The 115,343-nt window shown below is 69.8% G+C and carries 90 protein-coding genes, 1 tRNA gene and 1 riboswitch (1 of these 92 cut by a window edge); of the genes, 51 read left to right on the plus strand and 40 right to left on the minus strand.

From position 1 onward, the window contains the following. Positions 1–232: 232 nt before the first annotated feature. The 3 genes from FHR90_RS01550 to FHR90_RS01560 form a co-directional block, all read right to left on the minus strand. Positions 233–2,434 (minus strand): hypothetical protein, encoded by a 2,202-nt coding sequence (locus tag FHR90_RS01550; RefSeq protein ID WP_183274630.1) that lies wholly within the window; start codon positions 2,432–2,434, stop codon positions 233–235. A 17-nt stretch (positions 2,435–2,451) separates the two neighbouring features. Continuing rightward, positions 2,452–3,969, minus strand: coding sequence for a glycosyltransferase family 4 protein (locus tag FHR90_RS01555; RefSeq protein ID WP_183274631.1), 1,518 nt, complete (start codon positions 3,967–3,969; stop codon positions 2,452–2,454). 97 nt (positions 3,970–4,066) lie between these two features. Continuing rightward, a complete protein-coding gene (locus FHR90_RS01560; RefSeq protein WP_183274632.1) occupies positions 4,067–4,477 on the minus strand; it encodes a cytidine deaminase in 411 nt (136 codons plus the stop codon). A gap of 70 nt (positions 4,478–4,547) precedes the next feature. Here FHR90_RS01560 and lysA point away from each other — a divergent pair, with 70 nt between their 5' ends. Further along, positions 4,548–5,885: a diaminopimelate decarboxylase gene (gene lysA, locus FHR90_RS01565; RefSeq protein WP_246329979.1), complete on the plus strand. Its 1,338-nt coding sequence runs from the start codon at positions 4,548–4,550 to the stop codon at positions 5,883–5,885. Continuing rightward, on the plus strand, positions 5,882–8,641 hold the full coding sequence (locus FHR90_RS01570) for a DUF4175 domain-containing protein (protein WP_183274633.1): 2,760 nt from the start codon (positions 5,882–5,884) through the stop codon (positions 8,639–8,641). The genes lysA and FHR90_RS01570 overlap by 4 nt, the downstream gene beginning before the upstream one ends. 9 nt (positions 8,642–8,650) lie before the next feature. Here the strand turns inward: FHR90_RS01570 and FHR90_RS01575 are convergent, their stop codons facing one another. The 3 genes from FHR90_RS01575 to FHR90_RS01585 are packed head-to-tail and all read right to left on the minus strand — an operon-like array spanning position 8,651 to position 13,249. Continuing rightward, positions 8,651–9,421 (minus strand): CDP-diacylglycerol diphosphatase, encoded by a 771-nt coding sequence (locus tag FHR90_RS01575; RefSeq protein ID WP_176625967.1) that lies wholly within the window; start codon positions 9,419–9,421, stop codon positions 8,651–8,653. Beyond that, positions 9,418–10,944: a Ppx/GppA phosphatase family protein gene (locus FHR90_RS01580; RefSeq protein WP_266152602.1), complete on the minus strand. Its 1,527-nt coding sequence runs from the start codon at positions 10,942–10,944 to the stop codon at positions 9,418–9,420. The genes FHR90_RS01575 and FHR90_RS01580 overlap by 4 nt, the downstream gene beginning before the upstream one ends. A gap of 10 nt (positions 10,945–10,954) precedes the next feature. Continuing rightward, on the minus strand, positions 10,955–13,249 hold the full coding sequence (locus FHR90_RS01585; protein ID WP_183274634.1) for an RNA degradosome polyphosphate kinase: 2,295 nt from the start codon (positions 13,247–13,249) through the stop codon (positions 10,955–10,957). A 160-nt stretch (positions 13,250–13,409) separates the two neighbouring features. On the opposite strand from FHR90_RS01585, the gene purM reads away from it, so the two are divergent. Then, complete coding sequence (gene purM, locus FHR90_RS01590) at positions 13,410–14,462, plus strand: phosphoribosylformylglycinamidine cyclo-ligase (protein WP_183274635.1); 1,053 nt, start codon at positions 13,410–13,412, stop codon at positions 14,460–14,462. Continuing rightward, entirely contained in the window at positions 14,459–15,076 is a 618-nt protein-coding gene (purN, locus tag FHR90_RS01595) for a phosphoribosylglycinamide formyltransferase (RefSeq protein WP_176624763.1), read from the plus strand. The genes purM and purN overlap by 4 nt, the downstream gene beginning before the upstream one ends. A gap of 96 nt (positions 15,077–15,172) precedes the next feature. Here purN and FHR90_RS01600 read toward each other — a convergent pair whose 3' ends face one another. Then, complete coding sequence (locus FHR90_RS01600) at positions 15,173–16,468, minus strand: beta strand repeat-containing protein (protein ID WP_176624765.1); 1,296 nt, start codon at positions 16,466–16,468, stop codon at positions 15,173–15,175. A gap of 240 nt (positions 16,469–16,708) precedes the next feature. After that, a complete protein-coding gene (locus FHR90_RS01605; protein ID WP_176624767.1) occupies positions 16,709–17,653 on the minus strand; it encodes a sterol desaturase family protein in 945 nt (314 codons plus the stop codon). A gap of 210 nt (positions 17,654–17,863) precedes the next feature. On the opposite strand from FHR90_RS01605, the gene FHR90_RS01610 reads away from it, so the two are divergent. Further along, on the plus strand, positions 17,864–18,244 hold the full coding sequence (locus tag FHR90_RS01610) for a response regulator transcription factor (RefSeq protein WP_176624769.1): 381 nt from the start codon (positions 17,864–17,866) through the stop codon (positions 18,242–18,244). Positions 18,245–18,256: 12 nt separating this feature from the next. Further along, positions 18,257–19,915, plus strand: coding sequence for a tetratricopeptide repeat protein (locus tag FHR90_RS01615; RefSeq protein ID WP_183274636.1), 1,659 nt, complete (start codon positions 18,257–18,259; stop codon positions 19,913–19,915). A gap of 21 nt (positions 19,916–19,936) precedes the next feature. On the opposite strand, the gene FHR90_RS01620 is transcribed toward FHR90_RS01615, so the two are convergent. Beyond that, the gene (locus FHR90_RS01620) at positions 19,937–20,782 is read right to left on the minus strand and encodes a transglutaminase-like domain-containing protein (RefSeq protein WP_176625720.1); all 846 of its coding nucleotides are present in this window, start codon (positions 20,780–20,782) and stop codon (positions 19,937–19,939) included. 98 nt (positions 20,783–20,880) lie between these two features. Continuing rightward, complete coding sequence (locus tag FHR90_RS01625) at positions 20,881–21,891, minus strand: transglutaminase family protein (RefSeq protein ID WP_176625718.1); 1,011 nt, start codon at positions 21,889–21,891, stop codon at positions 20,881–20,883. Between the two features lie 138 nt (positions 21,892–22,029). Here FHR90_RS01625 and FHR90_RS01630 point away from each other — a divergent pair, with 138 nt between their 5' ends. Together FHR90_RS01630 and hrcA are read left to right on the plus strand one after the other, a co-directional pair. Beyond that, positions 22,030–22,842 (plus strand): N-formylglutamate amidohydrolase, encoded by an 813-nt coding sequence (locus FHR90_RS01630; protein WP_246329948.1) that lies wholly within the window; start codon positions 22,030–22,032, stop codon positions 22,840–22,842. A gap of 7 nt (positions 22,843–22,849) precedes the next feature. After that, positions 22,850–23,947 (plus strand): heat-inducible transcriptional repressor HrcA, encoded by a 1,098-nt coding sequence (gene hrcA, locus FHR90_RS01635; protein ID WP_266152599.1) that lies wholly within the window; start codon positions 22,850–22,852, stop codon positions 23,945–23,947. A gap of 10 nt (positions 23,948–23,957) precedes the next feature. Here the strand turns inward: hrcA and FHR90_RS01640 are convergent, their stop codons facing one another. The 7 genes from FHR90_RS01640 to FHR90_RS01670 form a co-directional block, all read right to left on the minus strand. Further along, positions 23,958–25,301 carry an ATP-binding protein gene (locus tag FHR90_RS01640; protein WP_176626028.1) on the minus strand — a complete coding sequence of 448 codons (1,344 nt, stop codon included), beginning with the start codon at positions 25,299–25,301 and terminating at the stop codon, positions 23,958–23,960. Positions 25,302–25,421: 120 nt separating this feature from the next. Beyond that, on the minus strand, positions 25,422–26,060 hold the full coding sequence (locus tag FHR90_RS01645; protein ID WP_183274638.1) for a hypothetical protein: 639 nt from the start codon (positions 26,058–26,060) through the stop codon (positions 25,422–25,424). A gap of 9 nt (positions 26,061–26,069) precedes the next feature. Continuing rightward, positions 26,070–27,506 carry a pyruvate kinase gene (gene pyk, locus FHR90_RS01650; RefSeq protein ID WP_183274639.1) on the minus strand — a complete coding sequence of 479 codons (1,437 nt, stop codon included), beginning with the start codon at positions 27,504–27,506 and terminating at the stop codon, positions 26,070–26,072. Positions 27,507–27,622: 116 nt separating this feature from the next. After that, entirely contained in the window at positions 27,623–28,705 is a 1,083-nt protein-coding gene (locus tag FHR90_RS17195) for an SH3 domain-containing protein (RefSeq protein ID WP_221188185.1), read from the minus strand. Positions 28,706–28,754: 49 nt separating this feature from the next. After that, positions 28,755–29,114 (minus strand): DsrE family protein, encoded by a 360-nt coding sequence (locus FHR90_RS01660; protein ID WP_183274640.1) that lies wholly within the window; start codon positions 29,112–29,114, stop codon positions 28,755–28,757. Then, positions 29,111–29,869 carry a HesA/MoeB/ThiF family protein gene (locus tag FHR90_RS01665; RefSeq protein WP_176625474.1) on the minus strand — a complete coding sequence of 253 codons (759 nt, stop codon included), beginning with the start codon at positions 29,867–29,869 and terminating at the stop codon, positions 29,111–29,113. Before FHR90_RS01665 ends, FHR90_RS01660 begins: the two co-directional genes overlap by 4 nt. Positions 29,870–29,883: 14 nt before the next feature. Then, a complete protein-coding gene (locus tag FHR90_RS01670; protein ID WP_176625472.1) occupies positions 29,884–30,990 on the minus strand; it encodes an AGE family epimerase/isomerase in 1,107 nt (368 codons plus the stop codon). Between the two features lie 88 nt (positions 30,991–31,078). On the opposite strand from FHR90_RS01670, the gene FHR90_RS01675 reads away from it, so the two are divergent. After that, positions 31,079–32,320: a putative DNA modification/repair radical SAM protein gene (locus FHR90_RS01675; RefSeq protein WP_183274641.1), complete on the plus strand. Its 1,242-nt coding sequence runs from the start codon at positions 31,079–31,081 to the stop codon at positions 32,318–32,320. Next, entirely contained in the window at positions 32,320–33,759 is a 1,440-nt protein-coding gene (locus FHR90_RS01680) for a UdgX family uracil-DNA binding protein (RefSeq protein WP_183274642.1), read from the plus strand. The genes FHR90_RS01675 and FHR90_RS01680 overlap by 1 nt, the downstream gene beginning before the upstream one ends. 40 nt (positions 33,760–33,799) lie before the next feature. Here the strand turns inward: FHR90_RS01680 and FHR90_RS01685 are convergent, their stop codons facing one another. Continuing rightward, on the minus strand, positions 33,800–34,255 hold the full coding sequence (locus tag FHR90_RS01685) for a hypothetical protein (protein ID WP_176626222.1): 456 nt from the start codon (positions 34,253–34,255) through the stop codon (positions 33,800–33,802). Then, on the minus strand, positions 34,252–34,851 hold the full coding sequence (locus FHR90_RS01690; RefSeq protein WP_218062165.1) for an isochorismatase family protein: 600 nt from the start codon (positions 34,849–34,851) through the stop codon (positions 34,252–34,254). The genes FHR90_RS01685 and FHR90_RS01690 overlap by 4 nt, the downstream gene beginning before the upstream one ends. 5 nt (positions 34,852–34,856) lie before the next feature. On the opposite strand from FHR90_RS01690, the gene FHR90_RS01695 reads away from it, so the two are divergent. Next, positions 34,857–35,693 carry a c-type cytochrome gene (locus FHR90_RS01695; protein WP_183274643.1) on the plus strand — a complete coding sequence of 279 codons (837 nt, stop codon included), beginning with the start codon at positions 34,857–34,859 and terminating at the stop codon, positions 35,691–35,693. Here the strand turns inward: FHR90_RS01695 and FHR90_RS01700 are convergent. The 3 genes from FHR90_RS01700 to FHR90_RS01710 all read right to left on the minus strand — a co-directional run bounded on the left by FHR90_RS01700 (position 35,635) and on the right by FHR90_RS01710 (position 38,623). Further along, on the minus strand, positions 35,635–36,348 hold the full coding sequence (locus FHR90_RS01700; protein WP_176626724.1) for an NAD-dependent deacylase: 714 nt from the start codon (positions 36,346–36,348) through the stop codon (positions 35,635–35,637). The genes FHR90_RS01695 and FHR90_RS01700 overlap by 59 nt on opposite strands. After that, positions 36,345–37,454, minus strand: coding sequence for an N-acetylglucosamine-6-phosphate deacetylase (gene nagA, locus FHR90_RS01705; protein ID WP_183274644.1), 1,110 nt, complete (start codon positions 37,452–37,454; stop codon positions 36,345–36,347). Before nagA ends, FHR90_RS01700 begins: the two co-directional genes overlap by 4 nt. 104 nt (positions 37,455–37,558) lie before the next feature. Further along, on the minus strand, positions 37,559–38,623 hold the full coding sequence (locus FHR90_RS01710; protein WP_183274645.1) for a YXWGXW repeat-containing protein: 1,065 nt from the start codon (positions 38,621–38,623) through the stop codon (positions 37,559–37,561). A 142-nt stretch (positions 38,624–38,765) separates the two neighbouring features. Between FHR90_RS01710 and ilvD the strand changes: the two genes are divergently transcribed. The 10 genes from ilvD to FHR90_RS01760 all read left to right on the plus strand — a co-directional run bounded on the left by ilvD (position 38,766) and on the right by FHR90_RS01760 (position 51,241). Next, positions 38,766–40,634: a dihydroxy-acid dehydratase gene (gene ilvD, locus FHR90_RS01715; RefSeq protein WP_176622177.1), complete on the plus strand. Its 1,869-nt coding sequence runs from the start codon at positions 38,766–38,768 to the stop codon at positions 40,632–40,634. A gap of 169 nt (positions 40,635–40,803) precedes the next feature. Beyond that, the gene (pstS, locus tag FHR90_RS01720; protein ID WP_176622176.1) at positions 40,804–41,844 is read left to right on the plus strand and encodes a phosphate ABC transporter substrate-binding protein PstS; all 1,041 of its coding nucleotides are present in this window, start codon (positions 40,804–40,806) and stop codon (positions 41,842–41,844) included. 235 nt (positions 41,845–42,079) lie between these two features. Next, positions 42,080–43,024 (plus strand): phosphate ABC transporter permease subunit PstC, encoded by a 945-nt coding sequence (gene pstC, locus FHR90_RS01725; protein ID WP_176622175.1) that lies wholly within the window; start codon positions 42,080–42,082, stop codon positions 43,022–43,024. Further along, positions 43,021–43,902 carry a phosphate ABC transporter permease PstA gene (gene pstA / locus FHR90_RS01730; protein WP_176622174.1) on the plus strand — a complete coding sequence of 294 codons (882 nt, stop codon included), beginning with the start codon at positions 43,021–43,023 and terminating at the stop codon, positions 43,900–43,902. Before pstC ends, pstA begins: the two co-directional genes overlap by 4 nt. Before the next feature lie 17 nt (positions 43,903–43,919). Beyond that, on the plus strand, positions 43,920–44,765 hold the full coding sequence (pstB, locus tag FHR90_RS01735) for a phosphate ABC transporter ATP-binding protein PstB (RefSeq protein WP_176622173.1): 846 nt from the start codon (positions 43,920–43,922) through the stop codon (positions 44,763–44,765). A 20-nt stretch (positions 44,766–44,785) separates the two neighbouring features. Then, positions 44,786–45,496, plus strand: a complete 711-nt coding sequence (phoU, locus tag FHR90_RS01740; RefSeq protein ID WP_176622172.1) for a phosphate signaling complex protein PhoU — start codon at positions 44,786–44,788, stop codon at positions 45,494–45,496. A gap of 8 nt (positions 45,497–45,504) precedes the next feature. After that, positions 45,505–46,260 carry a phosphate regulon transcriptional regulator PhoB gene (gene phoB / locus FHR90_RS01745; RefSeq protein ID WP_176622171.1) on the plus strand — a complete coding sequence of 252 codons (756 nt, stop codon included), beginning with the start codon at positions 45,505–45,507 and terminating at the stop codon, positions 46,258–46,260. 15 nt (positions 46,261–46,275) lie between these two features. Beyond that, a complete protein-coding gene (locus FHR90_RS01750; protein WP_176622170.1) occupies positions 46,276–47,496 on the plus strand; it encodes a sensor histidine kinase in 1,221 nt (406 codons plus the stop codon). A gap of 164 nt (positions 47,497–47,660) precedes the next feature. Continuing rightward, positions 47,661–49,367 carry a hypothetical protein gene (locus FHR90_RS01755; protein ID WP_176622169.1) on the plus strand — a complete coding sequence of 569 codons (1,707 nt, stop codon included), beginning with the start codon at positions 47,661–47,663 and terminating at the stop codon, positions 49,365–49,367. 167 nt (positions 49,368–49,534) lie between these two features. Next, a complete protein-coding gene (locus FHR90_RS01760) occupies positions 49,535–51,241 on the plus strand; it encodes a hypothetical protein (protein WP_176622168.1) in 1,707 nt (568 codons plus the stop codon). A gap of 294 nt (positions 51,242–51,535) precedes the next feature. On the opposite strand, the gene FHR90_RS01765 is transcribed toward FHR90_RS01760, so the two are convergent. From FHR90_RS01765 to FHR90_RS01780, 4 genes are all read right to left on the minus strand, one after another. Then, a complete protein-coding gene (locus FHR90_RS01765) occupies positions 51,536–56,077 on the minus strand; it encodes an AAA family ATPase (RefSeq protein ID WP_183274646.1) in 4,542 nt (1,513 codons plus the stop codon). Between the two features lie 15 nt (positions 56,078–56,092). Next, positions 56,093–56,701, minus strand: coding sequence for a DsbA family protein (locus tag FHR90_RS01770; protein WP_246329949.1), 609 nt, complete (start codon positions 56,699–56,701; stop codon positions 56,093–56,095). 132 nt (positions 56,702–56,833) lie between these two features. Continuing rightward, positions 56,834–61,042 carry a translocation/assembly module TamB domain-containing protein gene (locus FHR90_RS01775; RefSeq protein WP_183274647.1) on the minus strand — a complete coding sequence of 1,403 codons (4,209 nt, stop codon included), beginning with the start codon at positions 61,040–61,042 and terminating at the stop codon, positions 56,834–56,836. After that, positions 61,042–62,997 (minus strand): autotransporter assembly complex protein TamA, encoded by a 1,956-nt coding sequence (locus tag FHR90_RS01780; protein WP_176623956.1) that lies wholly within the window; start codon positions 62,995–62,997, stop codon positions 61,042–61,044. The genes FHR90_RS01775 and FHR90_RS01780 overlap by 1 nt, the downstream gene beginning before the upstream one ends. Before the next feature lie 153 nt (positions 62,998–63,150). Here FHR90_RS01780 and FHR90_RS01785 point away from each other — a divergent pair, with 153 nt between their 5' ends. From FHR90_RS01785 to FHR90_RS01810, 6 genes are all read left to right on the plus strand, one after another. After that, positions 63,151–64,116, plus strand: coding sequence for a lysophospholipid acyltransferase family protein (locus FHR90_RS01785; protein WP_176623958.1), 966 nt, complete (start codon positions 63,151–63,153; stop codon positions 64,114–64,116). A gap of 160 nt (positions 64,117–64,276) precedes the next feature. After that, positions 64,277–65,728: a tRNA (N6-isopentenyl adenosine(37)-C2)-methylthiotransferase MiaB gene (gene miaB / locus FHR90_RS01790; RefSeq protein WP_266152595.1), complete on the plus strand. Its 1,452-nt coding sequence runs from the start codon at positions 64,277–64,279 to the stop codon at positions 65,726–65,728. An 86-nt stretch (positions 65,729–65,814) separates the two neighbouring features. Further along, positions 65,815–66,915 carry a PhoH family protein gene (locus FHR90_RS01795; protein WP_183274676.1) on the plus strand — a complete coding sequence of 367 codons (1,101 nt, stop codon included), beginning with the start codon at positions 65,815–65,817 and terminating at the stop codon, positions 66,913–66,915. Between the two features lie 41 nt (positions 66,916–66,956). Continuing rightward, positions 66,957–67,484: an rRNA maturation RNase YbeY gene (gene ybeY, locus FHR90_RS01800; protein WP_176623463.1), complete on the plus strand. Its 528-nt coding sequence runs from the start codon at positions 66,957–66,959 to the stop codon at positions 67,482–67,484. Next, positions 67,481–68,395 carry a hemolysin family protein gene (locus FHR90_RS01805; protein ID WP_176623461.1) on the plus strand — a complete coding sequence of 305 codons (915 nt, stop codon included), beginning with the start codon at positions 67,481–67,483 and terminating at the stop codon, positions 68,393–68,395. Before ybeY ends, FHR90_RS01805 begins: the two co-directional genes overlap by 4 nt. Before the next feature lie 34 nt (positions 68,396–68,429). Next, positions 68,430–68,954 carry a P-loop NTPase family protein gene (locus tag FHR90_RS01810; protein ID WP_176623459.1) on the plus strand — a complete coding sequence of 175 codons (525 nt, stop codon included), beginning with the start codon at positions 68,430–68,432 and terminating at the stop codon, positions 68,952–68,954. Between the two features lie 109 nt (positions 68,955–69,063). On the opposite strand, the gene FHR90_RS17705 is transcribed toward FHR90_RS01810, so the two are convergent. Continuing rightward, entirely contained in the window at positions 69,064–70,245 is a 1,182-nt protein-coding gene (locus tag FHR90_RS17705; RefSeq protein WP_183274648.1) for a diguanylate cyclase domain-containing protein, read from the minus strand. 276 nt (positions 70,246–70,521) lie between these two features. Between FHR90_RS17705 and rimP the strand changes: the two genes are divergently transcribed. From rimP to FHR90_RS01860, 9 genes are all read left to right on the plus strand, one after another. Then, positions 70,522–71,148 (plus strand): ribosome maturation factor RimP, encoded by a 627-nt coding sequence (gene rimP / locus FHR90_RS01820; protein ID WP_256124146.1) that lies wholly within the window; start codon positions 70,522–70,524, stop codon positions 71,146–71,148. A gap of 22 nt (positions 71,149–71,170) precedes the next feature. Then, the gene (nusA, locus tag FHR90_RS01825) at positions 71,171–72,718 is read left to right on the plus strand and encodes a transcription termination factor NusA (RefSeq protein WP_176623455.1); all 1,548 of its coding nucleotides are present in this window, start codon (positions 71,171–71,173) and stop codon (positions 72,716–72,718) included. After that, a complete protein-coding gene (locus FHR90_RS01830; RefSeq protein WP_176623453.1) occupies positions 72,696–73,370 on the plus strand; it encodes an RNA-binding protein in 675 nt (224 codons plus the stop codon). Before nusA ends, FHR90_RS01830 begins: the two co-directional genes overlap by 23 nt. Beyond that, positions 73,367–76,069: a translation initiation factor IF-2 gene (gene infB / locus FHR90_RS01835; RefSeq protein WP_183274649.1), complete on the plus strand. Its 2,703-nt coding sequence runs from the start codon at positions 73,367–73,369 to the stop codon at positions 76,067–76,069. The genes FHR90_RS01830 and infB overlap by 4 nt, the downstream gene beginning before the upstream one ends. Positions 76,070–76,208: 139 nt before the next feature. Then, on the plus strand, positions 76,209–76,637 hold the full coding sequence (gene rbfA / locus FHR90_RS01840; RefSeq protein ID WP_176622006.1) for a 30S ribosome-binding factor RbfA: 429 nt from the start codon (positions 76,209–76,211) through the stop codon (positions 76,635–76,637). Then, complete coding sequence (gene truB / locus FHR90_RS01845) at positions 76,637–77,557, plus strand: tRNA pseudouridine(55) synthase TruB (RefSeq protein ID WP_176622005.1); 921 nt, start codon at positions 76,637–76,639, stop codon at positions 77,555–77,557. The genes rbfA and truB overlap by 1 nt, the downstream gene beginning before the upstream one ends. Positions 77,558–77,582: 25 nt before the next feature. After that, complete coding sequence (gene rpsO / locus FHR90_RS01850) at positions 77,583–77,852, plus strand: 30S ribosomal protein S15 (protein ID WP_176622004.1); 270 nt, start codon at positions 77,583–77,585, stop codon at positions 77,850–77,852. Between the two features lie 285 nt (positions 77,853–78,137). Next, positions 78,138–80,318 carry a polyribonucleotide nucleotidyltransferase gene (gene pnp, locus FHR90_RS01855; protein ID WP_176622003.1) on the plus strand — a complete coding sequence of 727 codons (2,181 nt, stop codon included), beginning with the start codon at positions 78,138–78,140 and terminating at the stop codon, positions 80,316–80,318. Positions 80,319–80,357: 39 nt separating this feature from the next. Continuing rightward, the gene (locus FHR90_RS01860) at positions 80,358–81,770 is read left to right on the plus strand and encodes an NAD(P)H-dependent flavin oxidoreductase (protein WP_176622002.1); all 1,413 of its coding nucleotides are present in this window, start codon (positions 80,358–80,360) and stop codon (positions 81,768–81,770) included. A gap of 15 nt (positions 81,771–81,785) precedes the next feature. Here FHR90_RS01860 and FHR90_RS01865 read toward each other — a convergent pair whose 3' ends face one another. The 7 genes from FHR90_RS01865 to xseA all read right to left on the minus strand — a co-directional run bounded on the left by FHR90_RS01865 (position 81,786) and on the right by xseA (position 93,485). Beyond that, positions 81,786–82,799: a substrate-binding domain-containing protein gene (locus FHR90_RS01865; protein WP_176622001.1), complete on the minus strand. Its 1,014-nt coding sequence runs from the start codon at positions 82,797–82,799 to the stop codon at positions 81,786–81,788. A gap of 3 nt (positions 82,800–82,802) precedes the next feature. Then, positions 82,803–84,698 carry a methyl-accepting chemotaxis protein gene (locus FHR90_RS01870; RefSeq protein WP_183274650.1) on the minus strand — a complete coding sequence of 632 codons (1,896 nt, stop codon included), beginning with the start codon at positions 84,696–84,698 and terminating at the stop codon, positions 82,803–82,805. Positions 84,699–84,800: 102 nt separating this feature from the next. Then, a complete protein-coding gene (locus FHR90_RS01875; protein WP_246329950.1) occupies positions 84,801–86,159 on the minus strand; it encodes a cytochrome-c peroxidase in 1,359 nt (452 codons plus the stop codon). 16 nt (positions 86,160–86,175) lie between these two features. Further along, complete coding sequence (locus FHR90_RS01880; RefSeq protein WP_176621999.1) at positions 86,176–88,017, minus strand: phospholipase C; 1,842 nt, start codon at positions 88,015–88,017, stop codon at positions 86,176–86,178. A 228-nt stretch (positions 88,018–88,245) separates the two neighbouring features. Continuing rightward, positions 88,246–89,169, minus strand: a complete 924-nt coding sequence (locus tag FHR90_RS01885) for a pyruvate, water dikinase regulatory protein (RefSeq protein WP_176621998.1) — start codon at positions 89,167–89,169, stop codon at positions 88,246–88,248. Continuing rightward, positions 89,166–91,847: a pyruvate, phosphate dikinase gene (ppdK, locus tag FHR90_RS01890; RefSeq protein ID WP_183274651.1), complete on the minus strand. Its 2,682-nt coding sequence runs from the start codon at positions 91,845–91,847 to the stop codon at positions 89,166–89,168. The genes FHR90_RS01885 and ppdK overlap by 4 nt, the downstream gene beginning before the upstream one ends. Positions 91,848–92,003: 156 nt before the next feature. Beyond that, positions 92,004–93,485, minus strand: a complete 1,482-nt coding sequence (gene xseA, locus FHR90_RS01895; RefSeq protein WP_183274652.1) for an exodeoxyribonuclease VII large subunit — start codon at positions 93,483–93,485, stop codon at positions 92,004–92,006. A gap of 256 nt (positions 93,486–93,741) precedes the next feature. On the opposite strand from xseA, the gene purD reads away from it, so the two are divergent. The 3 genes from purD to FHR90_RS01910 are packed head-to-tail and all read left to right on the plus strand — an operon-like array spanning position 93,742 to position 96,062. Continuing rightward, entirely contained in the window at positions 93,742–95,016 is a 1,275-nt protein-coding gene (purD, locus tag FHR90_RS01900) for a phosphoribosylamine--glycine ligase (protein ID WP_183274653.1), read from the plus strand. A 54-nt stretch (positions 95,017–95,070) separates the two neighbouring features. After that, a complete protein-coding gene (gene parS, locus FHR90_RS01905; protein ID WP_176624868.1) occupies positions 95,071–95,550 on the plus strand; it encodes a type II RES/Xre toxin-antitoxin system antitoxin in 480 nt (159 codons plus the stop codon). Further along, positions 95,547–96,062 (plus strand): RES family NAD+ phosphorylase, encoded by a 516-nt coding sequence (locus FHR90_RS01910; protein WP_176624870.1) that lies wholly within the window; start codon positions 95,547–95,549, stop codon positions 96,060–96,062. Before parS ends, FHR90_RS01910 begins: the two co-directional genes overlap by 4 nt. Here FHR90_RS01910 and FHR90_RS01915 read toward each other — a convergent pair. Further along, complete coding sequence (locus FHR90_RS01915; protein ID WP_176624872.1) at positions 96,034–97,317, minus strand: cystathionine gamma-synthase family protein; 1,284 nt, start codon at positions 97,315–97,317, stop codon at positions 96,034–96,036. The two genes, FHR90_RS01910 and FHR90_RS01915, sit on opposite strands and share 29 nt — an antisense overlap. 72 nt (positions 97,318–97,389) lie before the next feature. On the opposite strand from FHR90_RS01915, the gene FHR90_RS01920 reads away from it, so the two are divergent. After that, positions 97,390–98,367: an aldo/keto reductase gene (locus FHR90_RS01920; protein ID WP_183274654.1), complete on the plus strand. Its 978-nt coding sequence runs from the start codon at positions 97,390–97,392 to the stop codon at positions 98,365–98,367. A gap of 104 nt (positions 98,368–98,471) precedes the next feature. Beyond that, positions 98,472–101,045 carry a membrane-bound PQQ-dependent dehydrogenase, glucose/quinate/shikimate family gene (locus FHR90_RS01925; RefSeq protein WP_176623422.1) on the plus strand — a complete coding sequence of 858 codons (2,574 nt, stop codon included), beginning with the start codon at positions 98,472–98,474 and terminating at the stop codon, positions 101,043–101,045. Positions 101,046–101,084: 39 nt separating this feature from the next. Here the strand turns inward: FHR90_RS01925 and folE are convergent, their stop codons facing one another. The 3 genes from folE to metZ are packed head-to-tail and all read right to left on the minus strand — an operon-like array spanning position 101,085 to position 103,369. Next, positions 101,085–101,675, minus strand: coding sequence for a GTP cyclohydrolase I FolE (gene folE, locus FHR90_RS01930; RefSeq protein WP_176623424.1), 591 nt, complete (start codon positions 101,673–101,675; stop codon positions 101,085–101,087). Positions 101,676–101,687: 12 nt separating this feature from the next. Continuing rightward, positions 101,688–102,152 carry a Co2+/Mg2+ efflux protein ApaG gene (apaG, locus tag FHR90_RS01935; protein WP_176623426.1) on the minus strand — a complete coding sequence of 155 codons (465 nt, stop codon included), beginning with the start codon at positions 102,150–102,152 and terminating at the stop codon, positions 101,688–101,690. Continuing rightward, positions 102,149–103,369 carry an O-succinylhomoserine sulfhydrylase gene (gene metZ / locus FHR90_RS01940; protein ID WP_176623428.1) on the minus strand — a complete coding sequence of 407 codons (1,221 nt, stop codon included), beginning with the start codon at positions 103,367–103,369 and terminating at the stop codon, positions 102,149–102,151. Before metZ ends, apaG begins: the two co-directional genes overlap by 4 nt. Before the next feature lie 79 nt (positions 103,370–103,448). After that, positions 103,449–103,528: riboswitch (SAM riboswitch) on the minus strand. Between the two features lie 146 nt (positions 103,529–103,674). Between metZ and FHR90_RS01945 the strand changes: the two genes are divergently transcribed. Continuing rightward, positions 103,675–103,748 (plus strand) — tRNA-Gly (locus tag FHR90_RS01945). A 36-nt stretch (positions 103,749–103,784) separates the two neighbouring features. Here the strand turns inward: FHR90_RS01945 and FHR90_RS01950 are convergent. Continuing rightward, positions 103,785–104,369 (minus strand): hypothetical protein, encoded by a 585-nt coding sequence (locus tag FHR90_RS01950; protein ID WP_246329951.1) that lies wholly within the window; start codon positions 104,367–104,369, stop codon positions 103,785–103,787. A gap of 125 nt (positions 104,370–104,494) precedes the next feature. Between FHR90_RS01950 and FHR90_RS01955 the strand changes: the two genes are divergently transcribed. Beyond that, complete coding sequence (locus FHR90_RS01955; RefSeq protein ID WP_176623430.1) at positions 104,495–104,731, plus strand: DUF1653 domain-containing protein; 237 nt, start codon at positions 104,495–104,497, stop codon at positions 104,729–104,731. A 10-nt stretch (positions 104,732–104,741) separates the two neighbouring features. Here FHR90_RS01955 and FHR90_RS01960 read toward each other — a convergent pair whose 3' ends face one another. Further along, on the minus strand, positions 104,742–108,497 hold the full coding sequence (locus FHR90_RS01960; protein ID WP_266152789.1) for a glycoside hydrolase family 99-like domain-containing protein: 3,756 nt from the start codon (positions 108,495–108,497) through the stop codon (positions 104,742–104,744). A gap of 153 nt (positions 108,498–108,650) precedes the next feature. Here FHR90_RS01960 and metX point away from each other — a divergent pair, with 153 nt between their 5' ends. The 8 genes from metX to FHR90_RS02000 form a co-directional block, all read left to right on the plus strand. After that, positions 108,651–109,892, plus strand: coding sequence for a homoserine O-acetyltransferase MetX (gene metX / locus FHR90_RS01965; protein ID WP_176622411.1), 1,242 nt, complete (start codon positions 108,651–108,653; stop codon positions 109,890–109,892). A gap of 64 nt (positions 109,893–109,956) precedes the next feature. Continuing rightward, entirely contained in the window at positions 109,957–110,559 is a 603-nt protein-coding gene (gene metW / locus FHR90_RS01970; protein WP_176622409.1) for a methionine biosynthesis protein MetW, read from the plus strand. Between the two features lie 95 nt (positions 110,560–110,654). Next, positions 110,655–111,068: a DoxX family protein gene (locus FHR90_RS01975; RefSeq protein WP_176622407.1), complete on the plus strand. Its 414-nt coding sequence runs from the start codon at positions 110,655–110,657 to the stop codon at positions 111,066–111,068. 96 nt (positions 111,069–111,164) lie between these two features. Further along, a complete protein-coding gene (locus FHR90_RS01980; protein WP_176622404.1) occupies positions 111,165–111,824 on the plus strand; it encodes a hypothetical protein in 660 nt (219 codons plus the stop codon). Between the two features lie 18 nt (positions 111,825–111,842). Continuing rightward, a complete protein-coding gene (locus tag FHR90_RS01985; RefSeq protein ID WP_176622402.1) occupies positions 111,843–112,442 on the plus strand; it encodes a cytochrome b/b6 domain-containing protein in 600 nt (199 codons plus the stop codon). Further along, complete coding sequence (locus FHR90_RS01990) at positions 112,439–113,203, plus strand: molybdopterin-dependent oxidoreductase (protein WP_176622400.1); 765 nt, start codon at positions 112,439–112,441, stop codon at positions 113,201–113,203. The genes FHR90_RS01985 and FHR90_RS01990 overlap by 4 nt, the downstream gene beginning before the upstream one ends. Before the next feature lie 35 nt (positions 113,204–113,238). Continuing rightward, the gene (locus FHR90_RS01995) at positions 113,239–113,940 is read left to right on the plus strand and encodes a glutathione binding-like protein (protein WP_176622398.1); all 702 of its coding nucleotides are present in this window, start codon (positions 113,239–113,241) and stop codon (positions 113,938–113,940) included. A 47-nt stretch (positions 113,941–113,987) separates the two neighbouring features. Next, positions 113,988–115,343 carry the 5' portion of a DUF6311 domain-containing protein gene (locus FHR90_RS02000; RefSeq protein ID WP_176622396.1) on the plus strand. 765 nt of this gene lie beyond the right edge of the window, so only the first 1,356 of its 2,121 coding nucleotides appear in the window; it begins with the start codon at positions 113,988–113,990; its stop codon lies off the right edge, out of view.

Below are 115,343 nucleotides of genomic sequence, written 5' to 3' on the forward strand. Positions count from 1 at the left end.
ATCTGACCATTCCAGACCCATTCCGCCGTGCGGGCAGGAGACGGCGCGTGCGCCTGGAACGGCCATCTGACGCGCGTTTTCTGCGCTTCGGTGCTCGCGGCCATCCAGGCCGCTCCACTCCGATGCTCGAGAGCCTCACGTCATCTGACCATTCCAGACCCATTCCGCCGTGCGGGCAGGAGACGGCGCGTGGGCCTGGGACGGCTGTCTGACGCACGGTTTCGGCTCCGGGCTATTCGGCGCCTTGCGACCAGGGCAACAGACGCAGCGCCAGCAGGCGCAGGCCGAGCAGGCGACGGTCGTCGGAGTGGCGGTCGTACTCGCTGGGGCGGCGGGCATTGAGCACCGAGATGTCGAGACGAACGGTGCCGTCCGCGGCGATGGCGGCGCGCGGCACCGCGGCGCGCAGTGCGACCGGAGCGGTCGAGCCGACATGCCATTCCGCCACCTTCGTTCCGTTGGCGCTGACCACGGCCTCGATCATCGGCGCGCCGCGCGGGATGAAGCCGGCGGCCTCGACCTCGACGATCACGCCGGGCTGCTGCGCGAGCACGTCGGACGGGACCTTGAAGCGGAGCTCGGAGTGGTAGCCCACCGTCCAGCGTCCGTTGGCCGGGTCGCTCCAGCCGCCGGCGATGAGATAGTTCGGCTCGCTGCGGCCGTCGAAATCGAGCTGGTGCGGCGGCAGCGGGAAACCCGGCAGCGGCGCATCGTCGTGGCAGGCCGCGGGCAGCAGCCGGTGCGGCAGCCAGCAGGGCAGGCCGGGCTCGGTGGACAGATGGGCGATGACGGCGTGGCCATCGGCCGGCAGGCTGATCTTCGGGCCGAGCGACAGCGTCGCCGGACCGGCCGGCAGCGGCCGCAGCGGCAGGATCATCGCCCCGCCCGGCACCGGGAAGGCGCGCAGGGCGAAGAAATCGTGATACTGGCGGCCGCCGGCGTCGAGGCTGAGGGCGGCGTCGAAGTAGATGTTGTCCTCGCTGCCCTGCATCGGCAGCAGCAGGGCGTCGCGCAGGCCCGGCAGTCCGGCTGGCAGGCTGACGGTGCGGGCGGCGGCGTCGACCACCACCGGGGCGGCGAGCGGACCCGACGTGACGGGGGTGAGCTGTGTGCGCCAGCAGATCGCCAGCAGCGCGACCACGCCGCCCGCCAGCACGGTCCAGACGGGGTGGACATGCGGCCGCCGGCGCAGCGTCTCGACGCTCCAGGCGATGCCGGCCTTCACCCAGGCCCAGGCGAAGGCGGCGATGAAGGGCAGCGTCCAGACGAAATAATGGTAGTTGTGGAAGCGCCACAGCCCGCGCGGATGCAGGTCGCGATAGGCCAGATAGAGCATCCAGTGCAGCACGATGCCGCCCAGCACCACCGCCAGCGTGCGTCGTTGCAGGGTAGAGGCGGCGCGGGCGGCGAGCACCGCCCAGACGATGCCGGCCAGGCCAGGCACCAGCCACCACCACACCTCGATCAGCGCCGTTGCACCGCCGAAGACGGGGCGCGGATCGACGACCAGCGTCACCCAGTGCAGGCCGATCAGCCGCCAGTCGAACCCGAGTTCGCGGCTCATCTCGACATAGCCGCCGGCATGGCGGCCCCAGATCGCCAGGTGCAGTCCGACCGTCACCGCGGCGCCGAGGACGAGACCGGTCAGGCCAAGGCCCGTATCCCCGACCAGCGCGCCGCTCGCGCCCGGGCGGCGGCGGACCACCGGCACCGTCAGATGGGCGATGACCGCGATCGCGGCCGGGGCGAGGCCGAGCACGTCACTCGGGCGCAGCGCCGGCAGCAGGCCGATGGCCAGCCCGAGCGCGAAGGGCCAGCGGCGCTGGCGGTCGCCCTGGAGCATGCGCAGCGCCGACAGCAGGCCGAGCAGTTCGAGCGGGATCGACAGCACCGTGTTCCACGGCACCACCCAGGCATCGAGTATGCTGCTGTCCAGAACGGTGACGGCGACGAACAGGATGATCGCCGTCAGCCGCGACAGGCCGAGTGCGTCGAGGATCGCCACGCTGAGCAGGAAGCTCGCCAGCAGGCCGGCGAGATTGACCAGCAGAAACGGATGATGCCCGGAAACCGCGGCGCCGAGCGCGCCGCAGATCGCATAGAGCGGCGGATACCATTGATGCGCCGCACTCAGGTCGCCGGCGCGCAGGGCGAGCACGGCCTCGAGCGTCTTGGACTGGTCATACCAGTCCCACCAGCCCTGGCCGGCGACCAGCCCGGAGGGGCGGACCGGGGAGCGGGCATAGTGATGCAGGTAGCACAGCGTCAGCAGCGCCCCGCCGATGGCGAGGCCGGCGCGATCCAGCCACAGCCGGATCGCCTGCCAGTGTGGACCGAAGGTCAGGCCGATGGCGCGCAGCAGGGAGCGCGCGGCGCCGCGGATGTCGGCCGCGTCATGGGCGACATGGGCGACATGGGCGTGGCTGTCGGGCACGGGCAGGTCCTGTTGCGTCACGAGCGGGCGACGCGTTCGATGGTTTCGGCCCAGCGCGGCTCGAGCTGGGCCTGGCGGTAGAGCGCGCTCTGCCGGAGTCCGGCCTCGGCCAGCTCGGCGAGGCGGCCGGTGTCGCGCGGCAGGGCGGTGACGCGCATGAACAGCGCGGTCAGCGCTTCCTCGTCATAGGGATCGAAATACTCCGCCGCATCGCCGCAGACCCAGCGATGGACGGGGATGTCGGAGGCCAGCAGCGGTGCGGCGCAGGACATCGCCTCGACGGTGGCGAGGTCGAACCCCTCGGCGCGGCTAGGGCAGATCACTGCATGGGCGCCGGTATAGAGCGCGCGCAGGTCGTTCATCGGGATGTCGGCAAGGTGATAGGCCGCGCCCTCGGCGATGAGCTGCTTGAGCAGCTTGACGTCGCCCTCGCTGCGCCAGCCCGGATTGGCCAGCAGCACCAGCCGGAACTTCGCTCCGGCGCGGCGGGCGGCGACCGCCGCGCGCATCAGCATGGCGTAGTTCTTGCGCGGCTCCAGGGTCGAGACCGCGAGGACATAGGGCTCGTCGGCGATCTCGGCGGTCTCGGCCCTGCCGCCGCCGTCGGACTTGCCGGAAGGCGCGTCGTCGCGGCGCCGCAGCATGTCGCTCGCGGCGCGGCGGCCGCGGGCGATGATCGACAGCAGCTCTCGGCGTGGCCGCGGATCGGGGCGGAAGGTCGCCGACGACATGGTCGGGATGGTGGTCGAGCGGGTCTCGAGCTCGGGAAACAGTTTCAGCAGGTCGGCACGCACCGGCTCGGAGGTGCAGACGAAATAGGCGCCGTCGGCGATGTTGCCCTTGAGCATGTTGTAGTGGCTGCGGGCGTGGTTGAGCGCGTGGCTGATGGTGTGTGGCCACAGCAGCGGGATCGCGTCGTGATAGCGCACGATCATCCGGCCGCCGCGCAGCCGGTAGGGGCTGGGGGTGTGGGCGAGATGGATGTCCCAGCCGCCGCCGGACGCCATGTCGAGCACCGTGCGGCCGCGCGGGTTGAAGGTCGCGAGACGGGCCGCGTCGCCCCAGGACAGGCGCGGGACCGGGAAGGTGCCGCGCTGGATGAGGTGGCGGTCGCTGGCCGGCAGGCCGAGCCGGAACAGCCGCATCCACAGCCAGTCGCCGAACATCTCCGGATCGAGGGTCGAGGAGAGATCCTCCACGGCGCCCCAGTGGCGGAGCGCCTCGGCGCGGTCGTAGATGAACGGACGCAGCAACCGGCGCGCCAGACGTCCGCGCAGGTGCTGACGCTTCTCGCCCGTATCGAGCGAGATCAGCTCCTGCGCCTGGCGCATCAGCGCGGTGTCGGGGCGGCCGTCGCCGCCGCCGCGGATTCGACCCACCGAGCCGGCGCCGTTGAGCAGCCCGCCGATGCGCACGCCGTCCATGCGCGCGAAGGTCTGGAACAGCAGCCGGGTCTCCTGCGGGATGCCGGCGAACCCGTCGAAGCACGGTCGCAGCTCCATCAGCACGCCCGTGCCCGCCCGCTGTTGCACCATGTCCTGCCGCTTCCCTGCCATCCCGGTCGGCCCGCTTACCAGATCGCCCGGCGGCGGGCAAAAAACGGGGGGCGGGGTGTCGGCTGCTGCCGCCGGATCAGCCCAGATGCCCGGGGCCGAACGAATCCGGCAGCAGTTCCGCGAGGCTGCGCGTCAGCAACCGGTCGCCGGCGATGCCGACGATGACGACCGGCAGGTCCGCCTGGCCGAACTCGCGCAGCTTCTGCCGGCAGCCGCCGCAGGGGGTGCAGGGGGTGGCATCCGGGCCGGCGACCACCGCGGCGACGATGCGGCGGCCGCCGGCGCGGATCATCGCCGCGATGGCGCCGGCCTCCGCGCAGGTGCCCTCCGGGTAGGCGGCGTTCTCGACGTTGCAGCCCGAATGGACGCGGCCGTGCTCGTCGATCACCGACGCGCCGACCTGGAAGCCGGAATAGGGGGCGTAGGCGCTGCCCCGCGCGTCGATGGCGGCCGCGATCGCGGCGGACAGATCGGCGGATGGCGGCATCGGCAGGCTCCGGCGGGCTCGGGTTGCGACAGGCGTTGGGTCGGGCGCGTGGATGCTCTACCATGCCCGCATGGATCTCCCCACCCTCGACCCGTGCGCGGCCTCGGCCGGCACCGATGTGCTGCTGGCCGCGCGCCCCTGGCTGCGCATGGACGTGCAGGACGGGCTGCTGTTCGACGGCGTGAGCCTGGCCGCGATCGCGCAGGGCGTTGGTACACCGTGCTGGGTGACCGGCGCCGACACGCTGCTGCGGCGGGTGCGTACGCTCCAGGCTGCCATGGGGCAGGTGGGCGTGCCGGTGGCGATCCATTTCGCGATGAAGAGCAACGACCATCTCGCCGTGCTGGCCCTGATGCGCGGGGCCGGGGTCGGGATGGACGTGGTCAGCGGCGGCGAACTCGCCCGCGCCCTGCATGCGGGCATCGACTCGGCCGGGATCGTGTTTTCCGGCGTCGGCAAGACCGATGCCGAGCTCGACGCGGCCCTGCGCGCCGGCATCGGCCAGATCAATGTCGAGAGCGCGGAGGAACTGCACCGGCTGTCGGCGCGCGCCACCACCCTCGGCCTCACCGCCCCGGTCTCGCTGCGGGTCAATCCGGACGTCGAATCGGGCACCCACGCCAAGATCGCCACCGGCCATGCCGAGACCAAGTTCGGCGTGGCACACGACGATGCGGCGGCGCTTTATGCGCAGGGCACGCGCCTGCCCGGGCTGCGCATGGATGGTCTGGCGGTGCATATCGGCAGCCAGATCGGCGTGCCGGCGCCGTTCCGCGACGCCTATCGTCGCGTCGCCGCCCTCGTCGGCGACATCCGCGCCGCCGGCCATGCGGTGCGCCGGGTCGACTGTGGCGGCGGGCTCGGCATCGCCTATGGGGACGATGCCTCGCTGGCGGGTGTGCCGGCCGCCTGGGCGGGCGCGATCGCGACCACGCTCGGCGGGCTCGATCTCGCGCTGTCGATCGAGCCGGGGCGCTGGCTCGCCGCACCGGCGGGGCTGCTGCTGTCGCGCGTGATCCAGACCAAGGCGGCACCAACGCCGTTCGTGGTGCTGGATGCGGCGATGAACGACCTCGCACGTCCGGCACTGTACGACGCTTTCCATGCGGTGGTGCCGGTTGCGCCGCAGCGTCGAGCCGGGCGGGTGATGCATCTGGTCGGCCCGGTCTGCGAGACCGGCGACATCCTCGCGGCCGACCGGCGGATGCCGGAGATGCGCGCCGGCGAGCTGGTGGCGATCCTCGATACCGGCGCCTATGGCGCGGTGATGAGCTCGACCTACAACGCCCGTCCGTTCGCCGCCCAGGTGATGATCGGTGGCGGAAGGTGGAGCGTGATCCGGCCGCGCCAGCCGGTCGAGGCACTCTGGGCCGGTGAAAGCGTGCCGGGCTGGCTGGTGCGCGCTTGAGCGACGCGCTCGGCCTGATCGCGGCCGACCGGCTGGCGCTGTCGCGCCGCCGTGCCGCGCGCGTGGCCCGCATCGAGCGGCTGTGGCCGGCGTTGCTGCCGTCGCTGTTCGTCTTCGGCCTGTATCTTGCCGCCAGCCTGTTCGGCTGGCCACAGGCGCTCCCCGACTGGCTGCATGCGCTGCTGCTGGGGGCGGTGGGGCTGGTGATGGTGTGGCTGTGCCGCCGCGCCCTGCGTCGCCTGCCGGTGCCACCCGCCCCGCTTGCCGCCCGCCTGCTCGATGCGCGCATCGAGCAGGCCTCGGGCTTGCGCCATCAGCCGCTCGCCACACTGGCTGACCGTCCGGTCGTGTCCGGTCCGGGTGCCGAGGCGCTGTGGCGCGCGCATCAGGGGCGCGTCGCGGCCGCGCTGTCGCAGACCCGCGCCGGCTGGCCGCGGCTCGGCCTCGCCCGGCATGATCCATGGCGGCTGTCGCTGCTGCTGGCGATCGCGCTGCTGGCCGGAGCGGTGGTGGCGGGGTCGCGCGCACCGGGGCGGATCGTGTCGGGGCTCTGGCCGGGCTATCAGAACCGCGAAGGGCCGCCGCCGCATGTGCAGGCCTGGATCACCAGCCCGGAGTACAGCGGCGTCGCGCCGGTGTTCCTCGCCACCGACGCCTCGGGCGGTGTCGGCCAGACCACGATCCGGGTGCCGCAGGGCGCGGTGCTGACCGCCACCGTTACCGGTGCCTCCCGCCCGCCATCGCTGGGCGGCGACGGGCGCGACCGACGGCTCGGGCCGCAGTCCTGGACGATGACCCGCCGGCTGGAGAGCTCGACGGTGCTGCGGCTGAGCGCGGGAGGGTATGACCTGCCGCGCTGGCACATCGAGGTGGTGCCGCGCAGCGCGCCGCAGGTCGGCTGGACCGAGCCGCCCACCCCCGCCATGACATCCGGCAAGGAGGATGACGGATCGGACCGGTCGACCCGCGATCAGCCGCTGCTGCGCCTGCCCTGGCATGTGTCTCACCCCTATGGCGTCGCCTCGCTGGAGGCGCGCATTACTCCCGAGGGGGCGCGGATGCCGATCGTGGTGCCGATCCCGCTGCCCGGCCGGCCGCGCGATGCAAAGGGCGTCGCCACTCCCGATCTCGCCGCCGATCCGCTCGCCGGCAGCGCGGCCAGTGTGGTGTTGCGCGCCGCCGACGGCTCGGGGGAGGTGGGCGAGAGCCCCGTCGCGCGGGTCAGGTTGCCGGCGCATGCGTTCCGCAACCCGCTCGCCCGGGCGATCCAGGCGCAGCGCCGGCGGCTGGCGCTGCACCCCGAGCGCGCGCGGGCGATCGCCGCCGATCTGCTCACCCTGGGCGAGGCGCCGGGGGCGTTGCAGACGCAGACCGATCTCTATCTCGAACTGGTCACCGCTGCGGCCCTGGTGGGCGGCACGATGGCGCCCGATCATCGCAGCGAGGCGGCGGCGATGCTGGCTGAGGCGCAGGGGCGGCTGTGGCAGCTGGCGCTGTCGGTGGAGGATGCGCTCGGCAACGATCGCGCCGCACGCGCCGCCAGCATGGAACTGCGTGCGGCGCAGGATTCGGTGCGCGAGCAGATGCGGCGGATGCGCGAACTCGGCCCGCAGGGGCAGAACGACCGCGAGCAGGGCGAGCTCAGGCGTCGCGTCGAGACGCTGAACCAGGCGATCCGTCGCCGCATGCAGGCGCTGGCCGATCAGGCGCGGCGGCAGGGAAACGCGATCCCGATGGATCCGGCGATGGGCGGCGGCGGGCTCGATCTGCAGAAGATGATGCAGCAGATGCAGCGCGATGCCGCCGAGGGCCGCACCGACCAGGCGATGCGCGAGCTCAAGCAGATGCAGTCCATGCTCGACCGGATGCGCGCCGCCACCCCGCGCGACGCCGCCGCCGCCGCCCAGCAGGCGCAGGCCGCTGCCGAGGCGCGCGAGCAGATGGCCGGGCTCAAGGACATCATCGGCCGCCAGACGGCGCTGCTGGACGCGTCGCAGAAGCGCGACCCGCATCCCGATCCGACCGGCAATCCGACCGCCGCGTGGCGCGATGCGCCCGGCGAGATGCCTGGCGATGCGCCTGGCGGGATGCCTGGCGATGTGCTCAGTGATACGGCTGGCGATACGTCCGCCGGTCCGCCGTCGGCCCCTGGTTCCTCCCCTGCCGCGCCGGACGTCGCGCGTCGCGACGAGGCGCAGGCGCAGCACACGCTGCAACGCGCCACCGACGAGCTGGCCCAGGAGTTCAAGGCCTTTCAGGGCAAGCTGCCACAGAAGCTGACCGATGCCGGCGAGGCGATGCAGCGCGCGCGCGCCGCCCTGCGGCAGGGTGACGATGCCGCCGCTTCCGCCGCGCAGACCGAGGCGCTCAAGGATCTGGGTGATGGCGGCCAGCAGATGCGCCAGACCATGTCGGAGAACAGTTCCCGGGCCGAATCCGGCAGCGGCGGCATCATTCCCGGCTTCGGCCCCGACGGTCAGGGCGGCGGAGGCGATCAGGGTGACGGTGGCGACGGTTCGGATGGCGGGCAGGGCAGCGCGGACGGTCAGGACCGCGATGCGCTCGGCCGTCCGCTGAACCAGGGCAGCGGCCGCCATGGCGATGACGACGCCACCAGCCCGGTGCTGCCCGGCGCTGATGCCGGAGCACGTTCGCGTGCGCTCGAGGAGGAGCTGCGTCGGCGCGATTCCGACCGTCAGCGCCCGCCGGCCGAACTCGACTATCTCGACCGGCTGCTCAGGCCGTTCGCCCGGTAGGCTGCCGGCTCAGCGGGCGAGCCGGCAGCTGTGGTCCTGAAGGTCCTCGCCGCCGCCGAGATCGCCGTGCAGCAGGCGGACCTCGCCGTCGAGCAGCACGAAGCCCGGCCCGTCGGGGAAGTCTGCGCCGGCCAGCACCAGGGTCTGCCGCGGCATCTCGGCGGCGGGATCGTGCAGCCTTGCAGCGACCAGGCGGAACGGGTCCTGGCTCAGCGTGTCGCCCTTCAGGCGCATGGCGAAGTAGCGGTGATGCACCAGCGGGACCGGGAAGGGCTGCCATGACGAGGTGAGCTCGCCCTGATGCTGTGCGATCAGGTCGCGCACATCGGGACGGATGCAGTCGATATGGATGTGGAGCTGTTCCTGCGAGCGGGCCAGCCGCGAGTTGATGGCGAGCGCGATGTCCTGCCGGCGCAGGGTGTGACCGAGTGCTGCGCCGACCCGGTCGTGCTGGCTCCAGGCGGCGGCGAAATAGTTCGGGCCGTCCGGCGCGAGCAGTTCGGGGCTCTCGATGCCTGTCAGTTTGGCGGTCGGGATCAGCAGGAACTGGCTGATGCCGCGGATGTCCTTGAGCACCGCCCAGCCCCGCTCGATGCCGTCGTCGAGATGCACCAGCACGCAGGGAGCGGGATCGTGATGGGCGAGCTGGTTCGGCACGCAGGCCTTCGAGACCAGCCGCCACAGGACGGTGCCGTCGGCGCGGGCGGCCGGGGCGATGGCCGGGGCGGTGCAGCTCGCGAGCAGGGCGATCAGCAGTGTCGCCGTCCGGGGGAGCCTCATGCGGCGGTGGCCGTGAGGTTGACGATCTCGGCCGTGACCCCCATCGCCTCGGCCAGCCGGTCGAGCCGGCGGGCGACGGAGTCGGAGACGAACACGTCCTTGCCCTGGGCGAGGGTGAGGATCAGCCGGTCGCCGCGACGCTGCAGCGAGGTGCCGGCGAGCAGTTCGGGCGTGCCGGCACACAGCGAATAGGCCAGCCGCAGCGTCAGCCCCAGCGTCTCCGCCTGGCGCAGCCGCACCGGGTCGAGCAGGCGGCGGGCAGGATACAGGAACGGCTGGTCGGGCTCGGCCTCGTGGCGGGTGGCCAGCACGAAAGCGAGCCAGGCGCGGGTCGGGTGGTCGAGCGCGGCGCCGGGCTGGTGCAGCACGCGCAGGAAGGTCTGTTCGGCGCGGTATTCGGGATGGTCGTGCGAGCCGATATCCGACAGCCAGCAGGCGGATTCGCGCTTGAGCGCGCCGGCCGCGCTCTCATGCGCATAGAGCTGCGCGGTCCAGTCGATCAGCGCCGGGGGCAGGGCGGGATTGCGGCCGTAGGTCGTGGCCATGTCGCGTGCGACGGCCAGCATCGGGTGGGTGTCGCGACTGATGCCGCCCATCACCCGATGCGCGAACCAGCCCTCGCGCAGCCCGTTGGCGCAGAACACCACACGGCGCGGCGCGGCGCGGCGCAGCAGGCGGCGCAGCACGGTGGCGGCGAAGGGCAGGTCGTCGAGACGCCGGCGTGGGGCGCCGGGAATGCGTTCGAGCGCCTTGCGCGGCGAGCCCGCGATGGTGCCGCACAGCTCGCGCGCGTCCTCGCGGGTGATGGTGTAGTGGTGGATGATGTTGAGCGGGTAGCCGGTGCGCGCGATCTGGATGCGCGCGAGCGCGCGGAAGGCGCCGCCGACCAGATAGAGGTCGCGCCCGGACACGCCATCGAGCCAGTCGACCGCCTCCAGCTCGGCCTGGGCGATCAGCCTGGCCTGTGCGACATCGCCCCCGGCGCGGTCGGCGAGCCGGATCACGCCGAGCGGCAGCGATACCGCCTCGTGACGTACGCCGTCGACCAGCCGCACCAGCTCCAACGAGCCGCCGCCGATATCGGCCATCACCCCGTCCGCTTCCGGCAGGCCGCTCAGCAGCCCGGCCGAGCCGTAGGCGGCTTCCTCGTCGCCCGACAGGATGCGGATCGGCACCTCGGGCATGCGCGCCTGCAGGGCGGCGACGAAATCGGGGCCGTTGGTGGCGTCGCGCACCGCCGCCGTGGCCAGCACCTCGAAGGGCTGCGCCTCCAGTCCGCGCGCCACGGCGTTGAAGCGCGCCATTACCCCCATCGCCTGGGCCACGCCCTCCTCGTTGAGCCGGCCGGTGCTGTGCAGGCCGCGGCCGAGGCGCAGCACCGCCTTCTCGTTGAAGATGGTGACCGGCAGCCCGCCATGCGTCTCGTAGACGACGAGGCGGACCGAATTGGAGCCGAGATCGACCACCGCGGCGCGGGGCGCGCCGGTGCGGTTGACGCGATAGGGCTGGGTGGCGGCCTGCACGATGTGGGGCTCAGTCCTCTTTGACCCGGTCCTGGCGCCGCTGTGGCTTGGCGAGCGGGACGGCCGGGCCGTGCAGCGCGCTGCCGCGGCCCGAGAGCGACGGGTTGGTCATGAAATAGCGATGCGCGGAGAAGGGCTTCGCACCCGGCGGCAGCCGCGTCCAGGCGCCGTCCGCACCCAGCGTCCAGGATTGCAGCGTGTCGCGGAGATCGTTGGCCATGATCTGTTCGAGCACCTGTCGATGAACGGTCGGGTTGCGGATCGGTACCATGCTCTCCACCCGCCAGTCCATGTTGCGTGCCATCCAGTCGGCGCTGGAGATGAACACCAGCGCCTCGCGGCCGGGCAGGCGGTGGCCGTTGCCGAAGGCGAACACCCGCGCATGTTCGAGGAAGCGGCCGACGATCGACTTGATGCGGATGTTCTCCGACAGGCCCGCAACCCCGGGCCGCAGGCAGCAGATGCCGCGGATGATGGCGAGGATGCTGACCCCGGCATTGGAGGCCTCGTAGAGCTTGTCGATCAGCTTGGAATCGACCAGCGAGTTCATCTTCAGCCAGATCGTCGCCGGCCGCCCGGCCTTCGCATGGGCGATTTCGGCCTCGATCAGCTGGATCAAGGTCGGGCGGATGGTCAGCGGGCTGAAGGCCAGCGCCTCCATCTCGGCCGGGCGCGCATAGCCGGTCATGTAGTTGAACAGCCGCGCCGAATCGCGGGTCAGCGCGGGGTCGCAGGTGAAGAAACTCAGATCGGTGTAGATGCGCGCGGTGATCGGATGATAGTTGCCGGTGCCGAAATGCGCATAGGAGCGCAACGCGCCGCCCTCGCGGCGCACCACCAGCGACAGCTTGGCGTGCGTCTTGAGCTGTGCAAAGCCGAACACGACCTGCACGCCGGCGGCCTCCAGCGTGCGAGCGAGGCGGATATTGGCTTCCTCGTCGAAGCGTGCGCGCAGCTCGACCATCGCGGTGACCGACTTGCCGGTCTCGGCCGCCTCGATCAGCGCCTTGACGATCGGGCTGTCGCGGCTGGTGCGGTACAGCGTCTGCTTGATCGCCACCACCGCCGGATCCAGTGCGGCCTGGCGGAGGAACTGGATCACCACGTCGAAGCTCTCGAACGGGTGGTGGACGATGATGTCCTTGGCCCGGATCGCGGCGAAGCAGTCGCCGCCGAAATCGCGGATGCGCTCGGGGAAGCGCGGCGTATAGGGGGTGAAGACCAGATCGGGGCGCCCGTCGACGATGAGCTGCTTCACATCCACCACGCCGAGCAGCCCGTCATGCACGACCAGCGCGTCCGACGGCACGTCGAGCTCGTCGATCACCAGCTCGAGCAGGTCGTCGGGCAGCGCGCGGTCGACGTCGAGATGGATCACCACCCCGCGCCGGCGGCGCTTGAGCGCGGTCTCGTACGAGCGGACCAGATCCTCGGCCTCCTCCTCGAACTCGACATCGGTGTCGCGGATCAGCCGGAACATGCCGCGCCCGCCGACGGTGAAGCGGGGAAACAGCCGGTCGAGAAACATCACCACCACGTCCTCCAGCGCGATGAACCGGGTGGTGGTGGCGGCTTCGGCGCGGTCGGGCATGGCTGGCAGGCGCAGGAAGCGCTCGATCTGCACGGGCAGCAGGATCAGTGCGCGCAGCGGCTGGTTGTCTTCCTCGCGGGTCAGACGCAGGGCGAGAACCAGCCCCATGTTGGGCACGAACGGAAACGGGTGCGCCGGATCGATCGCCAGCGGGGTCAGCACCGGAAACACCCGCTCCATGAACTGCGCCTCCAGCCAGGCGCGGTCTGTGGCGGTGAGGTCGCCGGGCGTGCAGACGACCACCCCGGCGGCCTCCATCTCGGAGCACAATGCGGTCCAGTTGCGCTGCTGCCGCATCAGCAGCTCGCGTGCGCGTCCCTGCACGGCGGCGAGCTGGGCCGAGGGGGTGAGCCCGTCAGAGGACAGGTCGGTGCGGCCCTCGCGGAGCTGGTCGGCGAGGCCGGCGACGCGGACGGAATAGAATTCGTCCAGATTGCCCGCGCTGATCGACAGGAAGCGCAGCCGCTCCAGCAGCGGGTTGGTGCTGTTTTCCGATTCCTCGATCACACGCAGGTTGAAGTCGAGCCAGGACAGTTCGCGGTTGATGAACCTCGTCGGTGTCTGCGGCGTCGGCGGCTCGGGCGGTGCGACCGCGATCGCCCCCCGCCCCGCGCGTCGCGCCGACGGGCCCCCGGACTGCTTCAGCGCCGCGGCACGGCGGCTCGCAGCCGTGCCGGACCGGCGGGCGGGAGGGGTGCTCTGTTTCTGGCTCATGTCTCGATCATGGTTGACTGTCCGCCGAGCGTCCATCGCCAAGCCGCCCTGCGCCAGCGCCTGGCGGCGATTGTCATGGTTGTTTCAAGCAAGCCGGGGCGTTTCATCGGCGCGCATTGTGCATTAGATGGCCGCGAGAACGTGATCGCGAGCATGCCAGATGACCCAGACTCCCCGTCCGCCCTCGACCTACCGCGACGCGGGTGTCGACATCGAAGCCGGAGATGCGCTGGTCGAGGCGATCAAGCCGCATGCCAAGGCCACCACGCGACCGGGCGTCATGGGGGGCTTGGGCGGGTTCGGGGCACTGTTCGACCTGCGCGCCGCGGGATTTGTCGATCCGGTGCTGGTGTCGTGCACCGACGGCGTCGGCACCAAGCTGCTGGCGGCGATCGAGACCGGGCTGCATGACACGGTCGGCATCGATCTGGTGGCGATGTGCGTCAACGATCTGATCGTGCAGGGGGCGGAGCCGCTGTTCTTTCTCGATTACTTCGCCACCGGCCGGCTCGACGTCGCCGACGCGGCGCGTGTGGTGGCGGGTATCGCCGAGGGCTGCCAGCGTTCGGGCTGCGCGCTGGTCGGCGGCGAGACCGCGGAGATGCCGGGGCTGTACGAGGCCGGGCATTACGATCTCGCCGGCTTCTCGGTGGGGGCCGCCGAGCGGTCGGCGCTGCTGCCCAAGGCGGTGCGCGCCGGCGATGCGCTGATCGGGCTGCGCGGCAGCGGCGTGCATTCGAACGGTTTCTCCCTGGTAAGGCGGATCGTCTCCGCCAGCGGGTTGGGCTGGGATGCGCCGGCGCCGTTCGCGCCCGGGCAGACCCTGGGGGCGGCACTGCTGACCCCGACCCGGCTCTATGTCACGCCGGTGCTGGCGCTGCATCGCGCCGGCCTGGTGCAGGCGGCGGCGCACATCACCGGCGGCGGCCTGCCGGGCAATCTGCCGCGCGTGCTGCCCGAGGGCTTCGGCGCCGCGATCGATGGCAGCGCCTGGACCCCCGATCCGGTGTTCGCCTGGCTGGCGCAGGCAGGGCAGGTGGCGAGCGAGGAGATGTTGCGCGTGTTCAATTGCGGCATCGGCATGGTGATCGTCACCGGCGAGCCGGAGGCGGCGATGCGGATGCTGGAGGAGGCGGGCGAGCAGCCGGTGCGGATCGGCAGCATCGAGCCGGGAACGGGCGTGCGCTTCACGCGGCCGGTCAGCTTCTCATGAAACCGCGCAGGCGCGTCGCGGTGCTGGTGAGCGGCCGCGGCAGCAATCTCGGCGCGCTGATCGCGGCGGCGGCGGTCGCGGATTACCCGGCCGAGATCGCCTTGGTGCTGAGCAACGTGCCGGAGGCCGGCGGGCTGGTCCTGGCCCGTGACCACGGCATCGCCGCGGAGGTGATCGACCATCGCCCGTTCGGCCGCGACCGCGCCGCCCACGAGGCGGCGATCGACGCCAGGCTGCACGAGGCACGGATCGGCTTTGTTTGCCTGGCCGGCTACATGCGCCGGCTGACGCCGCTGCTGGTCGATCGGTGGGCGGGACGGATGATCAATATTCACCCCAGCCTGCTGCCCAGCTTTCCCGGTCTCGATACCCATGCGCGGGCGCTGGCCGCCGGGGTGAAGATCCACGGCTGCACGGTGCATGAGGTGACCGCGGGGGTCGACGAGGGCCCGATTCTCGGCCAGGCGGCGATTGCCGTGCGCCCGGATGATGACGCGCACAGCCTCGCCGCGCGGGTGCTGGAGCAGGAGCACCGCCTGTATCCGGCGGTGTTGCGGCGCGCGCTGGAGGAGGGCGGCGAGAGGCCGCAGGCGGAGCCGCTGCTGAGCTTCTGAGCCTGAGGGCGAGCATGAAAAAAGGGCCGCAGGTTTCCCTCCGGCCCTTTTTTGCGGTGTCCACCCCGCCTTGCGGCGGGATCGACCGAAGCGGTCTTACTGACCGCTGAAGTTGCTGCTGCTGAGCGAGCTGACACCGACGAAGGTGATCTTCGTGCTGTCGGCCAGGGTGATGGTGGTGCTGCCGTTGGAGTGGGTCTGGGTGGCGAGCGCGGTCGCGACCTCGTTCGCCCCGTAGCCCTTCAGCACCACCAGGTTGCCCGCCGCCGAGCCGAAATCGGTGATCGACACCGCCGCCCCGCTGCCGGTCACGCCCGACTGGAAGATGAAGGTGTTGGATCCCGCGCCGCCGGTCAGCGTGCTGGTGCCCTTGCCGGCCACGAAGGCATCGCTGCCCGCGCCGCCAACCAGGCTGGCGCTGCCCGAACCGGTGTAGAAGGTGACGCCGGCCGAGGCGCTGGCCGCCGAGATGGTCTCGCTGCCCGCACCGGCAACGATCGCCGTGCCCGAAGCCGTGCCCTTGAAGCTGATGTTCGAGCCGTTGGAGCCGAAGATCGCCGCCGTGCCCGAGGAGCCCGCATCGATCTGGCCAATGCCGGCGCCGCCGATGAAGGTGACCTTGCTGGCGCCGGTCTCGAGGACAGACTGGCTGCCCGCGCCGGCATAGACGGTGACGTTGGCATTGACGGCCGAGATGGTGTCGTTGCCGAGGCCGCCGAACACGGTGGATGGGCCGCTCAGCCAGTAGACGCCATTCGCACCGGCCTGGACCTGGGTCGAGGCTCCCGAGGCGCCGACGAAGGTGGTGTTCGAGCCGACATCGAACAGCGACGTCGTGCCGGTGCCGCCGAAGATCTGCGCGCCGGTGCCGGAGTTGGCGATGGTCGCCGAGCCGGTCGAGCCATTGATCGTGTCGCCCGAGCCGGTGGCGAACACGGTGTCGCTACCCTTGCCGAGACCGATCAGGTTGGCACCGCCGCCGCCATAGATGGTGGAGTTGCCCGCGCCGGCGAGGATGGTGTCGTTGCCGTCACCGGTCGCGATCGTCCACGCGCCGGTATCGGCCGAGCCGTAGAACACGTTCGAGCTGCCGCCGGCGAAGAAGGCACCGCCGCCCGCACCCGCCTGGAAGGTCGTGCCGCCGGTGCCGGCGAACACGGTGCTGCCGTTGAAGCCGCCGGTGATCGAGGCCGGGCTGTTGACCGAGACGGCGATCACGCCGCTCGAGCCGACTGCGAGCGAACCCGCCGTGGTCGGCGTGTAGGCAGCGATACCCGCCTGGGCGAGCGAGGTCGCCACGGAGGAGGCGAGCAGGTTGGCGGCAAGGTTGCCCGGAATGCTGACGTTAACCGCGGTGCCAGAGGCACCCATCACCGATACGTAGTCGCTCATCTGGATATCCTTTCCGCAGACCGCGTTTCTGCACGTGCTTGGAGAACGGATTGCCCAGCGTGGCGCCAGTCACCCGCGAACCCAACCAGCCGTGCACCGGAGGGGTTCCACTTCTAGTTGCGCTTTAATCATGCTGCGGTGCGGTAAGTCCAGCGCAAAATGATGGGCTGCTCCCACGTTCACGCAGGTGTCATGTGAGTTCCGTGGAGAGCCCTGGGTGGAACATCCCCGCGGCTGCGGTCAGGCCCGCGCCCGCAGGCGGCGGGTGGCGAGGCGCCAGGACAGTCGCAGCCCCTCGGTCTGTTGCGCGATCCACGAGCCGCCCTCGAGGCGCGCACCCGCCTTCGGATCGCCGGTCTCCACCACGTCGTCGGCAAAGTCGTGGGTGCGGAACAGCATGTCCCACCAGGGCAGGACACCGCCGAAATTGACGCTGTTGCGCCCCGCCGCCCGCAATCCGTGATGCGTGCGATGAAAGCGCGGCGACACCAGCAGACGCTCGCCCAGCCAGCCGAAATGCAGGCGCGTGTTGGCATGCGACAGGCTCTCGACCAGACGCAGCACCAGCACCAGCACCGGAAACTGCATCGGCGGCACGCCGATCAGCAGCCCGACCGCAATGAACCAGACATAGGAAATCACGTCGTCGAGCACGTGATTGCGGTCGTCGGACCAGAAGGTCATGTCGCGCTGGGCATGGTGAAGCGCGTGCAGCCCGTACCACCAGCCGAAGGTGTGCGAGAAGCGGTGCCGCCAGTAATCGGCGAAATCGAGCACCACCGCATAGACAAGGAATGCCACGACCGGCTGGCCCATCAGCCAGGGAAACAGCGTCTCCAGCGTGGGTGGCACGTAGCCGTGATCGGTCATCCAGCCGTTGAGCCAGACCTGCGCGCTGTAGAAACCGAAGAACGTCACCAGCGGAAAGACGCCGATGCGCGCGATCAGCGTGTAGACGACGTCCATGCCGACATGACCGCGGTCGAGCGTGCGCCGCAGGGGCCAGAACCGCTCCGCCGGCCAGCAGATCGCGAGGTTCACCACCACCTGCAGCACGCCGTAGATGGCGAACAGCGCCCACATGAACGAGACGTCCTCCCAGTCCATCCAGCCGAGGCGCCAAAGGGCCGGCACAAGCCATTCCTGCTGGATCCAGCCGGCGAGCCAGGCGAACGGATCGACCATGATCGGGTGACCTCCGGGGCGTGGGGCGGCGCATGGGGTGCGCAATGCGCTCCGTCGCCCTATATTGGATGCGGACCGACGGCAGCGATACCGCCGCGAGCCGGCGAGGTTCAAGTCTTCCGTTTCAGCGACGGGCCGTGAAGGTCTGATTTTACTTGTTTCCCCCGTGCGGCCGCCCACGCGCGGAAGGGCTTTGGGCGGTTGTGATGGATGAGTGAGGACATGCCCAGGCTGCTGCTGGTCGAAGACGAGTTCCTGATCCGGATGACCCTGGCGGAAATCCTCGCCGATGACGGCTTCGAGGTGATCGAGGCCGCCACGGGCGCCGAGGCCCTCGCCCAGATGCAGGCGTCACCGCCCGACATCGTGCTGACCGATCTCAACCTGCCCGGCGGGATGGACGGATTCGGCGTCGCGCGTGCCGTCCGCCAGCAGGCGGGCGGGGTGCCGGTGCTGTTCACCAGCGGCGAGCCGATCGATCCGTCGCGACTCGGGCCGCGCGACCGCGCGCTCACCAAGCCCTATCTTCCGTCGTCCGTCGGGCCGGTCCTGCGCGAGATGATCGCACGCGCGACCGACCCCGCAGGCTGAAACCGGCCGCCGATGAGCGCTACCCTGCTGCAGCGCGACCCCGCCGGCGAGCTGGCCGCGGATCCGTCGCAGGCCGAAGCGGTCCAGCGCGCCGCCGCGCAATTGCGCACCGGCCGCGGCGAGGGCATCGCCGAGGCGCTGCGCGCCCGTGTGGCGGCCGGCGATCTCGACGCGCTGGTGCTCAGCGCACTCGCGCTCGGGCTGGAGGGACGGGCGGAGGAGGCGGCGGCGGCGATGGTCGAGGTCGCCGAGCGGCGCCCCGACGCGCTGCATCCGCTGTGCGATCTCGCGCCGCTGGTCACGGAGCCCAATACCCTCGCGCGTCTGGAACACGTCTATCGCGCAGTCGCCGCGCGCACGCCGGACGAGCCGCGGCTGTGGCACGCCTTCAGCCTCTATTACACGCAGGCTTTCCGTCATGACGAGGCGGTCGCCGCGGCGCGCAGATCTGTCGCACTCGATGGCGGTACCGCCATCACCACCAACCAGCTCGGCATCTCGCTGACCGCCTCCGGCGCGCTCGAGGAGGGGCTGGAGGTGTTTGCCGACTCGGCACGGCGCTGGCCCGACAGCTTCGCCGCGTTTTCCAACATCGCCTGCACGCAGGCGGCACTCGGCCGGTTCGAGCCGGCGCTGGAGGCCTACCGGCGGGCGATCTCGCTGTCGCCGGGGGCGGCACAGCTGCGGCTCAATCATGCCATCTGCCTGCTCAAGGCCGGCCGCATGACCCAGGGCTGGACCGAATACGAGTGGCGGCTGCATCTGCCCGGGCATACCGAGCTGCCGCGCGAGACGCTGCTGCCGAGCCTGTCGAAAGAGACCCGGCTCGACGGCCGCACCGTGCTGGTCACGCATGAGGAAGGGCTCGGCGACACGCTGCAGTTCCTGCGTTTCATCGCGCCGCTGGCGGCGCATGGCGCGCGGGTGGTGGTGGCGGTGCCGGCGGCATTGCTGAGCCTCGCCGCGCGGGTCGAGGGCGTGGCCGAGGCGGTCGATGCCGATCGCGTCACCCTGCGCTACGACTGGCATTGCCCGTTCATGTCGCTGCCCCGCGCGCTGGCGGCGACCTCCGGGCGCGACGGGGCGCCCGTGCCCTACCTGCGGCCCGCGCCGGAGGCGGTGGCACGCTGGTCCGAACACCTGCCCTCGCCCGGCACGCTGCGGGTCGGGCTGGTCTGGGCGGGGGCATCACGCGCGCATCTGCACTGGGCGGTCGCCGTGGATCGCCGGCGCAGCGTGTCGCTCGCGCAGCTTTCCGCGCTGGGCGGTCTGCGCGGGGTCTCGCTGGTCAGCCTCCAGCTCGGCCCGCCGGCCGACCAGCTCTTCGACCCGCCGGAGGGCATGCGCATCCATGACGCGATGCACGAGGCGCGGAGCATGGACGACACGGCAGCACTGATCGCCGGGCTCGACCTGGTGATCAGCGTTGATACCTCGGTCGCCCATCTGGCCGGGGGGATGGGCAAGCCGGTATTCCTGCTCGACCGGTTCGACAATTGCTGGCGCTGGGGGCATGGCAGCGAGACCACGGCGCTGTATCCGCAGATGCGGATCTTCCGCCAGGAGCGGCCTGATGCGTGGGAGGCGCCGATCGGGCGGCTGGTCGAGGCGGTGCGGGAGATGGCGGAGTCGCGAACCGGCCCGACCCGACGGACGAAGCGTCGTCGCTAGGCGCGGGTGTCGAGGCGCGGGTCAGCCGCGCGCGGCGCGGACCGGCGTGTCGACGCTGCCGGCCTCCTGCTCGTAGGTAATGACCTCGAACCCGGTCAGCCACGCACCGCCGAAGCTGGTCGACAGTGCGACATCGGTCGCATCGCGGCCGCGGGCCATGAGGATGCGGCCGATGCGGCGCTTGTTGTGCCGTGCATCGAACGTATACCAGCGACCGCCCAGATAGACGTCGAACCAGGCGGAGAAATCCATCGGATCCTCGACCGGCGGCACGCCGATATCACCAAGGTAGCCGGTGCAGTAGCGCGCCGGGATGTTCATGCAGCGGCACAGCGTGACCGCGAGATGGGCGAAGTCGCGGCACACGCCGCGGCGCTCCATGAAGCCCTCATAGGCGGTGCGGGTGGAACGCGCATGCTCGTAGCCGAAGGTGATGCGATCGTGGACGTAGTCGCAGATCGCCTGCACCCGCGCCCAGCCCGGCGGCACGTGGCCGAACAGCGACCAGGCGGTGTCGGACAGCCGGTCGGTCTCACAGTAGCGCGAGCCCAGCAGGTAGACCAGCACGTCGTCCGGCAGGTCCTCGACCGGGATCTGCTCGGCTTCGGGGGCGAGAATGTCGGGTTCCCCGCTGTCCTCGATGGTGAACTCGTTGCGGATGCGCAGGGTGCCGGGCTGGGCGGTGACCCGGGTGCAGATATTGCCGAACCCGTCCATGTAATGGCTGTGCGGCAGTGGCGGGTCGAAGACCATCTGGTGCGGCGAGCGCAGATCGGGATCGCGACTCGGATGGATGCTCAGCAGCAGCAGCAGCGGCGTGGGAGCCGGCACACTGAAGGAGATGTCGTAGCCGGCGCGGATCAGCATGCAGTCAGTCCTTTTCGGTGTTGCCGTCCTGCTGTCCGGAGCGGCCGATACGGTCGGTCGGTGGTCGTTACAAACTCTGCCCACGTGGTCTGGTTGCGTCAGGCGACCCGGAATTCGCGCCCCGGATCCGAGGCCGTGACGGCGGCGGACGATGCGCCCATGGCCGGCGCGGTGCCGCTGTCGGAACGGGTCACCCTGTGTGTGGCCTCGTCGGAAGTGACGTCGACGCTGACCTCCATGCCTTCGCTGTCGGCGGGAAACCCGGTCCAGCTTCCCGACAGCGGCACCGCCTGGTGAGGGTCGCGCACGCAGGCGATGCGGATCAGGTCCCGCGTGCCGACGATGCCGTTGGTGGGGTCGAACTCGACCCAGCCCGCGCCCGGCAGGAACACCTCGATCCAGGCGTGGGTGGAGCCGCCGCCGAGGCGCCTGGGAGGCCTGGCCGGCGCGCGATCGGCGGGCGTGCGGTCGGCACCGGGGCTGTAGATGTAGCCGGACACGAACCGCGCGGCGAGGCCGAAGGTGCGCGCGGTCTCCATCATCAGTACCGCGAAGTCGCGACAGGTGCCCGAGCGCAGGGCGAGCGTGCGCGCCGGCTCCTGGATGCCTTCCTCGTGGCGGCTGGTGTAGGTGAAGTCGCGCCGGATGTCGTCGTTGATGCCGCTCAGCAGGGCGAGGATCGAGCGGTTGTGGTAGCGCTCGACATAGGTGCGTGCCCACGCCTCCACCGCGTGGCCCTGGTCGGGATACTGCCGCTCGATCGAGCGCTGGAGGTCGGCCGCGGTGTCGGGATCGTAGCTGAACGGCCAGGCGCGCGCCCAGGGCAGCAGGTCGGCCTCGCCGGGCATCAGCGGCGTGTGGCGCACCTTCAGCGTGCTGACGAAGCTCAGTTCGCGGGCGCGGCGGTTGAAGCTGGCCAGGGTGATGACGTTGCCGAACGGATCCTGTACGTGACGCACCAGGCTCGGCGTGGGGCTGATGACGAGCGAGAATTCCAGCACCTTCTGGTCCTCGCTGTCGCGCGGACGGAACATGCCACGATGCTCGCCGAACCCGACCGGGCGGCGGTACTTGTAGGTCGTGACATGTCTGACCGTCAGAACCGGCATCGCCACCCTCCCTCGCCACCGTCCGCTCGTCCTGCCAGCGGTAGGTGACCGGTGGGCAACGACATCTGCATGACCGTATCATAGACTGACAGTGTCCGGTCATAACAAGCTTTGCCGAGTCGGTCAGGAGACGCAATTTTGTTACCCACAGCCGCCGAGCCCCTGCCGGCCCTGCCCGTCACGCTGCTTGGACCCGCCGACGTCGCACCGGTGATCCACCGCCGCGCCGGCGCGCGCTCGCCGCTGCTGGTCCTCATCGACCATGCCGGCCGCCGCGTGCCGCAGCATCTGGGCGATCTCGGCATTCCGGCCGCCGAGTTCGACCGCCACATCGCCTGGGACATCGGCGTCGCCGGACTGGGCGAGCGGCTCGGCGCGGCCCTCGGCGCACAGACCATCGCGCAGGCCTATTCGCGGCTGGTGGTGGACTGCAACCGCCGCCCCGGTCACCCGACCTTCATCGCGCAGCGCAGCGACGGCACCGTGATCCCGGCCAATGCGGGTCTGTCGGACATCGAGGCCGAGGCGCGGCAGCGCGAGATCTGGGCGCCCTATCACGACGACATCGCCACCTGTCTCGACGACCGCGCGGCACGCGCGGTCCCCACGGTGGTGTTCGCGCTGCACAGCTTCACCCCGGTGATGGACGGGTTTGCCCGCCCCTGGCATGTCGGGCTGCTGTACAACCGCAACCCGGAATTCGCCGCCGCCCTGCGTGCCGAGTTCGAGCGCGAGCCGGGGCTGGTGATCGGCGACAACGAGCCCTACCGGCTTGGCGACGACAGCGACTACACCGTGCCGGTGCATGCGGAGGCGCGCGGCCTGCCTTCGGTCGAGATCGAGATCCGCCAGGATCTGATCGGGGACGCGGCCGGCGAGGCGGCGTGGGCCCGGCTGCTGGAGCGCGTGCTGCCGGCGGCGATCGCCCGGCTCGGGATTGCGACAGGGTGAGGGCCCGGTGAGCGACACCCGCCGGCTCGCCCCGCGCGCAGCGCTGATCCTGCGCGAGATCGTCGAGCAGTACATGGCCACCGGCGACCCGGTCGGCAGTCGCACGCTGGCGGCGCGGCTTCCGGTCTCGCTCTCGCCCGCCTCGATCCGCGCGGTGATGGCCGAGCTGACCGAGGCCGGGCTGCTGTCGGCACCGCATGTCTCCGCCGGCCGGCTGCCGACCGAGCGCGGCCTGCGCCTGTTCGTCGACGGGCTGCTGCAGTTCGGCACGCTGTCGGAGGACGAGCGCGAGGCGATCGGGGCGCGGCTCGCCGCCCGCGGCCGCTCTCTCAACGAGGTGCTGACCGATGCCTCGGCGATGCTGTCGGGCCTGTCGGCGGCGGCCGGGGTGGTGCTGGCGCCGAAGAGCGACGGGGTGATCCGCCACATCGAGTTCGTCTCGCTCGCGCCCACGCGGGCGCTGGTGATCCTGGTCGGGGCCGACGGGCAGGTCGAGAACCGGGTCATCGAGGTCCCGCCCGGCCTGCCGCCCTCGGCGCTGGTCGAGGCCGGCAACTATCTCAACGCCCGCGCCACGGGACGCACGCTGGCGGAACTGCGCCGCGCCGTCGCCGAGGAACTGGCCGACAACCGCGCCGCCCTCGACAGCCTCGCCGCCGGGATCGTGCAGAGCGGGCTGGCCACCTGGAGCGATGGCGAGCGCGGCGGCGCGCTGATCGTGCGCGGCCAGTCGCGGCTGCTCGCCGACCTCACCCAGGCCGACCGGATCGGCGCGATCCAGGCGCTGTTCGACCGGCTGGAGACGCAGGAGACGATGCTCCAGCTCCTGGAACTCGCCGATGCCTCCGACGGGGTGCGCATCTTCATCGGCGCCGAGAGCGGCGTCGGCGCGCCGGCCGGGGAGCGTGTCGCGGACCGGGCCGCCGAGGAGGGTGGCTTTCGCGGCGGCATCCCCGGCATGGCCACGGTGGTCGCGGCGGCGCGCAACGACTCCGGCCGCATCGTCGGCGCCATCGGCGTGATCGGCCCGACCCGGATCAATTACGGCCGCGTGATTCCAGTGGTGGACTACACCGCGCGCGTCGTCGGACGGCTGTTGGGATAGCGCCCCGGGCTCAGGTGCCGCCGAGCGACGTGCTGGCCATCGGCGCCGTCACGACGGGCGCGGGCGCAGACACGACCTCCGGCAGCAGCAGCGTGATGGTGGTGCCCTCGCCGACCGTGGAGGCGATCTCCGCCTGCCCGCCCGACTGGCGGGCAAAGCCGTAGATCGTCGACAGACCCAGCCCGGTGCCCTGGCCGACCGGCTTGGTGGTGAAGAACGGATCGAAGGCGCGGGCGGCAACCTCCGGGGTCATGCCCTCGCCGTCATCGGTCACTTCGATGCTCAAATAGCGCCCGGCGGTGAGATCGCGCAGGGCCGCCTGCTCGGGCGACAGCGTCACACCGTGCACGGCGAGGCGCAGATGCCCGCCCCGCGGCATCGCGTCGCGGGCGTTGATGGCGAGGTTGAGCAGCGCGTTCTCGAGCTGGTTGCCGTCGCACAGCGTCAGCCCGTCCGTTGCCCCGGCCAGCGACACCTCGATGCGCGGTCCGACCGTGCGCCGGATCAGCTCTTCCATTCCCGCCATCAGCCGGGCCGGCGACACCTCGACCGGGTCGAGCGGCTGTCGACGGGCGAAGGCGAGCAGCCGGTGGGTGAGGGCGGCGGCGCGGTCGGCGGCCTCGCGCGCGGCATCGACATAACGCGCCAGGCGGTCGGTGCGTCCCTGCGCGAGCTGCGACTGCATCTGTTCGAGCGCGCCGAGGATCGCGGTCAGCAGGTTGTTGAAATCATGCGCCAGCCCGCCGGTGAGCTGGCCGATCGCCTCCATCTTCTGGCTCTGGCGCAGCGCCTCCTCGACGATGGCGCGCTGGAGGGATTCCGCCTCCAGCCGGCCGATCGCCTCGTGCAGCGTGTAGTCCTGCTGCTTCTGGTCGGTGAGGTCGGCGGTGACCGCACAGATCAGCGGGTCGGAGGCGTAGCGCCGCAGCGGGCTGAGCGAGAGCGCGATCGGAAGCGAGCTGCCGCCCTCGGCGCTCAGCACGAATTCGTCGCGCATCGTGGTCTCGATGCCGGATTCGAGCAGCGCATCGAAGCGCGCATGATCGGCGGTGCGCAGGAAATCGCGCAGATGGCGGCCGATGATGCGGTCGCGTTCGACCTGGAGCATCTCGGCGAAGCGGTTGTTGCAGTAGGTGATCAGCCCGCTGCGCTGGAGAGTGAGCGCACCTTCGCCGATCTGCTCCATCATCACCCGGAACGGGCTTTCCGCGACGATCGGCAGGCTCGACAGGGCCGGTTGGGCGGGCCGGGGGCGCTGCTCGAGCTCGGCGATGCGCGTCATGGCCGCCTCCAGCTCGCGCGCCAGCCGCGCGGCCCGGGTCCGGTCAGCGTCCTTGCCGCCGTGATCGGTCATGTGCTGGGTCGTCCATCCGCGAGGCAAGGGGTGCGCGTGGGCGCTGCCCGAAAGTGAGTGTGCCGGCGGCCGGAAGCAAGCATTTGTGACTGAGCCGCTGAAGTTCGACCCGCGCGCGGGTCAGGGACCGGCGATGCCATAGCCCCAGGGTCCACCATACGATCCGCCATACGGCCCGACCACGCCATAGGGGCTGTTGCCGAGCCGCGCATAACCGAAATTCAGCCCGAGATGGCTGCCGTCCTCGAACTGCTTGTCGAGCGACAGGCTGGCCGACTGGGTGTTGCCGCCGTCGACGCGGCCGCCGCCCGGGACCCTCAGGCTGGGCAGATGGGCGGCCGACACCGCCACCGCGGCAGCGACGCCGCTGTTGCCGAGCGAGGCGATGTGGGTCTCGAGCGCCGTGCCGGCCATGCCGTGGCTGCCGACGAAGGCGCTGACCGAACCGTGCAGCCGGTGCCGGACAGGCAGGCCCGAATCGCTGCCGACCGCATCGTCGGCCGCGGCCACGGGACCGATGCCGGTGCTGGTGGAGCCGCCGGCCGGCGCATCGGCGACGAGGCCGCCCGGGCTCCACGACAGCGACATCGGGTGCGACAGCGGATCGGCCCCGACAGCGGGCAGCGCCACGTGTTCGGTCGGATCGGCAACCGACGGCGCATAGCCGATGCCGCGCACGGCCTCCTGCGCGCCTGCTGCCTGCGCGGCCAGCATCAGCACCGTCGCGCAGATCGTCGGGACCGGGAGACGCGGGTTCATCGGTGCAGCCTACTCCACGGTGGCGACGCGCAGCGTGTTGGTGGTGCCAGCCTTGCCGAACGGCACGCCGGCGGCAACCACGATCAGCTCGCCCGCCTCGGCGAAGGTTTCCTCGCGCGCGCTGCGGGCCGCCTGGCGCACCACGTCGCCCATCGTCTCGGCGGCGTTGTGACCGGCCACCCCCATCGCGTGCACGCCCCACACCACCGCCATCCGGCGTGCGGCACTCAGCGTGCCCGACAGGCCGAGCACCGGGCACTCCGGCCGCTCGCGCGCGATGCGCAGCGCGGTCTTGCCCGACAGCGTGTAGGCGACGATGGCGCGCGCGCCCACCGTGGTCGCCACCTGCGCGGTGGCGGCCGCGATCGCGTCCGCCGTGTCGGCCTCGGGGGCCGGGCGCGAGGCGCGCATCTGGTTCTGCCAGCCGCTGTCGCGCTCCACCCGCGCGACGATGCGGTTCATGATCTCCACCGCCTCGACCGGATACTGGCCGGCGGCGGTCTCCGCCGACAGCATCACCGCATCCGCCCCGTCGAACACCGCCGTGGCCACGTCGGAGGCTTCCGCGCGGGTCGGCGCAGGTGCCGAAATCATGCTCTCCAGCATCTGGGTGGCGACCACCACCGGCCGGCCGAGCTGGCGGGCGAGGCGCACGATGCGCTTCTGCACCAGCGGCACCTCCTCGGGCGGCAGCTCGACGCCGAGATCGCCGCGCGCCACCATCACCGCATCCGACAGCGTGATGATCTGCTCGAGATCCTCCAGCGCCTGCGGCTTCTCGACCTTGGTCATGATCCAGGCGCGCCCGGCGGCGATCTCGCGCGCCTCGCGCACGTCCTCGACCCGCTGCACGAAGCTGAGCCCGATATATTCGACCCCGTGCTCCAGCGCGAACGCCATGTCGCGGCGGTCCTTGTCGGTCAGCGCCGGGATCGGCAGCACCACATCGGGGACGTTGACGCCCTTGCGGTCCGACAGCGGGCCGCCGGTCACCACCTCGGTGTCGAGATGGGTATCGCCCTTCGACGTGATGCGCAGGCGCAGCTTGCCGTCATCGAGCAGCAGATGCGAGCCGGGCTCGGCGGCGGCGATGATCTCGGGATGCGGCAGGCGCACGCGATGGCTGTCGCCCGGGGTCTCGTCGAGATCGAGACGGAAGGGCTGGCCGGCGATCAGGGTGACGCGGCCCTCGGCGAAGCGGCCGACGCGGAGCTTGGGCCCCTGCACGTCGGCAAGAATGGCGATCGGCCGGCCGGTGCGGGCCTCGAGTTCGCGGATCATGCGGATGCGCTCGGCATGGTCGGCGTGCTCGCCATGCGAGAAATTGAGCCGGAACACGTCCACCCCGGCGGTAAACAGGGTTTCAAGAACCTCTGGCGTGGAGCTGGCCGGCCCGATCGTGGCGACGATCTTGGTGCGGCGCTGGCGCTTGATCTTGTCCGACATGGCAATACTGCACGGCGGCCTGGCCGCCACCCCTCTCAAGGCGTTGTGGCGCCCGCTTCGGCCCGTCCGGCCGGCGGTGCGTTCTCGTGTCTTCGTTTCTGCCGCGCCCTCCGGTTTCAGGAGGGCGCGATGACCTCGCCTTGCAGCACGCCATACAGCGCGTCGCGCGGCAGCCAGCCCGTATAGTCCCGGATGCGCACCCGACACCAGCCGGGCTGTGCATCTGCCGGCGGCGGATGCACCGCTCCGGCCTGGGCCTGCGCGATCGCCTGCGCCACCACGGCGTCGGTCCCGGCGAGGTCGGTGACCACGGGCGCGCTGGATTTCGGCGCGACGTTCGGCGGCTTCGCGGCCTCCGTCTTCGGCTTCGCGGCAGTGTCCTGCGGGTCGACCGTGCTGCCGGGCGCGGCCGGCGGCCCGACCGGGGCGGAGTCGGCGGCGCCGGCAAGCGCGCCGTCCGGCCCCGCCAGCGGCTCGGGGGTCGCACCCGGCGGCGGTGCATCGCAGCGCAGCAGCCGTCCGACCACGCCTGCGCGCACCGCGGCCAGGACCGTGGCGTCGCGCGCCGGGCCGTCGCGCAGCAGGCTGAGCGGCGCGGTGGCGACGAAGCCGCGACTGCCGATCAGCGTCGCCTGGTTCACCCAGCCCTTCACCCCGTCCATGTCCTCGATCAGCCGCCAGACATCGAATTCCCGCTCGATCCGCACCGGCAGGTCGCGCCGGTGATAGACCCACTGGATCGGATAGCGCGTGCCCGGCCCGCTGCGCAGGTTGACGTCGTCGGCGCGCAGCGAGGCGAACCGCGGCAGCGGCAGTCCGGTGACGGTGCCCTTGTCGTCGGCCGGCGGCGGCGTGGGGGGTGGCGTGGGGGCCGCCGCCTTGGCCGTCTTGGCTGCGGCCGCCGCGCCCGCCGCCGCGCCGGCCGCGGCGGCAACGGCGTGATGGGCGGGCCGGTGCATGGCCCCGCGCGTGGTCTTGTGGGCAGGATGCGCGGCGATCGGGTGCGTCGGGTGACGGGCGCCCTGGCGGGTGGCGGTGTGGGCTGTCGGCCGGGCATGCAGCGGGGCGGGCGATCGCTTCGCGGTGGCGGTCGTCGCGCCTGCGTTCGCATGGGCGCTCGGCGTGCCCCGGGCCTGTGTGCCCGAGGCGGTGGCGAGGCAGGCGAGCATCAAGGTCAGGCGTGCGGCGGCGGGCGTCATGGCTGTTTCCGTGCTCCGCACCGCGCGAGGGGTCAAGGCCCGAGCGCGGTCAGAACACCGCGGGCGTCAGGCCGCCCTCTATCAGCGCGGGGATGCCGCCGACTTCGATGCCGGGCAGCAGCGCCTCGGGCGCGAGGCCGGCCGCGTGCAGGGCGCTGTCGCAGGCGAGCCATGTCGCGCCCATGCCGAGGCACGCATCGCGCAGGCCAGCCACCCCGGCGAGACCGAGGCCGGCGAGGCGATCGTCCTCTGCGGCGTGGTAATCAGGCAGGCACACAACCAGCGCCTCGCCGGTAACGAAAACGCGCGTCTCGCGCCCCATCGCCAGCCCGCCGGCGGCGAGCGTCAGGCCGGCCAGCAGCCGGGCCTGCGCGCCCGACACCAGCATGACGGCCAGCGGCGCGCTCATGGCCGGTGCCTCTCGCCGCACAGAGGGCAGTCCGGGTCGCGCGGCAGCCGGAATTCGGCGAAGCGGCCCGACAGCGCGTCCCAGCTCAGCACCCGCCCGGCCAGGGTCTCGCCGATGCCGAGGATGACCTTGAGCGTCTCGGTGGCGGCCAGCGTGCCCATCACCCCGGTGACGCTGCCGAGGATGCCGGCCTCGCCGCAGCTCGGCACGGAGCCCGGATCGGGCGGCTCCGGATACAGGCAGCGCAGGCAGGGGCCATCGGGCGGATACACGCCGAGCTGGCCGTCGAAGCGCAGCACCGCGGCGGCGACCAGCACGCGGCCGGCGCGCACGCAGGCATCGGCGAGCAGGTAGCGGGTGTCGAAATTGTCCGATCCGTCGCAGACGAGGTCGTAGGCGCCGACCAGGGCCGCGACATTGCCGGCGTCGAGGCGGACCGGATGGGGCTCGATGCGGGTGTCCGGGTTGAGCGCACCCACCGCCTGCGCGAGCGATTCGACCTTGGGCGCGCCGATTCGCGCCGTGCAGTGCGCGATCTGTCGCTGAAGGTTCGACAGCTCGACATGGTCGTCGTCGACGATGCCGATCGTGCCCACCCCGGCGGCGGCGAGATACAGCGCCAGCGGCGAGCCCAGCCCCCCTGCGCCGACGATCAGCACCCTGGCGTCAAGCAGGCGCTGCTGGCCGGTGCCGCCGATCTCGGCGAGCAGGATGTTGCGCGAATAGCGCTGGATCTGGTCTTCGCGAAGCTGCATCCCGTGCGTCCGGCTCAGCGCCCGGCGGTCAGCTCGTCGATGGCGACGTCGATATGATAGAGCGTGCTGGCGGGCACCACCGGCGAGACGCCATGCCCCGCCGCATCGAACTGGTCGATCCACAGCCCGGGCGTGGCGGTGGCGAGGTAGGTGTCGGCGAGGGCGCGGAAGCTCGTCTCGGCGGCGTCGCGCTCGCCCATCGCCACATGCGCCTTGATCAGCTCCGTCTGCGGCCACAGCCGGCGGCTCATCCGTCGCGGCCGCCCGTCGCGGTCGATCTCGTCCACCGCGAAGCCGTGTGCATCGAGCCCGTGCGCAAGCGCGAAGCGATACAGCCTCGCCGCCTGCTCGCGGTAGTCCGCGCCGCCGGCCTCGGCCAACCGCACCAGCAGCCAGCACCATTCGAAATGATGTCCCGGCTCGACGCTGTCACCGAGCGGCGGTGCCACCACCGACCAGTCATCGTTGAAATGCTCGCCGAGCGTGTCATGCGCCGGGTCGAAGAAATGCTTCTCGAACAACCCGCCGATGATGTTGGCGCGGTCGAGGAACTGGCGGTCGCCCTCCACCCTGTACCAGGCCAGCATCGCCTCCAGCAGGTGCATGTGCGGGTTCGACCGGCGCGGCAGCGAGGCCGGATGGCCTTCGTGAAAGCCGCCCGCCTCATGGGCGAGCACCTCGTCGAGCCAGCCGAGCGTTGACTGGGCGAGCGCACGCGCCTGCGCGCCATGCGAGGCGGTGCGGGCGAGGGCGGCGAGGGCGAACAGCACGAAGGCGTGGTCGTAGGTGTCGCGCAGGATGTCGGCCGGGCTGCCATCGGCTTCGAGCAGGTGGATCCAGCCCGCCTCCTGATGCGCGCAGAAGCGCTGGAAGGCCGGAAAGCCACGATCGACCACCTCCGCTGCCCCTGCCTCGCCGCGCGATTCGGCGCGGGCGAACACATAGAGCTGGCGCGCCTGCACGCGCATGCGGCGGCGGCTGTCGGCGTCGCCGCGACCGTTGAAATCGAGTTGCTCGTAGAACAAACCCCGGCTGTCGATGCCGCGTTCGCCCCACAATTCCAATGCGTTGCGTCGCCAGGTGAGGGCCGGATGGGTCAGGCGTGTGGTGGCGGCGAGCATGGCCGAGTTTGGAGCGCGTTTGCGCCCCTTGCGCAAGTCCACACGTCCATTTTTGCAGTCAACCACCGGAACCAATATAGAACATCACATGGATTTGTTGGCCAAGCTCGAGATCCTTGCCGACGCGGCGAAATACGATGCGTCCTGCGCCTCGTCCGGCACGGACAAGCGCTCGTCGATCGGCCGCGACGGCGCGGTCAAGCCGGGAATCGGCTCCAGCGAGGGCATGGGCATCTGTCACGCCTATGCGCCGGACGGGCGTTGCATCTCGCTGCTGAAGATCCTGTTGACCAATTCCTGCCTCTATGACTGCGTCTACTGCATCAATCGCGCCTCCTCGAACGTGCGCCGGGCGCGGTTCTCGGTCGACGACGTGGTGCGGCTCACGCTCGGATTCTATCGTCGCAACTGCATCGAGGGACTGTTCCTCTCCTCGGGCATCATCCGCAGCCCCGACTACACGATGGAACAGGTGGTCGCCGTCGCCCGAACGCTGCGCGTGGAGCATGGATTTCGCGGCTACATCCATCTCAAGACCATCCCGGATGCCGACCCGGCTTTGCTCGACGAAGCCGGGCGCTGGGCGGACCGGCTGTCGATCAATGTCGAGCTGCCGACCCAGGAGGCGCTGCAATCCTATGCGCCGGAAAAGGACCTCCCCGGCATCCGTCGCTCGATGGGCCGCATGCGCCTCGCCATCGACGCCGCGCGCGAAAGAACCGTGCCGGGCCGGGCGAAGCCGCCTCGTTTCGCCCCTGCCGGGCAGAGCACGCAGGTCATCGTCGGTGCGGATGCCTCCACCGATCGCACCATCCTGTCGATGAGCAACACGCTCTATGCGGGCTATGGCCTGCGCCGGGTCTACTATTCGGCGTTCAGCCCGATCCCCGACGCCTCCGCCGCCCTGCCGCTCGCCCCGGCGCCGCTGCTGCGCGAGCACAGGCTTTATCAGGCCGACTGGCTGCTGCGCTTCTACGGCTTCGGCATCGACGAGATCGCCACCGAGGCTGGCGGCAACCTCGCCCTCGGCATGGACCCCAAGCTCGCCTGGGCGCTGGCCAACCGCCAGCATTTCCCGCTCGATGTGAACACCGCCCCACGCGAGATGCTGCTGCGCGTGCCCGGTCTCGGCACGAAGGGCGTGGATCGGCTGCTGGTCGCCAGGCGCTCGCGCCGGCTGCGTCTGGACGATCTTGTCCGGCTGCGGCTGCCGGTCGCCCGGATCGCGCCGTTCGTCATCGCCCTCGATCATCGCCCCCTTGGCGACCCGGCCAGCGCCGCCCTCGGCCGCCGCCTCGCGCCGCGCGCCGAACAATTGTCGCTGCTGTGATGCGCAGCATCGTGCTGGCGCATGAGGTCGATCACGATGGCTGGCGCCAGGCGGTGCGCGGGCTGATCGCCGCACAGGTGCCGCCCGAGCAGGTGACGTGGTCGGTCGAGGCACCGGACGATCTGTTCGCCGCCGACGCGGCACCACCGACCGACGCATCGGCGCCTGCCTTCTCGCTTTCGCGTCATCTCGTCGACCTGAGCCAGACCGTGCTGCAGGCGCGCGAGCCGGCCCGATTCGCCCTGCTCTATGGATTGGTCTGGCGCGCCACCCATGGCGAGCGGGCGATCGCGGGCGACCTCGCCGACCCGTCCGTCGCCCGCGCGCGGCAGCTCGCGCAGAATGTGGCGCGCGACACCCACAAGATGCGGGCCTTCCTGCGCTTCCGCGAGATCGACGATGGCGAGGGCGTGCGCCATCTCGCCTGGTTCGAGCCCGAGCACTACATCGTCGAGGCCAATGCCGGCTTCTTCATCCGCCGTTTCGCCGCGATGCGGTTCTCGATCCTGACCCCGTATCGCACGCTGCACTGGGACGGCACGGCACCGAGCTTCGGACCCGGCGCGCGGGCCGCCGACATTCCCGGCGACGACGCGATGGCCGAATACTGGGAGACCTATTTCCGCTCCATCTTCAATCCCGCCCGTCTCAAGCGTTCGGCGATGCTGTCGGAAATGCCGCGCAAATACTGGCGCAACATGCCTGAGACCGCCGCCATCGCCGAGCTGATCCGCGAGGCGCCGCGCCGCGCCGAGGCGATGGTGGCGGCCGGGGCCTCGGCGCCGCGCCCCAACCCGCCCCGTGCCGCTCCCCGGCCCGCAGCAGCCGACCCGTCCCGCGCCTCGGACCTCGCGACGCTTGCCGCTGAGGCACAGGGCTGCCGCAACTGCCCGCTCTGGCAACCGGCGACGCAGACCGTGTTTGGCGAAGGCCCCGGGGATGCGACGGTGATGCTGGTCGGCGAGCAACCCGGCGATCAGGAAGATCTCGCCGGTCGTCCCTTCGTCGGCCCGGCCGGGCAGCTCCTCGATCGCGCGCTGATCGAGGCCGGCATCGCTCGCGACACGCTGTATGTCACCAACGCGGTCAAGCACTTCAAATTTACCCCGCGCGGCAAGCGTCGCATCCACGCCAAGCCGGAAGCCCCCGAAATCACCGCCTGCGCCCCCTGGCTCGCCCGCGAACGCAGCCTGGTCGCACCCCGCACGCTGGTGATGATGGGGGCGACCGCCGCCCGCGCCATCCTCGGCCGCCCCGTCACCATCTCTCGCGAACGCGGCCGGCCGATCCCGCTCGATGACGGTTCGACGGGGTGGGTGACGGTGCATCCCTCCTACCTGCTGCGACTGCCCGACGAGGCGGCGAAGGCGAGGGAATACGCGGCGTTCGTCACCGATCTACGCAGGGCGGTCGCCGAAAGAGAAGATGTTCTTTCTTGAAAGAAAGAACCAAAGAACTTCTCATCGTTGAGAATGCTGTCTACTCGGCTGGATCAAAGGTGAGCGTCATCGTCTCGTTGGGTGCCAAGGCCGACCATCGCTCGGAGAGTTCGCCGAGCCTTGAGCGTATGGCATGGATATCAGCGTGCCTGACCTTGGTGATGCGATGTCCGCGGGCGTCACAGGCCTGTTCGTAGGTGGAAAGCAAATCCGCGGTCGGGACACAGGCGCTCCATAACTCTGCCTGGAACGTCTCGACCAGACGTTCGATCGCCTCCTCTTCATCCCCGCCCATGGCCGTAAAATCAGCCGATTGTCCGTCACGGACGAGTGAGAAAAAGCCGCGGTGGGACAGCACGCTTTCCACTGCATAGTGGATCATGTCATGCGGAAGAATCCCCTGTTTGGGACACATGACTTTCTCGGCTTCCTCGTTGTTCCTCCGAATGAGGAGTTCGTCGTATTTGCCGTCGCGTTTGGTGAATGTAAGTTTCATCGTCGTCTTGCCAATTCGCCGAATGCCGCCAACGCTGTGAATCCGATGTTTGTCCCGACAGAGAGGGTGTCGTGGTCGAAAGCCGCGCCTGCCACCGCGCGGCAGGCGTCGGGGACGATGATCGTGGTGAAGCCCAGACGGGCGGCGTCGCGGGCGGTGGCGGCGACGCAGTAGTCGAGGGCGAGGCCGCCGATCACCACACGCTCGATGCCGAGCGCCCGCAGCAGACCGTCGAGGCCGGTCGAGGTCTCGCCTTCGTTGTCGAAGAAGGCCGAGTAGGAATCGCGCGCCTGCGTCGTGCCCTTGTGGATGATGTGGGTGACGGAGCGCAGATCGAGGAGGTCGGGGAAATCCGCGCCCGCGCTGGCGTGGACGCAATGCACCGGCCACGGCCCGCCCTGGGCGGCGAACGAGATATGGTCGGGCGGGTGCCAGTCCTGTGTCGCCACCACGCAGCCGAAGGGCAGGGCGGCAAGGCGGTTGAGGGGCGGGATCACCGCATCGCCGTCGGGTACCGCCAGCGCGCCGCCGGGGAGGAAATCGTTCTGGACATCGACGATGATCAGGGCGTCGTGTGGTCCGGGGCTGATGGACATCATGGGTGGAGGATAGCGCGATGGGGTGGTGCGTGCGACGGTGCTGCATCGTTGCCTGTGTCGCGGCCCTGGGCCTCGCCATGGCTTCCGGCGCGCAGGCGGCGGGCGTGCTGGCGATCGTCGCTTCGGGCCGCAGCCTGTCGGCGGCGGACCTGCTGCACGTCCCGGGTGTGAAGCGCGCCGATCTCTCCGGCCCCGCGCTCGGGCTGGGGCGCGACGTCGCGGTGGTGCCGCTCGCTGCCCTGCTCGATCCGGGTGCGGGGCTGAGCTTTCGTGCCGCCGATGCCTTCGTGGCCGGAATCGATGCCGCGGCGTTCGCGTCGGCGCGCCGGACGGGTGCCGAGCCCTGGATCGCGATCGAGACCACGCCCTGGCCGCGCCGGCGCAATGGCGACGATCGCGGGCCGTTCGCGCTGGTCTGGCTCGGGCCGGGGGCGGCCGGCGTGCCGCGCGAGCGCTGGGTGGACAGTCTGGTCGCCATCGCGCCGCTCGACGGGCCGGCATTGCCCGTGGCGCAGACGGCCCGGACACAGGCCGGGCGCGCGGCCTTCGCGGCCGATTGCGCGCCGTGTCACCGGCTGCTCGGCGCGGGCGACGGTGCGCTCGGACCCGATCTCGGCCAGCCGATGAACGCGACGCGCTATCTCACCTTCGAGGGCTTCCGCAGCATCGTTCGCGATCCCCGTGCGGTGCGGGCTTGGCCGGGACAGCGCATGGAGGGATTTTCGCCGGCAGCCCTGCCGGACGCGCAGCTTGCGGCGATCTGGGCCTATCTTGGTTCGCTCAGCCCGCCAGCAGGTCGCGGACGAATGCCGGCACCGCAGCACTCGCCGGACCGCTGACGATACTGTCGAACGCATCCCAGCGGTCGGAGGCGGCGAGATTGATCTCCACCGTGCGCGCGCGGCCGATCCGGTTGACCAGATCGACGAACCCCGCTGCCGGATAGACAGTGGCCGAGGTGCCGATGGCGACGAACAGATCGCACCGGGCCAGTGCGGCCTCGATGCGTGGCATGTGCATCGGCATTTCGCCGAACCAGACCACATCCGGGCGCGGGCTGGTCTGCCCGCATTGCGGACAGGGTGTCTGGCGCGTCGCATCCTCGTGCCAGGCGGGCGTGGCGCCGCAACCGGTGCAGCGCAGGCGCAGCAATTCGCCATGCATGTGCACGAGGTTTTGCGATCCGGCGCGCTCGTGCAGGTCGTCGATGTTCTGCGTCACCAGAAGGAACGAATCGTCCTCGCAGCCGATCTGGGCTTCGAGTTCGGCCAGTGCGATATGGGCGGCATTGGGAGAGATGCCGCGCAGCTCCGCCCGGCGCAGGTTGTAGAAATTGTCGACCAGATCGGGATCGCGTGCGAATCCCTCCGGCGTGCAGACATCCTCCAGCCGCCACCGCGTCCACACGCCACCGGCGTCGCGGAACGTGTCGAGCCCGGATTCGCGGCTGATGCCTGCGCCGGTGAGGATCACGATCCGGCCGGGTGGCGTCATCGCGCCACCCGCCGTGCTCCGCCGACATGCACCTCGCGCACCGCAAACGTCTCGTCCAGCACGACAAGATCGGCAAGCCGCCCGGTCTCGATGCGGCCGCGATCGTCGAGGCCGAGATAATCCGCCGCGTTGCTGCTCGCCAGCTTTGCGGCCTCGACGATGCTGCTGCCTTGGGCAAGGGTGTTGCGGACCGCCTGGTCGAGCGTCAGCACGCTGCCGGCCAGCGTGCCGTCGGCGAGCAGCGCGCGGCCTTTAGTGATGGTGACGGGGTGGCCGCCAAGCTCGCTCGGCCCGTCGCCCAGCCCGGTGCCGCGCATCGCGTCGGTGACGAACAGCAGCCGATCGCCCATCGCGCGGGCGGCGAGGCGGAAGCTGCCGGGATGGACGTGGAACCCGTCGAGGATCAGCTCCGCATGCGCCTCGCCATGGCAGATCAGCGCGCCGGCCAAGCCCGGACGCCGCCCTTCGATGCCGCCCATGGCGTTGAACAGATGCGTGCCGCCCGCCACCCCGCCGGCCGCGCAGATGCGACAGATCGCCGCCGTGGCGGTATCGAAATCGGCGGTGCTGTGGCCCAGGCTGACCCGCACGCCGGCGGCGGCGAAGGCGTCGATGGCGCTGTCGGCGTGGTCCAGTTCCGGGGCCAGGGTGACGACGCGCACGCAGCCCGTCGCCAGCGCCTCGGCGACGAGGCGGGGTTCGGGGGGCTGGGTGAAGGGCGGCTGCGCGCCGAGCCGATGCGGCGAGAGGAACGGGCCTTCGAGATGCGCGCCAGGGATGCGCGGGCCGTCGGCGATGCCGCGCGCGCTCACCTCCGCCACGGCGCGCAACGCGGCGAGCACCTCCGGCCAGGGGCGGGTGATGGTGGTCGGCAGCAGGGTGGTGGTGCCGTGGGCGAGATGGAAGCGGGCGAGCCGCTCGATCGCGTCCACGCCGTCCATCGTGTCGCCGCCGCCGCCGCCATGCACATGCGTGTCGATGAAGCCGGGCAGGATGTAACGCGCCGGCGCATCGGCACGGGGTTCGATGGCGGTGATCCGCGTATCGAACCGCACACGGCCAGGGAGCACGCGGTCGGGAAGGACAAGCTGGCCGTCGAGATGCATGCGATGTTCATGCGCCTGCAACGACGGGGGCGGTCAAGAGGGGGTATGCAGGGCACCGCCCTGCACCCGCTGGGGCCGCAGGCCCCAGACCCCGATTGTGCAGATCATTCCCGCCTGCCGTCCCGCTCATGCGGGGGCGGATGCGGCGCTTCATGAGGCGCTTGATGGAACGCCTCATGCGGCGGGCCGTGCGGTGGCTCGTGCGGCTGCGGGTGGACGGCCGGGGGCGGCATCTCGTGGTGCGGCGCTTCCGGGTGCGGGGCTTCTGTGCGTGGTGTCTCCACGCGTGGGGCCTCGAAACGCGGCGGCTGGTGCATCCCGGGCCGGGCGACGGGTTCGGACGGGTGTTCCATCGCTGGTCGCGGTGCCGGATGTGGTGGCGTGGCGGGTGGCGCAGCGTGCGGTAGCGGCGTTCGCATGCCCGGCGACGGTGGGGGCAGCCGGTCCGCCGTCTCGTGGATGTGGTTGCGCAGCTCGTCGGGCGCGGGGTGGCCGCGATTGATGGCGTCGAACGCGCCCGGCACCATGCCGGCCGCGCGCAGGTGCTGCATCTGCATCGGGGTCGGCGCTTCGTGCGGCCCGTGCAGATAGGCTGCCTGCGCCGCATCCGGTCGCCTGTCGATGCCGCCGGGACCGCCATTGTAGCTGACGCGCGGGCCGTCGAAATGGTTGACGGTCTGGTCGTAGACGTTGGTGACGTGCACGCCGCCGAAATTGTTGACGGTGCGGTTGTAGAAGAAGGTGTTGCCCGTCCAGCGGCCGCCTTGGTAGCCCACCCCGTCATAACCGTGCCCATAGGGGATGCCGCCATAGAAGCCGACCTGCGGTCCCCAGGTGCCGTGGGTGAAGCGATAGAGCCCGCCGGCGAAGGCCCAGAAGCCCGGTGTCCACAGCAGGCCGGGATGCGGCGGCTCCACCCAGACGCCGGGGACGTAATAGTAGTCGACGTTGTTCCAGTACCAGTAGCCCGGGGTCCAGATGTAGCCGGGCGCGGGGATCGGCGGCTGCGTCTCCTCGGGCAGCGGCGGCGGTGGCGCTTCGGCCTCGATCACCGGCCCCGAGGCCAGGGCGACGGGCGGGCAGGTGCAGCTCTGCGCGACCGCCGGTCCGGCGGCGGGCGCGGTGGTGGCAAGCAGGGCGAGAAGGGCGAGGCCTGGGCGGCTGGTCATGACGTTGCATCCCCGTGCGTCTGTTTCACGCAGGCTGGTCGGGAATTGGGGCGGGATCGGGGCTGGGTTGTAACAACTTCAGGGGAGCGGCGGGCCCTGCGCCTATCATCGCCGCGCAACGCTCTGCTATGATCGCCCCATCATGCCGCAATATCGTTCCAGAACCACCACCCACGGACGCAACATGGCCGGTGCGCGCAGCCTCTGGCGCGCCACCGGCATGAAGGATGGCGATTTCGGCAAGCCGATCATCGCGATCGCCAATTCCTTCACCCAGTTCGTCCCCGGCCACGTCCATCTCAAGGACATGGGCCAGCTCGTCGCGCGCGAGATCGAGGCGGCCGGCGGGGTGGCCAAGGAATTCAACACCATCGCGGTCGATGACGGCATCGCCATGGGCCATGGCGGGATGCTGTATTCGCTGCCCTCGCGCGAGCTGATCGCCGATGCGGTCGAATACATGGTCAATGCGCATTGTGCCGATGCGCTGGTGTGTATCTCCAACTGCGACAAGATCACGCCGGGCATGCTGATGGCGGCGATGCGGCTCAACGTGCCGGCGATCTTCGTCTCCGGCGGCCCGATGGAGGCCGGCAAGGTGGTCGTGCAGGACGGCGTCGCCACCACCACCAGGCGTGCCGACCTGATCACCGCCATGGTCGCCGCCGCCAACCCGAACGTCACCGATGCGGAGGCTGCGGTGATGGAGCGCTCCGCCTGTCCGACCTGCGGCTCGTGCTCGGGGATGTTCACCGCCAACTCGATGAACTGCCTCACCGAGGCGCTCGGTCTGTCGCTGCCGGGCAACGGCAGCATGCTGGCCACCCATGCCGACCGCAGGCAGCTCTTCGTCGAGGCCGGCTGGCAGATCGTCGATCTCGCCCGGCGCTGGTACGAACAGGACGATGCCACCGCGCTGCCGCGTGGCATCGCCAGCCTCGCGGCGTTCGAGAACGCCATGTCTCTCGACATCGCCATGGGCGGGTCGACCAACACCGTGCTGCATCTGCTCGCCGCCGCCCAGGAGGGCGAGGTGGACTTCACCATCGCCGATGTGGACCGGCTGTCACGTCGCGTGCCCAATCTGTGCAAGGTCTCGCCGGCCCGGTCCGACATCCACATGGAGGATGTCCACCGTGCTGGCGGCGTGATCGGCATCCTCGCCGAGCTCGACCGCGCGGGGTTGCTGCATCGCGACCTGCCCACCGTGCACAGTCCCACGCTTGGCGCGGCCCTCGATGCCTGGGACATCCTCGCCCCCGCCCGGCAGCCGGGCGACCGCACCTCGGTGTTCTATGCCGCCGCCCCCGGCGGGGTGCGCACCACCGAGGCGTTCAGCCAGTCGGTGCGCTACGACGCCCTCGACACCGACCGCGCGCGCGGCACCATCCGCGACATCGCCCACGCCTACAGCCGCGATGGCGGGCTGGCGGTGCTGTACGGCAACATCGCGCTCGACGGCGCGATCGTGAAGACCGCCGGCGTGGTCGACAGCCTGCTCACTTTCCGCGGTCCGGCGGTGATCTTCGACAGCCAGGACACCGCCGTCTCGGCGATCCTCGGCAACCGGGTGAAGGCGGGCGACGTGGTGGTGATCCGCTACGAAGGGCCGCGCGGCGGGCCGGGCATGCAGGAGATGCTGTACCCGACCTCCTATCTCAAGTCGAAGGGGCTGGCAGAGGCCTGTGCGCTGATCACCGATGGCCGCTTCTCCGGCGGCAGCTCCGGTCTCTCGATCGGCCATATCTCGCCCGAGGCGGCGGAAGGCGGTGCGATCGGCCTGCTGCGGGATGGCGACATCATCGAGATCGACATCCCGAACCGCGTGCTGCGCGCCGACCTGTCCGATGCGGAACTCGCCGCGCGTCGGGAGGCGCTGGACGCCGCCGATGGCTGGCACCCCGAGCGCGAGCGCACGGTCTCGCCCGCGCTGCAGGCCTATGCGGCGCTGACCACCTCCGCCTCGCGCGGCGCGGTGCGCGATGTGAGCCAGCTGACCCGGCGCCGCTGAGGCGCGCTGCAACACTCTGTCATTGTCATCGAACTGTCATCGGGCTGTCATATGACAATCACGCAGCGTGGCTAGAACCCGGCTCGCAATCGCGTCGCGTCTCGCGCCGCGGGACGCATCAACGAGGCCGGGCGACACGAAGCGCCGGCAGACAAGGGATCGACCCCCCATGCGTGTTCCGTTCGTCAGCAAACTGGCCCTGCTGTGCGCCGCCGCCATGCCCTTCATGGCCGGCACCGCCGCCCGGGCGGGTGAGATCACCGGCGCCGGCTCGAGCTTTGCCGCGCCGATCTATGGCGCCTGGGCTGCGGCCGAGAAGGCCGCCGGCGGCAATGTGACGCTGAACTACCAGTCGATCGGCTCGGGTGCCGGTCAGAACCAGATCATCGCCCGCACCGTCGATTTCGGTGCGTCGGACGCGCCGATGGCGGCGAGCAAGCTTGAGGCCAACGGGCTGCTGCAGTTCCCGACCGTGACCGGTGCGGTGGTCGCCATCGTCAACGTCCCGGGCATCGGCACCGACCAGCTCAAGCTGTCGGGTGACGTGCTGGCCGATATCTTCGCCGGCAAGATCACCAACTGGAATGACACCCGCATCGCGTCCGCCAATCCCGATCTGAAGCTGCCGGATCTGGCCATCGCCCCGGTGCACCGCGCCGACGGGTCGGGCACGACCTTCGTGTTTACCTCCTATCTCGCCAAGGTGAGCCCGAGCTGGAAGTCGGAAGTGGGTGCTGCCAGCTCGATCTCCTGGCCGGGTGGTGCCGGTGCGCGCGGCAATGACGGCGTCGCCGCCACCGTTCACAACACCGTCGGCGGTATCGGCTATGTCGAATACGCTTATGCGGCCAACAACCACCTGACCACGACGCAGCTCAAGGACCATGCCGGCAGCTTCGTCGAGCCGACCATGGCCGCCTTCCAGGCCGCCGCGAAGGGTGCGGACTGGGATCATGCCGAGAACTTCGCCGTCGACCTGCTCGACACGGCGGGTCAGGGCGCGTGGCCGATCATGTCGGCGACCTTCGTGCTGCTGCCCACCGCGCCGAAGGACACCGCGCGCTCGGCCGACGTGATCCGCTTCTTCAACTGGGCCTACACGCACGGCAACGACACCGCCCTGAAGCTGAACTACGTCCCGCTGCCAGCCTCGGTCGAGACCAAGGTGCGGGCCGCCTGGACCCATGTCGCCGGCGCTCCGAAGCTCTGAGCGTGTTGGGGGCTGCGCCGGAAGGGGTCATCTGACGCGCGTTCGCTGCGCTTCGCTGCTCACGGCCCACAAGGCCGCTGCGCTGCGATGCTCTCGAACACACGACATCTGACCCCTTCCGACCCAGCCCCCTCCTTTTTCGGGTCGGGTGTGGGGGGTATGCCTTTCACCCACCGGCAAACTTTCAAAAGTCTTTTTGCTTCTTTTTCTTCAGAAAAAGAAGAAAGCTGAGGGGATGATGGGCGCAGGGGCGATCTCGGGCGCGGGTGGCGACAGGGCTTTCTCGGGCGCGACCCGGCTGGCGGCGCTGCTGGTGCTGGTGCTGATGGGGGGCATCATCGCGGTGATGGCCTGGGGCGGGCGCGATGCGTTCGCGACCTTCGGGCCGCATTTCCTGATCAGTAACATCTGGAACCCGGTCACCGAGAAGTTCGGCGCGCTGGCGCCGATCTACGGCACGCTGGTCACCGCGATCCTGGCGATGGTGTTCGCGGTGCCGTTCGCGTTCGGCATCGCGGTGTTTCTTACCGAGATGGCGCCCAAATGGCTCGCGCAGCCGCTGGGTATCGCGATCGAGCTGCTGGCGGCGGTGCCGTCGATCATCTTCGGCATGTGGGGCTTCTTCGTCATCGTGCCGGTGATGGCACAGGACATCCAGCCCTGGCTGATCCATCATCTCGGCCATGCGCCGCTGATCGGGGCGTTCTTTTCCGGCGCACCCTTCGGCACCGGGCTGTTCACCGGCGGGCTGATCCTGGCGGTGATGGTCACGCCGTTCATCACCGCGGTGATGCGCGACGTGTTCACCGCGATGCCGCCGGTGCTGAAAGAGAGCGCCTACGGGCTGGGCTGCACGCGCTGGGAGGTGCTGAGCCGGATCGTGCTGCCCTATTCGCGCACCGCGGTGGTGGGTGGCATCATGCTCGGCCTGGGCCGCGCGCTGGGCGAGACGATGGCGATCACCTTCGTGATCGGCAACTCGACGCGGATCACATCACCGTCGCTGTTCGCACCCGGCAACACCATCGCCTCGCTGGTCGCGCTCGAATTCCCCGAGGCTTCGGCCGGCAGCCTGAAGCTGTCGGCGCTGCTCGCGCTCGGGCTGATCCTGATGGTGATTTCGCTGATCACGCTGTCGATTTCACGCATGCTGCTGCGCAGCCGGAAGACGTCACGATGAGTGCCACCACGCTGGACGCCGTGCCGCAGGGCATCAGGCTGTCGGTCTCGAAGCAGCAGCGGCGGCGCCACCGCACCGACCGGCTCGTCGCTGCCCTGTGCATTTTCGCCACCCTGGTGGTGCTGGCCGCCCTGGGCTCGATCCTGTGGACGCTGGTCGCGCGCGGGCTCTCGGGACTGACGATCGACGCACTGAGCCATGTCGCCGCACCCCCGGGACAGGGTGGCGGCCTGCTCAATGCCATCGTCGGCTCGCTGATCCAGACCGCGCTCGGCATGGTGATCGGCACGCCGATCGGGCTGCTGGCCGGGATCTTCCTGGCCGAATATGGGCGCAACTCGCCGTTCGCCAATGCGGTGCGGTTCGTCTCCGACATGCTGCTGTCGGCGCCGTCGATCCTGGTGGGCCTGTTCGTCTATCTGATCCTGGTCGAGACGCTGGGGCATTTCTCGGGCTTTGCCGGGTCGGTCGCACTGGCGGTGCTGGTGATCCCGATCGTGGTGCGCACCACCGAGGACATGCTGCGGCTGGTGCCGGTGCAGATGCGCGAAGCGGCCAGTGCGCTCGGCGCACGGCAGTGGCGGGTGACGCTGCTGATCTGCCGCGCGGCGAAGGCGGGGCTTGCGACCGGCGTGCTGTTGGCGATGGCACGCACCGCCGGTGAGACCGCGCCGCTGCTGTTCACCTCGCTGGGCAACTTGGTGTGGTCGGTCAGTCTCGACCAGCCGATGGCGAGCTTGCCGCTGACCATCTATCAATATGCCGGCTCGGCCTATGACGACTGGATCCAGCTCGCCTGGACGGCGTCGCTGCTGATCACCGTGGGCGTGCTGGCGATCAACATCATCGCGCGGGTGATGCTGCGCTCGAAAAGGTAGACGAGGTCGTGAACCAGATGAGCGAACACACCCCGGCAGAGCGCGTGCCCGCCAGCACCCCGATCACCGTCGGCGCGCCGGAGGTGCGGGCCGTCGAGGCGCTGCCGGCCGAAACCAAGATCTCGGTGCAGAACCTCGACTTCTATTATGGCGACAACCACGCGCTGCGGAACATCAACATCGATTTCCCCGCCCGCCGCGTCACCGGCATGATCGGACCGTCGGGCTGCGGCAAGTCCACCCTGCTGCGCACGCTCAACCGGATGTATGATCTCTATCCCGGGCAGCGCGCCACGGGACGGGCGATGCTCGACGGCGTCAACATTCTCGATGGCGGTCTGGACGCCAACACGCTGCGCTCGCGGGTGGGGATGGTGTTTCAGAAGCCGACGCCGTTTCCGATGTCGATCTACGACAACATCGCCTTCGGCATCAGGCTGCACGAGAAACCGTCGAAGAGCGAGCTCGACGGCCGGATCGAGGATTCGCTGCGCCGGGTGGCGCTGTGGGACGAGGTCAAGGACCGGCTGAAGGCGGGGGCGACCGAGATGTCGGGCGGCCAGCAGCAGCGGCTGTGCATCGCGCGCACCATCGCCACGAAGCCGGAGGTGATCCTGCTCGACGAGCCGACCTCGGCGCTCGATCCGATCTCCACCGCCCGCGTCGAGGAACTTCTCGATGAGCTCAAGGGTGATTTCACCATCGTCATCGTCACCCACAACCTCCAGCAGGCAGCGCGCTGCGCGGACCAGGTGGCGTTCTTCTTCATGGGCGAGCTGATCGAGGTCGCACCGGCCGACATCCTGTTCACCCGCCCGCGCGAGCGGCGCACCCAGGATTACATCACCGGCCGCTTTGGCTGAAGGCTGGGAGGAATTTGATCATGACCGGCACCGAACAACGCCATATCGTCAAGAGTTACGAACAGGAGCTCGATCAGCTCCGTGACCTGCTCGCCCGCATGGGTGGCCTGGTGGAGGCGCAGACCTCGCATGCGGTCAATGCCATGCTGTTCCGTGACGCCGGCGATGCCGCGGCGGCAATGGAAGGCGATGCGGCGGTCGACGCGCTGGAACGCGAGATCGAGCAGCTCGCGATCCGCCTGCTCGCGCTGCGCTCGCCGCTGGCGCAGGATCTGCGCGGCATCGTCGCCGCGCTGAAGATTTCGGGTGATCTCGAACGCATCGGTGATTACGCCGCCAATGTTGCCAAGCGCAGCATGCGCATCGAGGCCGTCAATCCGGCGATGGCCTCGGGCGGCATGCGCAGCCTCGCACGGCTGGTGCAGGAAAGCCTCAAGCTCGCCGTCGATGCCGTCAACAACAACGACGCCTCGATCGCGCTGGAGGTCTGGCGCGCCGATCGTGCGGTGGACGATCTCTACACGGCGATGTTCCGCGAGCTCATCACCTACATGATGGAGGATCCGCGCTCGATCACCGCCTCGACGCATATGCTGTTCATCGCCAAGAACCTCGAGCGCATCGGCGATCATGCCACCAACATCGCCGAGCGCGTGCATTACGCGGTGACCGGCGACATGCTGCCGGCCGAGCGGCCGCGCGGCCAGACACCGGTGAGGGACGGCGAATGAGCGGCGCGATGAGCGGAGTGGCGGGGAGCGCGGGCGAGCGTGCGCGTCGTGGCGCATCGCGCGAGGAGCAGGTGCGACCGCGCGTACTCTGCGTCGAGGACGACCCCGCGCTGGCGGTGATGCTGCGCTACAATCTCGAAAAGCTCGGCTATGTCGTCGACGAGGCGTCGGACGGGCAGGAGGCGCTGCTGCGTGTGGCGGAAGTCACGCCCGATATCGTGCTGCTCGACTGGATGCTGCCCAGCCTCTCGGGTCTGGAAGTCTGCCGCCAGCTTCGCCGCCGTCCGGAGACGCGCGACGTCCCGGTGATCATGCTGACCGCTCGAGTCGAGGAGAGCGATTCGATCCGCGGACTGAACACCGGTGCGGACGACTACATCACCAAGCCGTTCAGCATGGAGGCGCTCGCTGCGCGGATGCGCGCCCTGCTGCGCCGCGTGCGTCCGCAACAGGGCAGCAGGCTGCTCGAATTCCACGACATCGTGCTTGATCCGACCGAGCATCGCGTCACCCGCGGCGGGCGGGCGGTGCATCTGGGCCCGACCGAGTTCCGGCTGCTGGAGTTCTTCCTGCGCCACCCGCGCCGGGTGTTCGCGCGCGAGGCGCTGCTCGACGCGGTCTGGGGGGCGGACATCCATGTCGAGGCGCGTACGGTGGACGTGCATATCCGCCGGCTGCGCAAGGCGCTCAACGGTCCGGGCGAGACCGATGTGGTGCGCACCGTGCGCTCGGCCGGCTACGCGCTGGATGTGGACGCTGTCTGAGGCTGCCCGCCCGGGATGATCGATGCCTGGCTGATCGCGGCGGGGGCCACAGGCGCCGTGCTTGGCGCGAGCCTGGTCTCGCTGCGGCGCAGACCGCAACCGCTTGCGCTCGACGTGGCAGCGTCGCAATCGGTTTCGACGGGCGGGGCCGAGGCGGAAGCGAGCCGGCTGCTGGCCCGGATTGTCGATTCGCTGGCGGCGCCGATCGCGGTGGTCGATCGCGGCTTTTCGATCCGTCACGCCAATGCCGTCGCGCACGCGCTGCTCGGCGACGCTGCCGGTGCGGTGTTGCGTCATCCGGCGTTGCGGGCGGCGGCGGCCACGCTGTCCGCGGCCAGTGTCACCGAGATCGAGATCCCGCTCGACGTGCCGGTGCAGCGCCGTCTGCGCGCTTCGCTGATGCGTCTGCCGGAGCCGTTCGCCCGTGACGGTCTGCTTGGCGTGGTGCTCGACGATCGCACGCAGAACCTCGCTCTCGACCGCATGCGCGCCGATTTTGTCGCCAATGCCAGCCATGAGCTGCGCACGCCGCTCGCCGCGCTGATCGGCTTCATCGACACGCTGCGTGGTCCCGCCGCCGATGATCCCGTCGCCCAGCAGCGGTTTCTGGAAATCATGTCCGGCCAGGCGCAGCGCATGCGTCGGCTGATCGACAATCTGATGTCGCTGTCGCGCGTGCAGCTCACCGAACACGAGCGTCCGCGCGGTGTCGCCGATGCCGGTCTGCTCGCCGAGCGGGTGGCGGCGGAATTGCGGCCGCTCTTCGCGACACGCGACCAGAATCTGTCCCTCGACATCCACAGCGGCTTGCCGCAGGTCGCCGCCGATACCGACCAGATCGCACAAGTGATTGGCAACCTTCTCGACAACGCATCGAAATACTCTCCTGCAGGCGCACATGTGCGTCTGTCGGTCGAGGCCGCGCCGTCGGCATCGGTCAGTCTCGACGAGCCGCTATGGTCGGCCCTGCCGGGGGTGGTGATCTCGGTTGCCGATGACGGGCCGGGCATCGCCGAGCAGCACATCCCGCGTCTGACGGAGCGATTTTATCGTGTCGACGAAAGCCATGCCGGCCGATCGGGCAGCGGGCTGGGCCTTGCGATCGTCAAGCACATCATCGGTCGCCACCGCGGCAAGCTGGCCATCGAGAGCACGCCGGGCGAGGGCTCGATCTTTCGCGTCTGGCTGCCGGCTGCGGCAGCAGACGCCGGCAGGGCAAGCCAGAAATATCCCTGACGCCAGAACCGTTGTTACAAAACGTGCTTTTCCGGTCACGTCACAAAACCGCAACCGAACTGTTATGAAAGCGCGACAGAACCCGGCCGACCGCGTCGATATAAGCGGCCCGTGATTGCGGTGCCGGATTGTTGGCATCGCGGGCCTCTTTCAAGGATCTGGTCATGGATGCCAATTCGTCCCCGCGCCGCGCCTGGCTCGCCGCGGGCGCGTCTGTCACGGTGCTCTGCGCGCTCTGCGTCGCGGCACCCGCCCGAGCCGCAGCGTCGAACATCGACAGCATCGAAAAGCAGATCCGCGCCCTGCAGGCGGAGCTGCACCATGTGAAGGCCGAGATGGCCCGCAAGGACGCCGCCGAGAAACGCGCTGCCGCCCAGCACGGTCCGGGCTTCAACGAGGCGGTCTATGGCCGCGACATCCACGGCAACCCGGTCTATCTCGGCCCGGGTGTGGGCATGGCGCGTGCTTCCGGCACCCAGCCCGCCGGGTCGCCCTATCTCAACGTCGAGGGTACGCCACACAACGTGATGGCCAAGCTCGGCCAGGGGACCTTCATGGTCGGCGGCGTGTCGGTCACGCTGGGTGGATTCGTCGACGTGACCGGGGTGTATCGCTCGCGCACCGAAGGCAACGACGTCGCCTCCGATTTCGGCAACGGCATCCCCTTTCGCAACGTCGCCGCCGGTCACATGAACCAGTTCCTGATGTCGGGGCGTGCCTCGCGGCTGTCGATCCTCGCCCAGGACGACGCGACGCCCAACACCCATCTCGCCGCCTATTACGAGATGGACTTCCAGAGCGCGGGCACCAGCTCCAATCCGCGCGAGAGCAACAGCTATACGCTGCGCGTCCGCAACGTCTACGGCACCTATTACAATCACGACTGGGATCTCAAGATCCTCGGCGGCCAGTCCTGGTCGCTGGCGACGGCTTACAAGGTGGGCCTGACCGAGCGTCAGGAAAACGCGCCGCTGGCGATCGACCACCAGTACGTTCCGGGCTTCACCTGGACGCGCCAGGCCGGCATCCGCATCGTCAAGGGTTTCGATCACTCGAAATACCATCTGGGCCTCGCCTTCGAGGAGCCGCAGACCCTGTACGCCTCGGCCGGTCCGAACGGCATCGTGCCGGCTTCGGTCGGCACCATCACCACCTCCGTCACCGGCGGCGGCACCAACAACAACGCCACCTCCTACACCACCGAGATCGCGCCGGACACGATCCTCAAGATCGCCGCCGATCCCGGCTGGGGCCATTACGAGCTGTTCGGCCTGATGCGCTTCTTCCAGGCGCGCCAGAGCCTCGGCACCTGGGGCACCAACCATGTCCAGATCGCCGGCGGCGGTGGCGGGTCGACGATCCTGCCGCTGATCAAGGGCAAGCTCGACCTGCAGCTGTCCGGCACCATCGGCAAGGGCATCGGCCGCTACGGTACCAGCCAGCTGCCCGACGCCACCTTCGACGCCGCGGGCCATATCGTGCCGCTGACCAACCTGCAGGCGCTCGGCGGGCTGGTCTACCACCCGGTCAAGACCGTTGATCTCTATGCCTATGGCGGCACCGAGCGCGTGCTCGATCGCGAGGATTTCACCGTCGGCGGCAAGGGCTATGGCTACGGCAGCCCGCTCTACAACAACAGCGGCTGCAACATCGAAGGTTCGGCGGCCACGCTGTGCGTCGCCAACACCCGGGCCATCACGCAGGGAACGGTCGGCTACTGGTGGCGTGCCCTCAAGGGTCCGTTCGGCACCCTGCAGAACGGGCTGCAGTATTCGTACACCAAGCGCCAGATCTTCAGCGGCATCGGCGGCTCGCCCAAGACCGACGACAACATCGTCATGCTGAGCTTCCGCTACCTGCCGTTCCAGTGAGGCTGCGCCAGGCGTCGAGCGTGACATTTTCGTAACGCTCGACGCCACGAAATCATCTGAGGCTCCCGCCACCCTCCCGTCCGTTTCGTCCATGACATAAAAAGACCCCGTGACTCGCGATCGCCCTCGCCAATGAAGCGGCGACGCCGATGCCACGGAGGGACGACATGACTCGATTTCCGGCCGTCAGGGCGGGCCTGCTGACGGCAACCGCGCTCGGTGCCACGTTCACGTTCGGCACCCCCCGGGCCCATGCCTCGACCGATCAGAGGATCGACGCCATCGAACGGCAGATCCGCGCCCTGCAAGGCGAGCTGCACAAGGTCAAGGCCGATCTGGCTCAGCGCAACGCCGAACTGCGCGCCCGGTCGGAGCGCGAGCGCGCCGCAGCACCGCGCACCGCTGCCGTCCTGTCTCCGGGCACCAAGATCCCTGTCTACATGGGGCCGGGCCAGGGCATGGTGATGGTCTCGCCGTCGTACACCACGCCGGCCGGCTCGCCCTACCTGAACGTCTTCGGCGTCCCGCACCGCTCCTATGCGGCCAGCGGGCTGGGCACGTTCCAGATCGGTGAGGTCTCGGTCACGCTCGGTGGCTACGTCGATCTCGCCGCCATCTACCGCTCGCGCAACGAGAGCCTCGACAACGCCTCCGATTTCGGCAACGGCATCCCCTACCCCAATGCGGTGAACTACCATCAGTCCGAGTTCCGCATGAGCGGACGCAGCTCGCGCCTCGGCATCCTCGCCCAGGACAACATCACCCCGGTCACCAACCTCGCCGCCTATTACGAGATGGACTTCGTCTCCGCCGGCACGTCGTCGAACGCCCGCGAGACCAACAGCTACACGCTGCGCCTGCGCAACGCCTACGGCACCTACGAGCGCAAGGACTACGATCTCAAGATTCTCGCCGGCCAGTCGTGGTCGCTGGCCACCGCGACCCGCGTCGGCATCTCCGAACGCCTCGAGAACGCGCCGCTGGCCATCGACCAGGCGCTGGTCGTCGGCTTCGCCTACACGCGCCAGGCGCAGCTGCGCATCGTCAAGGGCTTCGACAAGTCGAAATACCACCTCGCCCTGTCGTTCGAGGAGCCGCAGACCGTCTATTATGTCGGTCCCAATGGCGCAGCGCCCGCCGCCGTCGGCACCGTGACCAACAGCTTTCCCGGCATCGGCACCAACAACTCCACCTACAACTATTCCAACGAGATCGCGCCGGACATCATCCTCAAGGGCGCGGCCGATCCCGGCTGGGGCCATTACGAGCTGTTCGGCCTGATGGAATTCGAGCGCAACCGCGTCTCGCATGTCGGCTCCGGCTCCAACAACACCGTGCTCGCCGGCGGTGGCGGCGGTTCGTTCATCCTGCCGATCGTCAAGGGCAAGCTCGATTTCATGGGCAATGCCCTGGTCGGCACCGGCATCGGCCGCTACGGACCGGCCCTGATGGCCGATGCCACCATCGATTCCTCCGGCAAGCCGAAACCGCTGCCGGAGTTCATGGGCCTCGCCGGCGTGGTCTATCATCCCGCCAAGCCGTGGGACATCTATGCCTATTTCGGCACCGAGCGCATCCTGCATCGCGAGGATTTCGACGCCGCCGGCAAGGGCTATGGCTATGGCAACCCGCTCTATTCCAACGCCGGCTGCCTGACCGAGCTCAGCACGCTGGCCTGCATCGGCAACACCAAGAACATCACCGAAGGCACGATCGGCCTTTGGTACCGCCCGCTTCGGGGACCGTTCGGCACGCTGCAGAACGGCATCCAGTACGCCTACATCAAGCGCGACGCCTTCAGCGGCATCGGGGGCGCTCCACACAGCGACATCAGCATCGTGATGATGTCGTTCCGCTACCTCCCCTTCCAGTGAAATCAGGCGCATAAACGCGCCGTGGCGGCGATCCGACGGCGATCTGCTGCGCTTCGCTGCTCACGGCCCCAATTTTTAGCCAAGCCTGGGCCGCTCCGCTGCGATGCTCGCAGATCACGGCCGGGCGGCCCCGCAGGGCGGGGCCTCTCGCTCGCCACGACACGTTTCTGCTTCACGCAGGATGATCGCCTCATCCTTGGTTTCGTCGACGTCTTCACCATGGCGCGCCTGCGCTGACCGAGGTCCAGGAGCCCGAGGCTCCTGGTGGGGTTCGGGGCAACGCCCCGAGTGCTGCTACCCGCGTTCGACCATCGCGCTGGCGGCCTGCAGATCGACCGACAGCAGCCGGCTGACGCCGCGCTCCTGCATCGTCACCCCATACAGCCGGTCCATATGGGCCATGGTGAGCTGGTGGTGGGTGACGACGAGAAAGCGCGTGCCGGTGCTGCTGACCATGTCGCCGAGCAGGGTGGCGAAGCGTTGGACGTTGGCGTCGTCGAGCGGCGCGTCGACCTCGTCGAGCACGCAGACGGGGGCGGGGTTGCAGCCGAACACCGCGAAGATCAGCGACAGCGCGGTCAGCGCCTGTTCGCCGCCCGACAGCAGCGACAGGGTGGCCAGCTTCTTGCCCGGCGGCTGCGCGTAGATCTCAAGCCCGGCTTCCAGCGGGTCGTCCGAGCCGACCAGCCCCAGATGTGCCCGCCCGCCGCCGAACATGCGGGCGAACAGGGTCTGGAACTGCGCATCAACCTGCCGGTAGACCGCGCCCAGACGCTCGCGGCCCTCGCGGTTGAGGTTGCCGATGGTGCCGCGCAGCCGGGCGATGGCGCTTTCGATCTCCTCGCGCTCGCGCAGCAGGGTGCCGGCCTCGTCCGACAGCGCCTGCGCCTCGATCTCCGCACGCAGGTTGACCGGGCCGATCTCGTCGCGCTCGCGCAGCAGCCGGGCGACCTTGCGGCGCAGACCGGTCTCGGCGGCGTCGGACAGATCGTCCGGAACGAAGGTTGGCAGGGCGCGGTTTTCCTGCTCGGTCGCCGCGAGCAGGGCCGACAGCGCCTCCTCGGCCTGGGCGTGCTGGGTTTCCGCCCGTGCCTGGGCCTCGCGGGCGACGGCCGAGCCGAGGTCGGCCCCACGCGCGGCGCGTTGCGCGGCCGCGAGTGCGGCTTCGGCATCGGCGAGGGCGGCCTGCGCTTCGAGCCAGTGCGCGCCGGCTGCTGCGGCCGCTGCCTGCGCGTCGTCGCTGCGCGCGCGGGCGGCGCGAGGAGTGGCCTCAGCCTGCGCGACACCCGTCAGCAGGGTTTCGGTGCGGGCCTGCCATTCCGCGAGCGCCGCATCGCCGGTCGCGAGCTGGGCGGCCCAGCGGTCGCGCTCACCCGACAGGCCCGCTCGACGCGCCTGCCGTCCGTGCCGCTCCGCGCTCAGCGCATCGTGCTCGGCCTGCGCCGTCGCGCGCGCCGCGCCGGCCTCGTGCGCCGATTGCGCCGCCGCCTCGGCCAGGCCGGCCAGCAGGGCTGCATCCGGCAGGCTGGACAGCGCGTCGACCAGGCCCGCCAGGCGCAAGGTGGCGGCGTGATGATCCTCACGCAGGGCCGCTGCCTGCGGGGTCAGCGCCGCCAGACGGGCGGCCTGCGTGTCGGCCTGGGCGGCGAGCGAGGCGGTCTGTGCCACGCATTCGCCGCGCAGACGCTCGGCGGCCTCCCGCGCGGCGGTCGCAGCCGTCAGTGCGCACTCAGCTTCGGCATCCAGCCGGGAGGCCTCGGAGGCGGCTTCGGCGAGGAAGGGCAGGGCGGGGAGGGCGGCGAGCCGGGTGGTCAGCTCCGCCTGCGCCGTGGCGATGTCCTGCCGTTCGGCGGCGATACGCTTTCGCTGCGGGGCGAGGCTGCCGAGCCGGCTGTCGGCCTCGGCCTGACGCGCGCCCGCCGCCGCCGCCTGTCGGCGGGCGTCGGCGAGCCTGCCTTCCAGATCGCGCAGGTGCTCGCGGGCGCTGCGTTCCGCCCTTTCCGCCGTCTCGGCGGCGGTGCGGGCCTGTGCGGCAGAGGTTGCGGCCCCTGCGGGGTCGTCGCTGTCGCGCAGGGCGGCCTCGGCCTGTTCGAGCGCGGCGCGGGCCTCGTCGCGCTCGGCGGTGAGCTGTTCGAGCTGTGGTGTGAGCGCATCGAGACGCGAGCGGCGGGCGGTCGCTTCCGCCTCGGCCCGTGCCTGGGCGGCGCGGGCGCCGACGGCGGTGCGCTCCGCCTCGTCGCGCGCCAGTCGCGCGGCGCGCAGGGCGGTGGCCGATGCGGTGGCCTGCGCGGCAGCGGCGTCGGCGCGGGTCGCCAGATCGGGGAGGGCGGCGGCGGCGGCGGTCTCCTGCGCACGCAGCCGGCCCAGACGGGCGCGCTGGGCCAGCCGCTCGGCCGCCGGATCGTGGCCGGGCGGGCGGACATAACCGTCCCAGCGCCACAGCCCGCCAGCGCGCGAGACCAGCATCTGGCCCGGCAGCAGTGCCGCCGGTTCCGCATTGGTCTCGATCAACCCGACACCGCCGAGGGTGCGCATCACCCAGTCGCGCGCCTCCGCATCCGTCGCCTCGATCAGTCCGGCCAGGCCGGTGGCACCCTGCGGGACCGGCGCCGGGGTGCCGTCCGGCCGCCACCAGGGTCCATCGGCGCGGCGTTGCAGCGGGGCGTCCAGACCGTCGCCGAGACAGGCGGCGAGGGCCGGCTCCAGCCCCTGTGGAATGCGCAGCCTGGCGGCGACGGGGGGCAGTGCGGCCCCGGAACCGCCGGCCGGGTCGCCGCCGAGGCCGCCGGACAGGCCTTCGATCTGGGCGCGCAGCCCGGCCAGCGCGGTGGCCGCCGCATGACGGGCGGCCTCGTCGGCGCGCGCCTGCGTTTCGTCTGCCTCCGCCTGCGTCTGCGCGTCGTCCAGGGCCTGCGCGGCCTGCGCCAGCGCGATCTCGGCCGCCGCCGCCGCGTCCCGGGCCGCTGACGCGATGGCGGGATCGGGGAGGGCGGTGAGGGCGGCGTCGTGGTCGCGGGACAGCGTGGCATGCAGCCCGTCGAGCCGGCTCGCCCGCGCCCGGGCGGCCTGCGCGGCGGAGACGCAGCGTTCGCGTGCCGCGCGCGCCGCCATCGCGACGGCTCTCGTCTCGTCGGCGGCCGCGACCGCGGTGGCGCGCGCGTTGCCGCACTCGGCCAGCGCCTGTCGGGCGGTTTCGGCCTCGGTCTCGAGCCGGGTGACGGTGGCCTGGGCGGCCTGCGTCGCCTCGGGACACAGCAGGCCGCGGGCCTGCTCCTCCTGGGTGGCGAGGGTGGCGTCGGTCTCGGCGAGCTTCGCGGCGCGGGCGGTCAGGGCTTCATGCTGGCGGCGCACCGCCTCGTGCGCGCGTACCGCCTCGGCATGGTGCTCGCGCGCCTCGACGAGCGCGGCCGCGGCCGCGGCGCGGGCCTGCATGGCCGCGTCGAGCGCCGTGCGGGCGGCGGCGGCGGCGTCCTCGGCGTCGCGCTGCGCAGAGCGGGCCGCGTCCTGGCGTTCGGCGTCGGGTGTCGCGGCAGTCGCGTCGGCGATGTCGGCTTCGAGCGCGGTCAGCCGGAGGGTCAGCCGTTCCAGTGTGGCGGCGGCGTCGTCGTGCTGCGTGAGGATGTCGCGGGCGGTCTCGCGGGCGGCGTCGCGACGCTCGACGGCCAGCCGGAGGGTTTCTGCGGCGCGGGTCTCCTCCGCGCGTGCGGTGGTCAGCGCGGCCTCGCTCGCCTCCAGACGCTCGGGCAGGGCGGCGAGCCAGGCGTCGATCTCCTCCAGTTCGGCCTCCAGCCCAACCAGCGTCTCGGCGGCCGCGTCGCGCCGGGCGCGGGCGGCGTCGCGATCGGCCTCGGCCTGCGCCAGCCGCTCGCGCAGCGCCGCAAGCTCTGCCTCGTCGCGGGCCAGCGCCTCCGCGAGCGCCTCCAGCGCGATCCGGCGGCGCTCGCGCTCTGTGCGGGCCTCCGACTCGGCCTCGCGCAGCGGTGGCAGCCGCGCCGTCGCCTCGGCGAGGGTGGCTTCCCTGGCGGCCGCTTCCGCAGCGCCGGTCTCGGCTGCCGCGCGGGTCGTGGCCAATGCCTCGCGGCCGCGGCGGACGGCCTCATGCGCGCGGGCATGGATCAGGGCATCGAGCGTGGTTTCCGCCTCGCGCAGGGCCACGGCCACCACCCGGTAGCGCGCCGCCTGCTTGGCCTGCTCGCCGAGTGCCCCCAGCCGCGCCTCCAGCCCCAGCCGCACATCCTCGGCGCGGGCGAGATTGGCCTCGGTGGCGCGCAGCTTGAGCTCCGCCTCGTGCCGGCGCGCATGCAGCCCGGTGATGCCGGCGGCCTCCTCGAGGATCGCGCGGCGTTCCTCCGGCCGCGCACCGACGATCGCCGCCACACGCCCCTGGCTGACCATCGCCGAGGAGCGCGCGCCCGAGGCGAGGTCGGCGAACAGCGTCTGCACGTCGCGCGCACGGGCGTCGCGGCCGTTGATGCGATACGCACTGCCCGCACCGCGCTCGATCCGCCGCGTGATCTGCAGTTCGTCGGCATCATGGAACGGCTGCGGCGCCAGACCGGCCGCGCCCTCCATGGTCACGGTGACCTCGGCGAGGTTGCGCGCCGCCCGTGCGGCGGTGCCGGCGAAGATCACGTCGTCCATCTCGCCGCCGCGAAGCGCGCGCGCCGAGCTCTCGCCCATCGCCCAGCGCAGCGCCTCGACCACGTTGGACTTGCCGCAGCCGTTCGGACCGACGATGCCGGTCAGCCCGGGCAGGATCTCGACGCTGGCCGGCTCGGCGAAGCTCTTGAAGCCGGCGATGCGCAACCGGACGAAACGGACGGGATGCGGGGGCAACGAACGACCGCGTCCTCAGCCGCCATTGGCTGCGACGCGCTTCTCGAACTCGGCGTAGGGCATGTCGCCCTGCCGGTAGACCTCCTTGCCGAACACGAAGGTCGGGGTGGAGTCCACCTGATAGGTATTGGCGCCGTAATTGTAGTCGGCCAGCACCTTGGCCTGGATCGCCGGATCGGTGATCGCCTTCTGGAAGCCGGCCGGCGACAGCCCGGCGAGCAGCGCCATCTTCTGCAGTTCGGCCTGCGGGTTCACGCCCTCGGCGAAGGCCCAGCGCTGCTGGTTGGCGAACAGAGCCATGATGAACGGCTCGTAGCGCTCGGCCGGCAGCGCGCGCGCCACCTCGGCGGCCATCAGAGCCACCTGGTCGAAGGGGAAATCATAGAACTCGTAGCGGATGCGCCCGGTATCGATCAGCTTCGCCTTGACCTCGGGGAGGGTATGCACGGCGAACGAGGCGCAATGCGTGCAGGTGAGCGAGAACCACTCCTTGACCACCAGCTTGGCATCCGGCTTGCCCATCACCGAGGCCGGCTCCGGCGGCGCATCGGCAGCCACCGCGCGCGCAAGGGGAAATGCCAGGCTGGCGCCGAGCAGCAGGCGGCGGGGCAGAAGGGTGGTCATCGGCGCTTCGGTTCCCATGGCAGGACTCGGGGGCGCGCACGATAGCCCGGGGTTGCGAGAGGATCCAACAGGCCTTCTCCTTCCCGAACGCGGCGCGGTCGACAGCGATCTGCCCGGCGATCCTTCCGTGTCTCAGTAGTTGAACTGATATTTCAGGGCCACCGACGTCCCGGGATCGTTCTCGGGCGTGATCGCGCCCGTCGTCGGTCCACCGGTGCCGACTTGCGTTGCGAGCTTCAGCCGCTTGGTGAGATCGATCTGCACCTGGGCGGAAGTGCCGCCGCCGCTGGTGGCCTGTTTCGCACCCACATAGACGCCGCGCGCGACATAGCGGCCGGCTTCCACGCTCGCGCCGGTGCCGTTGTTGCCGCCGCCGATCGACAGCCGGTCGAGACCCAGCCCCGAGCGGATCGAGTTCAGCGTCGAGCCGCCGCCGCCCACGCCGGAGAGTTCTGCGAGGGCAGCGGCGACCTGCGCGGCCTGGAAGGCGGACATCTTGCCGCTGGTCTCGCCGAACAGCAGCAGGGCCAGGATCTGGTCCTGCGGCAGCGGGGGCGAGGAGGAGAGATCGATCTTCGGCGTGCTGGCATAGCCGCCGACATGCAGCCGCGCGGTGGTCGAGCCGACCGCGCTCTCGGCGAGGAAATCGAGGGAGGGATCGAGCCGTCCGGTCACGCCGGTGCCGTTGAAGCCGACCTTGCCGCGGGTGAAGGTCAGCCTTGTGCCGACCAGGTCGAAGGTGCCGTGACGCAGTTCGAAGCCGCCGGCGACCTGCGGGGCGGTGGTGGTGCCCCCCACCGTCAGCTTGCCGCCAAGCTCGGCATCGAGCCCGTGGCCGCGGATGAAGATCTGCCCCGGCGCGTTGAGCACGAGCGCCAACGCGATCGCCGTGGCACTCGGCGGGGTGGGCGGCGGCGGTTTCTGGCCGGGGCGGATCACGTTGAGTTTCGCGACCGACGCGGGCAGCGAGTTCGGCACGTTGATCGAGGCGGAATCGATTGTCACCGTCCCGCCGACGGCCAGGTTGCCCTGTGCGAGGCCGTGGATGCGCAGGTCGGCGTCGAGCACGGCGGTGAGCAGGTCGCTCGACAGCGGCCGGGCGTTCTTCGCGGTGATGTGCAGGTCGACCGGGATCTGCGGTTCCAGCACGCCGATCGTGCCGTTGGCATTGATATGCCCGTCGCCGGCCCGGGCGTCGAAATTCGACAGCGTCAGTGACTTGCCGGCGGCGGTGACCAGCGCGGTCATCGCAGTGAGGCGCACGCCCTGCGCGTAATCGGCGACCGAGCCGTTGGCCAGCCGCACGCTGCCGTTGACCGACGGGGCGGACAGCGTGCCGGCGACGCCGAGATCGAGGTTCAGCTGGCCGGTGACATGGCGGCCCTGCTGCTCGACGATCGGGTTGGCCAGCGCGAGATCGACCGGGCCGGTCAGGCGCAGGGCGAGCTGGCCGGAGGGGCCGGCCGAGGGCAGCGGGACGGTGCCGTTGGCGTGCAGGTCGATGTCGCGCCCGGCGGTGAGGCCGGCGCGCAGGCGGGCCAGTGTGCCGGCGAGATCGACATCGGCGATCAGGTTGGCCGCCGGGATGGCAGCGGCTGGGCCGGAGGCCATCTTCATGCCGGTGGCGGTCAGATGGATGTTGCCCGACGGTTTCGCCGTGCTCCCGGTCAGATGCGCGCGGGCGGCGATCACGCCGGCGGCGTCGAGGGTCGGCGCGAAGGGTCTGGCCAGCGCGGGCGTGATGTTGGCCAGCGTCGCGTTGAGGTCCAGCGTCGGCGTGATACGGCCGGCGAGGTCGATCTGCGCGGGCGACGCGCCGCCGGCGGCGGGCACCACGGTGAGGTGCAGGTGGTCGATCGCGGTTTCCTTGCCGTAGCTGAGCTTCGCCGGGGCGGTCAGTGCGAGGCGTTCGTCCTTGGCGGTGGCGGTCAGCCGGCTGAGGGCGACGGTGCTGTGGACGGCGTCGAGCACCAGCGCGGCATCGATCAGCCCGGGGCCGTTGCTGTTGGCGATCGCGCCGGTGAGGGCGGCATGGGCGACCATCGCGAGTGCGGATTTCGGCCCGCGCAGGGTGAGGTTCGCCTGGCCGCCGATGCTGCCGGCGGCGATGCCGGTGGCATTCAGCGCGAGATCGAGCTTCGGATCGGCGGTCGGATCGTCGACATGACCAGTGAGGGCGAGCCGGCCGACGCGCGCGGTGGGCAGTCCGGCATCGTTGGCGTGCAGGTCGATCAGCACACGCGGTACCGCGCCGGACTGTTCGGTGCGCAGCTTTGCCGACAGCGATCCCGAGACCGGCTGGCCGACCAGCGGTGCGAGATCGGCCAGCCGCGACATCGCCAGATCCACCGAGCCGAGCGGGATTGCAGCCTTGGGCGCCATGTTCAGGTCGGCGGTGCCACGGGCGGATTTCCAGTCCAGCTTCGACAGCACGATGTGCCGGGTGCCGTCGGCCTGCGTGTCGAGCCTGGCGGCCAGATGCAGCGGCGCGCGGTCGAGCGTGCCGTCGAGCGCGACGGTGGCGTCGGGAGCACTGGGCAGATGCGTCGCGTCGATCACCGCATGGAGCCTGCCCTGTGGCAGCGTCGCGGTGCCGGGATCGCCGCTCGCCTCGACATGGGCGGCGAGATCGGTGGTGGGGCCGCTCAGATGCGCCTTTGCCGTCAGCGCGCCGCGCAGCGCGGGGCTGAGTGCGGCGAGCTTCGGAAGTGCCGCGTTCGCCGCCAGATCGAGCACGTTGGCGTTGTCGGTGCCGGAGAGATCGACATGCAGCGCCGCGCCGTCGAGGGTCAGCGTCTGGATGGCGATGTCGGCGGGCGGAGCGGGGGTCTCGGGCGTCGCGGGGGCCTGGGTCTGCACGATCCTGGCCACCAGATGCCCGTCATGGCCGATCAGTCCGACCGCCTGCGGCATGCCGCCTGTCAGATCGATGCGGCCGTCCAGGCCGATCGCCCGCCGTGCGCCATGCGCGGGGTCGGAGGCGATGTCGTAGGTCGCATCCAGCGCCGTCGAGCCGGCGAGCTGCACCCCGCCGGCCGCGGCCAGCGGGGCGAGGTCGGGCAGGGTCAGCTTCGCGGTGCCGGTGATCGACGGCGCGGTGTCGGTCTGGGCGGCGAGTCCGATCAGCGGATGGGCGACGGTCAGCGTGACCGGCTTGTGCGGCTGGTCGAGATGGGCGAGGGCGTCGATCTCGATCGGGTGGGCGGCGACCAGCTCGGGCTGCGGTCCGGGCAGATGTACCCCGGCCAGCGTCGCGTGCAGCCTGACCAGCCCGGCAAGCGCATCGGCGGCGGCCTGACTGTCGATCTTCGCGTCGATCGCGTCGATGGTGGCCCCGCCGGCGGCCAGCGTGGCGATATGGGCGGTGCCGTCCACGGTCGGACGGCTGAACGGTCCGCGGCTGGCGAGATCGAGATGCAGCGATTGCCACGACACCCCGGCCACCGGACTCATCGCCGGCGCATCGGCGCGGAGCGCGAGGGTGCCGGCCATGGTCTCCAGATCGGCCGTGCCATGGGCTGCGGCGGTCAGCCGGGCGGTCTGCGGCCCGGCGGACAGCGCGAGGTTGAGTGCTGTCGCCGTTCGCGGGCCGTCGAGGTCGAGTTTCAGCGACAGCGGATCGAGCGCCGGCAGATGGCCAAGCGCGGTGACCAGACCGCGATCGGGGTCCTCGGCGGACAGATGCAAAGCGAGTTTCGGGTGATCGACCAGCGCGGTCAGCCCGATCGCGCCGGGCGCGTCCTTTCGGGTGACGGCGAGTGCGATGTCCGAGTTCGGCAGGGTTTCGACCGAGATGCCGGCGAACAGCGGCGCGATGGTGGCGAGCTTGGCGCGGCCGGTGATGGCGAGATCGGCCCCGCTCGGCGCCGCGCCGTTCATCAGGCTCGGCCCGACATGCAGCGTGTCGATCGCCAGATGGCGCAGGTCGACGCCGAAGTTCGGCCCCGGGCCGGGTTTGGCGGGTTCAGTCGTGGCGGGCGTGCTTGCCGTGCTCACCGGCGTGCGCTCGACATCGATGCGGCTCGCGGTCAAGGTCTGCACCGAGACCCGCTTGCCGATCAGCGCCAGCGGTGACCAGTCCAGATGCAGGTTGTCGATCGCCAGCCAGATGCCCTGCGTGTCGTGCAGCTCGATCCGCGCGAGATGCAGGTCGTCGGGGAAACGCCCCGACAGGCCGGCGAGATGCACGGTGCCGGAGGTCAGGCTGGCGGCCTGGTTCTCGATCAGCCTGCGGCCCGGACCGGTATTCGCGCCGACCAGCACGATCAGCACCGCGAGCAGGGCCAGGCCCAGCGGCACGCCGAGGATCAGCCCGACCGCCCAGAGCAGCTTGCGGCGCATCAGAAGGCCTCCCCGAGACCGATATAGAGTTCGAACGCGTCGGACTTGCCGGTCTTCGGCCGGTTCAGGGGCACCGCGACGTCGACGCGCAGCGGCCCGATCGAGGTGTAGTAGCGGCCGCCGATGCCCGCGCCATAGCGAACCGTGCCCTGGAACGGCCGCGAGCTGGTCGAGACCTGGCCCGCATCGAGGAAGGCGGCCATGCCGATCTTGTTCCACACACGCTGGCGCAGCTCGAAGCTGCCGGCATCCATCGCCACCCCGCCGACCGGGTAGCCATCGGCGAAGACCGGCCCGATGCCCTGGTAGCGGAAGCCGCGCACGGTGGCCGAGCCGCCGGCGTAGAGCCGCTGGTCGGGCGGCAGGTCGAAGGTCGAGGCGCCCTGCACGGAGCCGACGATGCCCCGCAGCGCGATCACCGTGTGACCGGGTTTCGTCCAGCCGAGGCGGGAGACGTCGAAATACGTGGTCGCGGTGCCCTGCAGGATGGCGAACTCCCGCGTCCCGCCATGGGCCACCGAGTCGAATTCGGGCACGTAGACATCATGCCCGGAGCCCAGCGACACGGTCGGCGTCGCGGTCAGCGAGACCCGGAAGCCATGGGTGGGGCTGTCGAGCGGGCTGGCGAGGTCGGTATTGTCGAAATTCGCCGAGACCGGAAGCTGCACCAGCGTGTAGTGCCGGGTCAGCCCTTCCTGGATGATCTTCTCGCGCTCGCCCTGCAGCCCGACCGCGCCGGTCCAGTGCTTCGAGAACCGCCGGTCGAGACCGATGAAGGCGATCAGCGCGGTCTGGTTGTAGGAATAGAGGTTCTGCTTCAGCCCCTCGAGCTTGATGGTCAGGTTCTGGTTGCGACGCAGGAAGTCGGGCTTGGTCAGCTTGGCGTAGACGTCGTAGCCGAGCCCGTTGACCGCGGTGCCGACCAGACCGGTGCCGAGTGCGACGAGGTCGAGCCGCTCGGCATTGCCGAACAGGTTGTGGTGTGTCCAGGTCACACCGGCCGAGCCGCCGAGATCTGTCGAGTAGCCGGCCTGCACGGACACGGTGTGGCGCTTGGCCTCCTGCATGCTGAACAGCAGCGGCATCCGCCCGTCCACATCCAGCGTGCGGCCCGGGGGTGGGTCGTTCTTCACCGCGACATCGGAGAACACGCCCAGCGAGGCGAGGTCCTGGCGCGCCGCCTCGATCCGGCTCGGCTGCCACAGCTCGCCCGGATGGATCAGCAGCCGGCGTCGGATGAAGCTCTCATGCACATGGCCGAGGCCGTCCAGGAATATGTGACCGATATCGACCCGCGGTCCGGGCGTGATCTTGAACACGATGTCGAGCGTGTGCGTCGCCGGCTTCAGATAGGCCACCGGCTCGGGCACGTCGGCCAGCGCATGGCCGGTCTCGCGCAGACCGCTCAGCAGCGCGCCCTGCGCATCGAGCACCTGCGAGGCGACCGCGTCCTGTCCCGAACGCAGGTCGAAATCGTGCCGCACCGTTGCCGGCAGGCTCTGTCCGGGCGGCAGGTCCATGCTGATGTGACCGATATGGAACATCTGCCCCTCATGGGCGGTGATCACCACCTTCGCGGTGCGCCCCTTGGGAATGGCGGCAATCGCGTCCACCGTGGCGGCGTCGCTCGCCTCGTGGCCGTCGATGAGGATCGCGACATGGCCGTCGTAGTAGCCGAAGCTTTCCAGAGCGGTCTTCAGCCGGTCGTAGTCGCCGCGCGCCCGCCCGGCCAGTGCGAACGGGCTGACGGCCTCGGTCTTCTGCAACGACACCAGGCTGGAACTGCCCGACAGCGCCGCATCGAGGCTCGAATTGCCGGTGGGCGTCACCTTCACACTGTAGGGCTGCGGGTCTGCCGCCCGCGCCACCGTCCAGCACCCCGTGGCGAACAGCAGGCCGCCGGCCAGGGCGAGATGCGTTCTGCGGGGAGGGGATACACTCGGAAACAGGCGCATCGTGGCATTGCATCGTTGAAACATCGCCCTGCCAAGGCTGAAAACCGGCCGCGGTTGCCCTGCCCCGTCCGCTGGAGCGGGAGCGTTGCGTCAAAGACGCAGCGCGGCATCACCGATATTGTCGAAATCGAGGCAAGGCTCTAACGGTGGGGCATGTCGACGTCCCGCGCCGATCCGGCGGAACTCGCGCCGATCCCAGCCAATGGCGCGTATCCGCCCGAAGCGGGGCCGGCCGGCGCGACGGACGACTCCCTCGCTCCCTTCGCCAACGACGCGCCGGAGTCGCCGCTTCGGCGCCTGGTGCGTCGGGCACGCGCCATCCGCCGGCTGCTGCTGATCGTGGTGTGGACGCTGGTCGCGGCTGCGATCCAGTCGGTGCTGCTGATGCTGCCGGGCCGGGCCAAGGCGTCGTTCGCGCGGTTCTACTGGTCGGTGGTGAGCCTGTTGCTGGGCATGCGGATCCGGGTCATCGGTGCGCCGATCGCCGGGCGCATGCATGATGCACGCGCCGCCGAGCGCCGGCCGGTGGTCTATGTCTCCAACCACTCGTCCTGGCTCGACGTGCCGGTGCTGGGTGGGCGGCTGGTGGCGTGTTTCGTCGCCAAGGACGATGTCGCGAGCTGGCCGGCGGTCAGTACCGTGGCCCGGCTCGGCCGCACCTTCTTCGTCTCCCGCCAGCGCGCCAACACGGGGCGCGAGCGCACCGAGATGCGGCAGCGCCTGTCCGCAGGCGACGACCTGATCCTGTTCCCCGAGGGCACCAGCTCCGATGGCACGAGGGTGCTGCCGTTCCATTCCTCGTTCTTCGCCATCGCCGATTGCGGGGCGGATGCGGCGGCGACCGGCACGCCGCTGGTGCAGCCGGTCTCGATCGTGTTCGACCGGCTCGGCGGCCTGCCGGTGGGTCACAAGCAGCGGCCGATCTTCGCCTGGTATGGCGACATGTCGCTCGCCCCGCATGTCTGGCAACTCGCCCAGCACCGCTCGATGCGGGCGACCATCCTGCTGCATCCGCCGCTCGATCCGGTCGATTTCGACAGCCGCAAGTCGCTCTCCCGCGCGGCCTACGCGCTGGTCGCCGACGGGATGGCCGCGCTGCGCCAGAACCGGATGGGCTGAGCGCCGCTTTCGGTTGACATCCGCGCCGGGACTGCCGAACCTGTGGTCGTTCATCCGGAGTGCTCTGGCCCGATGATCGATTCGGTGTCCGCTTTCTCTTGACCCGCACCTGCCCTTGCCTGTTTCTGCGCCGCTCGCGTCGCAGCAGGAGGGATGATCCGTGAGCTCGCCGAATTCCACCAAGGGACTGCACGTCATCACCTGGGGCTGCCAGATGAACGTGTATGACAGCGCGCGGATGACCGACGTGCTCGCGCCGCTGGGCTACCGGCCGGTCGAGAGCCCCGATGCCGCCGACATGGTCATCCTCAACACCTGCCATATCCGTGACCGCGCCGCCGAGAAGGTCTTCTCCGAGCTCGGCCGGCTGCGGCTGGTCAAGCGCGAGCGTGCCGACCAGGGCCGCGACACGGTGATCGCGGTCGCCGGCTGCGTCGCCCAGGCCGAGGGCGAGGAAATCACCCGCCGCGCGCCGTACGTGGACATCGTGCTCGGCCCGCAGACCTATCATCGGCTGCCGGAAATGGTCGCGCGTGCGGCGCGCGCCGGCGGCAAGGTCATCGAGACCGACTTTCCCGCCGAGCAGAAATTCGACTTCCTGCCCGAGGCGATCACCGCGCAGGCGGTGCCCGGCGCGTCGGCCGCGGCCCCCGGGCTGACGGCCTTCCTCACCGTGCAGGAAGGCTGCGACAAGTTCTGCTCGTTCTGCGTGGTGCCCTACACGCGTGGGGCGGAATCCTCGCGCCCCGTCGCCTCGGTGCTGGCGGAGGCGCGCCATCTCGTCGCCCGTGGCGCGCGCGAGATCACCCTGCTCGGCCAGAACGTCAATGCCTATCACGGCACCGGCCCGGACGGGTCGGACTGGTCGCTGGCGAGGCTGGCGCATGCCCTGGCCGAGATCGACGGGTTGTGGCGCATCCGCTACACCACCTCGCACCCGCGCGACATGGATGACGACCTCATCGCAGCGCATCGCGACCTGCCGCAACTGATGCCGTTCCTGCACCTGCCGGTGCAGTCGGGCTCGGACCGCATGCTGTCGGCGATGAACCGCGGCCACACCGCCGACGCCTATCGCCGACTGGTCGACCGCCTGCGCGCCGCCCGGCCCGATCTGGCGCTGAGTTCGGATTTCATCGTCGGCCATCCCGGCGAGACCGAGGCCGATTTCGAGGCCACCCTGCAGCTCGTGCGCGACATCGGCTTCGCGCAGGCGTTCAGCTTCAAGTACTCGCCGCGCCCCGGCACGCCCGCCGCCGGTGCGCCGCTGCGCGTCGCCGAATCTGTCGCCGACCAGCGCCTCCAGGCGCTCCAGGCACTGCTTCGCGAGCAGCAGGCGGCGTTCAACGCCGATTGCGTCGGCCGCCGCGCCGAGGTGCTGTTCACCGGTCCGGGCCGTCATCCGGGCCAGATCGCCGGGCGCACGCCCTGGCTGCAACCGATCCATGTCGAGGGCGGGGAGTCGCTGATCGGCGCCCGCGCCCTCGTTGACATCCGCGCCGCCGCGACCAACTCGGTATCAGGCGCGCTGATCGGCGGAGCGCGCATCGCCCCGTCGCAGACTTCAGAAGTGGACTGCCTGCAACCTGCCTTGGAGGACCACCGCGCTTGAACCAGATCCCGAGGGATTTCCGCCGCTCCGCCCGAGCCGCCGCCGGCCTTTCGGCAGGTGCACCGCCTGAAACCAGTACCGCGGCGATGACCTTCGATGACAACCACCTGCTGAGCGAGCTGCTCGGCGACCACGACCGCAATTTCGCCCGTCTCGAGCAGGGGCTCGGCGTGCGTCTCTCCTGCCGCGGCAACCGCGTCGCCATCACCGGCGAGCCGGGCCGCGTTGCCCTGACCCGCTCCACGCTGGATGCGCTCTACACGCGGCTGCGTGGCGGCGGCAGCGTCGGGCCGGCCGATATCGACGCCGCCATCCGCTTGTCCGGCGTGCATGGCGAGGTGTTCGAGCCACGCTCGCCCCGGCGCGAGGCCGCCGACCGCGCCGTCGTCGCCGCCCTGCGTCCATCCCCGGGCGTGGTGTCGAACGACGACCCTCGCCTGCCGTTCTCCGACCTGCCGGCGATCCGCACCCGCCGCGGCGCGGTCGGTCCGCGCTCGCCGGGGCAGGCGAGCTACATGGAGATGCTGGCCAGCAACGAGATGGTGTTCGGCATCGGTCCGGCCGGCACCGGCAAGACCTATCTCGCCGTCGCCCAGGCCGTCGCCATGCTCCAGGCGGGACGTGTCGATCGCATCGTGCTGTCGCGTCCCGCGGTCGAGGCCGGCGAGCGGCTCGGCTTCCTGCCGGGCGATCTCAAGGAGAAGATCGACCCCTATCTGCGGCCGCTCTACGACGCGCTCAACGACATGATGCCGCCCGACCAGCTCGTCCGCCGCATGGCCACCGGCGAGATCGAGGTCGCCCCGCTGGCCTTCATGCGTGGCCGCACCCTGGCCCACGCTTTCGTCATCCTCGACGAGGCACAGAACACCACCTCGGCGCAGATGAAGATGTTCCTCACCCGCATGGGCGAGGGCACCCACATGGTGATCACCGGCGACCTGTCCCAGGTCGACCTGCCCTCGGGGGTGCGCTCCGGCCTGCGCGATGCGCTCGACACGCTCGAGGGCGTGCCGGGCATCGCGGTGAACCGCTTCGAATCCCGCGACGTGGTCCGCCATCCGCTGGTGGCCCGAATCGTTGATGCCTATGACCGCCGCGAGGCGGCGCGAAAGAACGGCCCTGCGCGACAGTATGAGACCGACCATTTCATCGAAAATGATGACGACGCGGGGCCGTCGGCCTAAATAGCGCCCATCACAACGCGGCCATCGCCGCCCAAAGGACCATGGAACCCCGAAGTACCCCCGGCCCGGCGCATGATGACGCAGACGCCATCACACGCCGGGCGCACAGGCCCGTCATCGACGGCGCCCTCGATCCCGACATCCTGATCCTCGATTCACGCTGGCACCGGCTGGTGCCCGACGCCGAACGCTGGATCCGCCGCGCGGCCCACGCCGCCGGTGGCGCAGGCGCGGTGGTGCTCGACAGCGACCGTCGGGTGAAGGCGCTCAACGCGCGCCATCGCGGCCGCAACAAGCCCACCAACGTGCTCACCTTCGAGCCACCTCCGGGCTTCCCGGGCGGCGACATCATCCTTGCCTTCGAGACCGTGCGCGACGAGGCGCTCGCGAAGGGCTGGCGGCCGGCGCATCATCTCGCCCATCTGGTCGTGCATGGCGCGCTGCACCTGCGCGGCGACGATCACCATCTCGCCGGCGAAGCGCGGCGGATGGAGATGCGCGAAACCCGAATCCTGCACCGTCTCGGCGTGCCCAACCCGTGGCGGACGGGCGGGAGCGTGCGGCCATGAGCGAACACTCCGACCGCGTCGACGAGCCCGGCTCCGAACGCGGTCCCCGTCTGGGCCGGCTGGGTGGCTGGTTCGGCCGCAAGCGCGATCTCGGCGTGCGCCACTCGATCGCCGAGCTGGTGCGCGAGGCGGCGGAGGCACGCGAGGTGGAGGGTGAGGCGCCCGAGCTCGACCGTCAGGAACGCGCGCTGATCGCCAACGTGCTGCGCCTGCGCGAGACCTCGGCCTATGATGTGATGGTGCCGCGCGCCGATATCGTCGCGATGCCGCTCGACACCGATCTGGCCGGCGCACTCGAGATCATGCGTCGCGAGAACCATTCGCGCCTGCCGGTCTACCGCGAGCAGCTCGACGACGTGGTCGGCATGGTCCATCTCAAGGACGTGGTCGGCTATGTCGGCACGCCCGAGACCTTCTCGCTCGAGGCGCTGCTGCGCCCGCCATTGCTGGTCGCGCCCTCGCTGCCGGTGCTCGACCTGCTGCTGCAGATGCGCCAGCAGCGGACCCACCTGGCGCTGGTGATCGACGAATATGGTGGCATCGACGGGTTGCTGACCATCGAGGATCTGGTCGAGACCATCGTCGGCGACATTGCCGACGAGCATGACGAGCCGATCGCCGAGGATTTCGTCGAACGCCCCGACGGCACCATCGAGATCGACGCCCGCCTGCCCGTCGGGACGTTCGAGGAACGCGCCGGCCGCGTGCTGACCGAGGAGGAGCGCGAGTCCGAGATCCATACCGTCGGTGGCCTGGTGTTCCGCCTTGCCGGGCGGGTGCCGGCACGGGGGGAAATCCTCACCCACGACAGCGGCACCGAGTTTCGGGTGCTGGATGCCGATGCGCGGCATATCCGCAAGTTGCGGGTGCGGCTGCCCGAGAAGAAGGACGAGGATCAGGACGCGGCGTGAGGCGGGAAGACGTCTTTCTTCGAAAGAACAGGCCGTGACGCCGTTATCGCAGCTGGGCTGTCGGATCTGCATTCTCGGGCCATCGAACAGCGGCAAGTCGACGCTGGCGGTGGCGATCGGGGACAAGCTCGCAGTGGAGGTCGTGCATCTCGACCGTCTGCGCCACAGGCCGCAGACGGACTGGCAGCCCCGGCCTCAAGCCGAGTTCATCGCGCTGCACGACTGCGCGATCGCGGGCGAGGCGTGGGTGATGGAAGGCAATTATTCGGTCTGCCTGCCGCAGCGTCTCGCCCGGGCGACGGGGGTGATCGTGCTCGATGTGTCGGCCGGGCTCAGCCTGTTGCGCTATCTGCGACGCTGCTGGTGGCGCGCAGATCGCGCGGGCGGTCTCGATGGCGGGCACGATAGCGTCAAATGGGAGATGATCCGCCACATCGTACTGATCACACCGACCAATCGGCGTCGCTATCGTGCACTCTATCACGATCTCGGCCTGCCGAAATGCCGTCTCGCATCGCGCCGGCGGATCGAGGCGTATCGCCATCGCGAAGGGCTGTGAGGGCCCGGACACGGCAGACGGCGGCTCACCCGATATCCCCTGTGCGGGGAGCGTGCCGGGAGATTGAGCGCGCTTGCCGATCCCCCGGCATTGGGCACCCAGTGACAGGTCAGGCCGGGGCGAGGTCTGTCGCCGGGCAGGGGGCAAGGCGAAAGGTGCCGCGGCCCGAACGCTTGGCCTCGTAGAGCATGGTGTCGGCCAGATGCAGGAGATCGGAGATGCCCAGGCGCGCGGCGAGCGTCGCCCCGCCGATACTGACGCCGATCCGGATCGGCGGCAGGCCATCGAGCTGGAAGGGTGCCGTGGCCACGTGCACCAGCGCCTCGGCGATCCGGTGAACCCGCTCGGGCGGGGCCGGCGAGAGAATGACCGCAAACTCGTCGCCACCGAGCCGGGCCAGGATATCGCCCTCGCCGAGGGCCCTGGTGAAGCCCTGCGAGACCGCCCGCAGCAACTGGTCGCCGGCGATGTGGCCCAGCGAGTCATTGACGGCCTTGAATCCGTCCAGGTCGAGATACAGCACATGGCCCGTCGCCGCGCCCGGGTGCGCGGCGACGTCGCAGGCCGCCTGCAGGCATTGCATGAAGCGTGCCCGGTTCGGCAGGCCGGTCAGCGGGTCGTGATTGGCGAGATGGTCGGTCATGCGCTGCGCCCAGAGCGACCTGGCGAGTACGGCATGCAGCCGGGCGACGACCGTGAAGATCACCATCAGCCACACGGGTACCAGCAGCACAATCGGCAGTACCTCCGATCTCAGCGAAATCGCCGTCAATATCACGAAGGTGATGATAAGGATCGACGCGGACAGACGCGCGGCGCGGGGGATGCCCGCATTGACCATGCTGTGGCCGACCGCGATGGCGGCCGTCTGCACGGCAGCAATCACCATCAGGCCCCTATGGCCGCTGGACATCGCGACCCCGCCGATGAGGCCGGCGCTGAATGCGCAGGCCAGTGTCGCCGCAAGCATCGGGCCATCGCCGCGCGCCCGTTGCACGGGTCCGGTATAGAACCATCTCGCCGCCGAGGTCAGCGCGGCGAACATCGCCAGGGGGGCCGTGGCCTCGAGGCCGCCAAGACAGCCGCAGCAGGTGACCAGAATCGCGATCATGATGATGCTGCGCAGGACGTCGTTGCGGGTGGCCACCCCCATGACACCGAGCTGCGGCCGGATCGGCTCGTCATCCTGGCTGTCCGGGGCGGTCAGCCAGGACGTCAGGGCGGCCGCACGGTGTGCGACGCGCCGAAGGCGAGGGACAGCGAGGTGCTCTGTCTGTGCTGGTGGATCCACTGGCCCCGACCTCTGCGCGAGGGTGCGCATCTCATGACCATGATGCGCGCGAGAGGCTTAACAATCGGTTCACGCCGATACAGGTCGCTCGCTGCGGACGATCCGCGAGACAACCCTTGTATTCGGGCCGGTTTGGCTCTATCTGGCGCACATCAACGACAATCTCCACGATCCCGGGAGGTGGCCTGCAAGGGCCGCCCTTTCGGCTTTGGAGCGCAGACCTTGGACCACGACGAGCTCGATCACGACGATACGCCGTTCACCGCCACCGGTCAGTTGACCGCGGGCGGGCTCGATGCGCGCATCACGGCCGCGATCCAGCCGGGGCTGGAGGCGATGGGCTATGATCTGGTCCGCGTCGCCGTGCTGGGCCGCGAGCGGCCGACCGTGCAGGTGATGGCCGATCGCGCCGACGGATCGCTGATCGGGGTAGCGGATTGCGAGGCGATCAGTCACGCGGTCAGCGCCATTCTCGATGTCGACGATCCGATCCCCGGGGCGTGGAACCTGGAGGTCAGCTCGGCGGGGATCGACCGGCCGCTGACCCGGGCGAAGGACTGGGTGCGCTTCGCCGGTCATCTGGCCCGCGCCGAGACGATGGTGCCGGTGGCCGGGCGCAAGCGCTTCAACGGCATCATCATCGGTGCCGACGACCATTCGGCCACGCTGCGGCTCGATGACGGTTCCGACGTGGTGCTGCCGCTCGACGAGCTGCGCCGCGCCAAGCTGGTGCTGACCGATGCGCTGATCGCGGCCACCATGCCCGAAGGCGCGGACGAGCCGGACGATCTTGAGACCGAAGCGGGGACGGCGCAGGAAGCGGAGGTGTCTGCCGATGCCCCCCGTCGCGGTCCCGGACGATTTGCCAACCGGCGCGCCAAGCCGCGCGCCAACCGTCACTGATTTCGAGAACACGAGGACGCCGATGGACACCTCCGTACACCGCCCCGAACTGCTGCTCGTCGCCGATGCCGTGGCGCGCGAGAAGTCGATCGACCGCGAGGAAGTGCTCGAGGCGATGGAGCAGGCGATCCAGAAGGCCGGCCGCGCCAAATACGGCCATGAGAAGGACATCCGCGCCACCATCGACCGCCGCACCGGCGATGTGCGCCTGCAGCGCTGGACCGAGGCGGTCGAGGTGGTGGAGAACGAGGAGACCCAGATCCCCGTCCATATCGCGCGCAAGTTCCAGCCCGGTATCGAGATCGGCCAGCACCTGGTCGATCCGCTGCCGCCGATCGATTTCGGCCGCATCGCCGCCCAGACCGCCAAGCAGGTGATCGTGCAGCGGGTGCGCGAGTATGAGCGCAAGCGCCAGTACGACGCGTTCAAGGACCGGGTCGGCGAGATCGTCAACGGCACCGTCAAGCGTACCGAATACGGCAACCTGATGGTCGAGATCGGCAATGCGGAAGCACTGCTGCGCCGCGACGAGCTGATCCCGCGCGAGAACTTCCGCAACAACGACCGCGTGCGCGCCTATATCCATGACGTGCGCGACGAGCCGCGCGGCCCGCAGATCTTTCTCTCGCGCAGCCACCCGGCGTTCCTCGCCAAGCTGTTCGCGCAGGAAGTGCCCGAGATCTACGACGGCATCATCGAGATCAAGGCGGTCAGCCGCGATCCCGGCTCGCGCGCCAAGATGGCGGTGATCTCGCGCGACAGCTCGATCGATCCGGTGGGGGCCTGCGTCGGAATGCGCGGCTCGCGCGTGCAGGCGGTGGTGGCCGAACTGCAGGGCGAGAAGATCGACATCATCCCCTGGAGCCCGCAGGCGGCGACCTTCGTGGTCAATGCGCTGGCCCCGGCCGAGGTGTCGAAGGTGGTGATGGACGAGGATGCCGGGCGAGTCGAGGTCGTGGTGCCCGACGAGCAGCTGAGCCTGGCCATCGGCCGTCGCGGCCAGAACGTGCGTCTGGCCAGCCAGCTCACCAAGTGGGACATCGACATCCTCACCGAAGCGGAAGAGAGCGAGCGCCGGCAGGAGGAATTCCGCCGCAAGACCGGTGTGTTCGTCGAAGCGCTCGATGTCGATGACGTGATCGCCGGCCTGCTGGTGACCGAGGGCTTCGAGACCATCGAGGAGCTGGCGTTCGTGCCGGTCGAGGAACTGGCGGAGATCGAGGGTTTCGACGAGACCGTCGCCGAGGAACTGGTGCGCCGCGCCTCCGGTCATCTGATCCGCCGCGACGAGGCGCTCAACGAGCAGCGCATCGCGCTCGGCGTGACCGACGACGTCGCCGCCTTCGAGGCGTTCAGCCCGACCGGGCTGGTCGCCCTCGGCGAGAAGGGGGTCAAGACGCTCGACGACCTCGCCGATCTGGCCGGTGACGAGCTGGTCGAAATCCTGGGATCGGATGCGATCGACGAGGAGACCGCCAACGAGATCATCATGGCGGCCCGTGAGCACTGGTTCGCGGCCGAGAACGGCGAGGCCGCCGAGGCCGCGCATGAGGAGCCCGGCCACGCCTGACGCGCCCGACATCGAACTGCCCGAAGCCGAGGAGACGGGTCCGGTCCGGCAATGCGCCGTCACCCGGACCCGCAAGCCGAAGGAGCAGTTGATCCGTTTCGTGGTGTCGCCGGACCGGCTGGTGGTCCCCGACCTCGCTGCAAGGCTGCCCGGCCGGGGAATCTGGTTGAGTGCGGAACGGGATGTGATAGAAAGCGCCGCGAAGCGGGGTGTGTTCGCACGCGCCGCACGCGGTTCGGTGACGCTGCCGCCCGATCTCCCCGCCCTGCTGAAGGACGCGTTGACCCGGCGCATCGTCGATGCGCTGGGCCTGACCCGCCGGGCGGGTCAGGCGGTCAGCGGCTTCGCCAAGGCGCGCGAGTGGATCGCGTCGGGGCGGGCCGCACTTGTGGTTGAGGCTGCCGATGGCAGTGCGGACGAGCGTTCGCGCCTGCTGTCGGGGGCAAGGCACCTGCCGGTGGTGGCGGTGCTGGATGCGGCAGCACTGGGCACGGTCTTCGGCCGTGACCATGTGGTGCATGTCGCGATCGCGCCTGGCCGGCTGGCCGAGCGGCTGATCGTCGACGGTGAGAGATGGATGGGGCTGTCCGGTCAACGACAGCCCGCTCCGACGGGTCGATCCGGCGGAGATGGGGAACAGGCGGGTCTATGAGCGACGGCAACGAGCACGACACGGTGAAGGGCGAGGCGGGGCGCGGCAGCAGCAGGCTGTCCTTGCGTCCGGCCAGCCGCGGGGAGGTCGGACCCACAGTGGACGGCGGCTCCGTGCGGCAGAGCTTCAGCCATGGCCGCTCCAAGGTGGTGCAGGTCGAGGTGCGCAAGCAGCGCACCCCGCGTCCGGGTGCGCCGGCGCCGGGTCAGCCCGGCTCGGGTGGGGGCTCCGGCGGTGGGGCGCAGCGCAGTGGCTCGGGTGCGGCGACGCGTCCGGTCGGCGCCGGCCGCGCGCTGACCGCGGGCGAGCTTGCCACCCGCCAGCGCGTGCTCGAGCAGCAGCGTCGCGAGGCGGCGGTGCGCGAGGCGGCCGCGAAGGAAGCCGAGCGCCGCGAGGCCGAGCGTCGCGAGCAGGAGTCGATCTCGATCCGCTCCGCCGCCGAGGAAGCCGCGCGCCGCGAGGAAGAGGCGCGTCGCGCCGAGGCCGAGAACGCGCGTGCCGCCGAGCGGACCCGTGAGGAAGAGGAGGCCGCCCGTCGCGCCTCCGAGGCCGAGGCTGCCGCCGCGCTCGCCGCGCAGGCGCTGCCGATGCCGCAGCTTCGCGTAGTCGGAGAGGCGCCGGTGCGTCGCACCGAGCGTCCGGCCCCCACCACCGCGCCGGCGCCGCCGGCCGAGACCCTGCGCCTGCGGGCACGCACCGAGGAGGAGGACCGCGCCCGCACGGGTGTGGTGCGTCGTCCGGGTGCGGCGGTGCCGCCGCGCAAGCCGCAGGTGGCCGCGCCCAAGAAGGGTGGCGATCCGCGCCGCGGCGGCCGTATCGACGTGCGCGCCGCGATCGAGGGCGATGACGACAAGACCCGTTCGCTGGCCTCCGTGCGTCGTCAGCGCGAGCGCGAGCGTCGCCAGGCCGATCTTGACCGGTTGCGCTCCGATCAGATGCGCGTCGTGCGCGACGTGGTGCTGCCCGAGACGATCACCGTGCAGGAGCTCGCCAACCGCATGGCGGCGCGCACCGGCGAGGTGATCAAGTCGCTGATGAAGCTGGGCGTGATGGCGACCATCACCCAGTCGATCGACGCCGACACCGCCGAGCTGGTGATCCAGGAATTCGGTCACCGTGTCCGCCGTGTCGCCGACAGCGATGTCGAGCTCGGCATCGAGGGCATGGAGGACATCGAGGAGGATCTGGAGCCGCGTGCGCCGGTCGTCACCGTGATGGGCCATGTCGATCACGGCAAGACCAGCCTGCTGGACGCGCTGCGCGCCACCGACATCGCCGCCGGCGAGGCGGGCGGCATCACCCAGCACATCGGCGCCTATCAGGTGCAGATGAAGAGCGGTGCGCGCATCACCTTCCTCGACACGCCCGGCCACGAGGCCTTCACCTCGATGCGCGCGCGTGGTGCACAGGTGACCGACATCGTCGTGCTGGTGGTGGCCGCCGATGACGGCGTGATGCCGCAGACCATCGAGGCGATCAGGCACGCCAAGGCGGCGGAAGCGCCGATCATCGTGGCGATCAACAAGATCGACAAGCCGGGTGCGAACCCAGAGCGCGTGCGCCAGGAGCTGCTCAGCCACGACATCGTGGTCGAGAGCCTCGGCGGCGACACGATGGATGTGCCGGTCTCCGCGCTCAAGCGCGAAGGCCTCGACAGGCTGGAGGAGGCGATCCTGCTCCAGGCCGAGGTGCTCGATCTGCGCGCCAACCCGCGCCGCACCGCCGAGGGCACTGTCATTGAGAGCCGTCTCGATCGCGGCCGCGGTCCGGTGGCGACCGTGCTGGTGCAGAAGGGCACGCTGGATCAGGGCTCGATCGTGGTCGCCGGCGCCGAGTGGGGCCGGGTGCGCGCGATGCTCGACGATAAGGGCCGGGCGCTCAAGGAAGCCGGCCCGTCGGTCCCCGTCGAGGTGCTCGGCCTGTCCGGCGTGCCGGGCGCGGGAGAGCCGTTCGTGGTCGTCGAGGGCGAGGCGCGGGCGCGCGAGATCAGCGAGTTCCGTCAGCGCAAGCTGCGCGAGAAGGCCGCTGCCGGTGCGGCCGCGTCGCGCGGAACGCTCGACCAGATGCTGGCGCGTATCGCTGCCGGCGCGCAGTCCGAGGTCGCGGTGCTGGTCAAGGCCGACGTGCAGGGCAGCGCGGAGGCGATCCAGGCCACCGTGCTCAAGCTCGCGCACGAGGAGGTCAAGGTCCGCGTGCTGCTGTCGTCGGTGGGTCAGATCACCGAGAGCGACGTGCAGCTGGCAAAGGCGTCGAACGCGGTCATCGTCGCGTTCAACGTGCGCGCGACCAGCCAGGCGCGCGAACTCGCGCAGCGTGACGGGGTGGATATCCGCTACTACTCGATCATCTACCAGGTGGCCGATGACATCGAGCAGCTCGTGCGCGGCAAGATCGCGCCCAAGCATCGCGAAAAGTTCCTCGGCTATGCCGAGATTCGTCGCGTGTTCGAGATCACCAAGGTCGGCAAGGTCGCCGGCTGCTACGTCACCGAGGGCGTGGTCAAGCGCGGTTGCGGCGTGCGTCTGCTGCGCGACAACGTGGTCATCCACGAGGGCGAGCTCAGCCAGCTCAAGCGCTTCAAGGACGATGTCAAGGAAGTGGCCCGCAACTACGAATGCGGCCTCTCTTTCCATGGCTATAACGACCTCAAGGAAGGTGACGTCGTCGAGTGCTTCGAGAGCGAGCTGGTGCCGGCGTAAGAGAAGAAAGACGTTCTTTTTTGAAAAAAGAACCAAAAAACTTTGATCTGTTGCGGGCGGCCTCCCGGGGTCGCCCGTAATATTTGAAAGTCTTTTTGCTTCTTTTTCTTCAGAAAAAGAAGAAAGAGAAATACAGGCCATGAGCAGCAAGAAATCCGGCGGCGGCCGCACCGCCCCCGGCGCGCCGACGCAGCGTCAGTTGCGGGTCGGCGAGGAAGTCCGTCACGTGCTGGCGCAGATCTTCGCCCGCCACGAGTTCCGCGATCCCGAGCTGGCGGATGCGCAGGTCACGGTGGCCGAAGTCCGCATCAGTCCCGACCTCAAGCACGCCACCGCCTTCGTCTCGCGGCTTGGACGCTCCGATATCGACGCGCTGCTGCCGGCACTCAAGCGCGCGGCACCCTATCTGCGTACCCAGCTCGCGCATGCGCTGCGCCTGCGGGTCGCACCGCAGATCTCGTTCCAGCCGGACGAGGCGCTGGACTACGCGACCTCGATCAACGCGCTGCTGCATTCGCCCGAGGTGCAGCGCGATCTCGACCACGGCAGCGACGAGGATGCGGGCTGATGCGCCGCAGGAAGGGCCGCCCGCTGAATGGCTGGCTGATCGTCGACAAGCCGGCCGGGATGACCAGTACGGATGTGGTCAACCGGGTGCGTCGTGGCTTCGATGCGCAGAAGGCCGGCCATGGCGGCACGCTCGATCCGCTCGCGACCGGCGTTCTGCCCGTCGCGTTCGGGGCGGCGACAAAGACCGTGCCGTACATCATGGACGGCACCAAGCTGTACCATTTCACGTTGAAGATCGGCGAGGCGCGTGACACCGACGATGCCGATGGCGAGGTGATCGAAACCTCCGACGTGCGGCCCACCGATGCGCAATTCAACGCCGCACTGGAGGCATTCCGGGGCGAGATCATGCAGATCCCGCCGATCTTCTCGGCGATCAAGGTGGCCGGCGAGCGGGCCTACGACATGGCGCGGGAGGGTCGTGCCCCGGTGCTGGAGGCGCGCCCGGCGCGGGTGGACCGTTTCGAACTGATCGAGCGCGTCGATGCCGAGACCGCCATCTTCGAGGTGCAGTCCGGCAAGGGTGTGTACATGCGCTCGCTGGCCCGTGACCTCGCCCGTGCCTGCGGCACGGTTGGCCATGTTGCCACCCTGCGTCGGCTTCGCGTCGGGCCATTTCACGAGCAGGACGCGATTTCTCTGGACAATTGCCTCGCGGGCGACGACAACGCGCCCGCTTCCCCGACGCTTCTGCGTCCGGTCTCGACCGCGCTGGCCGACATCCCGGCTCTGGCCGTGACCGACGACGAGGCGGCGGCCCTTTCGCATGGACAGGCGATCAGCCTGGTCACGCTGCTGGGCCGCATTCCCGAAGCCGCCGATCCCGCTGGTGGACTCGTGCGGGTGACGGCCGGGACGCGCGTGACCGGACTGGCCCGTCTCGAGGACGGGCTGCTGAAGCCGGAACGCCTTTTCTGACAACACCGAACCCATGGAGCACACGATGTCGATCACAGCCGAGCGTCGCACGACGCTCATCGGCGAATACGCCACCGCCATCCACGACACCGGCAGCCCGGAAGTCCAGGTCGCCCTGCTGAGCGAGCGGATCTCCAACCTGACCGACCACCTCAAGACGCACGCGAAGGATTTCCACTCGCGCCGCGGTCTGCTGATGCTGGTCGGCCGCCGCCGCAGCCTGCTGGACTATCTCAAGCGCAAGGATGAGGCGCGGTATCAGGCGCTGATCTCGCGTCTGGGCCTGCGCCGCTGAACGCAGAAATCCTGCGCTGACATCGAACCCGGCCGGGATTTTGATCCCGGCCGGGTTTCGCGTTACAAGACACCGAAGCGCCGCAAGCGAGTTGCGGAGATAGACGCGGTCCGACCCGACCGGCGTTTCAGGCAACATGGTGCCTCTGGTCGCGCTCCGGTGCGCGCGTGACCGCCTCCATGCCGTCCGAGACGCCGCCCACCCGATCGTCAGGGTGGCAGGGCGCCGCCGATGATTTCCCGACCGTCTTGCGCCGCGACATGACGTAGGAAGAGGACGATTCAGATGTTCGATTATTTCCGCAAAGAGCTCGAGTGGGGCGGCCGCACGCTGGTGCTCGAGACCGGCAAGATGGCCCGTCAGGCCGATGGCGCCGTGGTGGTCAGCTATGGTGACACCATCGTGCTGTGCACCGCCGTCGGTGCCAAGAACGTCAAGCCGGGGCAGGATTTCTTCCCGCTGACCGTCAACTACCAGGAGAAGACCTATGCCGCGGGCAAGATCCCCGGCGGCTTCTTCAAGCGTGAGGGGCGTCCCTCCGAGGTCGAGACGCTGAACTCGCGCCTGATCGACCGCCCGATCCGCCCGCTGTTCCCCGAGGGCTTCCGCAACGAGGTGCAGGTCGTCGCCACGGTGCTCAGCCACGACCTCGAGAACGACCCCGCGATCGCCGCGCTGATCGGCTGTTCGGCCGCACTCACCCTGTCGGGCATCCCGTTCTTCGGTCCGGTCGCCGGCTGTCGGGTGGGGTATGAGAACGGCGCCTATGTGCTGAACCCGACCACCGCCGAGATGAAGGCCAACCCGACGCTCGATCTCGTCGTTGCCGGCACTGCCGAGGGCGTGCTGATGGTCGAGTCCGAGGCCTCCGAGCTCTCGGAAGAGGTGATGCTGGGTGCGGTGACCTTCGGCCACCAGTCGATCCAGCCGGTGATCAACGCGATCATCGAGCTCGCCGAGCATGCCGCCAAGACCCCTTGGGCGCTGGCCGAGGAAACCGACGAGCAGCGCGCGCTCAAGGCCCGCGTGAGCGAGCTTGGCCGCGCCTCGATCGCCGAGGCCTACCAGGAGCGGGTCAAGCAGGCCCGCTACGAGAAGGTGGGGGCGGCGAAGAAGGCGATCCTTGCCAAGCTGACCGAGGAAGGGCTGAACGCCGAGGCCGCCAAGCCGCTGCTCAAGGATCTCGAGGCGGATGTGGTCCGCAATGCGATCCTCGACACCGGCCTGCGCATCGACGGCCGCGACACCCGCACCGTGCGCCCGATCGTGGCCGAGGTGGGCGTGCTGCCGCGTGCGCATGGCTCGGCGCTGTTCACCCGCGGCGAGACCCAGGCGCTGTGCATCGCCACCCTCGGCACCGGCCAGGACGAGCAGGTGATCGACGCGCTGGACGGCGAGTATCGCCAGCACTTCATGCTGCACTACAACTTCCCGCCCTTCTCGGTCGGTGAGGCCGGCCGCATGGGCTCACCGGGCCGTCGCGAGATCGGCCACGGCAAGCTCGCCTGGCGCGCGGTGCATCCGCTGCTGCCGAGCAAGGAGGCCTTCCCCTACACGCTGCGCGTGGTCTCGGAGATCCTCGAGAGCAACGGCTCGTCCTCGATGGCGACCGTCTGCGGCACCTCGCTCAGCCTGATGGATGCCGGCGTGCCGCTCAAGCGCCCGGTGGCCGGTATCGCGATGGGTCTGATCAAGGAGGAGAAGGGCTACGCAGTGCTGTCCGACATCCTCGGCGACGAGGATCATCTCGGTGACATGGACTTCAAGGTCGCCGGTACCGAAGCTGGCGTGACCTCGCTGCAGATGGACATCAAGATCACCTCGATCACGCCCGAGATCATGAAGATCGCGCTGGAGCAGGCCCGTGAAGGCCGCCTGCACATCCTCGGCGAGATGGCCAAGGCGCTGACCGAGAACCGCTCGGGCGTGTCGTCGACGGCGCCCAAGATCACCACGATCTCGGTGCCGAAGGAGAAGATCCGCGACGTCATCGGCACCGGCGGCAAGGTGATCCGCGAGATCGTCGAGTTCTCGGGTGCGAAGATCGACATCGACGACGACGGCACCATCAAGATCGCGGCCCAGACCGACGAGCAGGCGAACAAGGCGATCGACCGCATTCGCGGCATCGTTGCCGAGCCCGAGGTCGGCGCGATCTACACCGGCAAGGTGGTCAAGGTCGCCGATTTCGGTGCCTTCGTGAACTTCCTCGGTGCGCGTGACGGTCTGGTGCATATCTCCGAACTGCAGCAGGGCCGGGTCAACAAGACCTCCGACGTGGTCAGTGCCGGCGATATCGTGAAGGTGAAGTGCCTTGGCTTCGACGATCGCGGCAAGGTGAAGCTGTCGATGCGGGTGGTCGATCAGGCGACCGGCGCCGATATCTCCGACCAGGTCGGCCCGAAGGGTGGCCGTGAGGGCGGTCGCGAGGGTGGCCGCTCCCGGGAGGCCGTGGACGCCGTCTGACGGCTTCTACCTGACGAGACTGCGAGGGGACTTCGGCCGATGAAGCCGATTGATGCGATTCGGATGGGCGGCGGCGAGGTGCTGCCACTCGTCGAAGGCGGCAAGGGGGTGTCGGTCTCGACCGGCATCTCCGCTGGGCACTGGGCGGGTGCGGGCGGTGTCGGTACCGTCAGCCTGGTCAACGCCGACAGCTACGATGCGGATGGCAACCCCGTTCCGCAGGTCTATCACGGCCGCACCCGGCGCGAGCGCCAGGACGAACTGGTCGACTACGCGATCGCCGGCGGCATCGCACAGGTCCGCCGCGCGCACGAACTGCGCTGCGGGCGTGGGCGGCTGCATGTCAACATCCTGTGGGAGATGGGCGCGGCCGAACGCGTGCTCGAAGGCGTGCTCGACGGGGCTCCGGGGCTGGTGCAGGGCATTACCTGCGGCGCCGGCATGCCCTATCGCCTCTCCGAGATCGCCGCGAAACACGGCATCCACTACTACCCGATCGTGTCCTCGGCGCGCGCTTTCGCCGCGCTGTGGAAGCGCTCATACAGCAAGGCGGCCGAGCTGCTCGGCGGCGTGGTCTATGAGGATCCGTGGCGCGCCGGCGGTCATAACGGGCTGTCGAACAGCGAGAACCCGCTCAGGCCGGAAGATCCCGCCCCGCGGGTGAAGGCGTTGCGCGCGCAGATGCGCGCCTTCGGTCTGGATACCACGCCGATCATCATGGCCGGCGGCGTATGGTGGCTGGAGGAGTGGGAGGACTGGATCGACAATCCCGAATTCGGCCCGGTTGCCTTCCAGTTCGGCACCCGCCCGCTCCTGACCCAGGAAAGTCCGATCCCGCAGAGCTGGAAACAGCGCCTGCTGACCCTGCGTGAAGGCGACATCTCGCTCAACCGCTTCTCGCCGACGGGCTTCTACTCCTCGGCGGTGAACAACGACTTCCTGCGCGAACTCGCCGGCCGTTCGGAGCGGCAGGTGGCGTTCAGCACCGAAGCGGTGGGCGAGCACGTCGCCCCCTACGAGTATGGCGCCCGTGGCCGGGTGGTGTATCTCACCCCGTCCGACCTCGCCCATGTCCGCGCCTGGGAGCGCGCTGGCGAGACCACGGCGATGCGCACCCCGGATTCGACGATGATCTTCGTCACCCCCGAGCGTGCGGCCGAGATCAATGCCGATCAGGCCGCCTGCATGGGCTGCCTGTCGCAGTGCCGGTTCTCGAACTGGAGCCAGGTCGGGCCGAGCTATAACAACGGTCGCAAGGCCGATCCGCGTTCGTTCTGCATCCAGAAGACGCTGCAGCAGATCGCCCATGCCGAAAACGACCCGACGGTGATGGACGACAACCTGATGTTCAGTGGCCACAACGCCTATCGCTTCGCTCAGGACCCGTTCTATTCGAATGGCTTCGTGCCGACGGTGGGTCAGCTTGTCGAACGGATCATGACCGGCAGGTGAGGGGCGCGCGCGGCGTCAGTTGTCGCGCTGGGTCGACGTCGCCGCCTGAGCCAGCGTCTGCTCGGTCATCAGATCGAACGGCACCCAGTCGTACTGCTGGACCGCGGCATTGGCCGCCAGGCCAAGCGCGTCATCGAGCGCCTTGCGGCCTTCCAGCGCGGCGTCCTGGAGCACGCTGAAGCTCAGCTTGTGGGCCTTGATCGCCGCAACCGCATCCGGCAGCCCGTCCACGCCGGCGACGATGATCCTGCCGTCCGGCAGGCCGGCATCGGCCAGAGCGGCCACCGCGCCGAGCGCCATCTCGTCGTTGTTGGCGGCGACGGCATCGAAATGGTCACCCTTGCCGAGCCAGCCCGCGACCAGCTCCCTGGCTTTCTGTCTGTCCCAGTCGGCGCTGGCCGTCTCGATGACATGAATGTCGGGGTAGTGGACAAGCACGTCGCGTACGCCCTGGGTGCGCATCGCGGCGGCGGAATGCGATGCGGGCCCCATGATGAGCACGATCTGTCCCTTGCCGTGCAGTTCCTCGGCGAGTTTTTCCGCCTGCAGTCTGCCGGCGACGATATCGTTCGGGATGGCCAGGGCGACACGACCGGCGAACCAGTCCTGACGGGGGCCATTGTTGACGAAGACCAAAGGCGTGTGCGCGGCGATCGCCAGCGCCGTGATTGCCGAGGTGGAGCCGGCATCGGCCGGCAGGACGATCAGCGCATCGACGTGACGCTGGATGAACTGTCGAACCTGTTCGACCTGGGCCGCGCCTGCGCCGGCCTCTGCATAGGCGAACGAGACGTTGACGCCGGAGAGCTGATGCGCACGTGCGTCGATGCCGTCGCGCAGGAATTTGAAGAAGCCGACGGGTGGGACCATCGTGACGCCGATCTCGCCGGCGGCGGCCGCCACCGGCGACATGGCAAGTGTCGCCAGGGTGGTCAGGGCGGCCAGGGTGGTCATGGACCGCCGCTTCGACCCTGCCTGTGTGCGGCAGGCGACCAGCGGCGCGCGGCGGTGCGGGCAGATGAACGACATGGTTCAGTCCTTCGAGGAGAAAGGCAGCACGACGGCGCGTGCATTGACGGAGGTGCGAGCGCCGAACGAAGCGGTCCGACCCCGGCTCCCGGAGATGTGTTCGAGGTCGCGCGCGCCCACCCGCCCCTGGGCGACGCCTGATCCGATCCGGAAGGTGCCGGCGAGGTCGGTCAGTGCCGAGGCCTGCATCGCGAGATCCTCGGAAGCCGCAGCACTTTCCTCGGCCATTGCGGCGTTGCTCTGCGTCATGCGGTCCATCTCGGCGACAGCGATGCTGATCTCGTTGAGGGTCGTGGTCTGGTCGCGCGTGCCGGCCGAAATGGAATTGACGATCTCGCTGACGCTGGTGAGCTGGTTGCGGATGGTGGTGAGTGCCGCTCCCGCCCTGACGACGAGATCGACGCCGTTCTTGACCTCGCCGCTCGACTCCGAGATCAGCGCCTTGATCTCCTTCGCAGCCTCGGCCGAGCGCTGTGCGAGGCTGCGGACCTCGGACGCCACGACGGCGAAGCCTCGCCCGGCATCGCCGGCACGCGCTGCCTCGACGCCGGCGTTGAGCGCGAGCAGGTTGGTCTGGAAGGCGATCTCGTCGATCAGCCCCGTGATGGTGCTGACCTGACGTGACGAGTTCTCGATCCGTCCCATCGCGGCGATCGCATCGCCGACGACGACGCCGGACTGCTCGCTCTCTCCCCTGACCTGGTCGACAAGCTTCATGGCCGCGAATGAGCCTTGGGCGGTCGATTTCACCCCGTCGAGCATCTGGCTGAGGGCTGCGGAAGTCTCTTCGAGGCTGGCGGCCTGACGTTCGGTGCGCTGGCTGAGCTCGCTTGCGGACTGCGCCATCTCGCGCGCCCGGGAGGACACGCTGCCGGCGCTGTTGATGAGGTCCGACATCGTCCGGCCGAGCGCGGCAGTGGTATCGTTGAGGTTGCGGCGCAGCGGCTCGTAGGCGTCGGGCAGCACGATGCTGACCATCCGCCCGAGATCGCCCGCGGCGAGGCTCGCCAGCCCGTCGCCCAGCGAACCGACGATGAGCTCTGCGGCCTGAGCGGCGGCCTGCTCGGCCGCTTCGATGCGACTGCGCTCCTCTGCCTGCTTGCGGCGGTCGAGCTCCTCGCGATGCTGCACCTCGGCGGCGCGGCTGGCGATCGCGTTGCGTTTGAGGGTGTCCATGGCCTGCGCCATCGAGCCGATCTCGTCCGTTCGATGCAGGCAGGGAATGGGTGTTTCGAGCGCGCCATCGGCCAGGCGAAGCATGGTCTGGCTCATGGAGACGATCGGCAGGCTGATCCTGCGGATGGCCATGATCGTGATGACGATGGAAATCAGGGCGGTCAGGATCAACGCCCCGATGACGCCGTAGATCGATTCGACGCCGGCTGTCTTGGCCATCGCCGCCCTGCTGGTGCCCATTTCCACCCGGTAGGCCAGAACCGCGGCCACATCTCTGGCGAAGGCCTCGCCGGCCGCCTGGAAGTCCTGTGTGAAGACCCGGTCGGCAATCGCGGTCTCGCCGGCGCGGTCGAATGCGGTCGCCTCGCCCTGGATGGCGAGAAACTGCTGCCAGCTTTCATGGAAGCTGTGTGCGAGGCGCTCTTCCTCGGCGCCATGTACCGTGGGCGCGTAGGCGCTCCATCCAGCTGACAGGGCCTCGCTGATCCTGCGGGCCTCGTCGACGTCGTGCTCACGCTCGCTCGCCGATTTTGCAGCGTGGGCGAGGAGATCCGTCGCGCGGAGCAGCTGGGCGTTCTCGTCGAGCCTGGTCAGCAGCGCGATCGTGCGGATCTCGTCAGGGAACGCCCCCGTGACCTTGTTGATCTCGTGAAGGCGCGTGATCGCGAAGCCCGCCACTCCCGCCGATAACAGGAACAGGCTGAAGAACGTGGCAACGGTCAACGCCTTGAGATTGAGTGTTCGGGACCCGGAGCGCACATCGACCTCGGCTGTTCTGGCTTGAAGACACAGACAGCACTCTGGCCCAAAGACTTTGCGATATGGTTAATGCCCGGCCGGTGCGACGCTGCCTGCTTCGCCGGTCGAGCCGTCTGCCGGAGCTGCGTCGCTGAGGGTGTGCAGAAAGGCGATGATGTCGTCCTCGTCCTGCGTGCTCATCGCCGGCGCCTGGCCGGGATGGCGGTCGAAGGGCGGGTCCTGACGGTCGAGATTGGCGCGGTCGCGCGCCGGCAGGTCGCTCAGCACCGCGAGGGTCTCGCCCCTGCGGTGAGGCACGGCCCTGTCGGGTGCGACATCGCGGAAATTGTAGAAGTCCATCACCTCGCGCAGCGTATGGAACACGCCGTTGTGGAAGAACACCGAGCGACGCGCGCTGTTGCGCAGCGTGGGGGTGAGGAACATGCCGCAATACTGCGTCTGCGCGCGCAGATCGGTACGGATCGGGCCGCAGATGCCGAGATCGACGTAGTGCGGGTCGCGGTTGGCGAGGATCGCCGGGTTGCGCGGTGCCCCGAGTGCTTCGAACTGATGGTCTGTGAACAGGGGCGGTCGGCTGTCCGTCACCTGGTCGACATGGCAGCCGGCGCAATTGGCGCGGGCGGGGTCGTTGAACAGCCGCCAGCCGCGGAGTTCCGCCGCAGAGAGCTTCGCATGTCCTTCGAGCCAGGCGTCGAACTTGCTGGAATAGGGGTGGAACGACGCATCCTCGAACTGGTAGCGCGCGACGGCGAACATCGCTTCCGCCAGCAGCAGGCCGGGCTGTTTCAGAACAGTCGGCCCGAAGATCTGCACGAGCTGCGCCGTGTAGGGCGCGGCGCGCAGCTTGGCTGCGACCTCCGCCTCGGACCGGTTGGCCATCTCCAGCGGATTGAGCAGCGGCACCAGGGCCTGTTTCTGCAACGTGTCGGCGCGGCCATCCCAGAACAGCCCGCCCTGCGGCACGAGATTGGCACTGGCCGCAGCGGTATCGGCGATCTTGGTGGCGCGGGCGGCTCCCTTGGCCAGGGAGACCTTCTGGGCGAGGCTGGTGTCTTCCACCTCGCCGGCATCGGGCCCGATGCTGAAGGCGGGCTCGCGCTCGAGATACATCAATGACGGTACTGCGCGCACGCCGGGAATGTTCAGCGCCGCGCCGCCCAGTGCCACGTCGGCATCGTCGGGCGGTCCGTAGGCATGGTCGGGGCTGTGGCAGCTCGCGCAGGACTGCCGTCCCGATGCGGACAGGCTCCGGTCATGGAAGATGGCGCGGCCGATCTGTGCGACGGCCGACAGCGGCGCGACCGGCGGCCGGTGCAGCTGGACCGGGTTCAGGTTCGAGCCGTCCGGTCCGGGTTCGGGTGCTGCTCGCGATTGCGACATCGCCGCCATGCAGAGCATGGCGGCGACAACGAGGCGGATCTGCAAGGTGTGGTGTCCGGGCTCAGTGACCGTAGATCAGTTGCAGCAGCCAGCTCGGATACAGCGACGGATCGGTCGGCAGGCCCTGGCTGGCCCAGTCGGTGATCGCCAGCGTGTAGAGGAAGTCGCGCGCCGGCGGTGCCCAGGGCTGGGTCTGGATGAGCAGCGGGTTCAGCCAGGTCGAGGCCGGTTGTGAGGCGAAGTAGGGGAACCACCACTGCGAGGCGAACTCGCCGGTGGTCGGGTCGAGCGCGATCGATACCGCCGGGATGTGATGAGTGGGATCGAAATCGAACAGGCTGGCGATCGAGCCTGTGGAGGCATCGAACGAGCCGCCGCCGATGCGCTGGCCACCGAGCCAGTTGTCCTCGATGAATTTCACCACCGAGGCCTGCGTGATCAGCGTATGGTCGATGTAGTCGTTCTTTGCCCAGGGCGAGATCACCAGGAACGGGATGCGCGTGCCGGGGCCGCAGCGGCCGTTGACGGGCAGGCCACCGACACCGTTGGGAGCTGTTCCCGAACCGCACACACCCGATCCGTTGAGCTTGTCGGCGCTGGGATCGTAGGAGGCGTGGAACGGCTGCGAGTAGGCATGGTCATACCAGCCGTCGGAGTCGTCATAGGTGACGACGATCGCGGTGTTCGCCCAGTCCGGCTGGCTTTCGATGAAGTTGATGACGTTGACGGTGCCGACCTGCTCGTCGAGCGGGTCGGAGTAGCCCGCATGCGCGTCCTGATAGGCCGGCAGCTTGATGAACGACACGGCGGGGAAATTGCCGGATTTCACCGCGGCGTAGAAATCGTTGAGATCGTATTCATGGTTGGCGGGCTCGGCGGTGCTGCCGTCGGCCTGCACCGACGAACCGATCGCGGCGATCGCGCTCGGGCGGGCATGCGTCGGGTTCGAGGTCGAGGCGTAGTACTGGAACCAGTTGTGATGGGCGATGTAGTCGGTCACGGTCTGGCCGACCGTGTCGGAGACCGTGCTGCGCGAGCAGCCCGTGGAGCCGTTGGGGTTTCTGGCGGTCAGGTCGAACCCGCCCATGAAGCCGCCCCAGCTGATGTTGGCGGCGTTGAGCAGGTCGCCGATGTTGCGGCCCGTCATGGTGCCGTAATTGGTGGTCGACGAGCAGACATCCCCGGTCGGGTCGACGTCGTTGATCATCGTGTAGCCGCCTTGACCGTCCTTGACGTAGTAGGACGATTTCGACGACTTGCTCAACACCAGCCCATTGGTCTGGCCCGACACCACTTCGAGCGCGCCCGGCGTCGAGGGCCCGTAAGTATCGGTATAGGCGTTGTCGCTCATCGCATAGAGCTGCGCATAGTGCCACAGCGCGGTGACGGTGTTGCCGTCGTAGTAGCCCATCACCTGGCCGGTGGTGCCGAACGAACCGGCAGCGCCCGAAGATCCCGCGCCGGTGTATTTCGGAAACAGGTCGGCAGCACCACCGTCATAGGCCTGCTGCTCGGGCGTGTAGGAATGGTTCTGGTCGGCACTCGCCGCCTGCGTGCGGTCGAGGCGGAACGGCAGCGAGGCGCCGCTCCCGTTGGCAGAGTTCGTGTTCGGATTGGTGGCGAGCAGTCCCGCCATCGCCAGCGTGTTCGCCCGCGGCACCAGCCAGCCGTGGAACTGCGGCTCGCCCGAGGGATTGGCGGCGTTCGGGTAGGTGGCGAAGTAGTGATCGAACGAGATGTTCTCGTTATAGATCACCACCAGATGCTTGATCGGGGTGGCGGTCTTTACGCTGTCCGGATTGGACGGCAGGCCGGCGGCGAGGCCGGGCGTGGCCGAGCTGCACAGCAGCGCTGCGGCACTCAGGCCACGCAGCAATGCGAGGCGGAATCGAACGGGTTTCATTGCGACACCTGATGTTTCATCAACACCACGAAGCGTTGGCAGCACGAGCACGCCCCATGGCCATGTTGGCCGGCGCCCGCTTCGTCCGGCCGCTGGCCGTTCGTTCGGACGGCGCGACATTTATCAGCCGCCCGAGGAGGGTCAATCAGCGATCCGTAACGGACACGCAAGCTTCATACGCCTGTCGGAAACCGTTACAATTCGGCCGGTTTGATGACCGCAGATCCCTCACACCGGCTGCGGCAGCGCCTCGCCATGTCCGGGGCGGCTGAGATGCCAGCGTTCGGCGAAGCTCATCGCGGTGGCCGCCGTCTCCTCGATCGAGCGGCGTGACACGTCGATGACCGGCCAGTCGTGCTGCGCACAGAGCCGGCGCGCCCAGACGATCTCGCCGCGCACCGAGTCCGGATCGATATAGGGGTCGTTGGCATCGAGGAGATTGCGATTCTGTCCGAGATCGACGGCAAGCCGGTGCCGGCGCACCTCGACCAGCAGCATCGGCTCCAGCGTCAGCCCGATCACCGGCCGATCCAGCGTGTGCAGCTCGGCCGGGATCTCGCGCCCAGGCACCAGAGGCACGTTCGCCGCCTTGATGCCGCGATTGGCGAGGTAGAACGAGGTCGGCGTCTTCGAGGCGCGCGACACGCCGACCAGCACGATGTCGGCCTCCGCCAGCCCGCTGACCGCCTGGCCGTCATCATGGGCGAGCACGTAATGCATCGCATCGATGCGGCGGAAATAATCCTCGTCCATGACATACTGCATGCCCGGCCGGCCTTCCGCCGGCTCGCCGAGACGCTCGCGCAGCAGGTTCAGCACCGGATCGAGCACGTTGACCACCGTCACCCCGAGCGGCAGCGCTGCGGAATCGAGCATCGCGCGCAGCCGTACGTCCATGATCGACGACAGCACCGGCCCTGGTGTCTCGGTGATTCCGGCGACCACGCGCTGCACCTGCTGGCGGGTGCGGATCAGGTTCCAGCGATGGTAGTTGACATGGCTGTGGCGAAACTGCGCGACAGAGGCGCGGGCGATGGCATTGAGCGTGTCGCCGGTTGCATCCGACACCAGATGCAGGTCGATCTGCCGCTCGCTGCCCGAATGCAGCGGGCCGGCGAACTGGCGGAACAGGTCGCGTTCGTTGTCCGTCATGCCTTGTGCGCCGCTTGCGATCGTCGCATCCGCAATGCTGCCTGTGCGGCGGCGAGCCGTGCGATCGGTACGCGGAACGGCGAGCACGAAACGTAGTCGAGGCCGAGCATCTCGCAGAACTCGATCGAGGACGGATCGCCGCCATGCTCGCCGCAGATGCCGAGCTTGATGTCCGGCCGCGTGCTGCGTCCCTTGTCGGCGGCAATGCGCACCAGCGCCCCGACGCCATCGCGGTCCAGGGTCACGAACGGATCCTTCGGCAGCACGCCGGTCTCGATGTACTGCTGCAGGAAGGTGCCGGCATCGTCGCGCGAGATGCCGAATGTGGTCTGGGTGAGATCGTTGGTGCCGAAGGAGAAGAAATCCGCCTCCGCGGCGATGGCGTCTGCGACCATCGCCGCACGCGGCAGCTCGATCATCGTGCCGACGCTGTATTCCACCGCGGCACTGCCGTCCTTCGGCGCTGTCTCGGCGGCAACCTTCTCGATCTCGGCGCGGGTGATCTCGAGCTCCCGCGCCGAGCCGACCAGCGGGATCATGATTTCGGGCCGCACCGGCCGCCCCGTCTCCGCCGCGACCTCGGCCGCGGCCTCGAACACCGCGCGCGCCTGCATGCGGTAGATCTCGGGGAAGGTGATCCCCAGCCGGCAGCCGCGATGACCCAGCATCGGATTGCTCTCGGCCAGCGCCTCGTAACGCTCCTTGATCGAGGCGAGCGTCTGGCCAAGTCCCTCGGCCACTTCGGCCATCTCCTCGTCCGTATGCGGCAGGAACTCGTGCAGTGGCGGGTCGAGCAGGCGGATCGTCACCGGCCGGTCGCCCATGATGCGGAACAGCGCGGCGAAATCCGCGCGCTGGAACGGCAGCAGCGTCTCGATGGCCCTCGCCCGCGAGGTCGCATCACCTGCCATGATCATCCGCCGCACCGCGCCGATGCGCTCGGGGGCGAAGAACATATGCTCGGTGCGGCACAGCCCGATCCCCTCGGCGCCGAACCGCGCCGCCGTGGCGGCATCGGTCGGCGTCTCGGCATTGGCCCGCACCTTCAGCCGCCGCACCTTGTCCGCCCAGCCCATCAATGTGGCGAAATCCCCCGACAGGTTCGGCTCGATCGTCGGCACCGCGCCTGCGAACACCTCGCCGGTCGAACCGTCCAGCGTGATCCAGTCGCCGGCTTTCAGCGTCACCCCGCCGGCCGTCAGCGTCTGCGCGGCGTAGTCGATGCGGATGCCGCCTGCGCCGGCGACGCACACCCGCCCCATGCCGCGCGCCACCACCGCCGCGTGGCTGGTCATGCCGCCGCGCGTGGTCAGCACGCCGCGCGCCGCGTGCATGCCGTGGACATCTTCCGGGCTGGTCTCGATGCGCACCAGGATGGTGGCCTCGTCCTTCGCCGCGCGCGCCTCGACCTCGTCGGCGGAGAAATAGATCGCGCCGCCCGCCGCCCCCGGCGAGGCCGGCAGGCCACGCGCGATTGCATGGCGCTCGGCCTTCGGATCGAGGGCGGGATGCAGCAGCTGGTCGAGCGAGGTCGGCTGGATCCGGGTCAGCGCCTCCTCCTCGGTGATCATCCCGGCCTGCGCCATCTCGATCGCGATGCGCAGCGCGGCCGCCGTGGTGCGCTTGCCGGTGCGGGTCTGCAGCACATACAACCGGTTCTGCTGCACGGTGAACTCGATGTCCTGCATGTCGCGGTAATGCCGCTCCAGCCGCTCGCGCACCGCCAGCAGCTCGCCGTACGCTCCTGGCAGCCGGCGCTCCATCGACAGCTCGCCCGGCTTCGCGCGGCCCTCGGCCATCGGCTGCGGCGTGCGGATGCCGGCGACCACGTCCTCGCCCTGGGCGTTGATCAGATATTCGCCGTAGAAGATGTTCTCGCCGGTCGACGGATCGCGGGTGAAGCATACCCCCGTCGCGCAATCCTCGCCCATGTTGCCGAACACCATCGCCTGCACGTTGACCGCGGTGCCCCAGTCGGCGGGGATGTCGTGCAGGCGGCGATAGGTGTTGGCGCGGGGATTCATCCAGCTGCCGAACACCGCCCCGATCGCTGCCCAGAGCTGGTCGTGCGGGTCCTGCGGAAACGCCGCCCCGGTCTCGCGCTCGACCAGCTCCTTGTAGGCAGCGACGACCTCCTGCCAGTGCGCGGCGGACAGCTCGGTGTCGTCGCTCACGCCATGCTCGGTCTTGGCGTCGTCGATGATCTCCTCGAAATTGTGGTGCGACACGCCGAGCACCACGGAGGCGAACATCTGCACGAAGCGGCGATAGGAATCCCAGGCGAAGCGGGGGTCCTGCGAGCCGTGCGCCAGCCCCTCGACGGTGGTGTCGTTCAGCCCGAGATTGAGCACCGTGTCCATCATCCCCGGCATCGACACCCGCGCGCCCGAGCGCACCGAGACCAGCAGCGGGCGCTCCGGATCGCCGAACCCCAGCCCGGTCGCCCGCTCCACCGCCGCCAGCGCATCGGCGACCTGCTGATGCAGCCCGTCGGGATACTGGCGCTCGTTGCGATAGAACGCCGTGCAGACCTCGGTGGTCAGCGTGAAGCCCGGCGGCACCGGCAGGCCGATCTGTGCCATCTCGCCGAGATTGGCGCCCTTGCCGCCCAGCAGGTCGCGCATGTCCGACCGGCCTTCATTGCCCTCGGCGCCGAACCGGTACACCCACTTGGTCATCAACTGCTCCCGCCATGGCCGTCCGTGCCGCGCGGCCTGTGTTTTGTGAGCAGCATAGCCGCGTGCGGGGCGACCCGGAAGAACGCGGCTCAGGCCTGTTCGACGTTCGCCTGCAAAGTGTCCGTTCGTCCCTGCTCGCCGTTCATGCGGGCGGCGCTACAACCCCAACTCCCCCTGCGCCGTCTTGCCCAGTACCTGCACGTCGCGTGCGCCATCGGCGAACACCAGTTCTAGGCGCTCGCCCACGCGCAGGCCCGCCGCCGAGCCCACCGCATGCCCCGCCGCATCGCGTACCAACGCATAGCCGCGGCCCAGTACTGCCTCGTAGCTCGCAGATTCCAGCCGCGCGCCCAGCCCATCGAGCACTGCCCGCCGCTCGCGCAGCAGCGCCTCCAGCGGCGCACGCGGCAACACGCGCAGTCCAAGCCGCAGCCGTGCCTCCCGGAGCGGGGCGCGCCCTGCCGAGGTCAGCCCGCCGGACGCCACGGCCAGCGCGCCGCGCCGCTGCGCGATCGCCAGATGCGGTGAGGCTACGCGCCGCTCCACGGCCAGCAGCCGCGCCCGCGCCCGGGCCAGCAGCGGCGGCAGCGCGCCTGCGAGCCGGTGTCGTCGCTCCATCAGTTGCCCGCGCCGCTCAGCCACCAGCGCCGGCAGCGACAGCGACAGCCGATGTCCGCGATCGTCCAGCACCTGCCGCGCTATCCCCACCATTCCCGGCAGGTCGGGCAAGCCCCCTGCCGCCCGCGACAGCCGCAGTCGCGCGACCTGCGCCACCCTTTGCAACCCGTGTCCGAGCCGCGCCGCCCGATGCGCCAGATCGCTCACCAGCGCGAGACGCATCGGCACCGCCAGCTCGGCTGCGGCCGTCGGCGTCGGCGCGCGCCGGTCCGAGACATGGTCGATCAGCGTGGTGTCGGTCTCATGTCCCACAGCCGAGATCACCGGAATCGAACAGGCCGCCACCGCCCGGATCACCGCCTCGTCGTTGAACGCCATCAGGTCTTCCAGGGAGCCGCCGCCGCGCGCCACGATCAGCACGTCGGGCTTGCGCTCGAGCCGGTCCATCCCCGCGATCGCGGCCGCGATCCGCGCCGCCGCACCCTCGCCCTGCACAGGCACCGGCCACAGCAGGATGTTGCGCGCGAACCGTCGCGCGATCGTGGTGCGGATATCGTGCAGCACCGCCCCCTGCGGCGAGGTGATCACCCCCACCCATTCCGGCAGCATCGGCAACCCCCGCTTGCGCGCCTCCTCGAACAGCCCCTCCTCGGCCAGCCGGGCCCGCAGCGCCTCGATCCGCGCCAGCATCGCCCCTGCACCCGCATATTCGAGCCGGTCGATCACCAGCTGATACGACGACCGCTCGCCATAGGCAGTGATCTTGCCGGTCGCGATCACCTCGACCCCGTTCTCCGGCGCCAGCCCCAGCCGCGAGACCGATCCGCGCCACACCACGGCCGCGATCTTGCCGCCCTCGTCCTTGAGTGACAGATACACATGCCCCGACGGATAGCGCTTGAGCTCCGTGACCTCGCCGCGCACCCGCACGCGGCCGAACCGCCCCTCCAGCGTCGCCTTCACCGCCCCGGAAATCTCGGAGACCGTGAACTCTGGCACATTGCCCTGCATCTCACTCATCCGCACAGCATACGCCCATCCCGTGGCGCCCGTCTGCCGGGGGACGCTGTCCCCCGCACCCCCTGGCAGGAGGCTCGGCCTCCTGCACCTCGGTTTTCGAGGGGGTGATGAGGGAGGGGCGGTGATGGCGCGTCCGCGCCGGCGACTCCCGTCCGCGCCCCTCCCTCATCACCCCCTCAACAATCGGTTTGCAAAAGGCTAAGCCCTTTGCCGGGGGTGCAGGGGGCGGCGCCCCCTGCCATCGGGGAGCCATGGGATGCGTGTATTGCTGGTCGGGTCGGGCGGGCGGGAGCATGCGCTGGCGATGATGCTGGCGCGGAGCCCGTTGCTGGAGGCGTTGATCGTGGCGCCCGGCAATCCCGGGACGGCGCGCTATGGGCGCAATGTGGCGGTGGCGGTCGATGATGTGGCCGGGCTGGTGGAGCTGGCTCTGGGCGAGGGGGTGGATCTGGTGATCCCGGGCCCCGAGGCGCCGCTGGTGGCGGGGCTGGCGGATGCGTGTGCTGCGGCGGGGCTGGCCTGTGCGGGGCCGAGCCGCGCGGCGGCGGCCCTCGAGGGGAGCAAGGCGTTCACCAAGTCGGTGGCGGATGCGGCGGGGATTCCCACGGCGCGTTACGAGCATTTCACCGATGCGGAGGCGGCGAGCGAATTCGTCCGCCGGCGTGGGGCGCCGATCGTGGTCAAGGCGGACGGGTTGGCGGCGGGCAAGGGGGTGGTGGTGGCCGAGAGCGTCGAGGAGGCGCTGGCGGCGATCGACATGATGATGCGCGCGGGGGGCTTGGGCGCGTCGGGGGCGGAGGTGGTGATCGAGGAGTGCCTGACCGGCCGCGAGGTGTCGCTGTTTGCGCTGTGCGACGGGCTGGATGCGGTTCTGGTGGGCGCGGCGCAGGACCACAAGCGGATCGGCGAGGGCGATACCGGGCCGAATACGGGCGGGATGGGCGCGCTGTGCCCGCCGGCCGGGTTCGACCGCGCCGCGCAGGAGGCGGCGGTGGATGTGTTCGTCCGGCCCGCCCTGGCGGAGATGGTGCGGCGGGGGACACCGTTCCGCGGCGTGCTGTTCGTCGGGCTGATGCTCACGGAGCAGGGACCGAAGCTGATCGAATACAATGTGCGGTTCGGCGATCCGGAGGCGCAGGTGCTGCTGCCTCGGCTGACCTCAGACCTGCTGGCGGCGTTCGCGGCGATGAGCGAGGGGCGGCTGTCGGAGGTGGAATTCAGCTTCGCCGACATCGCCTCGGTCGGCGTGGTGATCGCCGGGCGCGGCTATCCCGGCGCGCCGGCGAAAGGCGGGGTGATCGAGGGCATCGCGCGGGCGGAGGCGATCGACGGCGTGCAGGTGTTCCAGGCGGCGACGAAGCAGGTGGGTGACGTGCTGGTCGGCGATGGCGGGCGGGTGCTGACGGTGTGCGCGCAACGCCCCGATCTGCGCGCGGCGCGCGACGCGGCCTATACGGCGGTGGCGGAGATCACCTGGGCGGACGGGGTGTTCCGACGCGACATCGCGCTCAAGGCGCTCGATGCAGCTTGAACGCGGCGTCATGTGTCGTATATAAACGCGACACATGACGCCTGCGGAGGCATGATGTCGGCAGCACTCGAATACCCCTTGCCGGAACACGACCCGTTCGACAGGGCGGTCGGCCTGCTCGGGGGCGAACGCCATCTCGGTCGGAGGGTGAGCGGGCCGATGGATGTGCATGACGTGATCCTCGAAGGCATGCCGTCCTCGGCGGCGGTGTGCCTGTTCGCCGAGCTCGACCATCTCAAGGTCGACAGGGCGATGGAAAACGCGGTCGGGTTCAGCCTACGCACCTTCCAGCGACGTCGCGGCGCGCCGGAGCGGATGCTGACCCGCGAGCAGGGCGGCAAACTGTGGCTGTTCGCCGAGATCCTGGCGCTGGCGAGCGATGTGCTCGGCACTCAGGACGCGGCCGAGCGCTGGCTGGAGACGCCGGCGATCGCGCTGGAGCGTCACCGGCCGCTCGACCTGCTCGCCACCCCGGCCGGCACCGAGATGGTGCGCGACCTGCTCGGACGGATGCGCACCGGCGTCTACACATGACCCCGCTGCCGCCGCCGCTGGGGTCGGGCGACCTCATCGGCTGGCGGCTGGACACGGCGAGATTCGCGCCGTCCTGGGAGTCGGGTGAGGGCGCGTTCCTCTACGGTGGCCGCTGGAACAGCCGTGGCACGCGGGTGGTGTATGCCAGCCTCGATCCGGCCACCGCGATCGTCGAGGTCGCGGTGCACAAGGGGTTCGATGCGCTCGACACGGTGGCGCATGTGTTGACCTCGTTCCGCCTGCTCGACCCGGCTCTGGTGCATGTGGTCGCGGCGGCCGACATTCCCAACCCGAACTGGCTGCGCCCCGGCCCCCCGGGCGCGGGCCAGCAGCGCTTCGGCGATGCGCTGCTGGCGGCGCATGTGGCGGTGCTGGTCCCAAGCGCGGTCTCGACGCATAGCTGGAACCTGCTGCTGCGCGTGCCGGCGCCCTCGGGCGTCTACGAGCCGGTCGCGCAGGAGCCGTTCGCGCTCGACACGCGGCTCAATCCAGTGCCGACAGCGCGCCCGTGAGATCGGCGATCAGGTCGTCCACGTTCTCGATGCCGATGCTCAGCCGGATCAGCCCCTCGCTGACCCCGATCCGTGCCCGGGTCTCCGCCGGCACGCCGGAATGGGTGGTCGAGGCCGGGTGGCAGGCGAGCGATTCGGTCCCGCCGAGGCTGACCGCGAGCTTGAACAGCCGCAGCCGGTTGAGCACCGCGAAGGCTTCCTCGCGGCCGCCATCGATCTCGATGGCGAAGGTCGAGCCCGGGCCGGTGCACTGCGCGTCATAGATGCGACGCACCGTATCGGACCCCCGCCCCGGGCCGAGCGCATGCACGGCGCGCACCTTCGGATGCGCGTCCAGCCGCTCGACCACGGCGAGCATGTTCGCTGCCGCCCGGCGCACGCGGATGTCGAGCGTCTCCAGCGAGCGCCCGATCATCCAGCAGGAATGTGGATCGAGCTGGGTGCCGATCGCGCTGCGCAGCAGCCGCACCGGGGCGAGGGCCGCCTTCGCGCCCAGCACCGCGCCGCCGATCAGGTCGCTGTGGCCACCGATATACTTGGTCAGCGAAGCCAGAACGAGGTCGGCACCATGCGCCAGCGGCTTCTGGAACACCGGGCTGAGCATGGTGTTGTCGCACAGCACCAGCGGTCGCAGCCCGCTCGCAGCCCCGATGCGTTCGGCGGCCGCGCGCACGGCGGCGATGTCGACCAGCGTGTTGAGCGGGTTCGACGGTGTTTCGATGACGATCAGGCTGAGCCGCCCCTTCGCCTGTGCGGCGCGGGCGGCGGCCTCGATCGCCGCCGCGTCCGCGCCATCGGCGAAGCCGTGGGCCGCGATGCCGAACGCGGCCAGCGTCTTGCCCAGCAGCGTCTCGGTGCCGCCATAGAGCGGCTGGCTGTGCAGGATCACGTCGCCGGGGCGCGCGGTGGCCAGGATCGCGGTGGTGATCGCCGACATTCCCGAGCTGAACACCAGCGCCGCTTCCGCATCCTCGTAGAGGGCGAGGCGATCCTCGATGATCTCGCTGTTGGGGTGATTGAAGCGCGAATAGACCAGCCCCGCACCGTCCTCGCCGGCCGGCTTGCGCCCGGAGACCACGTCGAAGAAGTCGCGCCCGTCCTCGGCGGAGCGGAACACGAAGGTCGAGGTCAGGAACACCGGCGGCTTGACCGACCCTTCCGACAGGGTGGGGTCGTAGCCGTAGCCGAGCATCAGCGTCTCGGGGGCCAGCGCATGCCCGTCGATGCTGCGCTGCCTGCTGTGGTCCCTGCTCATCGTCGTGGCCCCTGTCCGTGCTGCCTGCGTCCTCCCATAGACGCTCGCCGACAATCCGGCGAGGATACCCGCATGGAGTACACCCGCCTCGGCCGCACCGGCCTTGAAGTCTCGCGCCTCGCGCTCGGTTGCATGAGCTTTGGCATCCCCGATCGCGGCCCGCATCCCTGGACGCTCGACGAGGCGGCGTCGCGGCCGCTGATCCGCCAGGCCGTGGAGGCGGGGATCAATTTCTTCGATACCGCCAACTTCTACTCGGACGGCACCTCCGAGGAGATCGTCGGCCGCGCGCTGCGGGACTTTACCCGTCGTGACGAGACGGTGATCGCCACCAAGGTGTTCTTCCCGCTGCGCGAGGGGCCCAATATCGGCGGCCTGTCGCGCAAGGCGATCCTGAGCGAGATCGACCACTCGCTGCGTCGCCTCGGCACCGACTACGTCGATCTCTACCAGATCCACCGCTTCGATCCGCACACCCCGATCGAGGAGACGCTGGAGGCGCTGCACGACGTCGTTCGTGCCGGCAAGGCGCGTTACATCGGCGCCTCGTCGATGGCGGCCTGGCAGTTCGCGACCATGCTGCACACTGCCGAGCGGCATGGCTGGACGCGGTTCGTCTCGATGCAGAACCACCTCAACCTGCTCTACCGCGAGGAGGAGCGCGAGATGCTGCCGCTGTGCCGGGCGGAAGGGGTGGGCGTGATCCCGTGGAGCCCGCTCGCCCGCGGTCGGCTCACCCGCCCCTGGGACGAGACGTCGGCCCGTGCCGAGACCGACGAGGTCTCGCGCAAGCTGTATGCCGCGACCGAGGCCGCCGACCGTGCGGTCGCCGACGCGGTCGGACGCATCGCCGAGGCGCGCGGCCTGCCGCGCGCGCAGATCGCGCTGGCTTGGGTGCTGCAAAAGCCCGGCGTCACCGCCCCGATCATCGGCGCGACGAAGCCGCATCACCTCGCCGACGCGATCGCCGCCCTGTCGGTGACGCTGTCGGCGGACGAGATCGCCACCCTCGAGGCCAATTACCTCCCGCACGCGCCGGCCGGTCACTGAACTCCGGCCGTTCGGCCCTCGGCCACAGTTCGTGACATCGAGGGCGGCAACATTTGCATGGTCAGGACGTTGGCGCCGCGAAATCAGCCGGAGACCCCCTGCCAATGGCCGCGTCACATTCGATATCGGAGGGGCTGCACGAGCTCCGGCGTCGCGTCCCTCTGATCGTCGGACTCGCGGCGGCGGCGCTGGTCGTGGTCGGGCTGGTCATTCTCGCTCTCGGGGCGATCCTGATCTGGCAGGGCGACACCTGGTATTACGGCATCGTCGGCGTGGCGATGATTGCCGCCGGCATCCTGCTTGGCCGCCTGTCCGTCATCGGCGTGTGGCTCTACGCCCTGGTGCTGCTCGGCACGGTGATCTGGGCGCTCGCCAATGTCGGGCTCGACGGCTGGGCGTTGATCCCGCGCATCATCGCTCCCGCCGTGCTCGGCCTGCTGGTATTTCTTCCCGGGGTGGTTCGTGGCGTCGGCGGGCGTGGCAACCTGGGCTGGCTCGGCGAGGCGGTCTGCGTGCTGCTGATCGCCGCCACCTTCGCGCTCGGCTACCGCATCACCGACGAGCGCCACAAGGTCTTCGCCACGGCCGCCGACTGGAATGCGTCCGCGCCTGGAACCGACGAGGCCGGCAACGACTGGCGCTATTACGGCCGGACTGCCGCGGGTGACCGCTACGTGCCCTTCGACCAGATCACGCCCGCCAACGTCGCCCAGCTTCAGAAAGTGTGGGAGTTCCGCACCGGCGACATGCCGCGACACGGCGAGAACGCCAACGGTCGCGAGTTCAGCTTCGAAGCCACGCCGCTCAAGATCGGCGATACGCTCTATCTGTGCACGCCGCACCGCGACGTGCTGGCGCTCGATGCCACCACGGGCAAGCAGATCTGGCGTTTCCAGCCCGGCGGCGATCTCAGTCACAACGTCTACCAGGCCTGCCGCGGGGTCTCGTATTTCGACGCCTCGGCCGGCGATATCGCCGGTCCGTCGGATGCCGATACCCCGGCAGCGCGCGCGGTGGTCGCCCCGCCGGGTGCGGCGCAGACCAGGATCGACACCTCGACCGTGCCCGACACCAAGCTGGCACAGACGGTGCAGCCGGCCGGCGACGGCGCACCCTGTCAGCAGCGCATCGTGTCGACCGATTCCGATCTGCCGCGCCTGTTCGAGCTCGACGCGAAGACCGGCCATCTGTGCACCGATTTCGGCGATGGCGGCTATGTCGACCTGCGTCAGGGAATGGGGCTGATCCCGCCCGGCTTTCACTTCATCTCGTCGCCGCCGATGGTGATGGACGGTCGCATCATGCTCAGCGGCTGGGTGTACGACAATCAGTCCAAGGGCGAGCCGTCCGGCGTGATCCGTGCCTTCGACGCGGTGACCGGCAAGCTGTCCTGGGCATGGGATGTCGGCCGCGTACCGGCGACCAAGCCGCTCGGTGACGGCGAGACCTTCACACGCGGCACGCCGAACGGCTGGGGCGTGTTCACCGCCGATCCGAAGCTCAATCTGGTCTACATCCCGACCGGCATCGCCACGCCCGACTATTTCGGCGGCCAGCGGCGGCCGTTCGACGAGACCTACGACACCTCCCTGGTCGCGCTCGACGCGGCCACCGGGCAGGAACGCTGGCATTTCCAGGCCGTGCATCACGACATCTGGGATTTCGACCTGCCGGTCGGTCCGTCCCTGGTCGATCTGCCCGGCGGCCCGAACGGCGGCACCATCCCCGCGCTGGTGCAGACCAACAAGCAGGGCCAGCTCTTCCTGCTGAACCGCGAGACCGGGCAGCCGATCGCCACCGTCGAGGAAAAGCCGGTGCCGCAGGGCAACACCCCGGGCGAGCATTATTCGCCGACGCAGCCGTTCTCGACCGGCATGCCGTCCTTCACCCCGCCGCCGCTCAAGGACAACGATGTCTGGGGGGCGACGCCGATCGACCAGGCGCTGTGCCGGATCCGGTTCAACAACATGAACAAGGGCCCGCTGTTCACGCCGATCTCGACCACCGAGACGCTGGGGAACCCGGCCTTCGACGGGGTGATGGACTGGTTCGGCGCGACCATCGACCCGGTGCGCCATGTGCTTTACGCCAACCTGACCAACCAGCCCTTCGTCATGCAGCTGGTGCCGCATGACAAGGCGGTGAAGGAGGGGCTGATCAAGGACTGGGCCGGGTGGGGGCATCCGTTCCCGCAGGGCGCCTTCGACGTGAACCCGCAATACTACCTGCCCTATGCGGCGATCATCCGGCCGTGGCTGAGCATCATCCAGGCGCCCTGCGTCAATGCGCCGTGGGGTCACATGGAGGCGATCGACCTCGTCACCCGCAAGGTCCTGTGGACGCGTCCGCTCGGCACGACGGCCAACATGGGGCCGTTCGGCGTGCGCATTCCGGTCGGCCTGCCGACTGGGATCTTCTCGATGGGCGGCTCGATCGCCACCAGGTCGGGGCTGCTGTTCATCGGCGGCACCACCGATCAGGCGTTCCGGGCGATCGACGCCAAGACCGGCGACACGCTTTGGGAGACTACCCTGCCGGCCGGCGGCAATGCCACGCCGATCTCCTATATGGGGACGGACGGGCGGCAATATGTGGTGATCGATGTCGGCGGCCATGGCGGCATGCGCTCGCGCAACGGCGACTACATCATCGGCTTCGCGCTGCCGAAATCGAACTGAACACGGGGGCGGGGTGCACTTGTGCACCCCGCGCCCTGCTCAGCGGCGCTGGCGGTCGCCGATCATCGCCAGCAACTCGGCGCGGGTGGCAGGATTGTCGCGGAACACGCCCAGCATGTGCGACGTCACCATCGAGACGCCCGGCTGGTGCACGCCGCGTGTGGTCATGCACTGGTGCTCGGCGTCGATCACCACCGCCACGCCATGCGGCTCCAGCACGCGGTCGATGGTGTTGGCGATCTGCGCGGTCAGCCGCTCCTGGATCTGGAAGCGCTTCGCATAGGCCTCGACCACGCGGGCAAGCTTGCTGATGCCCACCACACGGCGGCGTGGCAGATAGGCGACATGGGCGCGGCCGAGGATCGGCGCCATATGGTGCTCGCAATGGCTCTCGATGCGGATGTCGCGCAGCAGCACGATCTCGTCGTAGCCCTCGACCTCCGAGAACGTCGTGGTCAGCAGCGTCTCCGGCTCGATGCCGTAGCCGCCGAACCATTCCTCGTAGGCGCGCGCCACACGCCCAGGCGTGTCCTGCAGCCCCTCGCGGCCCGGATCCTCGCCGGCCCAGCGCAGCAGCGTGCGGATCGCGGCCTCCGCTTCGTCGCGTGAGGGGCGGGGGGTATCGGTCATGATGTGCGGGTCTCAGTGTTTCAGGCGTGGCTGGTAGGGGCTGTCGAGGCTGAAGGCGGGGATCATGACGTCGAACTCCTCGCCGGTACCGGGCACGACCATGTGGTACAGCCCGGTCATGAACCCGCACGGGGTGGGCAGCGGCGTGCCGGACGCATAGGAGAACGACTGCCCGCCCGCCAGCAGAGGCTGCTCGCCGACCACCCCCTCGCCCTCGACGGTGCGGGTCTGGCCGCGCGCATCGGTGATGCGCCAGGTACGCCGCAGCAGCCGGACCGTGTGCGTGCCGCGATTGTCGATGGTGATGTGATACGACCACACATAGTTGTCGGTCTGCGGGTCGGAATGGTCCTCGAGAAAGGCGGTGCGAACGCTGACCGCGATGTCGCGGGTGATCGCAGTCCACACCTCGCCCGCCGCCTCCGTCTCGGCCGGATCGGGCTGGAGCATCGATGGCGGCGGCGGGCGGCGGCTCATGCGGCGGAGCTGTCCTTGCGGCTGGCGACGGCGGCGAGTCCCGCGGCGAGGTCGTCGCACAGATCGTCCGCGTCCTCGAGACCGACCGACAGCCGGATCACCCCGTCGGTGATGCCGAGCCGGGTGCGCTCATCGGGGCCGATGCGCATGTGCGTGGTGGTCGCCGGATGGGTCGCGAGCGAGCGGCTGTCGCCGAGATTGTTGGAGATCGACACCAGCCGAAGCGCATCGAGCAGCGCGAAGGCGCCCGCCTTGCCACCCTCGACCTCGAACGTCACCATCGTGCCGCCGCCCTGCATCTGGCTGTCGTTGAGCGCCTTCTGCGGATGGTCGTCGCGGGTGGGATACCACACGCGCGAGATGCCCGGCTGTGCTGCGAGGAAGTCGGCCACCCGGGCGGCATTGCGGCTCATCGCGTCGACCCGCAGATGCAGCGTCTCCAGCCCCTTGAGCAGCACCCAGGCATTGAACGGCGACATCGCCGGCCCGGTATTGCGGATGAACGGCTGCAGCGTCTCCTCGATCCAGGCCTTGCTGCCCAGCACCGCGCCGCCGAGCACCCGGCCCTGCCCGTCGATATGCTTGGTGCAGGAATAGACCACCACGTCGGCGCCCAGCTCCAGCGGCTTCTGCAGCAGCGGGGTGGCGAACACGTTGTCGACCACCACCAGCGCGCCGGCCGCATGCGCGAGCGCACTGACCGCGCGAAGGTCGACGATCTCCAGCATCGGGTTCGACGGGCTCTCCAACAGCACCAGCGCGGTCGGCTGTGCCAGCGCCGTGCGCCATTGATCGAGATCGGCGCCGTCGACGAACACCGTCTCGACGCCGTAGCGCGGCAGCAGGGTGGAGATGATCCAGTGGCATGAGCCGAAGATCGCGCGTGAGGCCACCACCCGGTCGCCGGCCTTCACATGCGCGAGGATCGCAGCACTGACCGCGGCCATGCCGGTGGCGGTGGCGCGCGCCGCCTCGGCGCCCTCGATCGCCGCCAGCCGTGCCTCCAGGGCCGCGACGGTCGGGTTGCCGAAGCGCGAATACTGATAGTGCTCGACCTGGCCGAGAAAGGTCGCCTCCGCCTGGGCCGCATCGTCGTAGACGAAGCCCGAGGTCAGGAACATCGCCTCCGACGTCTCGCCATACGGCGTGCGCTCGACGCCTGCATGCAGCAGGCGGGTGGCGAGGCGGTGAGGGGTCTTGGGTGCGGGATCGGACATCGAACGGGTTCTTCGCCTGCTGCGGTACTGCCCGGCCAACGAGTTCCGACACGGTGTCTGCCTGCACCGGGCCGGTGCACACAGCTGCCGCTGGGCCTCTTTAGCGCGCTTGTTTTTCCTCGCCGCAATCCGGCCGGACAAATCACGAGGACGAAGGAGGGATCACCCCACCGTCGCGGCCGGGACTGTAGAGTTCACCCCCACCCGGGTCAACCGCGCCCACCGCCTGCCTCCCCTGCGAGGCGGTCAGACCGGCATTTCCCCATTCCCAACCCGGCCCCGACCCCGTATAACCCGGCACCGCTGCGGGTGTAGTTCAATGGTAGAACGGCAGCTTCCCAAGCTGCATACGAGGGTTCGATTCCCTTCACCCGCTCCACCGCATCGCCGCAGGACGCGGTGGCTCGTCGGACCCTCAGGGCGACGTGTCGCTCGGCGCCGTCGAGCGCTGTGCGGGGGGCAGCGTCTTCTGGTGTCGCTCGATCGAGCGCTTGAGGCCGTCCATCGAGGGCGCGGCGAGGGTGTCGCGGTAGCCGCGGCCGTTCCACACCCAACGGTCGTCGTCGTTGACCATCAGGTCGTGCATGCCGCCATGCGTGGCAGGCAGAACCCGGATCGGCCCGCTGACGGAATCGAGCACTTTCAGCCAGTCGCCACCGCGATGCAGGTAGACGCTGGTCGAGCATCCCGCCGAACCGCACAGGCTGGCGGACTGCAACTGCACGAACAGCGCCGCCTCCTTCGAGCGGGGATCGAGCCGCGCCGAGCCGATCAGCACCAGCGGCTGGTCGCCATGATGGGCGGCCTGTTCGAGATCGTAGCGCGTCAGTGTCCGCGCGGTGGCATCGAGCGGTGAATTCGGCTGCGCGGTCAGCAGGACAGGCCCGCCGCCTTCCGCCGCGCGCGGGTGGTGATGGTGCGCGCTCGCCGCAATCGCCACGCGGCCGGGGCCTGGCCAGGCCAGCAGGACAAGCGCCAGGGCGGCAATTCGGTGGATCATGGCGGCGCGGCGGTCTTTCATCACGGAGGTCAACGCATCAGCCACGCCTGCGATGCCTGCGCACCACGCGGAACGCGGCCTGGGCCGGAGCTTGCGACGCCGCCACTTGCCTGCCAAGCAGGAGCATGTCCAGCCCCCGACCGCCCGCCGACGCCCCACCCCCTGGGCGCTACCGCCATTACAAGGGTGGTGTGTACGCGGTGCTCGACCTCGCCCGGCACAGCGAGACCGAGGACTGGCTGGTGATCTACCGCGACGAGGCCGGTGGCGGGCTGTGGGCGCGGCCGCTGGGGATGTGGAACGACACCGTCGCGGGCGCGCCCCGCTTTGCGCCGCTCACGGCGTCGACATCCCGCCCGTGACCCCGACGGTTCAGCCCCCGTTGAACTGCTGGTGCAGCTTGCGCCGGTAGGCCTCCTGTCGCGCGCCGGCGCCGGGGGAGACGGCCTCGTGGATGGCGGCGATCTCGTCGAGATGCGCGCCCGCCGCGAGCCGGTGGGTGACGCTGAGGGCGTGCCGGCGGTGGCGATTGAGCGGCTGCGCGACATAGGCGAGCTGCGCCCCGGGGCGGTTGAGCAGCTCGATATAGACGCGCCAGTCGCCGGCCATGCGCAGGGTGGCGAGCGCGCCCGCGCAGGAGTCGAGGGCGGCGAGCAGGGCCTCGCGCCGGAACAGCACGGCACTCGCATTAAGCACCAGGTTGCGCTCGGCCAGCGCGGTGCGCACGAACTCCGGCCCGTCGAACACCCCGTCATGGTCGAGCAGCGTGCCCACGGTCTCGGCGTAATAGGGCTTGTAGCCGTCGCCGCTGACCGCCCCGTCGGCATCGATCGCCACCGAATCGCAGAATGCCATCACCGCCGCCGGTGCGCGGTCCAGCGCTGCGGCGAGGCGCGCAAGCATCTCCGGCTCGGCAGCATCGTCGGCCTCGGCGATCCACAGCCACTCGCCGCGCGCACGCCGCGCCGCCTCGTGCCACTGGCGGAACACGGAGCCGGAATTGCGCGCATTGCGGTGCAGGGTGATGCGCCGTCCGGCCGCACTGGCCGCGGCCTCGGCCACTGCGACGCTGTCATCGGTGGAGGCGTCGTCGAGCACCAATACCTCGTCGAGCGGATGGGTCTGGCCGAACACCGAGGCCAGCCGCTGGTCGAGGTAGCGCGCATAGTCGAACGACAACACCGCCGCCGAGATGCGCCGCGTTGCCGGCAGGGCGAGGCCGAGCAGGGCGTCGGCATAGTCCGTGAAGCTGAAGCGCGCGGCGAACGTGCGGCCCCGCGCGGCGCGCTGCCGCGCCGGCAGCGCCTGGGTCCGCCGTGCGGCGGCGCGGGCGGCGCGCAGCATCGCCGCCGTCTGGCCGACCGGCACGCACGCACCGAGCGCGGGCTCGGCATCGATCAGCTCGGCCACCCCGCCGGTGCCGCGAAACGCGATGCAGGGCAGGCCGCAGGCCATCGCTTCCAGCGCTGCGGTGGGCAGCGGATCCTCGCGCGAGGTAAGCGCGAAGACATCCGCCGCCGACAGCCACTCCCCCACCGCCTCGGTCTGTCCGGGCAGATGCAGCTGGCCGGCCTCGACCGCGGCCTCGATCTCGGCGCCCAGATGCTGTCGCAGTCCGGGATCGATCGGCCCGAGCCAGATCGCATGCACCGGCGCGCGCCCGGCGACCCGGCGGTCGAGATCGAGCTGCACGAGCTGGAGGAACAGGTCCAGCCCCTTGCGCAGGTCGCCATGCCCGCAGCCGATCAGCACCGGCGCGTCGGGCGGGATCGCCAGCCGGGCGCGCAGGGCGCGTCGCGCCGTCGTCGAGAACCGTGTCGCGGTGTACAGGCCCTGGGCCAGCAGGCGGCGGGGCGCGCCCGGCAGGACCTCGGCTGCTGCACCGAGGGCGGCATCGACGCGTTGCCGGACGAACGGGTTCGGGTAGATCACCGCGCTGGCGCAGGCCGCGCTGCGACGCAGCGGGTCGAGCAGCCCCCACGCCCCGAGCAGGCCGGGCAGCTCGTGCACGAGCTGGACATGCGCGATGCCGCGCGCCGACAGGGCGGGGGCGAGGAGCGCCGTGGCGGAGGTGTTGAGCACCGCATGGGCGAGGCCGCGCGCGCGCAGCCCGTCCAGCAGGTCGGCCACCGCCGGGCTGTCGGCGGCGGCGATCGTCGTCGGCGCCACTGCCTCGTAGGCCGCCCGCAGCGCGCCGTCGCCCAGCAGCAGGAAGCGCACCATCACGCCGTGATCGGCGCGCAGCCTCGCACCCAGCGCGAGCAGCAGCCGTTGCGCACCCGACGGGTAGGCGTCGTGGCCGACCAGCAGCAGCGCATGGGCGGCGTCGCGAGGCGAATCGCCCGCGCGGCCGCGCAGCAGGGCGCGCGCCGTGGCGTTGAGGTAGGCGCTGCCGAAATGCTGGTCGGGCTCGAGATAGGCGCCTTCGGCCCACTCGTTCCAGGCGTTGATCGCGACCACCGGCGTGCCGAAGAACGGTTGCGTGACGGCGCGGTCGATCAGGCCTGCGAGCCAGTCCTCGTAGCGTGACGGTGTCGAGCCGTGCAGCACCAGCCCGTGCCCCTGCCGACGCGCATCATTGTCCCACGAGGGGGCGGCGGTGCGGATCAGCGGGAATGCCGCCGGCGGCTCGGCCAGCGCGCGCTCGACCACGGCGTCATAGGCATGCACGTTCGCCGTCAGGGCGGGGTCGAGGATGTCGAGGCTCTGGTTGATGAGCTCGAGGTTGCGGGCGACCTTGTGCGGCGGGAATTCGATGGCGCCGTCGAGGCCGTACTCACGCGGGTCGTTGCAGTCGAAGGCCTGCGCCATCACCAGCAGCGGCTCCGCGCCGGCGCGCCGGAACGCCTGCCGCCAGCGCGCGATCGTCGCCCGGGCGTCGGGGATCACGTCGACCCGGTAGATCAGCAGCAGCGGCCGGCCGTGCAGGCGGATATAGCGCGGATCGTCGAAGTGCCGGACGAACGCCGCCACCAGCGCCGCCTCGTCCTCCTCGCGATAATGCTGCGCGAGCAGCACCTCGTCTTCCGAGCCGTCCCATCGGCGGGACCAGTTCTCGTTGGCCCACATCAGGCAGAACGGCATCGCCAGGGAGCGGTCGGCGAGGAACGCTTCCAGCGGTCCGTCCAGCAGCCGCTTGCGGTCGAACCAATAGAAATAGAACGCGAACCCGCCGATCCCGGCCGCGCGTGCCATCTCGATCTGCCGGCGCATCACGGCCGGATCGTCGAGCCGGTAATGGCCCAGATCGCGCGGGATGCGCGGCTGGTAGTGCCCCGCGAAGCGCGGCAGGCCACGCTGCAGATTGGTCCATTCGGTGAAGCCCTCGCCCCACCAGGCGTCGTTCTCGGTGCAGGGGTGGAACTGCGGCAGGTAGTAGGCGAGCAGCAGTGCGCGGGGCACCACGCCCTGCGGCAGCGGACGGCGCGTCTCGAAATGCGGGCCCGGGGCGCTGGTGCGCCGCACTTCGTCGGCGATGGTGGTGCGCGAGGCGGTGGGCGGCGCGGGCGCGGGCGGGGCGTCGCGCCGGGCGAGGTAGTGCAGCAGCGGATTGGCGTCGAGATCGGCCTCGGCGAGATGCGTGCGGCGGTAATCCACCGGATCGAACCCGGCAAACGGGCGGCGCGCCTCGCGGAAGCCCTGCGTCATGTAGTGCTCGACCGGGTCGAGCCCGGCCAAAGCGATGTCGGGATAGGCGTGCAGGTAGAAATCCGGGTCGAAGCCCGGCATCGGCCGCACCCCGCCGCGCGCCTTGTTGAACAGGTAATGCGCCAGCGCCAGCATGCCCGCCGGCACGTCATGGTTGGCCCGATACCAGTGCGGGTCGAACCACGAGATCGGCCGCAATCCGGCCGCCTCGCCGTGCTCGATGTAGTGCAGCAGCGGATCGGTCTCCGCGCCGAGCCATTCGGCATGGGTCTCGCAGTACCAGCGCGGGTCGAAATGCGCGTTCGGCTTGCGTCCCTCGCGCCAGCCGAACAGATGGTAATGCAGCAGCGCCTCGCTGCCGAGATGTGCGAGGTCGCGGTTGTTGGCGAGGTAGAACTCGGTGTCGAACAGGCCCGAATGGCCGAGCATCAGCAAAGGCGGCTGTTTTCTGTCAGGATCGTGCTGGTCGGTGGACGTCACGCGCCGCTCCGATCGAGGATTGCGAGCCGGTGGATGATTTCGGATACGAACAGAGGCACTGACGTTTTGTCAATCCGAGCGGCAGCGAGCGGCTTGCGGATGCGGCGTGCGGCAGATTGGAACACCGGGGCTTCTGAGATAAGGAAGGCCCCCATGAACGTCCCCCGGCCCGCCTTCGATCCGGCCGTCCTGCCCGCCGGTGGGGCGGCGGCGGACGATTCCCACCAGCACGTGCGCTTCGGCGACGGTCTGGCGCTCGAATGCGGCGCCGTGCTCGACGAACTCGTCGTTGCCTATCGCACCTACGGCCGGCTCGATGCCGACCGTGCCAACGCCATCCTGGTCTGCCACGCGCTGACCGGCGACCAGTATGTCGCCGAGCCCCACCCGCTCACCGGCAAGCCGGGCTGGTGGTCGAACCTGGTCGGCCCCGGCCTGCCGATCGACACCGACCGCTTCTTCGTGATCTGCGCCAATGTGCTCGGCGGCTGCATGGGCTCGACCGGCCCGCGCTCGACCCGGCCCGACGGCACGATCTGGGGCACCGATTTCCCGCCCGTCACCATCCGCGACATGGTCGACGCGCAGGCGCGGCTGATCGACCATCTCGGCATCGACCGACTGTTCGCCGTCATCGGCGGCTCGATGGGCGGCATGCAGGTGCTGCAGTGGGCGGCCCGCTATCCCGAGCGCGTGTTCGCAGCACTCCCGATCGCCACCGCCGCCCAGCATTCGGCGCAGAACATCGCCTTCAACGAGGTCTCGCGCCAGGCGATCGCCGCCGATCCCGACTTCCACGCCGGCCACTACCGCGACCGCGGCACCATCCCGGCGCGCGGACTCGGGGTGGCGCGGATGATGGCCCACATCACCTATCTGTCGGAAGAGGCGCTGACCCGCAAGTTCGGCCGTCGCCTGCAATCCGCCCCCGCCAGCCCGGCCGCGGGCGGCGGGGCGGGGCTGTTCGGCGAGATGTTCGAGGTCGAGAGCTACCTGCGCCATCAGGGCAGCAGCTTCGTGCGCCGGTTCGATGCCAATTCCTATCTCACCGTCACCCGCGCGATGGATTATTTCGACCTCGCCCGCGACCATGACGGCGACCTCGCCTCCGCGTTCGCCGGCACCTTCACGCGGTTCTGCGTGGTGTCGTTCTCGTCGGACTGGCTGTTTCCCACCGCGCAGTCCCGCGCCATCGCCCGCGCGCTCAACCGGGCGGCGGCCAATGTCAGTTTCGTCGAGATCGACACCGACAAGGGCCACGACGCCTTCCTGCTCGACGAGCCCGACATGCATCGAACCGTCGCCGGCTTCCTCGACGGCGCGGCCATCCACGCAGGGCTCCGCCCGGCACCCCCCGGGGTCGCGGCCCCCGGACCCCGGGGCAAGGCTCCCTGAGGCAGATGCAAGGGGGAGGCGGGCGGCCATTTCCCCGCCGCCCGACCTGCCCTATCACGTCGTCATGCGTCTCGATCAGAAACTCATCGCCGACATGATCGCGCCCGGCTCGCGCGTGCTCGACATCGGCAGTGGCGACGGTGCGCTGATCGACCACCTGTTCCGCACGCGTCAGTGCGATGCGCGCGGCATCGAGATCGACATGGCGGCGGTGACGCAATCGGTCGCGCACGGGCTGCCGGTGATGCACGGCGACGCCGACAGCGACCTCGCCCATTACCCCGATGCGGCCTTCGACTATGTGGTGCTCCAGCGCACGCTGCAGGCGGTCGAGCGTCCGCGCGAGGTGCTGCGTCAGATGCTGCGCATCGGGCGGCGCGCCATCGTCAGCTTCCCCAATTTCGGCCACTGGCAGCTGCGCCTGCAGCTGCTGACGACCGGGCGGATGCCGATGACCACCACCTGGGGCCGCCCGTGGTACGAGACGCCCAACATCCATCCCTGCACGATCCGCGACTTCTTCGCGCTGTGCGCCGAGGAGGGCTATGTGGTGGAGGACTGGATGGCGGTGGACGAGGCCGGCGACCGTGCGCCCTGGCGGCGCTCGGTGCGCTTTGCCAACCTGTTCGGCGAGCAGGCGCTGTTCCTGCTCGGCCGGCGAGGGTGATCGCGCTGCGGCCCGCCATGGCGGGCCGTTGAATTGTCTCGCCTCGCCCGCGGAAACATCCCATGCTGGGGTGCCGGCAGAGGGAAGCGGACAGCATGGAGCTCAATGGCGTGAAGCTGCCGCGTGACGCGGCACTGCTGTTCGCACGACTGGCCCTCGCGTCATTGTTCGTGCTGCTCGGCTGGCAGAAGCTGACCGCCTTCGGACCGACCGCGGCCTACATGGCGCAGGATGGCCTGCCACTCCCGCAGCTCGCCGCCGCGATCGCCGTGGCGATGGAGCTCGGCGGCGGCCTGCTGATCGCGCTCGGGGTGCTGGTCTCGCCCCTCGCCCTGCTGATGGCCGCCTATACGCTGGTCACCGGCATTGTCGGCCATCATTACTGGACCATGCAGGGTGCGCTGCGCGCCGACATGTTCATCCATTTCTGGAAGAACGTCGCCATTGCGGGCGGATGGGTCGCCTTGTCGGGCGCCGGGCCCGGGCGCTGGGCTCTGATTTCGCGCTGAGGCTGTAACCGGGGTCCGCCCGTCGCCGAAGACAGCGACGAATCACCCCGGCGCGCGTTGCGACGGTGATCTCATCGTCGACAGGAAGGCAGTTTCATGCGTTCGCTCATCACCGCAACTCTCGTCGCGGCATCGGCCCTGGCCGGTGCGACCACGGCCCTGGCCGACGCGCCGAGCCGTGTCCGTGGCACCATCGTCTCCGTCTCCGGCGACACGGCGGTCATCCGCACCCCGATGGGCAAGGTCGATGCCCACCTCACCGCCGACAGCCGCATCGTCGGCGCGAAGAAGGCCTCCCTCGACGACATCAAGCCGAACAGCTTCATCGGCACCGCCGCGGTGCCGGGCAACGGTGACCATCTGCGCGCGCTCGAGGTGACGATCTTCCCCGAGGCGATGCGCGGCACCGGCGAGGGTTCCTATCCGTGGGACCTGGGCAAGTCCGGTTCGATGACCAATGGTGCGGTCAGTTCGATGACCAACGGCACCGTCGCCCCGGCGGCCGCGGCAAGTTCGATGACCAATGGCACCGTCAGCGCGATGGGGGCGAAGGGCCGCACCATCAAGGTCGCCTACAAGGGCGGCGAGAAGATCGTCGACCTGCCCGACGATACCCCCGTGGTCACCCTCGATCCCGGCGACCGTTCGCTGCTCAAGCCGGGCGTGAAGGTGGTGGTGTTCGGGCCGAAGACGGGCGATACGGTCGAGGCCAAGCGCATCGTCGCCGGCGAGGATGGCGTCAAACCGCCGATGTAAGTCGCGGGAATGCCGCCGATGTCCTTGCCGTCCCGTCGTGCCCATCCGCTGGTCGTGCGGCTCACCCACTGGGTGAACGCGGTCGCCATCACGCTGATGGTCGGCAGCGGCTGGGGCATCTACAACGCCTCTCCGCTGCTGCCCGTGCGCTTCCCGCCCTGGGCGACGCTGGGCGGCTGGCTCGGCGGGTCGATCGCCTGGCACCTCGCCGCGATGTGGCTGCTGGCGGGTAACGCGCTGGTCTATCTCGGCTATGGTCTGGCCAGCCGGCATCTCGCCCGCGATCTGCTTCCCGTCACCCCGCGCTCGGTCCTCGCCGACCTGCGCGCGGCCCTGCGCTTCCAGCTGCCGCACCAGCCCGGACACTACAATGCCGTGCAGAAGCTGCTCTATCTGATGGTGCTGGGGTTCGGCGCCCTGGCGGTGGTCTCCGGGCTGGTGCTGTGGAAGCCGGTGCAGCTCCATGGGCTGGCGTGGCTGCTCGGCGGCTATCCGGTGGTGCGCTGGCTGCATTTCGTCGCGATGAGCGGCATCGTCGGCTTCGTTGCGATCCATCTGGCACTCGTCGCCCTGGTGCCGAAGACCCTGCCACCGATGATCACCGGACGCGCACGATGACACCGCACGAGCGCCGCGCCCTTCGCGATGCCCACCGCCCGCAACTCGCCCGCCTGCAACGGCGGATGCTGCTGCACGGTGGCCTGTCGCTCGGCGCGGTGGCGCTGTTGTCGGGCTGCGACGACGATGCATTGTCCGGCGACGGCGCGCTCGATCGCATGCTGCGCAGCATGTCGCGCTTCAACGACCGCGTGCAGTCCTGGCTGTTCGATCCAAGGCGCCTCGCGCCGACCTACGCCGCCAGCCAGATCACCCGCCCGTTTCCGTTCAATGCCTATTACGGCATCGACGACGTCCCCGACATCGACCCGGACGGCTGGAAGCTCGAGCTCTCCGGGCTCGTTGCCGACCGCACGCCCTGGACGCTCGCACGGTTGCGCACGCTGCCGCAGGAAAGCCAGATCACCCGGCTGATCTGCGTCGAGGGCTGGAGTGCGATCGGCCAGTGGAGCGGCGTGCCGCTGGGTCGCTTCCTCCAGCGCATCGGCGCCGACCTCACGGCCCGCTATGTCGGTTTCAGATGTGCCGACAAATACTATTCGAGCATCGACATGGCCTCCGCGTTGCATCCGCAGACCATCCTGACCCTCGATTTCGCCGGCGACCCGCTCAACGGCGCCTACGGAGCTCCGCTCCGCCTGCGCATTCCCACCAAGCTCGGCTTCAAGAATCCGAAATATATCCAGGCCCTGTTCGTGACCAACACCTACCCCGGTGGCTACTGGGAGGATCAGGGCTACAACTGGTTCTCCGGTTCGTAGGGATGGTTTCGAACGGACCGGAAGGAGGCATACACATGATCGAGCTGCATTACTGGCCGACGCCGAACGGCCACAAGATCGCGATGTTTCTCGAGGAGTTCGGTCTCGACTACGAGATCCACCCGGTCAACATCTCGGCCGGAGACCAGTTCCGGCCCGAATTCCTCGCCTTCTCGCCCAACAACCGCATCCCCGCCATCATCGACCGCGCGCCCGCCGATGGCGGCGAGCCGGTCGGCGTGTTCGAATCCGGCGCGATCCTGCAATATCTGGCCGAGAAGACCGGCCATGGCACCCTCGGCGATATCCGCGGGCGCAAGACGGTCAATGAATGGCTGTTCTGGCAGGTCGGCGGGCTTGGCCCGATGGCTGGGCAGAACCACCATTTCGTGCAGTACGCGCCCGAGAGGATCGACTACGCGATGACCCGCTACGTCAACGAGACCAACCGGCTGTACGGCGTGCTCGACCGGCGTCTGGCGGGCCGGGCGTTCATCGCCGGCGACACCTACACCATTGCCGACATGGCCTGCTATCCGTGGATCGTGCCGCACGAGCGCCAGCGGCAGAACCTCGCCGATTTCCCCGACCTCGCCCGCTGGTTTGCCGCGATCCGCGACCGTCCCTCGACGGTGCGCGCCTACGCCAGGGGCGAGGCCCTGCGGTCGGGGCCGACGGTCAACGATGCCAGCCGCTCGGTGCTGTTCGGCCAGACCGCGTCCTCGCACACGAAATAGCGGCGGTTCGCCTTCATACCGGACGCGAAGCGGGCTACCACGCCCGCATGACGACCACGCAACCCCCAGACGCCGCCAGAAGTGCCATCGAACGCCGGTCCCGGGCACTGGCCTACGCCATCGCCGCGGGGATCGGCCTGTGCGCCGTGCTGTGGTCGTTGCCGCTGCGGGTGATCGCCGGATTCCTGCCGCCGGGCGCGCCGCCGCAGGCCCTGCTCGACTATGTCCAGCACGTCACCGGCCAGGTGTATTTCCTCGCCCAGCCCTGGCACTGGCCGCTGCTCGAAGCGCAGCGTCTCGATGCGCCGTATGGCATCAGCATCGCGCTCACCGACAGCATCCCGCTTGTGGCGGTGCTGCTGAAACTGCTGCATCCCCTGGTGCCATGGGTGCAGCAGGGGATCGGCCCGTTCCTCGGGCTCGCCTGGCTGATGCAGCCGGTGGCGGCGGTATTCGCCCTGCGCGGCACCGGCGAACGCCGCCTGCTGCCGGCCGTCGCGATCGCGGTGATGGCGTCCTCGATGCCGAGCTTCCTGTTCCGCTTCCTGCATGCCGGGCTGGACGGACATTTCCTGCTGCTCGCAGCCCTCGGCCTGTATCTGCGCGCCATGCGTCCACGCCATGCGACGGCCTGGCTCGCCGTCCTGTGCGCGGTGTTGGTGCTGTCGCTGTTCGTCCATCCCTATCTGATGGCGATGATTGCGGCGATCGCCGCTGCGGTGCCCGCAAGCCAGATCCTGCGTGGCGATTTCCGTGCCGCCGCCGGGGGTGCGGCTCTGGTCGCGCTGGCCACCGCCCTCATCGGATGGGCCGCCTGGGGCTTCGACTATCTCGCGCCCGGCGATCCGAATGGCTTCGGCAAATACTCGATGAATCTCGCCGCCCCCGTCTGGCCCGGGCTGGGCTGGTTCGCCCCTCGGCTCGGGATCGGCGCGATCGAGGGCACCGGCGGTCAATATGAAGGCTACCAGTATCTCGGCGCCGGCCTGCTCGGCCTGCTGCTCGTCCTGTTCGTCACGCGGGCGGGACGGGGTTGGGTGCGCTCGGCCCTGCGACGCCACGCCGGGCTGGCTGCCGCGATGGCCGTGCTGACGCTGTATGCGTTGTCCAACCACGCCATGGCGTTCCATCACACGCTGTGGCAGGTCGCCTTCGAGCCGCCCGGCGCGCACGCGCTGCGCTCCTCGGGGCGGCTGTTCTGGCCGGCGGCCTACCTGCTGCTGCTTGCCGGCGTGCGCGGCGTCTGCGTTACGCAGCCGCGTCTCTTTCCTGTCGTTCTGGGGCTGGCGGCGTTGCTGCAGCTTGTCGATGCCATCCCTCTGCGCGCGCGCGTCACCGACACCGAACGCGCCGGCGAGGCGGCACCGACCCCCGAGGCGACGCGACTGCGCGGCGTCCTTGCC

Source organism: Endobacter medicaginis, assembly GCF_014192375.1.
Lineage (GTDB): Bacteria > Pseudomonadota > Alphaproteobacteria > Acetobacterales > Acetobacteraceae > Endobacter > Endobacter medicaginis.

Excerpts from the sequence above, each read along its gene's own strand:
- FHR90_RS01555 (WP_183274631.1), bottom strand. The coding sequence starts at position 3,969 with ATGGTGCAACAGCGGGCGGGCACGGGCGTGCTGATGGAGCTGCGACCG.
- FHR90_RS01560 (WP_183274632.1), bottom strand. The coding sequence starts at position 4,477 with ATGCCGCCATCCGCCGATCTGTCCGCCGCGATCGCGGCCGCCATCGAC.
- lysA (WP_246329979.1), top strand. The coding sequence starts at position 4,548 with ATGGATCTCCCCACCCTCGACCCGTGCGCGGCCTCGGCCGGCACCGAT.
- FHR90_RS01575 (WP_176625967.1), bottom strand. The coding sequence starts at position 9,421 with ATGAGGCTCCCCCGGACGGCGACACTGCTGATCGCCCTGCTCGCGAGC.
- FHR90_RS01585 (WP_183274634.1), bottom strand. The coding sequence starts at position 13,249 with ATGAGCCAGAAACAGAGCACCCCTCCCGCCCGCCGGTCCGGCACGGCT.
- purM (WP_183274635.1), top strand. The coding sequence starts at position 13,410 with ATGACCCAGACTCCCCGTCCGCCCTCGACCTACCGCGACGCGGGTGTC.
- purN (WP_176624763.1), top strand. The coding sequence starts at position 14,459 with ATGAAACCGCGCAGGCGCGTCGCGGTGCTGGTGAGCGGCCGCGGCAGC.
- FHR90_RS01600 (WP_176624765.1), bottom strand. The coding sequence starts at position 16,468 with ATGAGCGACTACGTATCGGTGATGGGTGCCTCTGGCACCGCGGTTAAC.
- FHR90_RS01605 (WP_176624767.1), bottom strand. The coding sequence starts at position 17,653 with ATGGTCGATCCGTTCGCCTGGCTCGCCGGCTGGATCCAGCAGGAATGG.
- FHR90_RS01610 (WP_176624769.1), top strand. The coding sequence starts at position 17,864 with ATGAGTGAGGACATGCCCAGGCTGCTGCTGGTCGAAGACGAGTTCCTG.
- FHR90_RS01615 (WP_183274636.1), top strand. The coding sequence starts at position 18,257 with ATGAGCGCTACCCTGCTGCAGCGCGACCCCGCCGGCGAGCTGGCCGCG.
- FHR90_RS01620 (WP_176625720.1), bottom strand. The coding sequence starts at position 20,782 with ATGCTGATCCGCGCCGGCTACGACATCTCCTTCAGTGTGCCGGCTCCC.
- FHR90_RS01625 (WP_176625718.1), bottom strand. The coding sequence starts at position 21,891 with ATGCCGGTTCTGACGGTCAGACATGTCACGACCTACAAGTACCGCCGC.
- FHR90_RS01640 (WP_176626028.1), bottom strand. The coding sequence starts at position 25,301 with ATGACCGATCACGGCGGCAAGGACGCTGACCGGACCCGGGCCGCGCGG.
- FHR90_RS01645 (WP_183274638.1), bottom strand. The coding sequence starts at position 26,060 with ATGAACCCGCGTCTCCCGGTCCCGACGATCTGCGCGACGGTGCTGATG.
- pyk (WP_183274639.1), bottom strand. The coding sequence starts at position 27,506 with ATGTCGGACAAGATCAAGCGCCAGCGCCGCACCAAGATCGTCGCCACG.
- FHR90_RS17195 (WP_221188185.1), bottom strand. The coding sequence starts at position 28,705 with ATGACGCCCGCCGCCGCACGCCTGACCTTGATGCTCGCCTGCCTCGCC.
- FHR90_RS01660 (WP_183274640.1), bottom strand. The coding sequence starts at position 29,114 with ATGAGCGCGCCGCTGGCCGTCATGCTGGTGTCGGGCGCGCAGGCCCGG.
- FHR90_RS01665 (WP_176625474.1), bottom strand. The coding sequence starts at position 29,869 with ATGCAGCTTCGCGAAGACCAGATCCAGCGCTATTCGCGCAACATCCTG.
- FHR90_RS01670 (WP_176625472.1), bottom strand. The coding sequence starts at position 30,990 with ATGCTCGCCGCCACCACACGCCTGACCCATCCGGCCCTCACCTGGCGA.
- FHR90_RS01675 (WP_183274641.1), top strand. The coding sequence starts at position 31,079 with ATGGATTTGTTGGCCAAGCTCGAGATCCTTGCCGACGCGGCGAAATAC.
- FHR90_RS01680 (WP_183274642.1), top strand. The coding sequence starts at position 32,320 with ATGCGCAGCATCGTGCTGGCGCATGAGGTCGATCACGATGGCTGGCGC.
- FHR90_RS01685 (WP_176626222.1), bottom strand. The coding sequence starts at position 34,255 with ATGAAACTTACATTCACCAAACGCGACGGCAAATACGACGAACTCCTC.
- FHR90_RS01690 (WP_218062165.1), bottom strand. The coding sequence starts at position 34,851 with ATGTCCATCAGCCCCGGACCACACGACGCCCTGATCATCGTCGATGTC.
- FHR90_RS01700 (WP_176626724.1), bottom strand. The coding sequence starts at position 36,348 with ATGACGCCACCCGGCCGGATCGTGATCCTCACCGGCGCAGGCATCAGC.
- nagA (WP_183274644.1), bottom strand. The coding sequence starts at position 37,454 with ATGCATCTCGACGGCCAGCTTGTCCTTCCCGACCGCGTGCTCCCTGGC.
- FHR90_RS01710 (WP_183274645.1), bottom strand. The coding sequence starts at position 38,623 with ATGACCAGCCGCCCAGGCCTCGCCCTTCTCGCCCTGCTTGCCACCACC.
- ilvD (WP_176622177.1), top strand. The coding sequence starts at position 38,766 with ATGCCGCAATATCGTTCCAGAACCACCACCCACGGACGCAACATGGCC.
- pstS (WP_176622176.1), top strand. The coding sequence starts at position 40,804 with ATGCGTGTTCCGTTCGTCAGCAAACTGGCCCTGCTGTGCGCCGCCGCC.
- pstC (WP_176622175.1), top strand. The coding sequence starts at position 42,080 with ATGATGGGCGCAGGGGCGATCTCGGGCGCGGGTGGCGACAGGGCTTTC.
- pstA (WP_176622174.1), top strand. The coding sequence starts at position 43,021 with ATGAGTGCCACCACGCTGGACGCCGTGCCGCAGGGCATCAGGCTGTCG.
- pstB (WP_176622173.1), top strand. The coding sequence starts at position 43,920 with ATGAGCGAACACACCCCGGCAGAGCGCGTGCCCGCCAGCACCCCGATC.
- phoU (WP_176622172.1), top strand. The coding sequence starts at position 44,786 with ATGACCGGCACCGAACAACGCCATATCGTCAAGAGTTACGAACAGGAG.
- phoB (WP_176622171.1), top strand. The coding sequence starts at position 45,505 with ATGAGCGGAGTGGCGGGGAGCGCGGGCGAGCGTGCGCGTCGTGGCGCA.
- FHR90_RS01750 (WP_176622170.1), top strand. The coding sequence starts at position 46,276 with ATGATCGATGCCTGGCTGATCGCGGCGGGGGCCACAGGCGCCGTGCTT.
- FHR90_RS01755 (WP_176622169.1), top strand. The coding sequence starts at position 47,661 with ATGGATGCCAATTCGTCCCCGCGCCGCGCCTGGCTCGCCGCGGGCGCG.
- FHR90_RS01760 (WP_176622168.1), top strand. The coding sequence starts at position 49,535 with ATGACTCGATTTCCGGCCGTCAGGGCGGGCCTGCTGACGGCAACCGCG.
- FHR90_RS01770 (WP_246329949.1), bottom strand. The coding sequence starts at position 56,701 with ATGACCACCCTTCTGCCCCGCCGCCTGCTGCTCGGCGCCAGCCTGGCA.
- FHR90_RS01775 (WP_183274647.1), bottom strand. The coding sequence starts at position 61,042 with ATGCGCCGCAAGCTGCTCTGGGCGGTCGGGCTGATCCTCGGCGTGCCG.
- FHR90_RS01780 (WP_176623956.1), bottom strand. The coding sequence starts at position 62,997 with ATGCGCCTGTTTCCGAGTGTATCCCCTCCCCGCAGAACGCATCTCGCC.
- FHR90_RS01785 (WP_176623958.1), top strand. The coding sequence starts at position 63,151 with ATGTCGACGTCCCGCGCCGATCCGGCGGAACTCGCGCCGATCCCAGCC.
- FHR90_RS01795 (WP_183274676.1), top strand. The coding sequence starts at position 65,815 with ATGACCTTCGATGACAACCACCTGCTGAGCGAGCTGCTCGGCGACCAC.
- ybeY (WP_176623463.1), top strand. The coding sequence starts at position 66,957 with ATGGAACCCCGAAGTACCCCCGGCCCGGCGCATGATGACGCAGACGCC.
- FHR90_RS01805 (WP_176623461.1), top strand. The coding sequence starts at position 67,481 with ATGAGCGAACACTCCGACCGCGTCGACGAGCCCGGCTCCGAACGCGGT.
- nusA (WP_176623455.1), top strand. The coding sequence starts at position 71,171 with ATGGACACCTCCGTACACCGCCCCGAACTGCTGCTCGTCGCCGATGCC.
- FHR90_RS01830 (WP_176623453.1), top strand. The coding sequence starts at position 72,696 with ATGAGGAGCCCGGCCACGCCTGACGCGCCCGACATCGAACTGCCCGAA.
- infB (WP_183274649.1), top strand. The coding sequence starts at position 73,367 with ATGAGCGACGGCAACGAGCACGACACGGTGAAGGGCGAGGCGGGGCGC.
- rbfA (WP_176622006.1), top strand. The coding sequence starts at position 76,209 with ATGAGCAGCAAGAAATCCGGCGGCGGCCGCACCGCCCCCGGCGCGCCG.
- truB (WP_176622005.1), top strand. The coding sequence starts at position 76,637 with ATGCGCCGCAGGAAGGGCCGCCCGCTGAATGGCTGGCTGATCGTCGAC.
- rpsO (WP_176622004.1), top strand. The coding sequence starts at position 77,583 with ATGTCGATCACAGCCGAGCGTCGCACGACGCTCATCGGCGAATACGCC.
- pnp (WP_176622003.1), top strand. The coding sequence starts at position 78,138 with ATGTTCGATTATTTCCGCAAAGAGCTCGAGTGGGGCGGCCGCACGCTG.
- FHR90_RS01860 (WP_176622002.1), top strand. The coding sequence starts at position 80,358 with ATGAAGCCGATTGATGCGATTCGGATGGGCGGCGGCGAGGTGCTGCCA.
- FHR90_RS01865 (WP_176622001.1), bottom strand. The coding sequence starts at position 82,799 with ATGTCGTTCATCTGCCCGCACCGCCGCGCGCCGCTGGTCGCCTGCCGC.
- FHR90_RS01880 (WP_176621999.1), bottom strand. The coding sequence starts at position 88,017 with ATGAAACCCGTTCGATTCCGCCTCGCATTGCTGCGTGGCCTGAGTGCC.
- FHR90_RS01885 (WP_176621998.1), bottom strand. The coding sequence starts at position 89,169 with ATGACGGACAACGAACGCGACCTGTTCCGCCAGTTCGCCGGCCCGCTG.
- ppdK (WP_183274651.1), bottom strand. The coding sequence starts at position 91,847 with ATGACCAAGTGGGTGTACCGGTTCGGCGCCGAGGGCAATGAAGGCCGG.
- xseA (WP_183274652.1), bottom strand. The coding sequence starts at position 93,485 with ATGAGTGAGATGCAGGGCAATGTGCCAGAGTTCACGGTCTCCGAGATT.
- purD (WP_183274653.1), top strand. The coding sequence starts at position 93,742 with ATGCGTGTATTGCTGGTCGGGTCGGGCGGGCGGGAGCATGCGCTGGCG.
- parS (WP_176624868.1), top strand. The coding sequence starts at position 95,071 with ATGTCGGCAGCACTCGAATACCCCTTGCCGGAACACGACCCGTTCGAC.
- FHR90_RS01910 (WP_176624870.1), top strand. The coding sequence starts at position 95,547 with ATGACCCCGCTGCCGCCGCCGCTGGGGTCGGGCGACCTCATCGGCTGG.
- FHR90_RS01915 (WP_176624872.1), bottom strand. The coding sequence starts at position 97,317 with ATGAGCAGGGACCACAGCAGGCAGCGCAGCATCGACGGGCATGCGCTG.
- FHR90_RS01920 (WP_183274654.1), top strand. The coding sequence starts at position 97,390 with ATGGAGTACACCCGCCTCGGCCGCACCGGCCTTGAAGTCTCGCGCCTC.
- FHR90_RS01925 (WP_176623422.1), top strand. The coding sequence starts at position 98,472 with ATGGCCGCGTCACATTCGATATCGGAGGGGCTGCACGAGCTCCGGCGT.
- folE (WP_176623424.1), bottom strand. The coding sequence starts at position 101,675 with ATGACCGATACCCCCCGCCCCTCACGCGACGAAGCGGAGGCCGCGATC.
- apaG (WP_176623426.1), bottom strand. The coding sequence starts at position 102,152 with ATGAGCCGCCGCCCGCCGCCGCCATCGATGCTCCAGCCCGATCCGGCC.
- metZ (WP_176623428.1), bottom strand. The coding sequence starts at position 103,369 with ATGTCCGATCCCGCACCCAAGACCCCTCACCGCCTCGCCACCCGCCTG.
- FHR90_RS01950 (WP_246329951.1), bottom strand. The coding sequence starts at position 104,369 with ATGATCCACCGAATTGCCGCCCTGGCGCTTGTCCTGCTGGCCTGGCCA.
- FHR90_RS01955 (WP_176623430.1), top strand. The coding sequence starts at position 104,495 with ATGTCCAGCCCCCGACCGCCCGCCGACGCCCCACCCCCTGGGCGCTAC.
- metX (WP_176622411.1), top strand. The coding sequence starts at position 108,651 with ATGAACGTCCCCCGGCCCGCCTTCGATCCGGCCGTCCTGCCCGCCGGT.
- metW (WP_176622409.1), top strand. The coding sequence starts at position 109,957 with ATGCGTCTCGATCAGAAACTCATCGCCGACATGATCGCGCCCGGCTCG.
- FHR90_RS01975 (WP_176622407.1), top strand. The coding sequence starts at position 110,655 with ATGGAGCTCAATGGCGTGAAGCTGCCGCGTGACGCGGCACTGCTGTTC.
- FHR90_RS01980 (WP_176622404.1), top strand. The coding sequence starts at position 111,165 with ATGCGTTCGCTCATCACCGCAACTCTCGTCGCGGCATCGGCCCTGGCC.
- FHR90_RS01985 (WP_176622402.1), top strand. The coding sequence starts at position 111,843 with ATGTCCTTGCCGTCCCGTCGTGCCCATCCGCTGGTCGTGCGGCTCACC.
- FHR90_RS01990 (WP_176622400.1), top strand. The coding sequence starts at position 112,439 with ATGACACCGCACGAGCGCCGCGCCCTTCGCGATGCCCACCGCCCGCAA.
- FHR90_RS01995 (WP_176622398.1), top strand. The coding sequence starts at position 113,239 with ATGATCGAGCTGCATTACTGGCCGACGCCGAACGGCCACAAGATCGCG.